At 38.4% G+C, this 115,343-nt stretch carries 113 protein-coding genes, 1 rRNA gene, 1 pseudogene and 1 other annotated feature (1 of these 116 running past the window's edge); of the genes and pseudogenes, 41 read left to right on the top strand and 74 right to left on the bottom strand.

What is annotated here, in order from left to right; genetic code table 11:
- The 7 genes from pflB to KP712_RS00545 form a co-directional block, all read left to right on the top strand.
- Window positions 1-1,900, top strand: partial view of a formate C-acetyltransferase gene (pflB, locus tag KP712_RS00575; RefSeq protein ID WP_215770438.1) — the 3' portion only. The gene continues 413 nt to the left of window position 1, outside the view; only the last 1,900 of its 2,313 coding nucleotides appear in the window; its start codon lies off the left edge, out of view; its stop codon occupies window positions 1,898-1,900.
- Between the two features lie 80 nt (window positions 1,901-1,980).
- Window positions 1,981-2,271: a putative quinol monooxygenase gene (locus KP712_RS00570; protein ID WP_005636456.1), complete on the top strand. Its 291-nt coding sequence runs from the start codon at window positions 1,981-1,983 to the stop codon at window positions 2,269-2,271.
- Window positions 2,272-2,507: 236 nt separating this feature from the next.
- Entirely contained in the window at window positions 2,508-3,629 is a 1,122-nt protein-coding gene (locus KP712_RS00565; protein ID WP_118813492.1) for a DNA cytosine methyltransferase, read from the top strand.
- Window positions 3,629-4,684 (top strand): restriction endonuclease PLD domain-containing protein, encoded by a 1,056-nt coding sequence (locus KP712_RS00560; RefSeq protein ID WP_140581341.1) that lies wholly within the window; start codon window positions 3,629-3,631, stop codon window positions 4,682-4,684. The genes KP712_RS00565 and KP712_RS00560 overlap by 1 nt, the downstream gene beginning before the upstream one ends.
- The gene (locus tag KP712_RS00555; protein ID WP_140581343.1) at window positions 4,685-6,571 is read left to right on the top strand and encodes a Z1 domain-containing protein; all 1,887 of its coding nucleotides are present in this window, start codon (window positions 4,685-4,687) and stop codon (window positions 6,569-6,571) included. It abuts the gene before it with no gap.
- 138 nt (window positions 6,572-6,709) lie between these two features.
- On the top strand, window positions 6,710-7,450 hold the full coding sequence (gene pflA / locus KP712_RS00550) for a pyruvate formate lyase 1-activating protein (protein ID WP_005647113.1): 741 nt from the start codon (window positions 6,710-6,712) through the stop codon (window positions 7,448-7,450).
- A gap of 31 nt (window positions 7,451-7,481) precedes the next feature.
- Window positions 7,482-7,976 carry a surface-adhesin E family protein gene (locus tag KP712_RS00545; protein WP_106013461.1) on the top strand — a complete coding sequence of 165 codons (495 nt, stop codon included), beginning with the start codon at window positions 7,482-7,484 and terminating at the stop codon, window positions 7,974-7,976.
- A gap of 47 nt (window positions 7,977-8,023) precedes the next feature.
- Here KP712_RS00545 and KP712_RS00540 read toward each other — a convergent pair whose 3' ends face one another.
- The 4 genes from KP712_RS00540 to thrA all read right to left on the bottom strand — a co-directional run bounded on the left by KP712_RS00540 (window position 8,024) and on the right by thrA (window position 13,550).
- Window positions 8,024-8,740: a DUF554 domain-containing protein gene (locus tag KP712_RS00540; RefSeq protein ID WP_215770437.1), complete on the bottom strand. Its 717-nt coding sequence runs from the start codon at window positions 8,738-8,740 to the stop codon at window positions 8,024-8,026.
- A gap of 87 nt (window positions 8,741-8,827) precedes the next feature.
- Window positions 8,828-10,102, bottom strand: a complete 1,275-nt coding sequence (thrC, locus tag KP712_RS00535; protein WP_215770436.1) for a threonine synthase — start codon at window positions 10,100-10,102, stop codon at window positions 8,828-8,830.
- Between the two features lie 43 nt (window positions 10,103-10,145).
- On the bottom strand, window positions 10,146-11,090 hold the full coding sequence (thrB, locus tag KP712_RS00530) for a homoserine kinase (RefSeq protein ID WP_215770435.1): 945 nt from the start codon (window positions 11,088-11,090) through the stop codon (window positions 10,146-10,148).
- A 12-nt stretch (window positions 11,091-11,102) separates the two neighbouring features.
- Window positions 11,103-13,550, bottom strand: a complete 2,448-nt coding sequence (thrA, locus tag KP712_RS00525; RefSeq protein ID WP_215770434.1) for a bifunctional aspartate kinase/homoserine dehydrogenase I — start codon at window positions 13,548-13,550, stop codon at window positions 11,103-11,105.
- A gap of 35 nt (window positions 13,551-13,585) precedes the next feature.
- Window positions 13,586-13,704, bottom strand: a sequence feature (Thr leader region).
- A gap of 170 nt (window positions 13,705-13,874) precedes the next feature.
- On the opposite strand from thrA, the gene KP712_RS00520 reads away from it, so the two are divergent.
- A complete protein-coding gene (locus tag KP712_RS00520) occupies window positions 13,875-14,579 on the top strand; it encodes a YggS family pyridoxal phosphate-dependent enzyme (protein ID WP_048954205.1) in 705 nt (234 codons plus the stop codon).
- 77 nt (window positions 14,580-14,656) lie between these two features.
- Here KP712_RS00520 and KP712_RS00515 read toward each other — a convergent pair whose 3' ends face one another.
- The 7 genes from KP712_RS00515 to epmB form a co-directional block, all read right to left on the bottom strand.
- A complete protein-coding gene (locus KP712_RS00515) occupies window positions 14,657-15,013 on the bottom strand; it encodes a diacylglycerol kinase (protein ID WP_048954206.1) in 357 nt (118 codons plus the stop codon).
- Window positions 15,014-15,027: 14 nt separating this feature from the next.
- Window positions 15,028-17,259, bottom strand: coding sequence for a GTP diphosphokinase (gene relA / locus KP712_RS00510; RefSeq protein WP_048954207.1), 2,232 nt, complete (start codon window positions 17,257-17,259; stop codon window positions 15,028-15,030).
- Between the two features lie 77 nt (window positions 17,260-17,336).
- A complete protein-coding gene (gene rlmD, locus KP712_RS00505; protein WP_111407144.1) occupies window positions 17,337-18,653 on the bottom strand; it encodes a 23S rRNA (uracil(1939)-C(5))-methyltransferase RlmD in 1,317 nt (438 codons plus the stop codon).
- The gene (gene recO / locus KP712_RS00500; protein WP_048954209.1) at window positions 18,653-19,363 is read right to left on the bottom strand and encodes a DNA repair protein RecO; all 711 of its coding nucleotides are present in this window, start codon (window positions 19,361-19,363) and stop codon (window positions 18,653-18,655) included. The genes rlmD and recO overlap by 1 nt, the downstream gene beginning before the upstream one ends.
- 2 nt (window positions 19,364-19,365) lie before the next feature.
- A complete protein-coding gene (locus tag KP712_RS00495) occupies window positions 19,366-19,770 on the bottom strand; it encodes an Opacity-associated protein OapB (protein WP_111407143.1) in 405 nt (134 codons plus the stop codon).
- A gap of 47 nt (window positions 19,771-19,817) precedes the next feature.
- The gene (oapA, locus tag KP712_RS00490) at window positions 19,818-21,185 is read right to left on the bottom strand and encodes an opacity-associated protein OapA (RefSeq protein ID WP_048954211.1); all 1,368 of its coding nucleotides are present in this window, start codon (window positions 21,183-21,185) and stop codon (window positions 19,818-19,820) included.
- Window positions 21,186-21,269: 84 nt separating this feature from the next.
- Window positions 21,270-22,286 (bottom strand): EF-P beta-lysylation protein EpmB, encoded by a 1,017-nt coding sequence (gene epmB, locus KP712_RS00485; RefSeq protein WP_048954212.1) that lies wholly within the window; start codon window positions 22,284-22,286, stop codon window positions 21,270-21,272.
- A 37-nt stretch (window positions 22,287-22,323) separates the two neighbouring features.
- Here epmB and efp point away from each other — a divergent pair, with 37 nt between their 5' ends.
- A complete protein-coding gene (efp, locus tag KP712_RS00480) occupies window positions 22,324-22,890 on the top strand; it encodes an elongation factor P (RefSeq protein WP_005635150.1) in 567 nt (188 codons plus the stop codon).
- A 119-nt stretch (window positions 22,891-23,009) separates the two neighbouring features.
- On the opposite strand, the gene secF is transcribed toward efp, so the two are convergent.
- From secF to queA, 7 genes are all read right to left on the bottom strand, one after another.
- Entirely contained in the window at window positions 23,010-23,984 is a 975-nt protein-coding gene (secF, locus tag KP712_RS00475) for a protein translocase subunit SecF (protein ID WP_111407142.1), read from the bottom strand.
- A gap of 10 nt (window positions 23,985-23,994) precedes the next feature.
- Window positions 23,995-25,845, bottom strand: a complete 1,851-nt coding sequence (gene secD / locus KP712_RS00470) for a protein translocase subunit SecD (RefSeq protein ID WP_111407141.1) — start codon at window positions 25,843-25,845, stop codon at window positions 23,995-23,997.
- 69 nt (window positions 25,846-25,914) lie between these two features.
- A complete protein-coding gene (yajC, locus tag KP712_RS00465; protein ID WP_005631054.1) occupies window positions 25,915-26,208 on the bottom strand; it encodes a preprotein translocase subunit YajC in 294 nt (97 codons plus the stop codon).
- Window positions 26,209-26,317: 109 nt separating this feature from the next.
- A complete protein-coding gene (locus KP712_RS00460) occupies window positions 26,318-26,539 on the bottom strand; it encodes a sulfurtransferase TusA family protein (protein ID WP_106013475.1) in 222 nt (73 codons plus the stop codon).
- Complete coding sequence (locus KP712_RS00455; protein ID WP_106013476.1) at window positions 26,536-27,054, bottom strand: hemerythrin domain-containing protein; 519 nt, start codon at window positions 27,052-27,054, stop codon at window positions 26,536-26,538. The genes KP712_RS00460 and KP712_RS00455 overlap by 4 nt, the downstream gene beginning before the upstream one ends.
- Window positions 27,055-27,117: 63 nt before the next feature.
- The gene (tgt, locus tag KP712_RS00450) at window positions 27,118-28,266 is read right to left on the bottom strand and encodes a tRNA guanosine(34) transglycosylase Tgt (protein ID WP_106013477.1); all 1,149 of its coding nucleotides are present in this window, start codon (window positions 28,264-28,266) and stop codon (window positions 27,118-27,120) included.
- Window positions 28,267-28,479: 213 nt separating this feature from the next.
- Window positions 28,480-29,571: a tRNA preQ1(34) S-adenosylmethionine ribosyltransferase-isomerase QueA gene (gene queA / locus KP712_RS00445; protein WP_111407140.1), complete on the bottom strand. Its 1,092-nt coding sequence runs from the start codon at window positions 29,569-29,571 to the stop codon at window positions 28,480-28,482.
- Between the two features lie 153 nt (window positions 29,572-29,724).
- On the opposite strand from queA, the pseudogene KP712_RS00440 reads away from it, so the two are divergent.
- Window positions 29,725-30,339: pseudogene (locus KP712_RS00440) on the top strand (IS1595 family transposase).
- Window positions 30,340-30,467: 128 nt separating this feature from the next.
- Here the strand turns inward: KP712_RS00440 and KP712_RS00435 are convergent.
- The 9 genes from KP712_RS00435 to KP712_RS00395 are packed head-to-tail and all read right to left on the bottom strand — an operon-like array spanning window position 30,468 to window position 38,519.
- The gene (locus tag KP712_RS00435; RefSeq protein ID WP_111407139.1) at window positions 30,468-31,115 is read right to left on the bottom strand and encodes a stress protein; all 648 of its coding nucleotides are present in this window, start codon (window positions 31,113-31,115) and stop codon (window positions 30,468-30,470) included.
- 12 nt (window positions 31,116-31,127) lie between these two features.
- Window positions 31,128-31,706, bottom strand: coding sequence for a TerD family protein (locus KP712_RS00430; RefSeq protein ID WP_111407138.1), 579 nt, complete (start codon window positions 31,704-31,706; stop codon window positions 31,128-31,130).
- A 36-nt stretch (window positions 31,707-31,742) separates the two neighbouring features.
- Window positions 31,743-33,242: a helix-hairpin-helix domain-containing protein gene (locus KP712_RS00425; protein WP_111407137.1), complete on the bottom strand. Its 1,500-nt coding sequence runs from the start codon at window positions 33,240-33,242 to the stop codon at window positions 31,743-31,745.
- Window positions 33,242-34,792, bottom strand: a complete 1,551-nt coding sequence (locus tag KP712_RS00420) for a PP2C family serine/threonine-protein phosphatase (RefSeq protein WP_111407136.1) — start codon at window positions 34,790-34,792, stop codon at window positions 33,242-33,244. Before KP712_RS00420 ends, KP712_RS00425 begins: the two co-directional genes overlap by 1 nt.
- Window positions 34,793-34,794: 2 nt before the next feature.
- Entirely contained in the window at window positions 34,795-35,832 is a 1,038-nt protein-coding gene (locus KP712_RS00415; RefSeq protein WP_111407135.1) for a TerY-C metal binding domain-containing protein, read from the bottom strand.
- Window positions 35,833-35,840: 8 nt separating this feature from the next.
- Window positions 35,841-36,476 carry a VWA domain-containing protein gene (locus KP712_RS00410; protein WP_111407134.1) on the bottom strand — a complete coding sequence of 212 codons (636 nt, stop codon included), beginning with the start codon at window positions 36,474-36,476 and terminating at the stop codon, window positions 35,841-35,843.
- A gap of 18 nt (window positions 36,477-36,494) precedes the next feature.
- Entirely contained in the window at window positions 36,495-37,133 is a 639-nt protein-coding gene (locus KP712_RS00405) for a VWA domain-containing protein (protein WP_005709530.1), read from the bottom strand.
- 11 nt (window positions 37,134-37,144) lie between these two features.
- Entirely contained in the window at window positions 37,145-37,513 is a 369-nt protein-coding gene (locus KP712_RS00400; protein WP_111407133.1) for a hypothetical protein, read from the bottom strand.
- Between the two features lie 4 nt (window positions 37,514-37,517).
- Window positions 37,518-38,519: a TerC/Alx family metal homeostasis membrane protein gene (locus KP712_RS00395; RefSeq protein ID WP_111407132.1), complete on the bottom strand. Its 1,002-nt coding sequence runs from the start codon at window positions 38,517-38,519 to the stop codon at window positions 37,518-37,520.
- Window positions 38,520-38,621: 102 nt separating this feature from the next.
- On the opposite strand from KP712_RS00395, the gene KP712_RS00390 reads away from it, so the two are divergent.
- Window positions 38,622-38,987 (top strand): transcriptional regulator, encoded by a 366-nt coding sequence (locus KP712_RS00390; protein WP_111407131.1) that lies wholly within the window; start codon window positions 38,622-38,624, stop codon window positions 38,985-38,987.
- A 582-nt stretch (window positions 38,988-39,569) separates the two neighbouring features.
- Complete coding sequence (smpB, locus tag KP712_RS00385) at window positions 39,570-40,052, top strand: SsrA-binding protein SmpB (protein ID WP_048954216.1); 483 nt, start codon at window positions 39,570-39,572, stop codon at window positions 40,050-40,052.
- 48 nt (window positions 40,053-40,100) lie between these two features.
- Here smpB and KP712_RS00380 read toward each other — a convergent pair whose 3' ends face one another.
- Window positions 40,101-40,886, bottom strand: a complete 786-nt coding sequence (locus tag KP712_RS00380) for an outer membrane protein assembly factor BamD (RefSeq protein ID WP_065264480.1) — start codon at window positions 40,884-40,886, stop codon at window positions 40,101-40,103.
- A 109-nt stretch (window positions 40,887-40,995) separates the two neighbouring features.
- Between KP712_RS00380 and rluD the strand changes: the two genes are divergently transcribed.
- The gene (rluD, locus tag KP712_RS00375; RefSeq protein ID WP_111407130.1) at window positions 40,996-41,970 is read left to right on the top strand and encodes a 23S rRNA pseudouridine(1911/1915/1917) synthase RluD; all 975 of its coding nucleotides are present in this window, start codon (window positions 40,996-40,998) and stop codon (window positions 41,968-41,970) included.
- A 3-nt stretch (window positions 41,971-41,973) separates the two neighbouring features.
- Window positions 41,974-42,708, top strand: coding sequence for a peptidoglycan editing factor PgeF (pgeF, locus tag KP712_RS00370; protein WP_111407129.1), 735 nt, complete (start codon window positions 41,974-41,976; stop codon window positions 42,706-42,708).
- A gap of 56 nt (window positions 42,709-42,764) precedes the next feature.
- On the opposite strand, the gene KP712_RS00365 is transcribed toward pgeF, so the two are convergent.
- The 3 genes from KP712_RS00365 to menA all read right to left on the bottom strand — a co-directional run bounded on the left by KP712_RS00365 (window position 42,765) and on the right by menA (window position 45,765).
- Window positions 42,765-44,150 carry a DASS family sodium-coupled anion symporter gene (locus tag KP712_RS00365; protein WP_111407128.1) on the bottom strand — a complete coding sequence of 462 codons (1,386 nt, stop codon included), beginning with the start codon at window positions 44,148-44,150 and terminating at the stop codon, window positions 42,765-42,767.
- Window positions 44,151-44,304: 154 nt separating this feature from the next.
- Window positions 44,305-44,802 (bottom strand): ribonuclease E activity regulator RraA, encoded by a 498-nt coding sequence (gene rraA / locus KP712_RS00360; protein ID WP_106013483.1) that lies wholly within the window; start codon window positions 44,800-44,802, stop codon window positions 44,305-44,307.
- A 51-nt stretch (window positions 44,803-44,853) separates the two neighbouring features.
- Window positions 44,854-45,765 (bottom strand): 1,4-dihydroxy-2-naphthoate octaprenyltransferase, encoded by a 912-nt coding sequence (gene menA / locus KP712_RS00355; RefSeq protein WP_111407127.1) that lies wholly within the window; start codon window positions 45,763-45,765, stop codon window positions 44,854-44,856.
- A gap of 61 nt (window positions 45,766-45,826) precedes the next feature.
- On the opposite strand from menA, the gene tsaA reads away from it, so the two are divergent.
- Window positions 45,827-46,546, top strand: coding sequence for a tRNA (N6-threonylcarbamoyladenosine(37)-N6)-methyltransferase TrmO (gene tsaA / locus KP712_RS00350; protein ID WP_215770433.1), 720 nt, complete (start codon window positions 45,827-45,829; stop codon window positions 46,544-46,546).
- Between the two features lie 235 nt (window positions 46,547-46,781).
- Here the strand turns inward: tsaA and fabG are convergent, their stop codons facing one another.
- The 7 genes from fabG to KP712_RS00315 all read right to left on the bottom strand — a co-directional run bounded on the left by fabG (window position 46,782) and on the right by KP712_RS00315 (window position 53,392).
- Window positions 46,782-47,510 carry a 3-oxoacyl-ACP reductase FabG gene (fabG, locus tag KP712_RS00345; protein ID WP_111407125.1) on the bottom strand — a complete coding sequence of 243 codons (729 nt, stop codon included), beginning with the start codon at window positions 47,508-47,510 and terminating at the stop codon, window positions 46,782-46,784.
- 12 nt (window positions 47,511-47,522) lie between these two features.
- Window positions 47,523-48,461 (bottom strand): ACP S-malonyltransferase, encoded by a 939-nt coding sequence (gene fabD / locus KP712_RS00340; RefSeq protein ID WP_048954225.1) that lies wholly within the window; start codon window positions 48,459-48,461, stop codon window positions 47,523-47,525.
- A gap of 626 nt (window positions 48,462-49,087) precedes the next feature.
- Window positions 49,088-50,038, bottom strand: a complete 951-nt coding sequence (locus KP712_RS00335) for a beta-ketoacyl-ACP synthase III (RefSeq protein ID WP_111407123.1) — start codon at window positions 50,036-50,038, stop codon at window positions 49,088-49,090.
- Between the two features lie 161 nt (window positions 50,039-50,199).
- A complete protein-coding gene (gene rpmF / locus KP712_RS00330; RefSeq protein WP_005544470.1) occupies window positions 50,200-50,370 on the bottom strand; it encodes a 50S ribosomal protein L32 in 171 nt (56 codons plus the stop codon).
- Window positions 50,371-50,392: 22 nt separating this feature from the next.
- Entirely contained in the window at window positions 50,393-50,917 is a 525-nt protein-coding gene (gene yceD, locus KP712_RS00325; RefSeq protein WP_111407122.1) for a 23S rRNA accumulation protein YceD, read from the bottom strand.
- Between the two features lie 89 nt (window positions 50,918-51,006).
- On the bottom strand, window positions 51,007-52,383 hold the full coding sequence (locus KP712_RS00320) for a rhodanese-like domain-containing protein (RefSeq protein ID WP_111407121.1): 1,377 nt from the start codon (window positions 52,381-52,383) through the stop codon (window positions 51,007-51,009).
- Between the two features lie 13 nt (window positions 52,384-52,396).
- Window positions 52,397-53,392, bottom strand: coding sequence for a YeeE/YedE family protein (locus KP712_RS00315; protein WP_111407120.1), 996 nt, complete (start codon window positions 53,390-53,392; stop codon window positions 52,397-52,399).
- Between the two features lie 142 nt (window positions 53,393-53,534).
- Between KP712_RS00315 and asd the strand changes: the two genes are divergently transcribed.
- From asd to yedF, 4 genes are all read left to right on the top strand, one after another.
- A complete protein-coding gene (gene asd, locus KP712_RS00310; protein ID WP_165818727.1) occupies window positions 53,535-54,404 on the top strand; it encodes an archaetidylserine decarboxylase in 870 nt (289 codons plus the stop codon).
- Window positions 54,405-54,428: 24 nt separating this feature from the next.
- Window positions 54,429-55,052 (top strand): FKBP-type peptidyl-prolyl cis-trans isomerase, encoded by a 624-nt coding sequence (locus KP712_RS00305; protein WP_111407118.1) that lies wholly within the window; start codon window positions 54,429-54,431, stop codon window positions 55,050-55,052.
- Between the two features lie 203 nt (window positions 55,053-55,255).
- Complete coding sequence (yedE, locus tag KP712_RS00300; RefSeq protein ID WP_111407117.1) at window positions 55,256-56,476, top strand: selenium metabolism membrane protein YedE/FdhT; 1,221 nt, start codon at window positions 55,256-55,258, stop codon at window positions 56,474-56,476.
- 17 nt (window positions 56,477-56,493) lie between these two features.
- Window positions 56,494-56,763, top strand: coding sequence for a sulfurtransferase-like selenium metabolism protein YedF (yedF, locus tag KP712_RS00295; protein ID WP_005627337.1), 270 nt, complete (start codon window positions 56,494-56,496; stop codon window positions 56,761-56,763).
- A 46-nt stretch (window positions 56,764-56,809) separates the two neighbouring features.
- Here yedF and KP712_RS00290 read toward each other — a convergent pair whose 3' ends face one another.
- From KP712_RS00290 to radC, 13 genes are all read right to left on the bottom strand, one after another.
- Window positions 56,810-57,901, bottom strand: a complete 1,092-nt coding sequence (locus tag KP712_RS00290; RefSeq protein ID WP_111407116.1) for a 5-methyltetrahydropteroyltriglutamate--homocysteine S-methyltransferase — start codon at window positions 57,899-57,901, stop codon at window positions 56,810-56,812.
- Window positions 57,902-57,960: 59 nt separating this feature from the next.
- Window positions 57,961-59,166, bottom strand: coding sequence for an NAD(P)/FAD-dependent oxidoreductase (locus KP712_RS00285; RefSeq protein ID WP_111407115.1), 1,206 nt, complete (start codon window positions 59,164-59,166; stop codon window positions 57,961-57,963).
- Window positions 59,163-60,308: a heme lyase NrfEFG subunit NrfF gene (nrfF, locus tag KP712_RS00280; RefSeq protein ID WP_111407114.1), complete on the bottom strand. Its 1,146-nt coding sequence runs from the start codon at window positions 60,306-60,308 to the stop codon at window positions 59,163-59,165. Before nrfF ends, KP712_RS00285 begins: the two co-directional genes overlap by 4 nt.
- Complete coding sequence (locus KP712_RS00275) at window positions 60,305-60,835, bottom strand: DsbE family thiol:disulfide interchange protein (RefSeq protein WP_111407113.1); 531 nt, start codon at window positions 60,833-60,835, stop codon at window positions 60,305-60,307. Before KP712_RS00275 ends, nrfF begins: the two co-directional genes overlap by 4 nt.
- Window positions 60,835-62,742 (bottom strand): heme lyase NrfEFG subunit NrfE, encoded by a 1,908-nt coding sequence (nrfE, locus tag KP712_RS00270; RefSeq protein WP_111407112.1) that lies wholly within the window; start codon window positions 62,740-62,742, stop codon window positions 60,835-60,837. The genes KP712_RS00275 and nrfE overlap by 1 nt, the downstream gene beginning before the upstream one ends.
- Window positions 62,743-62,839: 97 nt before the next feature.
- Window positions 62,840-63,805: a cytochrome c nitrite reductase subunit NrfD gene (nrfD, locus tag KP712_RS00265; protein ID WP_111407111.1), complete on the bottom strand. Its 966-nt coding sequence runs from the start codon at window positions 63,803-63,805 to the stop codon at window positions 62,840-62,842.
- On the bottom strand, window positions 63,802-64,479 hold the full coding sequence (gene nrfC / locus KP712_RS00260; RefSeq protein WP_046939769.1) for a cytochrome c nitrite reductase Fe-S protein: 678 nt from the start codon (window positions 64,477-64,479) through the stop codon (window positions 63,802-63,804). The genes nrfD and nrfC overlap by 4 nt, the downstream gene beginning before the upstream one ends.
- A complete protein-coding gene (gene nrfB, locus KP712_RS00255; protein WP_111407110.1) occupies window positions 64,476-65,126 on the bottom strand; it encodes a cytochrome c nitrite reductase pentaheme subunit in 651 nt (216 codons plus the stop codon). The genes nrfC and nrfB overlap by 4 nt, the downstream gene beginning before the upstream one ends.
- Before the next feature lie 76 nt (window positions 65,127-65,202).
- Window positions 65,203-66,729, bottom strand: a complete 1,527-nt coding sequence (gene nrfA / locus KP712_RS00250) for an ammonia-forming nitrite reductase cytochrome c552 subunit (protein WP_111407109.1) — start codon at window positions 66,727-66,729, stop codon at window positions 65,203-65,205.
- Between the two features lie 248 nt (window positions 66,730-66,977).
- The gene (mutM, locus tag KP712_RS00245; protein WP_111407108.1) at window positions 66,978-67,790 is read right to left on the bottom strand and encodes a DNA-formamidopyrimidine glycosylase; all 813 of its coding nucleotides are present in this window, start codon (window positions 67,788-67,790) and stop codon (window positions 66,978-66,980) included.
- A 71-nt stretch (window positions 67,791-67,861) separates the two neighbouring features.
- A complete protein-coding gene (rpmG, locus tag KP712_RS00240; RefSeq protein ID WP_005613503.1) occupies window positions 67,862-68,032 on the bottom strand; it encodes a 50S ribosomal protein L33 in 171 nt (56 codons plus the stop codon).
- Window positions 68,033-68,043: 11 nt separating this feature from the next.
- Window positions 68,044-68,280, bottom strand: coding sequence for a 50S ribosomal protein L28 (rpmB, locus tag KP712_RS00235; protein WP_005599762.1), 237 nt, complete (start codon window positions 68,278-68,280; stop codon window positions 68,044-68,046).
- A 213-nt stretch (window positions 68,281-68,493) separates the two neighbouring features.
- Entirely contained in the window at window positions 68,494-69,159 is a 666-nt protein-coding gene (gene radC / locus KP712_RS00230; protein ID WP_048954240.1) for a DNA repair protein RadC, read from the bottom strand.
- 163 nt (window positions 69,160-69,322) lie between these two features.
- Here radC and coaBC point away from each other — a divergent pair, with 163 nt between their 5' ends.
- Genes coaBC through crp form a run of 5 tightly spaced genes read left to right on the top strand, consistent with a single transcriptional unit; the run spans window position 69,323 to window position 72,623 of the window.
- Window positions 69,323-70,525, top strand: a complete 1,203-nt coding sequence (coaBC, locus tag KP712_RS00225; protein WP_140450186.1) for a bifunctional phosphopantothenoylcysteine decarboxylase/phosphopantothenate--cysteine ligase CoaBC — start codon at window positions 69,323-69,325, stop codon at window positions 70,523-70,525.
- Window positions 70,526-70,572: 47 nt separating this feature from the next.
- The gene (gene dut / locus KP712_RS00220) at window positions 70,573-71,028 is read left to right on the top strand and encodes a dUTP diphosphatase (protein ID WP_048954243.1); all 456 of its coding nucleotides are present in this window, start codon (window positions 70,573-70,575) and stop codon (window positions 71,026-71,028) included.
- Between the two features lie 3 nt (window positions 71,029-71,031).
- Entirely contained in the window at window positions 71,032-71,688 is a 657-nt protein-coding gene (gene slmA, locus KP712_RS00215; protein WP_009499832.1) for a nucleoid occlusion factor SlmA, read from the top strand.
- A 21-nt stretch (window positions 71,689-71,709) separates the two neighbouring features.
- Window positions 71,710-71,961, top strand: coding sequence for a YheU family protein (locus KP712_RS00210; RefSeq protein WP_005631427.1), 252 nt, complete (start codon window positions 71,710-71,712; stop codon window positions 71,959-71,961).
- Window positions 71,946-72,623: a cAMP-activated global transcriptional regulator CRP gene (crp, locus tag KP712_RS00205; RefSeq protein WP_048954245.1), complete on the top strand. Its 678-nt coding sequence runs from the start codon at window positions 71,946-71,948 to the stop codon at window positions 72,621-72,623. Before KP712_RS00210 ends, crp begins: the two co-directional genes overlap by 16 nt.
- 364 nt (window positions 72,624-72,987) lie before the next feature.
- Here the strand turns inward: crp and rlmC are convergent, their stop codons facing one another.
- The 11 genes from rlmC to rpmH form a co-directional block, all read right to left on the bottom strand.
- A complete protein-coding gene (rlmC, locus tag KP712_RS00200; protein ID WP_215770432.1) occupies window positions 72,988-74,166 on the bottom strand; it encodes a 23S rRNA (uracil(747)-C(5))-methyltransferase RlmC in 1,179 nt (392 codons plus the stop codon).
- Entirely contained in the window at window positions 74,163-75,215 is a 1,053-nt protein-coding gene (gene nagZ / locus KP712_RS00195; protein WP_140450184.1) for a beta-N-acetylhexosaminidase, read from the bottom strand. Before nagZ ends, rlmC begins: the two co-directional genes overlap by 4 nt.
- Before the next feature lie 3 nt (window positions 75,216-75,218).
- On the bottom strand, window positions 75,219-75,569 hold the full coding sequence (locus tag KP712_RS00190; protein ID WP_106013503.1) for a YcfL family protein: 351 nt from the start codon (window positions 75,567-75,569) through the stop codon (window positions 75,219-75,221).
- The gene (gene hinT / locus KP712_RS00185) at window positions 75,569-75,919 is read right to left on the bottom strand and encodes a purine nucleoside phosphoramidase (RefSeq protein WP_065246130.1); all 351 of its coding nucleotides are present in this window, start codon (window positions 75,917-75,919) and stop codon (window positions 75,569-75,571) included. The genes KP712_RS00190 and hinT overlap by 1 nt, the downstream gene beginning before the upstream one ends.
- Window positions 75,920-75,997: 78 nt before the next feature.
- Entirely contained in the window at window positions 75,998-77,866 is a 1,869-nt protein-coding gene (ppiD, locus tag KP712_RS00180) for a peptidylprolyl isomerase (protein ID WP_140450183.1), read from the bottom strand.
- A 66-nt stretch (window positions 77,867-77,932) separates the two neighbouring features.
- Window positions 77,933-78,499: a manganese efflux pump MntP family protein gene (locus KP712_RS00175; RefSeq protein ID WP_140450182.1), complete on the bottom strand. Its 567-nt coding sequence runs from the start codon at window positions 78,497-78,499 to the stop codon at window positions 77,933-77,935.
- Between the two features lie 10 nt (window positions 78,500-78,509).
- Window positions 78,510-79,868, bottom strand: coding sequence for a tRNA uridine-5-carboxymethylaminomethyl(34) synthesis GTPase MnmE (mnmE, locus tag KP712_RS00170; protein ID WP_140450181.1), 1,359 nt, complete (start codon window positions 79,866-79,868; stop codon window positions 78,510-78,512).
- Between the two features lie 178 nt (window positions 79,869-80,046).
- Window positions 80,047-81,675: a membrane protein insertase YidC gene (gene yidC, locus KP712_RS00165; protein WP_048954259.1), complete on the bottom strand. Its 1,629-nt coding sequence runs from the start codon at window positions 81,673-81,675 to the stop codon at window positions 80,047-80,049.
- On the bottom strand, window positions 81,675-81,935 hold the full coding sequence (yidD, locus tag KP712_RS00160) for a membrane protein insertion efficiency factor YidD (RefSeq protein WP_005631409.1): 261 nt from the start codon (window positions 81,933-81,935) through the stop codon (window positions 81,675-81,677). Before yidD ends, yidC begins: the two co-directional genes overlap by 1 nt.
- The gene (gene rnpA, locus KP712_RS00155) at window positions 81,899-82,258 is read right to left on the bottom strand and encodes a ribonuclease P protein component (protein ID WP_032803246.1); all 360 of its coding nucleotides are present in this window, start codon (window positions 82,256-82,258) and stop codon (window positions 81,899-81,901) included. Before rnpA ends, yidD begins: the two co-directional genes overlap by 37 nt.
- A 12-nt stretch (window positions 82,259-82,270) precedes the next feature.
- Window positions 82,271-82,405, bottom strand: a complete 135-nt coding sequence (rpmH, locus tag KP712_RS00150) for a 50S ribosomal protein L34 (protein ID WP_005539760.1) — start codon at window positions 82,403-82,405, stop codon at window positions 82,271-82,273.
- Window positions 82,406-82,659: 254 nt separating this feature from the next.
- On the opposite strand from rpmH, the gene dnaA reads away from it, so the two are divergent.
- Genes dnaA through recF form a run of 3 tightly spaced genes read left to right on the top strand, consistent with a single transcriptional unit; the run spans window position 82,660 to window position 86,218 of the window.
- The gene (gene dnaA, locus KP712_RS00145) at window positions 82,660-84,024 is read left to right on the top strand and encodes a chromosomal replication initiator protein DnaA (RefSeq protein ID WP_140450180.1); all 1,365 of its coding nucleotides are present in this window, start codon (window positions 82,660-82,662) and stop codon (window positions 84,022-84,024) included.
- A gap of 12 nt (window positions 84,025-84,036) precedes the next feature.
- Complete coding sequence (gene dnaN / locus KP712_RS00140) at window positions 84,037-85,137, top strand: DNA polymerase III subunit beta (RefSeq protein WP_140450179.1); 1,101 nt, start codon at window positions 84,037-84,039, stop codon at window positions 85,135-85,137.
- 1 nt (window position 85,138) lies between these two features.
- On the top strand, window positions 85,139-86,218 hold the full coding sequence (gene recF, locus KP712_RS00135) for a DNA replication/repair protein RecF (protein ID WP_140450178.1): 1,080 nt from the start codon (window positions 85,139-85,141) through the stop codon (window positions 86,216-86,218).
- Window positions 86,219-86,258: 40 nt separating this feature from the next.
- Here the strand turns inward: recF and leuD are convergent, their stop codons facing one another.
- The 4 genes from leuD to leuA all read right to left on the bottom strand — a co-directional run bounded on the left by leuD (window position 86,259) and on the right by leuA (window position 91,078).
- Window positions 86,259-86,861, bottom strand: coding sequence for a 3-isopropylmalate dehydratase small subunit (gene leuD / locus KP712_RS00130; protein ID WP_111407096.1), 603 nt, complete (start codon window positions 86,859-86,861; stop codon window positions 86,259-86,261).
- A 10-nt stretch (window positions 86,862-86,871) separates the two neighbouring features.
- A complete protein-coding gene (leuC, locus tag KP712_RS00125; protein WP_111407095.1) occupies window positions 86,872-88,281 on the bottom strand; it encodes a 3-isopropylmalate dehydratase large subunit in 1,410 nt (469 codons plus the stop codon).
- 88 nt (window positions 88,282-88,369) lie between these two features.
- The gene (gene leuB / locus KP712_RS00120; RefSeq protein WP_111407094.1) at window positions 88,370-89,446 is read right to left on the bottom strand and encodes a 3-isopropylmalate dehydrogenase; all 1,077 of its coding nucleotides are present in this window, start codon (window positions 89,444-89,446) and stop codon (window positions 88,370-88,372) included.
- A gap of 84 nt (window positions 89,447-89,530) precedes the next feature.
- On the bottom strand, window positions 89,531-91,078 hold the full coding sequence (leuA, locus tag KP712_RS00115; protein WP_111407093.1) for a 2-isopropylmalate synthase: 1,548 nt from the start codon (window positions 91,076-91,078) through the stop codon (window positions 89,531-89,533).
- Window positions 91,079-91,607: 529 nt separating this feature from the next.
- On the opposite strand from leuA, the gene dprA reads away from it, so the two are divergent.
- Complete coding sequence (gene dprA, locus KP712_RS00110; protein WP_111407450.1) at window positions 91,608-92,729, top strand: DNA-processing protein DprA; 1,122 nt, start codon at window positions 91,608-91,610, stop codon at window positions 92,727-92,729.
- 67 nt (window positions 92,730-92,796) lie between these two features.
- Here the strand turns inward: dprA and KP712_RS00105 are convergent, their stop codons facing one another.
- Window positions 92,797-93,093: a cell division protein ZapA gene (locus KP712_RS00105; protein ID WP_048954276.1), complete on the bottom strand. Its 297-nt coding sequence runs from the start codon at window positions 93,091-93,093 to the stop codon at window positions 92,797-92,799.
- Window positions 93,094-93,241: 148 nt separating this feature from the next.
- On the opposite strand from KP712_RS00105, the gene polA reads away from it, so the two are divergent.
- From polA to KP712_RS00080, 5 genes are all read left to right on the top strand, one after another.
- Window positions 93,242-96,049: a DNA polymerase I gene (polA, locus tag KP712_RS00100; protein ID WP_048954277.1), complete on the top strand. Its 2,808-nt coding sequence runs from the start codon at window positions 93,242-93,244 to the stop codon at window positions 96,047-96,049.
- A gap of 11 nt (window positions 96,050-96,060) precedes the next feature.
- The gene (locus KP712_RS00095; protein ID WP_048954279.1) at window positions 96,061-96,375 is read left to right on the top strand and encodes a cupin domain-containing protein; all 315 of its coding nucleotides are present in this window, start codon (window positions 96,061-96,063) and stop codon (window positions 96,373-96,375) included.
- Between the two features lie 10 nt (window positions 96,376-96,385).
- Window positions 96,386-97,690 carry a serine dehydratase subunit alpha family protein gene (locus KP712_RS00090; RefSeq protein WP_111407092.1) on the top strand — a complete coding sequence of 435 codons (1,305 nt, stop codon included), beginning with the start codon at window positions 96,386-96,388 and terminating at the stop codon, window positions 97,688-97,690.
- 165 nt (window positions 97,691-97,855) lie between these two features.
- Window positions 97,856-98,899, top strand: coding sequence for a YeeE/YedE family protein (locus KP712_RS00085; protein ID WP_111407091.1), 1,044 nt, complete (start codon window positions 97,856-97,858; stop codon window positions 98,897-98,899).
- Window positions 98,900-98,908: 9 nt separating this feature from the next.
- On the top strand, window positions 98,909-99,130 hold the full coding sequence (locus tag KP712_RS00080; RefSeq protein WP_005631077.1) for a sulfurtransferase TusA family protein: 222 nt from the start codon (window positions 98,909-98,911) through the stop codon (window positions 99,128-99,130).
- Between the two features lie 54 nt (window positions 99,131-99,184).
- Here the strand turns inward: KP712_RS00080 and nanQ are convergent, their stop codons facing one another.
- Window positions 99,185-99,652 carry an N-acetylneuraminate anomerase gene (gene nanQ, locus KP712_RS00075; protein ID WP_111407090.1) on the bottom strand — a complete coding sequence of 156 codons (468 nt, stop codon included), beginning with the start codon at window positions 99,650-99,652 and terminating at the stop codon, window positions 99,185-99,187.
- A gap of 243 nt (window positions 99,653-99,895) precedes the next feature.
- On the opposite strand from nanQ, the gene pnp reads away from it, so the two are divergent.
- The 5 genes from pnp to KP712_RS00050 all read left to right on the top strand — a co-directional run bounded on the left by pnp (window position 99,896) and on the right by KP712_RS00050 (window position 106,786).
- Window positions 99,896-102,025 carry a polyribonucleotide nucleotidyltransferase gene (pnp, locus tag KP712_RS00070; protein ID WP_215770431.1) on the top strand — a complete coding sequence of 710 codons (2,130 nt, stop codon included), beginning with the start codon at window positions 99,896-99,898 and terminating at the stop codon, window positions 102,023-102,025.
- Window positions 102,026-102,106: 81 nt separating this feature from the next.
- Window positions 102,107-103,051, top strand: a complete 945-nt coding sequence (gene nlpI, locus KP712_RS00065; protein WP_111407088.1) for a lipoprotein NlpI — start codon at window positions 102,107-102,109, stop codon at window positions 103,049-103,051.
- 120 nt (window positions 103,052-103,171) lie between these two features.
- Entirely contained in the window at window positions 103,172-105,010 is a 1,839-nt protein-coding gene (locus KP712_RS00060) for a DEAD/DEAH box helicase (RefSeq protein WP_111407087.1), read from the top strand.
- A gap of 170 nt (window positions 105,011-105,180) precedes the next feature.
- Complete coding sequence (mltF, locus tag KP712_RS00055; RefSeq protein WP_111407086.1) at window positions 105,181-106,632, top strand: membrane-bound lytic murein transglycosylase MltF; 1,452 nt, start codon at window positions 105,181-105,183, stop codon at window positions 106,630-106,632.
- 1 nt (window position 106,633) lies between these two features.
- On the top strand, window positions 106,634-106,786 hold the full coding sequence (locus KP712_RS00050; protein WP_165818712.1) for a hypothetical protein: 153 nt from the start codon (window positions 106,634-106,636) through the stop codon (window positions 106,784-106,786).
- A gap of 45 nt (window positions 106,787-106,831) precedes the next feature.
- On the opposite strand, the gene KP712_RS00045 is transcribed toward KP712_RS00050, so the two are convergent.
- From KP712_RS00045 to rho, 3 genes are all read right to left on the bottom strand, one after another.
- The gene (locus KP712_RS00045; protein WP_048954293.1) at window positions 106,832-108,199 is read right to left on the bottom strand and encodes an L-serine ammonia-lyase; all 1,368 of its coding nucleotides are present in this window, start codon (window positions 108,197-108,199) and stop codon (window positions 106,832-106,834) included.
- A 35-nt stretch (window positions 108,200-108,234) separates the two neighbouring features.
- Window positions 108,235-109,473: an HAAAP family serine/threonine permease gene (locus tag KP712_RS00040; RefSeq protein ID WP_048954294.1), complete on the bottom strand. Its 1,239-nt coding sequence runs from the start codon at window positions 109,471-109,473 to the stop codon at window positions 108,235-108,237.
- 232 nt (window positions 109,474-109,705) lie between these two features.
- Window positions 109,706-110,968: a transcription termination factor Rho gene (rho, locus tag KP712_RS00035; RefSeq protein ID WP_048954295.1), complete on the bottom strand. Its 1,263-nt coding sequence runs from the start codon at window positions 110,966-110,968 to the stop codon at window positions 109,706-109,708.
- Between the two features lie 247 nt (window positions 110,969-111,215).
- Between rho and metJ the strand changes: the two genes are divergently transcribed.
- Entirely contained in the window at window positions 111,216-111,533 is a 318-nt protein-coding gene (metJ, locus tag KP712_RS00030; RefSeq protein ID WP_005634287.1) for a met regulon transcriptional regulator MetJ, read from the top strand.
- A gap of 13 nt (window positions 111,534-111,546) precedes the next feature.
- Here the strand turns inward: metJ and cueR are convergent, their stop codons facing one another.
- On the bottom strand, window positions 111,547-111,933 hold the full coding sequence (cueR, locus tag KP712_RS00025) for a Cu(I)-responsive transcriptional regulator (RefSeq protein WP_005629546.1): 387 nt from the start codon (window positions 111,931-111,933) through the stop codon (window positions 111,547-111,549).
- A 76-nt stretch (window positions 111,934-112,009) separates the two neighbouring features.
- Here cueR and KP712_RS00020 point away from each other — a divergent pair, with 76 nt between their 5' ends.
- Together KP712_RS00020 and KP712_RS00015 are read left to right on the top strand one after the other, a co-directional pair.
- Complete coding sequence (locus KP712_RS00020) at window positions 112,010-112,216, top strand: heavy-metal-associated domain-containing protein (protein WP_048954296.1); 207 nt, start codon at window positions 112,010-112,012, stop codon at window positions 112,214-112,216.
- The gene (locus KP712_RS00015) at window positions 112,191-114,362 is read left to right on the top strand and encodes a cation-translocating P-type ATPase (protein WP_111407085.1); all 2,172 of its coding nucleotides are present in this window, start codon (window positions 112,191-112,193) and stop codon (window positions 114,360-114,362) included. The genes KP712_RS00020 and KP712_RS00015 overlap by 26 nt, the downstream gene beginning before the upstream one ends.
- A gap of 3 nt (window positions 114,363-114,365) precedes the next feature.
- On the opposite strand, the gene KP712_RS00010 is transcribed toward KP712_RS00015, so the two are convergent.
- Together KP712_RS00010 and rrf are read right to left on the bottom strand one after the other, a co-directional pair.
- Window positions 114,366-114,959, bottom strand: a complete 594-nt coding sequence (locus KP712_RS00010; protein WP_111407084.1) for a uracil-DNA glycosylase family protein — start codon at window positions 114,957-114,959, stop codon at window positions 114,366-114,368.
- 258 nt (window positions 114,960-115,217) lie between these two features.
- A 5S ribosomal RNA gene (rrf, locus tag KP712_RS00005) occupies window positions 115,218-115,333 on the bottom strand.
- Window positions 115,334-115,343: the final 10 nt, after the last annotated feature.

Here is a 115,343-nt window from a genome sequence, read left to right as displayed (position 1 = left end):
CACTGAATATCGTAAAACCCACAACCAAGGTGTATTCGATGTTTATACGCCAGACATTTTACGTTGCCGTAAATCAGGTGTATTAACCGGTCTTCCTGATGCTTATGGTCGTGGCCGTATCATCGGTGACTACCGTCGTGTAGCACTTTATGGTGTTGACTTCTTAATGAAAGATAAATACGCACAATTCACTTCTTTACAAAAAGACTTAGAAGAGGGCGTAAATCTAGAAGCAACTATCCGTTTACGTGAAGAAATCGCAGAACAACACCGTGCATTAGGCCAATTAAAACAAATGGCTGCAAGCTATGGTTATGATATTTCTAACCCAGCGACTAATGCTCAAGAAGCCATTCAATGGATGTACTTTGCTTATCTTGCTGCAATCAAATCACAAAATGGTGCGGCAATGTCATTCGGTCGCACTGCAACCTTTATCGATATCTATATCGAACGTGATTTACAAGCAGGTAAAATTACTGAAACTGAAGCGCAAGAATTAGTTGACCACTTAGTAATGAAACTCCGTATGGTTCGTTTCTTACGTACACCTGAATACGATCAATTATTCTCGGGTGACCCAATGTGGGCAACGGAAACTATCGCAGGTATGGGGTTAGACGGTCGTACATTAGTAACCAAAAATACATTCCGTATTTTACACACTCTTTACAACATGGGTACTTCTCCAGAACCAAACTTAACTATCCTTTGGTCTGAACAATTACCTGAAAACTTCAAACGTTTCTGTGCAAAAGTATCGATTGATACATCATCAGTTCAATATGAAAACGATGATTTAATGCGTCCAGACTTCAACAATGATGACTATGCAATCGCATGTTGTGTATCACCAATGGTTGTGGGTAAACAAATGCAATTCTTCGGTGCGCGTGCAAACTTAGCGAAAACATTGTTATACGCAATCAACGGCGGTATCGATGAAAAATTAGGTATGCAAGTAGGTCCGAAAACTGCACCAATTACTGATGAAGTATTAGATTTCGATACAGTAATGACTCGTATGGATAGCTTTATGGATTGGTTGGCAAAACAATATGTGACTGCCTTAAACGTAATCCACTATATGCACGATAAATATTCATACGAAGCAGCATTAATGGCATTACATGATCGTGATGTATATCGTACTATGGCTTGTGGTATTGCCGGTCTTTCTGTTGCGGCTGACTCACTTTCAGCAATCAAATATGCGAAAGTTAAACCAGTTCGTGGTGACATCAAAGATAAAGATGGCAATGTTGTTGCAAGTAACGTAGCAATCGACTTTGAAATCGAAGGTGAATATCCACAATATGGTAACAACGATAACCGTGTTGATGACATCGCTTGTGACTTAGTTGAACGTTTCATGAAGAAAATTCAAAAACTTAAAACTTACCGCAATGCAGTGCCTACACAATCTGTATTAACCATTACTTCTAACGTGGTTTATGGTAAGAAAACTGGTAACACCCCAGATGGTCGTCGTGCTGGTGCGCCATTCGGACCAGGTGCAAACCCAATGCACGGTCGTGACCAAAAAGGTGCGGTAGCATCATTAACTTCAGTAGCTAAACTTCCATTTGCTTACGCGAAAGATGGTATTTCTTATACCTTCTCAATCGTACCAAATGCGTTAGGTAAAGATGCCGAAGCACAACGCCGTAATCTTGCTGGCTTAATGGATGGTTACTTCCACCACGAAGCAACAGTTGAAGGTGGTCAACACTTAAATGTGAATGTGTTAAACCGTGAAATGTTGTTAGACGCAATGGAAAATCCGGATAAATATCCACAATTGACTATCCGTGTATCTGGTTACGCAGTACGTTTCAACTCTTTAACTAAAGAGCAACAACAAGACGTCGTAACTCGTACATTTACTGAGTCTTTCTAAGTAAATAAAATTATGTTTTAATATAAACCACTCACAGAATAGTTTTGTGAGTGGTTTATTTTTATATAGGAGAGCAAATTATGCTAACAGTTATTGCCCAATTTTCAGTAAAAGCGGACAAAATTAATGATTTTCTAACTCAATGCCAAGAATTAATTAAGCATACTCGTCAAGAAACAGGATGCGTATCTTATGAATTACAACAAAATAGCGAGCAGGCTAATCATTATGTTTTTATTGAGCAATGGAAAAGCAAAGCCGATTTAGAACAACATTTTGCAACGCCACACTTTACCTCAATTGTACCTGTATTGGTCGAGTATTGTGAACAAGCGCCAGTGGTGCAAACTTTTCAAAAAGTCAGCGAATAATGACCGCACTTTGATAAATATATTTTAATTATGAGCCTGATTTAAATCAGGCTCATTTTTTATTTTAGTATAAAATAAATATTAAGAAAGCTATAATCTAGCCAAATCTATATAGGAAATTTTAAATATGAACTTTACTTTCAGTCAGGAAAAAATTGTGTTACAAGCCGAGAGCTATTTTTCTTTAAAATCTATTCAAGGATTTTTATCAAATTTATGCATAGGAGTTAAATCCTATGCCATCTAAAAAAATCTCAAATTTTAATTTTTCTAACAATAATCCCAAAATTCTATCTCTATTTTCCGGCTGTGGTGGTTTGGATTTGGGTTTCCATCAAGCTGGTTATGAAACTGTTTGGGCGAACGATTTTTCCCATTGGGCTTGCGAAAGTTTCCGTAAAAATATTGGCGATGTCATCGTAGAAGGCGATATTGAACAAATTGATCCCAATGATCCTTCTATTCCTGACTGCGATATCATTTTAGGCGGTTTTCCTTGCCAAGACTTTTCCATGATTTGGAAACAGCCTGGCTTAGAAGGTGAACGTGGCAATCTTTATAAAAGCTTTTTACGTTTTGTAAATGCAAAAAAACCGAAAGTTTTTGTTGCTGAGAATGTGAAAGGTTTGTTGACTGCTAACAAGAAAAAAGCCATCCAACAAATTATTACCGATTTTGAGAATTGTGGTTATTACGTTCAGGCGAAGTTGTATAACTTTGCAGAATTTGGCGTGCCTCAATTTCGTGAACGTGTTCTGATTGTTGGAGTAAGGCTAGATACTGGGTTTGATTTTCACCATCCGAAACCAACGCACAATGAGACTGGTGAAAATGGTTTAAAACCATATGTAACTGCTGGTCAAGCGATATCTAATATTCCACAAAATGCCAGTAATAATGAATTGCTGAAAATCAGTAATAAAACACGAAGTATGTTGGAATTAATTCCTGAAGGCGGTAATTTTACCGATATTCCCAAAGATCATCCTTTGTATGTAAAAGGTATGATTAGTCATGTCTATCGTCGGATGCACCGGGATGAGCCGTCAAAAACAATTATTGCAGCAGGTGGTGGTGGCACTTGGGGTTACCATTTTCCTGAACCGCGTGCCTTTACTAACCGTGAACGAGCAAGGTTGCAAAGCTTTCCCGATGATTTTGAATTTGTCGGCTCAACAACCGAAGTACGCCGTCAAATTGGTAATGCTGTCCCACCTCAAGGAGTGGTTGAACTGGCAAAAACTATTTTGCCAATTTTTTCAGACAACTACGAAAAAATAGATTTACATGAGAAATTGGTCGCAGAAAAAGAAATTTTATTTCATGACCGACTAAGCAAAATTCGCGGAGGGAAATAATGAATACAGTTTTTTCTAATTTTCATCCTGCCCAAATAACACAGAAAAAACTCAATGATGTTTGGATGGATTTATTTTTAGGTGCTGATGAAGTTTTAATGGCGACAGGTTATGTATCCAATGATGCAGTTATTGAATTACAACGTATTTTGGAACAAAAGACGAGTATCAGAACAGTAGAATTATTGGTCGGAATGCACTATTTGGAGGGATTTTCTCAACCACAATACCGTAGTTTGTGCAGATTGAATGCTTTTTTACAAGCTGAGAAACGGGGGCAAGTATATGTTTCGCCATTTGTTAAATTTCACGGAAAAATGTACTCATTCAAGCATCAAGAACAAATTAATGGCCTGATTGGTTCTGCAAATTTAACGTGTTTTTGGGATAACACCGAACGCACTTACGAAACAATGGTGCATTTGGATGATTTTCAGATGGCATCTGATTTACATTTAGGTATCCGACAAACTATCAAGTTTTTAGGGAAACCTATTAATCAGGCAAGTGAACCGACTATTTTTGCACCGCACAATGTTTATTTGGAAAATTGTATTGGTGTGGAGAAAATTGATGCAAATAAAGTTTCTGAACTTTTCAGACAAACAGCGCAATATCATTTTTTAATCCCTGCAAAAACAGAGCCAAAAAGTAATTTAAATTGTTTTTTTGGCAAAGGAAAAAATCCTAAGAAACCATGGCAACTTCGTTCTTGGTATGAAGTTGAATTAATTGTCCCTATCCAAATCGTCCGTCAAAAGGGCTACCCAACAAATAGAACAGTAAAGATTATTACTGATGACGGTTGGTCTTTTTCTTGCTATTCCAGTTCGAAAAATAAAGGTAACCAATTATCTACGGAGAATCTACGTTCAGAAGACGATCTAAAAACGTTAGGTAAATGGATAAAAGGGCGTTTGGAAATTTCGGGTTGCCTAAAGCCAGGCGAACCTGTTACATCCGAAACCCTACACAAATATGGAAATGATCATCTTGAATTCCGCTCAACCGACGATCCCGATATTTGGTTACTTTCATTTAAGGGGAAAAACTAGATGCTGCAAACCTACTTGAACCAATTAAATCCACCTGAATTGGCGGTTTCTGTTAAAAATACTGTTGACGGTTTTATGGAAAAATTATCGCAAACCGAACCTAAAACCGCTCAAAATGTTTTATTGCTGGGCAATGTGCAAAGTGGCAAAACTGCCCAAGTGTTGGGCATATTGAGTGCCTTGGCGGATCGTGATTTCAAACTCTTTATTTATTTGACGACCGATAGCGTAGATTTGCAGCAGCAAACATTAAAACGTGCAGAAAAATCGTTGGATAAATTTATTATCTTATCAGAGAACGACGACAGTAGTTTTATGCAGGTAATGAAGGCAAATAATCCCATCTTGGTCGTGATTAAAAAGAATGCCCGTGTATTGAGACGTTGGCGCAATCTGTTTGCAAGTCAAAATAACCTGAAAGGCTATCCTTTGGTCATTGTGGATGATGAAGCAGACGCAGCTAGCTTAAATACCAATGCAGATAAGCACGATAAAGATGCTAGCACCATCAATAAACTATTAAATGACATCAAAAATTCCTGCTGTCAAAGCCTGTTTATCCAGTTGACTGCCACACCTCAATCGCTTTTGTTGCAACACGAAGCATCCGATTGGCAACCTGAATTTATCCACTTCTTTGAAGCAGGCGAAAAATACATCGGTGGCAACTTTGTCTTTTCTGATCCACCTAGCTATATCGTTCGTTTTATTGATAGTGAATTGGATGATATGAAAGACGAGAGTGGTGAAATTGCCGAAGGGGCAAAACAGGCATTGCTTAGTTTTCTAATAACCTGTGCAGAATTCGCGCTATGTGATAAAACTAACTGTAATTTTGCACTGCATCCAAGCTATAAAATTCAAGATCATCAAGCCTTTTCAAAAAAAATCCAAGCCTTTTTAAATGACTTAGTGCAAGCAGTCAATAATGGGGAAGATCTTGCAGGTGGCTTTAAAGAAAGTTATTTGGATTTGCAAAAGACTAAGCCTGATATTCATCACTTTGATGAAATATACGAAAAATTGACCGCACTTTTGGAGAATAAACAAATCTCTACTCTTGTCATTAATTCGCAGACAGAAGCAAATTTTGACTTGGAAAAAGGTTTCAACATCATTATTGGTGGTAATGTGATTGGTCGTGGTTTGACTATTCCAAAACTGCAAACAGTTTATTACAGTCGTACGGCTAAAAAACCGAATGCAGATACTTTCTGGCAGCATTCGCGCATTTTTGGATATGACCGAGATAAATCATTGTTACGGCTTTATATTCCGTCTGATGTCTATCATTTCTTTGTTCAACTCAATCAGGCAAACAATCTGATTATTGAGCAGGCAAAAAAATCAGATGGTAATATTCAGGTTATTTACCCGAAAAACATCAATCCGACCAGAAAGAATGTATTAAAGGCTGATAGTATCAATCAAATGGTTGGTGGTGTAAATTACTTTCCACTTTGTCCGAATGAGAATAACTTGTTGGCTATAAACGGTATTCTTTCATCTGTTTTGATAGATAAGGTGCAATCTGATTTTTATCAAATAAACATAGAAGATCTATTCTTGATTTTAGATAAGCTTGGTAATTATGTACCAGATGACTGGGATAAGGAAAAATTTATTGCCGGCATAGAAGCATTAAAAACGCAACGTCCAACTTTCAAAATCTATGTTTTGGTTAAAACAGGACGTAATCTTTCTCGAGCAACAGGCACAATGCTTTCTCCAGACGATCGAAAATTAGGAGAAAAATACCCCAATGATTTATTCCTTACACTTTATCAAGTTGTAGGAAATAAAGATAAAGGTTGGCTGGGTAAAGATTTTTGGTTACCTAATATTAAATTACCACATAAGGGATTGGTTTATTGGGGGGTAAAATAACAGCTCTAAACTCATCAACTAAAATAATCTAAGTAAGATGATTATTTTTAATTATTAGCCTGATTTAAATCAGGCTCATTTTTTATAAACTAAATATTTGGTAAAATTTAGCTATATATAATTTTAGGAAATTTATGTATGTCAGTTCTTGGACGAATTCACTCTTTTGAATCCTGTGGCACTGTAGATGGGCCAGGTATTCGTTTTATTTTATTTATGCAAGGCTGCTTGATGCGCTGCAAATATTGCCACAATCGTGATACTTGGGATCTTGAAGGTGGCAAAGAAATCAGTGTCGAAGATTTAATGAAAGAAGTGGTGACTTATCGCCATTTTATGAATGCCACTGGAGGTGGCGTCACCGCATCTGGCGGTGAGGCTGTGTTACAAGCAGAGTTTGTGCGTGATTGGTTCCGTGCTTGTAAAGCAGAAGGGATTAATACTTGCTTAGATACAAATGGTTTTGTACGTCATTATGATCATATTATCGATGAATTATTAGATGTAACAGATCTTGTTTTACTTGATTTAAAAGAGCTTAATGATCAAGTTCATCAAAATCTTATTGGGGTACCAAATAAACGTACCCTTGAATTTGCAAAATATTTGCAAAAACGTCATCAACGTACATGGATTCGTTATGTTGTGGTTCCTGGTTATACTGATAGCGATCACGATGTGCATTTATTAGGTCAGTTTATTGAAGGTATGACCAATATTGAAAAAGTTGAACTTCTTCCTTATCATCGATTAGGTGCGCATAAATGGAAAACCCTTGGGTTAGATTATGAGCTTGAAGATGTATTACCGCCAACCAAAGAATCGTTAGAGCATATTAAAACAATCCTAGAAGGTTATGGGCACACTGTAAAATTCTAGAGTTGATATCAGCTAACATAAGGAGTGAATAATGAAAAAACTGATTTTAATATTATCATTTGGGTTACTTAGTGCTTGTTCTATTCATCCTAAACAAAATCCAATACAACAAGATGTAAAACTCGCAACACCAACAGAAATTAGAAATGGCTATGTTCGTCTAGTGAAAGATATAAATTACTATATCGATACTAGTTCAATTTGGGTTGATAATGAAGAACCTCAAATTGTCCATTTTGATGCAGTGATTAACTTAGATAAAGGTTTATTTGTTTATCCAGAAACTAAACGTTATGCACGTTCCGTTCGACAATATAAAATATTAAATTGCCAAAACTATCACTTAACCCAAGTCCGTACTGACTTCTACGATGAATTTTGGGGCGAAGGCGTACGTGCAGCTCCTAAAAAGCAAAAAAAACATACTTTACGCCTAATGCCTGATACTACACTTTATAATGCCGCACAAATTATTTGTGTAAATTATGGTAGAGAAATATCTGAAATAAAATCAACTAAAAAATAGAAATAAAAAATAGCTATAAATAAATTTATAGCTATTTTTCTTTTCTATTAAAAAAAACTTTGCCAAAAATGAGAAATCGGCATTACTAAAAAAAGTGCCGGTAGCATATTTGCTACGTGGAACATTTGAATATTGCAAATTCGAAAACCTGTAGCAATCATCAACACTCCACCTACAGCGCCAAAATCAGCACGCATTTCAGGTGTGACAAAAGGGATAATAAATACTGCTGAATATGCCAAAATAGATTGTAATAAGGTTTGTGGGATAAAAATTGTTGTCACCGCATAACCTAATGTTGTTGCAAAAATCATTGCAGTAAAAAAGTCCAAGAAAGATTTTACGATTAAGATGCTTGGGTCCCCTGTCATGCCTTCATTCATTGCACCAAAGATTCCAGTTCCACTAAAAGAAGCAAGAATCACAAGAGCCACAAATTTTCCTAAAAATTCATCATGACTAATCCCTTTAGGGGCAGAAGGAAATACCCGTTCTACTAGACTTTTAGCATAGCTAGCCAATTTATTAATACCATTTTCAAGCAAGATGATTTCACCAATAATTGTTCCAATCAGTATAGATAAAACCATTGCTGGCATACTTTCTACTTTAGAAAGCATTACTATTCCCATACACATTGAACACAAACCAAAAATTAATGTTAAATTAATTCGTAATCGTTCTGGTAATTTTCCACCAATCATTGCACCGATTAATGCGCCAGTAATAATTGCTGCCGCATTAATATAAGGCCCCACTATCATTATACTTCCCCTATTTTTCAAAAATAAAATAGCGCTTAAATATCAAGCGCTATCTTTAATATCTCGATTAAAATTTACCGCACTTTATTACTTCAATAAGTAAGCTCGTAGTTGTGCAAAATCATTATCCATTTCATCAGAAAGCAATGGTAGCTGATTATGTTTATCCAGTGCTTCAGGTAATGAAAGCTGAATACCAAGAATACGTTCTACGGATTCTTTAAATTTCGCAGGATGCGCCGTACACAGGAAGATTCCTGTTTCACCCGCTTTAAGTTGATCTTTCAGCACCTGGTAAGCTATCGCACCATGAGGTTCACATAAATAACCTTTTGCCTGCATCGCTTTTAAGGTATCTTCTGTTTCGCTATCACTTAGCATACCTGAACCTAAATCAGTTAAATTCCAACCATTTCGTTTAAACAATTCTTCCACTCTCGGCCAATTATTTGGACGACTTACATCCATTGCATTAGAAAGGGTTGCAATTGTCGTTTTAGGATCCCAATTTCCCGATTTCAAATAACGTGGCACCGTATCATTTGCGTTTGTTGAGGCGACAAAGCGTTTTATTGGCAAGCCTAAGGTTTTTGCAATTAACCCCGCAGTTAAGTTACCAAAATTACCACTTGGCACAGAAACCACAACATTATCACGTTTTTCTTTTGGCAATTGTGCGACAGCCTCAAAGTAATAACAAACTTGAGCTAATAAGCGGCTAATATTAATAGAATTTGCAGAGTTAAGTCCGATAACTTGGCGCAATTCAACATCATCAAAGGCTTGCTTAACCAAAGCCTGACATGCATCGAAATCACCATTAATCGCAACAGTACGAATATTCCCACCTAAAGTACAGAATAGCTTTTCTTGTAATGGGCTGATTTTGCCTTTTGGATAAAGGATAACTACATTAATATTTTCTAATCCATAAAACGCATGTGCTACAGCAGCTCCAGTATCGCCAGACGTTGCCGTTAAAATAGTGATTTTTCCATCACCACGAACTGCTGCAAGTGCCTGTGCCATAAAACGCCCACCAAAGTCTTTAAATGCTAATGTGGGACCATGAAATAATTCAAGTGCATAAATATTGTCTTCCACTTTTTCTAACGGTGCAGGAAAAGTAAATGCATTTTTCACCATCGCATCTAACGTTGCTTTCGGTAATTCTTTACCAATTAATGCACCTAGAATTTTTTGGCTACGTTCAATAAGAGGTAATTCAAGTAATTCATCAATGTTATTAAGTTGAGGAATAACTTCAGGAAAGAATAAACCTTGATCCCGACCAAGTCCTTGACGAACAGCCTGAGAAAAAGTGACTTGTTCTTCGGGATGTTTGATATTGTATAAATTCATATTTAATCCGTTTTTAATTTAATTTTATCTATTTTAATTATACTTATTTAATTTCTCTTGCGCCTTCATTATCGACCTTACATACATGCACAAAACCTTCATTATTTTGTAAATAATGATTCTCTAAATAAGTTGAAAGTTTAATTGCAGTTTGTAAATCTGGTGCAATAGAGAAAATAGTTGGCCCTGAGCCTGAAATACCAGTGGCAAGTGCACCTAAGTCTCTCGTAGCTTGTTTTACTTCAGCGAAATTAGGTAGCAGAGATTCACGATAAGGCTCGGCAATGACATCTTTCATCATAATCGCAGCAAGGTTTTCCTGATGGGTATGGCAAGCATGTACAAAGCCCCCCAAATGACGACCATGGGTAATCACATCTTGTCGAGTATAGCTTTTTGGTAAAATTGCACGCGCTTCAGCAGTAGAAACTTCAATTCCTGGATACGCCAACACCCAATACCAATTATCAAAAAATGGAAGCTTTTGACAAATATTGCCGAGCGATTGCACCATAAATTGCACACCGCCAAGATAGCAAGGTGCAACATTATCATAATGGATTGAACCAGAAATACGACCTTCCAATTCTCCCATCATTTCAAGCAACTCCATTTTCGAAAAAGGGCCATCATGAAACTGATTTAATGCCACTAATGCAGCAACAATAGAACAAGCACTAGAGCCTAAACCAGAGCCAATAGGCATATTTTTTTCGAGCGTTAAACGCAAAGGCTTCAGATTTCCTCCGCGTAATTTTAATTGCTCGCTAAATAGCACATAAGCTTGGTAAACAATATTTTTTTGTGGTTCTTTCGGTAATTTACGAACAAAATAGCCCGCACTTTCTAACTCAAAACCACTTGAAATAGATTCTATTTGAACCACATCACCTAACAATGAACCATCAATAGGAGAAATCGCAGCACCTAAAGTATCGAAACCTACGCTAATATTCGCGCTAGATGCAGGGGCGTAAATTCTTAACATTGGGAATCCTTATTAATGTTGTAATGTTCTTAAAATATCTGCAAAGATACCTGCCGCAGTAACTGCATTGCCTGCGCCATAACCACGTAATAAAAGTGGGATAGGTTGGTAATAACGAGTATAAAATGCCAAAGCATTTTCACCATCTTTCACTTTATAAAGTGGATTATTTTGATCGACTGCAACAATGGATACTTTACATTTACCTTCACAAATTTTCCCAACATAGCGCAATACTTTACCTTCAGCTTTAGCGGTGGAAACACGAGCTTTAAACTCTTCATCAAGCTGTGGCAACATTGCCATAAATTCATCTGCAGATTTTCCTTCAGAGAAGCCTTTCGGCAATACGCCTTCAACTTCAACATCTGAAAGTTCAAGCTCAATTCCAGCTTCACGAGCAAGAATTAATAATTTGCGCGCGACATCTTGTCCAGAAAGGTCATCACGGGGATCTGGCTCAGTAAAGCCTTTTTCTCGGGCAAGTGCGGTGACTTCTGAAAGAGAAAGTCCTTCCTCCAATTTACCAAAAATAAAGGAAAGGGAGCCAGATAAAATGCCTTCAAAATATTCAAGTTCATCACCCGCAGCAAGTAAGTTTTGAAGATTTTCAATAACTGGTAAACCTGCTCCCACATTCGTTTCATATAAGAATTTATGTTGGCTTGCTTGAGCGTTTTGGCGTAACTCATTGTAATAAGCTAATTCTCGTGTATTCGCTTTTTTATTTGGCGTGACCACATGGAAACCTTCTTTTAATGCACGAGCATAAAGCCCCGCTACAGATTCGGCTGAGGTACAATCTACAAATACTGGATTCACCACATGATGTAATTTAATGAAAGAAAGCAATACATCAAAATCTGATGGCTGAGTCGCATTTTCTAAATCAGTTTTCCAATCGTCTAAACATAATCCATTTTCATCGAGCAACATGCGGTTGGAGTTCGCAATAGCACAAACTCGAATTTCAACATTCTTCTTTGCTAGATACTCCTTTTGACGCTTTACCTGCTCAATTAATTCTCCACCGACTCCTCCAACGCCCACTAAAAACATATCCACGACTTTTTTATTATTGAAAAGAGCCTGATGGGTAGCTTTCACCGCTTCAATCGCTTTATTTTGCGGCACAACCGCAGAAATTGAACGTTCACTAGAACCTTGAGCAATCGCCACAATGCTAATATTTGCCTGTGCTAACGCAGAGAAGAAACGAGCAGCAATGCCTTTCGCTTGCTTCATTCCATCGCCCACAACAGAAATAATGGATAAATCTTTAATCACTTCAATTGATTCTAATTGATGTTCATTTAATTCATTAGCAAACTCAGTTTCTAGTACGGTTTTCGCTACTTCTGCAGATTTCACAGGCACACAGAAACTAATACTATATTCAGACGAAGACTGAGTAATTAAAATGACTGAAATGCCTGCGCCTGACATGGCTGAAAAGACACGAGATGCCATGCCTACCATGCCTTGCATACCATGGCCTGACACATTAAACATCGCCAAATTATCTAAGTTAGTAATACCTTTGACTTGTAAACCTTCTGATTTCACATTGCCATCAATAATCGAACCTGGCGCAGAAGGATTTCCTGTATTTTTAATGACACAAGGAATATTTTGTGGCAACAATGGGCCAATCGTACGAGGATGAATCACTTTCGCACCAAAATAAGAAAGTTCCATTGCTTCACGATAAGAAAGAGTTGGTAATAAACGTGCATCAGGTACTAAACGCGGATCGCAAGTATAAACCCCATCCACATCAGTCCAAATTTCGCATACGCTTGCGCCTAAACAAGCTGCTAAACAGGCTGCAGAATAATCTGAGCCATTACGACCGAGCAGCACCAACTCACCTTTTTCATTACCCGCAGTAAAGCCCGCCATCAGCACCACTTTATCTTTTGCAATACTTGCTGCATCAACACGTTTTGTTGATTCTTCAATTTCAACAGAAGATTCGAGATAACCGCCTTTTGCCAATAATTGTTTGACTGGATCCACAATATGTACGCTATAGCCACGCGCTTCAAACCAAGCTTTCATCATTGCGATAGAAAGCTTTTCACCACGACAATCAATCGTCGCTTTAACTGCATCTTCTACTTTTCCTGCATTACGAATTTCTTCTAATAATCCTTTAATTTGAGCAAATTCAGCATCAATAAGCGCTTTGGTGCCATTTAAGTCGAATTGATTATTTTCGGCATGTAAGCCATTGATGATGTTATAGAAAATTTCGATTGCTTCGTTGAAATGCGTATCGGTTGGTTGATTTAATGCAGCTTTTTCAGAAAGGGCGACGAGATGATTAGTTATTTTGGCTGGTGCTGATAAAACACCTGCTGCCTGCTCTTCTAAATGAGCTTGCTCGATCAATTTCGCTGCTTGGGAAAAACGTTCCGGATTTGCAAGCGAAGTGCCGCCAAATTTAAGTACGCGCATGATTGGTTCTCCTAGAGATATTGTGTTTTTAAATTTATAAAAAAACCCGCTATTCAGTTGAATCGCGGGTTTTCTGTATCCTGTTTTTTGGTGCACTAACCCGCGCCATTAATCATAGTAATGGTCATCATAATAGTGGTAATCGTGCTAATGATTACGGATAAAGTGCGGTTATTTTTCATTGTGTTTTATCTTGAAAAATGAATACGTAAAGAAATACCGAAATTTCCCGAGCTTGTCAAACAGAAAGTAACAAATTTTTCAGAAATTTTCTCAGTAAATAAATTTCGTGTAAACTAACCGCACTTTTATAAAGGAGAACCTATGGATATCCAGCATAATCTCAACCTAATTCATCAAAAAATTAAAACAGCTTGCGAAGAAGCAAGACGCGATCAAAATACTGTTAAATTACTTGCCGTATCTAAGACCAAACCTATTTCCGCCATTATTTCGGCTTATCAAGCTGGACAAACGGCTTTTGGGGAAAATTATGTGCAAGAAGGTGTAGAAAAGATCCAATATTTTGAATCTCAAGGTATTAACCTTGAATGGCATTTTATCGGTCCATTACAATCGAATAAAACACGTCTCGTTGCAGAACATTTTGATTGGATGCAAACACTTGATAGAGCAAAAATTGCAGATCGTTTAAATGAACAACGACCGACGAATAAGGCACCGTTGAATGTCTTAATTCAGGTTAATATCAGCGATGAAGAAAGTAAATCTGGTATTCAACCAGAAGAAATGCTAACACTGGCAAAACACATCGAAAATTTACTGCACTTACGCTTACGTGGCTTAATGGCTATACCCGCGCCAACTGATAAAATCGCTGAACAAGAAGCCGTGTTCAGAAAAATGTCCGATCTATTTGAACAACTAAAACAGGCCTTACCCAATCAACAAATTGATACCCTTTCTATGGGAATGACCGATGATATGCCGAGCGCAATTAAACGTGGCTCAACAATGGTAAGAATTGGTACCGCTATTTTTGGCTCAAGAAATTATACCCAAAAGTAAAATGAATAATTAAAAACGGCTTATGTTTCCATAAGCCGTCCCCAAAATATACTGTACCTTAAAAAATATTCCGTATATTAGAAAAATAGGATTCCCCCCCAAACAACAGCAACAATACAAAGGGCAATAAATACCGATGCAGAACCTTGATCTTTCGCACGCCCTGAAAGCTCGTGGCGTTCTGTACCAATGCGATCGACAACAGCCTCCACCGAACTGTTTAAAAGTTCCAACGCCATCACAAGCAAAACAGAAGAGAGCATCAAGATAATTTCAATTTTTGTTTCGCCTAAAAAGAAAGCAAGAGGAATTAAAATGCAGGCTAAAAAACATTCGTGGCGAAAAGCCGTTTCATTTTTAAACGCACTTTTTAAGCCTTGTAATGAATATTTAGTGGAATTGATTAAATGGGCTAGCCCCGTCGTTTTATACATAAATTTTCCTATTTTTATAAACGTTTCGCTTCGATAACATCATCTAATTTTGCTAATCGAGCCAATATTTTACTCAAACTTTCAACATTATGGAGTTCAATTTCCATATCAATAGTTGCAAGTTGTTTTTTTGTATCAGCACGGCTTGACACCCCTAATACACTAATTTTTTCATTTGCTAGAACGGTCGTAATATCACGTAATAAGCCATTGCGATCGCCTGCCACAATACGGATATTAATATGGAACCCACTTGCGTAATTTTCACCCCAAATAGATTCTACTACTCGTTCTGGGTGAGCCGCTTGCAAATCTAAGAACTGTTCACAATCTGCTCGGTGAATAGAAATACCACGCCCCATAGTGATATAACCAACAATCGCATCGCCAGGAATAGGTTGGCAGCAACGTGCAATATGATGCATAAGATTGCCCACACCTTCCACAATCACATAACCATTGTTTTTCTCAGATTTCTGCTGAGAATTCACCGCACTTTTGTTAGCGACATGACGTAAAATTTCTTGATCAGCTTCTTCAGCGGTCACTTTAATCAATTTACTTTGCAAGAAATTGATTAAGTTATTTAAACGAATATCACCACTGCCAATGCCGGCATAAAGATCGTCCAAATTTTTCAAGTTATAGCGCGGTAATGCATAAGGTTCCACTTGCTTAATACTTAAATTTAAACGCGCTAATTCATTATCGAGTAATTCTTTACCCGCTGGAATATTTTTATCGCGATCTTGCTTTTTAAACCACGCTTGAATTTTGGCTCGAGATTTTGCAGTGTGAGTAAATCCTAAATTTGGGTTTAGCCAGTCACGGCTCGGGTTAGGATTTTTCTGGGTAATGATATCGATTTGATCACCCATTTGTAGCTGATAGGTAAATGGCACAATACGTCCCGCTACTTTTGCCCCGATGCAGCGATGACCAATTTCACTATGAATTGCATAAGCAAAATCTAATGGTGTAGATCCCGTTGGCAAATCCACTACTTCACCTTTCGGCGTAAACACATAGACGCGATCGTCAAATACTTGGCTACGCAACTCTGCCATCACTTCGCCTGAATCCGTAATATCATCTTGCCAAGCTAGCAATTTGCGCAACCATGCAATTTTTTCTTCGTAGGCAGACATGCTGCCCGTATTACCTTCCTTGTATTTCCAGTGAGCCGCCACCCCTAACTCTGCATCATCATGCATTTGTTGGGTTCGAATTTGCACTTCAATTGGCTTGCCGCCTTTACCTAAAACAACAGTATGAATGGATTGATAACCGTTTGGTTTCGGGTTCGCGACATAATCATCAAATTCTTTGGGTAAGTGTTTAAATTGAGTATGCACAATCCCAAGTGCGGTGTAACAATCTTGCAATTTTTGCACGATAATTCTGACCGCTCTTACATCATATAAACCGCTAAACTCAAGATGCTTTTTCTGCATTTTGCGCCAAATGCTATAAATATGTTTCGGACGACCATAGACTTCTACTTGCTCGATATTTTCGCGTAAATAACCGCTCAACTCACTGACGAAATCAGCAATGTAATGTTCACGATCAAGACGACGTTCCTGCAATAATTTAGCAATAGCGCGATATTGTTCAGGATGGAGATAACGGAAGCAGTAATCTTCTAACTCCCATTTCAACTGACCTATCCCAAGACGATTGGCAAGAGGGGCATAAATATTAGAACATTCTTTGGCAGCAAGGACTTTGTCTTCCTCTGCGCAACGATGCTCTGCATCACGCAAGAAAGTAATACGTTCGGCAAGTTTAATGATTACACAGCGGAAATCGTCCACCATCGCCAACAACATACGGCGAACATTATCTACTTGTAAGGCATTAGCTGAGTGACTAGCATTAAGTTGACGGATGTTATCCATCTCCAACACACCTTTAAGTAATTTAGTGATTTTCGCACCAAACTTTTCTTTTAGGCTTTCCCAATCGGTTAATTTATTTGCAACCACAGGAAACAACATTGCAGTAAGCAATGTTTCCGCATCCATATTAAGTTCGTGCAAAATTTCTACCATTTCCACACCAGACTGGAGCATCAAGGTAGCATTCTTCATTTCATCGGGATGGGTGCTCATTAAGTCACGTGCGTAATACCACGCATCGATCAAACTTTTTTCTGTTTGTTCTGCCAGTTTTAAGCCAGCGCACCATTGTTCAATCACAAAATCCTGCGGATTTAACAAATGAGAACCACGAACAGCAACCATAACACCCCCTTGTTGATGAAGAGCAAGCAACTTCCTGTCGCTTTTATTTTGGGTGGATATTGTACCGAATAACCGAGTTATTTTGTAGTGAATAACGTTATCGATTCCAAATGCCCCGTATGAGGGAACATATCTATCACCGCACTTTTTTCAATCTTGTAGCCAAAATCACGTAAAATTTCCGCATCACGCACTAATGTTGCGGGATTACAAGACACATATAAAATTTTCTCTGCTTTCAACTCGCACAAAGCATTTAACGCGAAAGCTGCGCCACTACGTGGAGGATCAAGCAAAATTTTATTGAACGACTGACGTGCCCAAGGTTGTTCAATAAAAGATTGGTCAAGATCGGCTTGGAAAAATTCAATATTCTTGATTTGGTTTCTTGCAGCATTTTGCTCCGCTTTTTGTACCATTTCAAAAACGCCTTCAATTCCTACCGCACTTTTCACGCGTTTGGCGAGAGGAAGCGTAAAATTTCCCATGCCGCAAAATAAATCTAACACACAATCTTGTTGGTTCAATTCAAGCCAATCCAAGGCTGTATTGACCATACGTTCATTTAATGCACGATTTACTTGGATAAAATCACGAATATCAAAATGTAATTTTATGCCATCAGAAAATTGATAATAAGGTGCATCGCCATAGCTTTGTTCAATGCCTTCATCGCTTTGTAAAAACAGCATTAGCTTTTCTTGTTCAGTAAATTTGAGCAATAAAGTGCGGTCAATTTCCGAAAGTTTTTTGGTGTAACGTAACAACATTGCGACACCATTATCGGCCACCACAAGTTCAATATGCCCAAGCTGTTTCGGTGCTGAAAATTTTTCTAAAAGTGCGGTTAATTTAGGCAGTAAATAATTAATTGCAGATTCTGCCACTTCGCAAGATTGAACAGTAATTAAATCGTTGGTATTTTTCTGACGAAAGCCCATCTCAATTTGTTTTGTGCTTGGATTAAACCATAAACTCAAACGCACACGACGACGATACGCCCAAGCATCGCCACAAATCATAGGTTGAAATGAAATCGGCTCTGACTGTAATTTACTTAATCGTTTAAACAATGCGGATTCTTTCGCTTTTCTCTGCATTTCAATAGGAATATGTTGCCCTTGGCAACCACCACAACGCATAAAATGAGCACATTTAGGTTCTAAACGTTCAGAACTTTTTACTCGCCATTTTTTTGCCGTAGCATGCCCATATTGGAGTTTATCCTCCAGAATACGACATTCCACTTTTTCGTGCGGAAGCGCATTTTCAATAAACCAAGTTTTACCATTAATTTTCGCGACGCCTAAACCTTGATAATCTAAATCAAGAATATCAGCCGTAATGGTTTGAACATTGTTTGTTTTTTGCTTTGGGGTATAAAGAAGAACCATTATTTTAAAAGTAAAATATTTTGAGTGAATAATTCCCGGCTTTTTAACGGTTTATCGCCAAGATAAGGTTTCAGTGCAATACGAGTAAAACGTTTTGCCGCTTGACGAACCGCCTCATCGGAAAAATCTAGGGCTTCAAAGGCTAACAAATCTCTGCCATAAAAGGTGAGATTATCTTTCACTAAGGAAGCAATAAAACCTTTTTCCTCACGATAACGATATGTCATTGTGCAATCCACAGGCTCGCCAGAGCCTGCACAATGCAGAAAATCCACGCCGTAACCGAGAATTTGTAAAAGTTGAAATTCAAAAAGACGCAACGTTGGTTCAACGTTGGTTTCAGTTGCCAAGCCCGTTAAGCATTTTAAATAATGTTGAAATAGCGAAGGATTCGGCGTTTCAGGCTCAATGACACGAGTCAATAACTCATTCACATAAAAACCGCTATAAAGTGCGGTTTGTTGTAAAGGCAGTGTAATTGCGGCAGGTTCAGCTTTAGTGAGGGTTTTCAATGAGCTTTTTCCCGACCAACGCAACAATAAAGGTGTGAAAGGTTGCAAGACCGACTTCCAAGATGAACGCTTTGCTCGTGCACCCTTGGCGATCACGGTTAGGCGACCACTTTCTTCAGTAAACAAATCGACTAAAAGACTCGTTTCACTATAAGGGCGACGATGAAGAATAAAGCCACGTTGGAGTTCGGTTTGCACAATTAATTACCGGATAAACGCTCTACGGGTTGTAATACACATTGTTCCGCTAAAACTTCACCTAAATTAGTTTTTAGCACACTAAAATCCTCGCGCTCTTGCCACGTCCAACGAATATTGCCGTAATTCTTACCGCGCTCAGAAATCATTAATGTCAATTTTTCTGACATAGAATTGAACGTCACCGTAATGTGATGCAATAATTTTTTACGTTTTTTTTGAGTGGAATGAACAACACGAATTTGCTTGTCATCTTTACACAAATAAACTTTCGCCTCACCTTTTTGCAAAGCTTTATCTACTTTTTCCACCTGCATCTTTTGCGGCTCTGGCTTCTTTGGTAAATCACTTTGAGCACAACCGACCAAGCAAAGTGCGGTTAAAATTAGAAACGTTTTTTTAAACATAACATCCTACTTAAAAAAGAAAAATGGGCGATTGCTCGCCCTAAAAATTATTTTTTATATTCATAAGAACCATCAGACTGACGAACAAATCGCGCACCGTTAGATAAACGCATTTCATTTACTCGCCCTTGACTGTTTACGGATACCGCAACTTTATCACCCGGTTTAAAGCTACTTAAAACATTGCCCGCACCCGCTGCTTTACTCATTGCATTAACATCCGAAATATTAAGTTGATTATCACGGAATACTTGCATAAGAGAAACGCCTTTAGGCACAGTTAATGTTTTCGCCGATACAGTTGGTGCAGCTGCTTTCGTTGCAGGTTTTGCATCAACAATTTGAACTTTAGCTTCTTTTTTAACTTGAACCGGTTTTGCCTCAACAATTGGTGCTTTTCCAGCTGTTTTAGCGACGGTTTGTTCAGTTGCTTTTGCTGGTACATGTGCTTTTTCCGCAACTTTCACTTCTTTTTTCGCGGTATCTTTATGTGCAACTTGTTGTTCTACTACTTTTTTCACCGGTTGAACTGGCGCTACAACAGTTGGTGCTTTTGGCTGTTCCACTTGAGTTTGTTGAGCTTGAGTTTGTGATTGCTCAGGTTGAGCTGCTTGCATAGGTTTAGCTGAAGCTGAATCCATTGTATTTGAGGTTTGAACTGGAGCTTGAGCCATATTTTGTGGCGCAGCCATGTTTTGTGGCGTAGCCATGTTTTCTGCAGGTTGATTTTGAGCGGTCAAACTATTAGCTGATTCATCTGCTTTTGGCGCATTTTCAGGTTGGTTAGCTTGCTCTGCTGCCATCTGATTTTGTGCAGGAGGATTATCTAAAATCGTGGTTTCAACTGGTTGATTTTGATCTAAAGATTGGAACTGCACTGGGATTTCATTGCTGTTAGATTGAGTGAAAGACTCAACGGTGTCAGAACTTGGTTTTAATGCAAAGAAAATAATTAATAAAATGACCAACGCCAAAATAGCCATAAATAAACGGCGATGTTTTGCTGGTAATACTTGCAACACTTTCCATTTTTCCGGTTGGCCTAAAGTACGTTTTTCTGCTTGCTCAACAGTTTCTGTGGCAATCGTTTCAGTCTTAATTTCTTCTTCAACAGCAGATATTGTCTCTTCTGCAGATACAGTCTGAATAACTGGCTCTTGTTCTGTTCTCAATGTTTCGCTAGAAATAAAAGGCGCGCTTTCTTGAGCAGGAGTATGCCCAAAAGTGGGCTCTTTACGCTCATGAAAATTTGTTTCTACATGATCTTTTTTCGCAAATAAACCCTTTGCTTTATCAAAAATTGACTCACTAGGTTGCACCACTTTCTTTGGTGTAATTGGTTCAACTTGATTAAGACCTAAATCTAATTCATCTTGAGATGATTGTTCATTTTGATTTTTATTCATAGAATCCACTGGATTACTCCTGATACTTGTTGTTATTCATGTTAATTAGCCACGGAAGTGCGGCAAAAAAATTACGTGATATTTTATCGGATCTTATGCCGCGTATAAAGTCTTATTTGGTTCGCCGGCAATTTCTCGTGCGAGTTTGGGAACAAGATAGCCAGATGTAAGAGATTGCAAGGTTTTATAAATTTGCATAGCTTCAATATCGCTAATCAAAAAATGGCTCGCCCCTTGCACTTTATCTAGCAAATGCAAGTAATAAGGCAAAATTCCTGTTTGAAAAAGTTTATCACTCAATATTTTTAGAATTTGCGCGTCATCATTCACGCCTTTTAGCAAAACGGATTGATTCAAAAGCGTGACATTCACGGCTTTTAATTTTTGCATCGCATGAGCAAAAATTTGATCAATTTCATTGGGGTGATTAATGTGTGTCACCATAACAGTTTGCAAGCGACTTTCTGCTAATAAGGTACAAAATTCATCAGTAATCCGTTGCGGAATCACAACAGGCAAACGGGTGTGAATACGCAAACGTTGTAAGTGCGGTATATTTTCTAAATGTTTTATTAACCACGCTAACTCATGATCTTTCGCCATTAAAGGATCGCCACCTGAAAAAATCACTTCTTCAATTTCAGGATGCCCCGCAATGTAATCTAATGCCAGTTGCCAGCTTTTTTTATTTCCTGGGTTTTCGTCGTAAGGAAAATGTCGGCGGAAGCAATAACGACAATTCACCGCACAACCGCCCTTCGCCATAAAGAGCAAGCGATTTTGATATTTATGAAGAATATTCGGCACCGCATTGGCATTTTTTTCTTCTAATGGATCCGTACTAAATCCTTCGGCTTGTACAAACTCTAGATCAGAACACATCACTTGCAAGAAAAGGGGATCTTGCGGATTACCTTTTTCTATTTTATCAATGAAAGGTTGTGGTACGCGGAGCGAAAAAAGTTTCCGCGCAGCAATGGATTGCTCAAAATCATCTTCTGGTAAATTTAAGGCTTTTAGCAATAATTTAGGATCTGAAATCGCATTTTTTAGAATTGTGAGCCAATTTTGTTCTTCTCTAATGACGGGTTCTTGGGTTAAAATACGCACTTTTCAAACCATCTCTAATTTTTAGGATATTAAAAATATGGCTACATATACTACCAGTGATTTCAAACCAGGTCTAAAATTTATGCAAGACGGTGAACCTTGCGTAATCGTTGAAAATGAATTCGTAAAACCAGGTAAAGGTCAAGCTTTCACCCGTACTCGTATTCGTAAATTAATTTCAGGCAAAGTATTAGACGTAAACTTCAAATCTGGTACTTCGGTTGAAGCTGCTGATGTTATGGATCTTAACTTAACTTATTCATACAAAGATGATGCATTCTGGTATTTCATGCACCCAGAAACATTTGAACAATACTCTGCTGATGCAAAAGCTGTAGGTGATGCAGAAAAATGGTTATTAGACCAAGCAGATTGTATCGTGACTTTATGGAATGGTGCACCAATTACTGTTACTCCACCAAACTTTGTTGAATTAGAAATCGTCGATACAGACCCAGGTCTTAAAGGCGATACCGCAGGTACTGGCGGTAAACCAGCAACATTAAGCACTGGCGCAGTAGTAAAAGTACCTCTTTTCGTTCAAATCGGTGAAGTAATCAAAGTAGATACTCGTTCTGGCGAATACGTATCTCGCGTAAAATAATATTTTACTGTTAAACGAAGGTAAGTTATTTTCGCTGCTATTCAAAGCAAAAAATCTAAATAAAAAATAGCCCCAGACAATTATAGTCTGGGGCTTACTTTTAGTTGATTATCAAGAAATCACGGTAATTCATCAATTTCCTTATCTACTTTAGGCGGGATCATATGTTCACGGCGTAATCCAACATCGTATGCAATTGCGATTGCAATAAAGATTGAAGAATATGTACCAAATCCAATCCCCACAAGTAACGCTAAAGAGAAGTTATGAATTGATGGACCACCAAAAAAGAACAATGCAATAACAACAATTAATGTTGTAGCAGAGGTCATGATGGTTCTTGATAAAGTTTGCGTTAAAGAAACATCAATAATATCAATCGTATCTAGACGTCTTATTTTTCTGAAGTTTTCACGCACACGGTCAAAGACCACGATACTATCGTTAATAGAATAACCCACAACAGATAAAATCGCTGCAACGAAGGTTAAATCAATTTCGATTTGTAACGCTGAAAACACACCAAGAGTAATAATTACGTCATGTGCAAGGGATGCGATACCGCCGAAACCTAAACGCCATTCAAAGCGAGAACCTACATAGACTAGCATCATCGCTAATGTTGCTAATGTCGCATACACCGCACCTTGAGCCAATTCTTCCCCTACGTTTGGTCCAACGAATTCAACACTACGAATCTTAATGCCAGAATCTACTTCTTGGAGCATTCCTTTTACGCGATCGCCAATACCAGAATCGTTATCCGTAGCTGGCAAACGAATCATAACATCTTGAACAGACCCCGTCGTCTGCACAATTGGGCTTTCAATACCATTTTCATGGAGCTTACCACGGATTTTTTCTAAATCTGCAGATTGTGAAAAATGGGTATCAAAAACAACCCCACCGGTAAAATCCAAGCCCCAGTTAAAGCCTTTTGATACGATAAAAAATAGCGAAATGGCCATTAAAAGTGCGGAAAAAACATAGCCCCATTTACGCATTTTCATAAATTCGGTCAATGGGAACGGGAGTTTAATCCCATTGATTTCACGGATAAAATGTCCGTCTTTATCTTTTGCAAAAATTTTCATCGTTCCCTACCTAAATTGATAATTTCTTAAGTTGTTTACCGCCATAAAGCGCATTAACTAATGCACGTGTTCCTGTAATTGCGGTAAACATTGAAATTGCCACACCAAGTGAAAGTGTAATCGCAAATCCTTGAATTGGGCCTGTCCCCACAGCATACAAGATAATAGCGGTTAAAATTGTCGTTAAGTTTGCATCAAAAATAGAAGTAAACGCCCCGTTGTAACCTTCATTGATTGCTTGTTGAATTGGGCGACCATTTCGAATTTCTTCTTTAATACGTTCAAAAATCAACACGTTTGCATCCACCGACATACCTAAGGTTAATACAATACCGGCAATCCCTGGCATGGAAAGTGTCGCTCCAGGTAAAATAGACATTAAACCCACTAACAACACAATATTAATGACCAAAGCAAAACTTGCGATAATACCAAACATTTTGTAGTAGAACAGCATAAACACAATCACAGCAATGAGTCCCCAGAAACTCGCATTAATCCCTTGCTCCACATTTTGTGCCCCCAAAGATGGGCCAATTGTCCGTTCTTCAACAATTTGAATTGGTGCAATTAATGCCCCAGATTTCAATAAGGTAGAAAGGTTATGCGCTTCTGCAATACTATCGACACCGGTAATTTGGAAGTTTGAGCTAAAGCGACCTTGGATCGTCGCCACATTAATCACTTCCTCATGTTTTTCTAAAATGGTTTTACCATTTTCGTCTTTTTTACCGTTATCTTTATATTCAACATAAAGTGTCGCCATTGGTTTCTTGTAATATTTTTTGGTGGTTTGAGACATAATCTCACCACCTTCACCATCCAAGGTTACACTCACTTGAGGGGTGCTTGAATGCTGATCTAAACCAGAACTTGAATTAATAATATGCTCACCACCTAATACCGCGCGTTTAAATAATGCGACAGGATGACCTTGTCGATCATATTTAACTTCCGAATCAGCTGGCAACATATTACGAGAAATTGCATCGGCCGTAACATTTTGATTTACGATACGAAACTCAAGCGTTGCAGTTGCCCCTAAAATTTCTTTTGCGCGAGCAGTATCTTGAACACCTGGTAATTCAATCACAATACGTTCAGCACCTTGACGTTGAATAACCGCCTCAGATACCCCTAATTCAGCAACACGTTTACGTAAAATCGTTAAGTTTTGCTCAATTGCTAAGTCGCGTGCTTCATTTAATGCTGAAGTAGAAAGACCTAAATTAATACTATCGTTATCCAACTCTGTTATATCTAAGGTTGGATGCAACTGATGAATAATACGTTCCGCTTTAGATCGTTGACTTGCATCGGCCAATGTGACAGAAGTACCAAAATGCTCAGTATTTTTAATTGCCGTATATTGAATTTTTTCTTTGCGAAGTTCGTTACGTAAACTGTCTTGTAATTGCTCTTGGCGTTTTACAAGTGCAGCATTCATATCAACTTCCATCAAAAAACGAACCCCACCGCGTAAGTCTAATCCCCATTTCATTGGGTTAGCACCAAACATGCTTAACCAAGCTGGAGTGGCTGGAGCAAGATTTAATGCAGTGGTGTAATTATTGCCAAGACGTTCAGCAATTTTATCTTTAGCGAGGAGTTGATCATCGGTATTAGTGAAACGAGCTAGAATTGAGCCGTTCTCAAGCACGACAGATTTAGTTGGAAGATTATTGGTTTTAAGCACATCTTGAACTTGTCCAAGCACGCTAGTATTCGCTTCTTGACCGCGCGTACCGGAAATTTGCACCGCAGGATCTTCACCATAAATATTTGGAAGAGAATATAAAATCCCGATGGCCACAATAAAAATAACCATCAAATTCTTCCATAATGGATAACGGTTTAACATAGTTTTCCTTTTCTTTTCTAACGCACAGAGCCACAATTCGTGGCTCTGGAAAATAATTTAACGTTACTCTTAAAGTGATTTTAATGAACCTTTAGGAAGAACGCTCACAATGTAATTACGATTAATCGTAATTTCTGTCGTGTCGTTTAACGCAATCACGATGCTATCGCTACCTTCAGTTACTTTAGTAATTTTGCCGATTAAACCACCAGCAGTTAAAACTTCAGTACCTTTTGCAAGCTCAGACATCAATTTTTTATGTTCTTTATTGCGTTTAGCTTGCGGGCGATAAATCATAAAGTAAAAAATTAAACCAAAAATCACGAAAATAAATAACGTGGACATCGGGTTTTGTGCTTCCATTGTATGTTTTCCTTGTTAATTTAAGTTAAAAATTGCGCTTAAAATACCATAAATTGGCTCATTGGGAAAGGTGAACCACACCCAATCTCCTACGTTATGGCGATTAATTTTATTTTTTCAAGATAACGATAAATTCTTTTTCAGAAACGTAATATTGCTCGACCAAAGCAACAGAATTTTCCTCTGCAAAAATAGAAAAATTTTCCACCGCACTTTCAAGGTTTAAGATCAACATTAGCTCATCATTTTTATCCAAATTTTTTAAGGCTTTTTTAGCACTTAAAAGAGGAATTGGACACCGAAGTGCGGTTAAATTGAGCTGATATTTCATTCTTTAACTTGACGACGAGCACTCATGCTCTTGCCCATTTCAGCCAAAATATCCGCACTTAAGCATTCACGCCCCATTTCAAATAACGGTTCTTCTAACGCAATATGACGCTCATAACCTTGAACAAAGCTTTCAATTAAATGTTCATCAATATTTTGACGTTGTTCAGAAATAAGCTCTTCTAACTGCGCAGATAGTGCATTCCAATTTTCATGCAAATATTCGTGCTGTTGTTCTAATTCATCAATGGAGCTTTGTGCTTGCGGAGCCACTTTGACTAATTGAGGGAAAAAATCTAATTCCTCATCCTCATGATGTAGGGGAGCGGCACGATTGAAATAAGTTAAAATTTGCTCAACATCATTTAATACAGCCTGAGTATATCCGTGTTTTTCTAGATAATCAGGTAAAATGCTTAACTGGCGACAAAAACGTTTTACCTTACTATGACAGGCATAAAGCATTTCAATAGGTTCATTCCATGTGGCGAATTGTTGAGGTTCAAGAATTTGCATAAGGTTTCCTTTGTTAAAAAGTGCGGTCAAAAAACATTTCATTTTTTACCGCACTTTTATCAATTATGATTTATCCGCTAATTGTAATGGGGGAACAGGTTTGCCCATGCGAGCATAGAATTCCACCACAAAATCATCAAAACGATCTTCTTCGATAGCTTGACGAATTTCCGCCATTAAACGTTGATAATAGCGTAAATTGTGAATGGTATTTAAGCGTGCACCTAAAATTTCACCGCACTTATCTAAATGATATAAATAGGCCTTGGTATAGTTTTTACAGGTGTAGCAATCACATTCAGGATCTAATGGGCTCGTATCATCGCGATATTTTGCATTACGAATTTTAACAATACCGTCAGTCACGAATAAATGACCATTACGTGCATTACGGGTTGGCATTACGCAGTCAAACATATCAATACCACGACGTACGCCTTCTACTAGGTCCTCCGGTTTACCTACGCCCATTAAATAACGAGGTTTGTCAGCCGGGATTTGTGGGCAGATATATTCTAAAATGCGGTGCATGTCTTCTTTTGGTTCGCCTACCGCTAAGCCGCCCACCGCATAACCGTCAAAGCCAATATTCACTAAGCCTTCTAATGATACTTTGCGTAATTCTTCAAACACGCCACCTTGGATAATACCGAATAGGGCATTTTTATTGCCTAATTCATCAAAGCGATCACGGCTACGTTTTGCCCAACGAAGAGACATTTCCATGGATTTTTTCGCATAATCGAAAGTCGCTGGATAAGGCGTACATTCATCGAAAATCATCACAATGTCAGAACCCAAATCATATTGAATTTCCATGGATTTTTCAGGCGAAAGGAAAATACGCTCACCATTAATTGGGTTTTGGAATTTCACGCCTTCTTCGGTGATTTTACGTAATTTACCTAAACTAAATACTTGGAAACCGCCACTGTCTGTCAAAATCGGGCGATGCCATTGCATAAAGTCGTGCAAATCACCGTGTTTACGCATGACTTCTTGTCCTGGTCGAAGCCATAAATGGAATGTGTTACCCAGTAAAATTTCTGCACCTGTCGCACGCACTTCTTCTGGCGTCATGCCTTTCACGGTGCCATAAGTACCCACTGGCATAAACGCAGGGGTTTCTACACTGAACGTGCCTTGTGGACGTTCAAATACCAAGCGACCACGACGAGCATTGCCGCTTGTTTTATCTAATTCATACTTCATTTTTGCTCCAACGAATAAACAGTTCGAAGATTTTTATAAATAAAAAAGCCTGTTATAACAGACAGGCAAAATTTGATAAAACTCATTAAACAGGCGCAGATTTAAAAATAATCTGCCTCAAAAGAGTTTAGATATTTCGTACTTAACACTACAAAACAATAAGTAAGTACGACCTTTTTATTGTAGGTTCTGTGTACTTACAAGTCAAACGACTCATTCTAATCCTAGAACATTAGGTTTTTTATTGATAAACATCGCATCGCCATAACTAAAGAAACGATATTTTTCTTGCACTGCATGCTTATACGCATTCATTGTATTTTTATAACCAGCAAAAGCTGAAACTAACATTATCAATGTACTTTCAGGTAAGTGGAAATTAGTAATTAAACAATCCACCACTCGAAATTTTTTTCCTGGATAAATAAAAATAGAGGTATCAGAAAAATAAGGCTCAATTAAATCTGGATTGCCAAATTCTTCCGCAGAAAGCGCCGCACTTTCAATAGAACGAACAGAAGTGGTTCCTACTGCAATAACACGTTTACCCGCTTTTTTTGTTGCAATAATAGCATTACAAACTTCTTGAGAAACTTCTACGTATTCTGCATGCATCACATGATCTTCAATATTTTCGACACGAACAGGCTGGAATGTTCCTGCGCCCACATGCAATGTGACAAATTCAAAATTCACGCCTTTCTCTTTAAGTTTTTCAAGCAAGGGATCATCAAAATGTAAGCCTGCTGTTGGTGCTGCCACAGCCCCCGGTACTTTACTATAAACGGTTTGATAACATTCTTGATCAGCTTCTTCATCTGGACGGTCGATATAAGGCGGCAATGGCATGTGTCCAATGGCTTGCAACACATCTAAAAGAGCGGTTGATTTATCACTTAATTCCACTTCAAACAATGTGCCATGACGCGCTGTCATTACCGCTTTAATTCCATTATCTTCGCCTAATTTATCTTCACCTAAAAATAATTCAGTTCCTTCTTTTGGTGATTTTGATGAACGAATATGCGCTAAGAAACGATGCTCATCTAACATGCGTTCAACTAAAACTTCAATTTTTCCACCGCTGGCTTTACGCCCAAACATTCTTGCAGGAATGACGCGAGTATTATTGAAAATCAATAAATCGCCTTCATCAATTAAATCCAATACATCTGAAAAAGTGCGGTCAATTACCGCGCCATTTTCCCCATTCAAATGTAATAAACGGCAAGATGCTCTGTCCTCTTTTGGATAACGAGCAATAAGTTCATCAGGTAAATCGAAATTAAAATCTGAAACACGCATAATCAATATGGATAAAATAAAATAATGGTTAAGTCTAGTTTGAATTCAATATGAACTCAAGAAAAATCAAATTAATGCTTAAGATAGATTTTTAAAGAAATTCAAGTTAATTTCTGGGCTGACGTAGATTAGCAAGTGTACTAGTCATATAAAATAAAGATAACCCATTGTAAATTAGATAAATCTATAAAAATAAGCTCCTTGAATTTTTTGCATTAGAAGTTATAGCCCGAGCAGCAGCTAATTTACTCGATATCCAAGCCAATTCAGCGATTTTGTTTTACCAAAAAATTAGTGAAGTCATTAGCTATCATTTAGCCCTTGAAGACGATGAGATTTTTGATAGTCAAATTGAGCTTGATGAAGCCATTTGGGAGGTCATCGTAAAGAAAAACGAGGTCAAACGTAGCAGGAAAAATTGCCATATTCGGTTTGTTAAAGCGACAAGGATAAAATATTTAAGGTGGTGGTAGAAAATACCAAACCAGAGACATTAATGCCTATTATTGAAAGAGCAATCAAGCCTGACCAGCTGGTTTTATACCGATACCGAGCTATGATGCCCTTGATGTGAGCACATTTCATTACGAACGAATCAATCATTCTAAACTATTCACGGTGAAACAAAACCACATAAATGGAATAGAAAATTTCTAGCGTGAGGCGAAGAGAATACTCCGAAAATATAATGGAATCGACCGAAAAAACTTTTCTTTATTCTGGAAGGAATGTAAATTTCGGTTTAACGTTGGCTCACCAAAAGAATAACTTAAAACATTGCGAAAATAGTGTGGTATTTAGGGCTAATCTACGATAGCCCCTAAATTAATATAGCCGCAAAAAATGGAAAGGTTCGAAAAAAACTTTTTGCTCACAATTATTATTGAATATAGCTATTATTTAGAACCAGCCGAAAAATTAAATCCCCAGCCATAGTATTTGCTACAATCTGCATGTCCATTAAAGAAGTTAATGTCTTTACGAACTGACATCTGAGAATCATCAAAGTCAATGCTTGCAATCGCACAGAATGTGCGAGGATCAGTTTGTTTCCCCATTTCAACAACAATTTCAGGCTGGTTAGGCACTTTAACGGTTACCACTGCATCAGACTCAGCCCATTTAGCAGCCCCCTCATAAATGAAACAATAGATAACCAAACGACGTAGATCTCTAATACCTTTTGGGTTGACTAAAATATTTTCACCTTCGGCTGAGCTGCCATTCCGATCATCTCCACAATGCCATACCCAAGGCGCTTGGCTATAACATCCTTGGCGTGTTAGACGTTCTCTTGACCCGCCACGACCTTGGGAAAATTGCAAACCGTCAATAAGTGAAGCTGTTCCGTCTTGTAACTCCCAGTAACACCCAAGATCTAAGTCAATCTCTTTATTTGAACCAAATAAGCTACTGAAGAAACCAGTGGTTTTTTGTTGAGTCCAATTTAAGTTAATAGTAATTTGCTGATCAGTTGATTTCGATAAATCAATTTTATGAGAATCACCTTTTTTTTCTAAAGTAATTTTATTTAATGAAACCATTTTTCACTCCAATTAACCTACATTTACACCATATTGTTGGCAAAGTGAATATAATCCCCCTGTATATCCTTGACCAATTGCACGAAATTTCCATTCACCGTTATGACGATAAATTTCACCAAACACCATTGCTGTTTCAGTGCTGTAATCTTCAGAAAGATCAAAACGAACAATTTCATCACTAGTATCATTATTAACAATACGTACGAATGCATTGCTGACTTGACCAAAATTTTGACGACGAGCTTCTGCATCGTGAATAGTTACAGTAATAAAAAGTGATTTGATATTACTTTCTACTTTGTCTAAGCGAACTATAACGCTTTCATCATCACCATCTCCATCACCGGTTAGGTTATCGCCAGTATGCTCTACACCACCACAAGGTGAAACTAATTGATTATAGAAAATAAAATGTCTATCAGAAGGCACTTTACCATTTTCTGTTGCCATAAATACACTTGCGTCTAAGTCAAAGTCTTGCCCATCAGTTGAACGAGCATCCCACCCTAAACCAACCAATATATTTTTTAAGCTCGAATCGGTTTTACTTAATGAAATGTTTTGACCTTTGATTAATGAAATTGCCATATTATAATTCTCCAGTTGTTATTAGGTTAATAAATCTTATGCACCAGTCATTTGAACAACGATAAGCCGTCCGCCTTCGCCTTTTTTCAAAAGAATTTTGGCGCCTTCCTCGAGTTTCACTTTTCCGCCAATAGGAATAGATTGTTTAGTATTGACATCTACCATATCAGTCAGATTTTCGTTCACAAGCCACCAATTTCCTTGATATAACACGAAATATCCAATGCGTTTTGCATCTTCCACTTTTAATTTCTCATTCGGGAAAATACGATTATCTGAATGCCATTTGAAAAGTGATTGCCCGCTGTAGACCATAATTCTGTGATTATCAGGACGATAACTACCATTTGGTGCAGCAGAATATAAATTTAACACGGGCAATTTACCTTGATGTGCTGTGCCACAAAACGGACATTTAGGCGATTTAGAATTATCAAAAGCATACCATTTCTGTTCACAATTAGCGTTTTGACAAGGCTGAAGCAAATCTACTGTTTTTACTAATGCCTGTTCCCATTCATCTGCTGTCGGGCGAGCAATAGGATTATGCAAGCCGTCAATAAAGGCGCGTTTAAATAATTCGCTTAAATAAGGGCCAGTAACGATATAAGGCATTTTTTGTGTGTCTTTCCAAGGCTGTTCGCTAGGTTTAACATTCCCTATTTTTATACGATTAGAATGATCGGTTGGGTGTTCAATGAATAACGCCTTTTCTCCCATTCCTAATTCTTCATCACGCTGGCTATCATTCATATCAAAAACCTTATCGCCTCGAAGTGGATGGCGATAAAGTAAATACATATAAATTAACACTGCTAACGCGTGTAAATCCGTAGTTCGGCTAGGTAACTTACGCTTAGGATCATTTTTATCTAAATGTTGTGTTGCCACTACTTCAGGTGCAATAAAATCAGGTGTTCCCACAACAGTTGGCGGATGTTTCCCTGGCACCACTAAACCGTCAATATCAATCAAGCTCGCTTGACCAGTTGTTGGGTCGATTAAACAGTTTTTGTAACCTAAATCACTATGACTTAATCCAGCCATATGCATACGGCGAACGGCACGAGCCAACATCAAGCAGACTTTCAAATGCAACATCCAATCGCCTAACTCTCGAGAGTCAAGAAACTTATTGCGATTAGAAGCACTGGCGAACCATTTACCGTCTTTATCTTTGCCTTTAATGCCTAACATATCGTTATTACGGCTACCATATTGGAAGAAAAAGCAATCACGATAAAAAGGGCTAACCACACCGAGCTTGCCTTGATATTCCACTACAGCGGTAGGCCAACAGAATAATTTTTTAAGATATTCTCCACCTTCTTGATTAAAGATCTTTTCGCGGTAAGTTCCTGTTATCATTTCTAACCGCTCTTTCGTGGCAAGATCAGCAGGTTCACGGAAGAATGCAACAACATAATCTTTATTAGGTGAGAACATCACATCTTTCATTCCGCCTTGGGCTTTGATTTCATCAACAAATTGAATAGTTTCACCATTTGTTGCAGTGAGCGTGATAACTTTACCCATTATTCAGTTCCTTTTTGAAGTGGTATGTCACTTGCTTTCTGGAGCGTGATTGTTTTTGTTTCATTGTTCTGAGTAATGTTGAGAGTTCTGACTTTTTCATTAGCAAATTCTTGATTATTTTCAGCCGTTTGTAGAACTATCTCATTCACTATTGTTGATTCTTCCTTCAAGATTTCATTGGTCATTGATGTATAAGTCATTCCCTGCCATTCTGACTGCGGAATAAATATCGCTAAAGTGCGATCATCGTGCTCTCCTTTTGAGAAGAAATCTAGCCATTCCTCTAAGGCTTTTTCTGGTTGCTCTTTTTGTAATGGTTCACGTAATTCTTGCCAAAAGATTTGCCAAGCCTCAAAGGTGTTAAGCTGTACATCACTATGAAATTTAGGATCGGAAACGCCATCTGTCATTAATATCAGGATTGGAGGATAATCACGAATATCTGTATAAATACGTGCGGTGATTTTTTCCGCATTGGCTTCAGCTAAGGTTAAAAATTGGGTTTCACCTGAATATTGTCCTGAGTCAACTTCACCCAATAATTTGATTTTTTGTATAGCGGGATCAAAGATTGCAGCTGCACCATCTCCCACCCAATAACAAGCAGTGAACCATTTTCCATCGATTAAAGGTAATGTAAACGCAAGCAGTAATGTGCAAGAAAGTGATTTCTGTTCAATAACATAATCTTTTGCCGCTGTTTCTTGGGCAAGATAAGCGGCTTGAACCGCTTCTTTAAACATCACTTTGGTAATATAAGCGAGTTCTTGTTCGTTTTTTTGGGAAAGTTTTTGGTAGTCTTTACCTTCAATATTCAGTAACTCAAAAAATTTATCTTTTGCGGCCTCTACAGCTAGTTTTGAGCCTTGACGAGAAAATTCTGCACTTCCAGCACCGTCGGCAACAGCAATGAAATGAAATTTTGATTTCTCGTGATAGCCGATAGTAAAATCATCATCACAGCACGTTCCTTTCATTGCGTGAGTACGTCCGCGCATACGTGCTGCGATTAATTGTCCTAAGTCTGTGGAAATCTGGCTACTTGCACTATCTGGTTTCCAAAAACGGCTATTTTTATCGGAAGGAATGTTCTTCCATAAATATTTCGGATTAGGATTGATAAAAAGGGTTGAGTGTGCTGTATTACCGTCAATAAGTTGAAAAGTCAGTAAAAATTCACCGCTCTTTATCGGTATACCATCTAATGCTTGTGCTTCTACATTCCAAGCTAATCCAAGGTCCTCTTCGACTTTTAGAGATTGAATTGTAGGGAAATCATTGGTTTTTTGGTAAAAATAAGGTTCATCTTGTTTTGCATTTGGCAATGTAATGATGAGATCTTTTTTATATACTGGAGTTGTTTCTGTTGGTTGAATGGTCAACATATTATTTTCCAATGATGTTATGTTTTTAGCTTCCTGAAAACGTTGCCATATTTCATAAATATGGGATATTAATGTCTGATTTTGACTGGCAAAGGCATCAAGATATTTTTCATCAGCCTGATTTAACCAAGATTTTATTTTTTCTAATTGTTCGGTTGCATTCATCCCTAGCCCCTTGCACGCGTAATATCAAAATCAGCACCGTCGGCTTCATCATTAAAATACAAGGTTTCATTACAACCAGGGCAGACGACTTCTTTTTCGCCATTAGCACAGAAAATTTGCCCACAGTTACACATACATAAACCAAAAGCAGCTCCACAATGGGGACAACCGCCACCACCCCATAATTGTGAAGTAGAAATTTGGCTGTGATTTGGCCGATGATCAGACCAATCTGCGTAATCTTTTTCAGCAGGATAAACACCAACATATTGAAAAATCGCATTATCAAGCGGACTGTTTTCAAGCCGTTCATATTTCATTAAATAAGGTAATTTCACCTTGCTACATTTACCCACGATGATTGCATAATTTTCATCTAAAGCGACCGCTTGCTCTTTTTCTTTAATCAAAGAAATACCACCGCTTTCTAAAATTTCTTTATTCAGTGACATAGGCAATTCCACACCCAGCGAGCGACTTTGACTTAGAATGGAATCGGCAACAGATTCACATAAAGCACGGTAAACTTTTTCTATATCTTCATCATCTAGTCGATAGGTTAAATCACTAATTTCACTTAATGTATCAAGGTTGGCAAATTTACCAATGCCAATATTGATTATCTTCACTTTATTTTGAAAATGGTGTTTCCAGCGAGAAATAGCTTGTGCAGGATCATCTGTTGGAGAACCGTCTGACATAATGTAAATCAATGGTTTCCAATCGCCTTTTTTCTCTGGCGTACTACGTACAATATCTTTTTCTAAAGAATCCATTAAATGATTTAGTGCTGCACCAATAGATGTTCCAGAACCAATAGGCAAACGAGGTGGGTAAAAACTCATTAATTCCGTTAATGGTGCAAGCGTACCAGCTGCCCCAGCAAATGCGATCACAGAAAGATAAACAGATTCTAACGCGTAAGGATCACGGCGAAGTTGATTAACCAAGCGGCTAATGCCTTCTTGCATTTGACGAAGATTTTCGCCAGCCATACTTTCGGAGATATCAACAACAAGATAAACAGGTAAACGACGCATAATTTCCCCTAAAATACAACGGTGATTTCATCTGGTGGAGGAGGGAGATCATTGCTTGGTGAGCCCACACTGACGCTGGTTTGAGCAACCGAAGCAGAAACCCATTGGAAGAACTGTGCAAAGCTATTTGCATCCATTGTATCGAGTGATACCACAGTATCCGTTAATTTTTTTAAGATGTTTGGATCCGCTTTTGGACCTGCGGCACAAGCGACAATGTTGCCAAAATTTAAGGCTTTAATTTGTGGAATGGCGAGTTCATAAGCTAATGTATCGGAAGGTTTTCCGTCTGTGAGTAAAATTAAAATCGGTCGCCAATCGCCTTTTTGTTCAGATGTAGCAAGAATACGATCTTTTTTAACCGCTTGTGAGATTTCTTCTAACATTTTGCCAAGAAAGGTTGCCCCACTATCAGGGCAACTAATAGTCGGCAATACCACATCTTCAAGTGCGGTTAATGGCAGCACATTTTTTATTTGCGTATCAAATGTTGAAATGGAGAGATACACACTTTCTAACGCATAAGGATTTTGTCGTAAGGCGGAAAGCAGTGATTGCAAACCAACATTCACTGCTTCAATTGGCTCTCCTTTCATCGAGCCTGATGTATCAATACAAATATAAGTGAGTAGTCTTCTAGACATATCTACTAACCACCTAAATTATAAAACAATATTTAATTCTGCTGGTGGTGGAGGAAGTTCACCTAATCCGCCTACATCTTTTTTGTTGAGATCTACTTTTTGACTTGATACAGAAATAGAGGCAGATACCCATTTAAAGAAGGCTTTAATAGAGTTGGCATCTGCGGTATCTAATGACACTACACTTTCTGTAATTTGTTTTAATACATTGGTATCAGCTCCAGCACCTGCCGCACAAGCCACAAAGGTGCCAGTTTTCACGGTTCTCAATGCATTAATTCCCTTTTGTAGATCGTCTGTTGGCACACCATCAGAAAGTAAAAATACAACTGGTTTCCAGTCTCCTTTTACTTCGGCTGAGCCTTTTTGTACTTCACGGTTAATACAATCTGTTAATAGTGAGAGTGCTTCGCCCATTGATGTTAAACCAGATGCTTCGATGGTTGGAAGTTGGAAGCTCATTAGCTCAGTGAGTGGCGTAACTTGTTTGGCTTTGCTATCAAAAGTAATCACAGATAGATAAGCCGTTTCTAATGCGTAAGGATCTTGACGCAAGGCAGAAACTAGCATTTGTAAACCGTTACGCACAGATTCAATAGCCTCGCCCATCATTGAGCCAGAAGTATCAACTAATAAATAAACAGGTAAACGACGCATAATTTTTCTCCCTAATAACAATTTTGAGTTGGAATACCATTTTTACGGTTTAATTCCATTGCTGCTTCACACGCTGAACGTGATTGCTTGCCTGCACAATTTTGATTAAACCAATTTATCATTTGTGAATGTTGAGCTACTTTTTGATTGTATAAATCTACCGAATCATTGGAATATTGATTAACGCGAGTATTTCTAAGTGAATCACCTAACCATTTTGCTTGGTTGTAGATTTCAACACATTGTTCCATTTGAGCATCACTGATTACTGGAACATATCCACGTATCGATGATGTTGGTGGAGCAACATACTGCTGGTTTGCTAAAACATTTGTAGTAACAAGACAAGTGGTCAGAAAGATTAATTTTTTTGTATTCATATAATTAACCTTCTTCTTTTTCAGGAAAAATAAATGAAGCAATCACACCAATAAATAAAACGCCTAATACAATATAAAGACTGACATTGGCTGAAATATAAATTCCTGTATCAAATACCGAGTGGTTCCAAGATTGAATACCCATTTTGATACCAATAAAGAACAATAAGGCAATGACTGCCTTTTCTAGATGAACTAGGTATTCTGTGAGTACTGCAAGAATAAAATAGAGACTACGCAAGCCAAGAATGGCGAAAATCATTGCTGCATAAACTAATAAAGGTTCTTGAGTTACGGCAATCACGGCAGGTACTGAGTCAAAAGCGAAGGCAACGTCTGAAGTTTCAATCGCCATTAAACACAAGAATGCAGGTGTGGTATAACGTAAACCTTGACGCGTAACAGATATAATTTGCTCTGCATTTAATTCGTTATGTTTTACAAAGAATTTTTCTTGCACTAGTTTTGGGAAAACAGGCATCATTTTCCCTACTAAACGAACACTCCAGTGATGAGTATAGTCTTCGATTTCTTCTTCACTATCATCTCCGCCTCGTAACATTTTCCAACCACTCCAAAGTACAAAAGCCGCAAAGATAAATCCAACCCAAGGACTTGCGACAAATAATCCTGTTCCAATCACAACGAAAATAGCTCGGAAAATTAATGCGCCTAAGATTCCCCAATAAAGAATACGGTGTTGAAGGTGATCTTTGATGCCAAAAGATGCAAAGATCGCAACAAATACCATTAAGTTATCAATGGATAAACTCTTTTCAAGTACATAACCAGCAAGATAGAGATCTGCCCATTCTGGCTCAAAACGGAAATAAAGATAAGCGTAAAACGCCAATGCCAATGAAATCCAAAAGATTGACCAAAGTGCGGCATTTTTTACCGTAATTTCTTTACTGTGACGGTGAGAGATTAAATCCACATAAACAGAAAATAAGATGGCTGAAAAGAAGACAATAAGAACTTCTAAAGGAAAACCAAAATGATGCATAGATTAGACCTAAAATAAAAATAATAAAAAACCAATTTAGTTTACATAAAAACCATAATGGTTTACAAGTTTTTTAGGGATTTAGTCATAATTATTTTCATTATGAAAATATTAACTGAAAAAGAAAAATTTAGTGCACGTTTAAAACTAGCTCTTTCAGCAATGGCTATGCAGAATTTGAAGACAAGTGAAATAGCAACTAAATTTAATTTGCAACACCCAAATGAGTCTGTTACTCAACAAGCCGTACATAAATGGCTTAATGGTTTGGCTATTCCATCAATGGATAAAATTGAAACATTATCTAAGTGGTTATCAGTTAAACCAGAATGGTTACGTTATGGTGTGGATGATAATGAAAAAATGACAATGTTAGATGAAGTTTTGTTGAAGATGATTATTGGACTATCGGAACAGCAAAAATCAGCGTTAATTGCTTTTATTAGTTCTTTTCAGAATAAATCCTAAGCAAAGCTATATGTAAATGATAGAAAATTCACACTATTACGTATCAAATAAATAATACAAAATGGAAGTTCTCATTTGATAGAAAACGGGATTGAAGCTATCAAAATAGCAAACATAAAAATAAGATGTCTACTAAATAGTAGAACCGTTTTTTATTTGTAAAAAACTATCTTTTGTTAGATCATATTTTTTCAAAAATAGATATTTACAAAATTTGTAACCTAAATTATAGCAGGTGGAGTATCTTAGATTATCTACATTCCTAAAAATTCCTGTAATCTTGATTTATCCCCATCTTAAAATCTATTAAATTATCTCTCTTTCAAGCCAAGAAATGAATCATAAGCAGCATATTGATAGCAATACGCATTTGTGTTAATTAAGAGAATTTAATCCCCCTCATTGTATAGCTGTTAATTTAAGATTTGTTTCTTTAGAGAGAGAATAGCTAAATATCTTATAATAGCCTTACATTAGCCATCAATGAGCATTCAAAATGTTAATAAACTATACCGACACGATCTTTTTGCTATCAAAAAAGATATCCTATAGAATGCCGAAATCAAGATAAGGTGAAAGACAATGACAAAGAAAAAAATAAAACCCGGATCAAATAATATTGCACTGAATAAACGAGCACGACACGATTATTTTATTGAAGATGAGATTGAAGCAGGTCTTGAACTACAAGGCTGGGAAGTAAAATCAATGCGTGCAGGCAAGGCAAATATTAGTGATAGCTATGTAATTTTCAAAAATGGAGAAGCTTTTTTATTTGGTGCCAGCATCCAGCCTCTAAATGTTGCCTCAACTCACATTGTTTGCGATCCTACACGAACACGTAAATTATTACTCAATAAGCGAGAACTTGCCTCACTATTTGGTAAAGCTAATCGTGACGGATTCACTATTGTGGCGCTATCTCTTTATTGGAAAAGTGCTTGGGCAAAAGTTAAAATTGGCTTAGCAAAAGGGAAAAAACAACACGACAAACGCGATGACATTAAAGAGCGTGAATGGAAAGTTACAAAAGATCGCATTATGAAAAATGCACATCGTGGATGATATGAAAAAAGTATAAAGCCCGAAATGATTCGGGCTTTATTGCATTGTTTATTTTACTTTAGGCAAGGTTAATTCAGGTTCTTTCGGTTTTTCTACCGCTTCAAAAGATTTACCTTTATTCGCATCAATAATTTGTTGAGTTTGATTTTCTAATGTAGTTAGTCCCATCTTATTGTAGGCTTCTTTCATTAAGAATAAACCTTCATAGGTTGCTTGCGCATCAGGATATTGTTTTAACATACCAACAACACGATTTGACACAGCTACCCAAGCATCTCGTTTAGCATAAAACTTTGCAATATCTAGCTCATGGCGAGCAAGGGCCGCTTTAATATAAGCCATACGAGCAAGCGCATCTTGTGTATAAGGACTATTTGGGAAATGCGTAACTAAACCTTGGAAATAATTAAATGCATTACGCATAGAAACCGTTTCACGTGTTGCGCGATCGATTCCAAAAAAATCTTGAATAAAATTATCGCTCATAGCCGAATATGCAAGACCAGTCATATAAATCACGTAAGGTTGGTTTTGGCTTTGAGGGAACATACGAATAAAATCATTTCCCAACGTCTCAATATCCGTATAGTTTTGTGACTTATAATTTGCGTAAATCAAATCAATCATTGCTTGTTCTTGATAGATGCTGCCGGGGAAGCGCTCATTTGCAGCTTTTAAGTAGCGAATAGCTTCTGAATATCCACCTTCTTGCAACGCATTTGAACCTTTCGTATAAAGTTCACTCACCGATGCTTGTTCAACATCTTTTGAGCCTGAACACCCAACTACCAATGCTGCCATTGCCAATAAAGCTAAAGATTTCATTTTACGCATTGTTTTTTCCTTAATTTTTACGAAAACCGATAAATAAGATACAATTACTAGCTATTGTATAGAACATTAATCAATAAGCCAACTTTTAAAAAAACTTTGAGAGCCTTTTATGCCATTAATAACCCTTTCAGCTGAAATACAGTCAGAACAAATAGGACAACGCTTAGACCAAACGCTTGCAGAATTGTTCCCTGAGTACTCTCGATCCAGATTAAAAACTTGGATTGAAGCAGATCTCGTTAAACTTAACAATCAAATTGTCAATATTCCTCGAGAAAAAGTGCTGGGGGGAGAACACGTAGCAATTACCGTTGATATAGAAGATGAAACACGTTTTGAACCTGAAAATATCCCCTTGAATATTGTTTATGAAGATGATGATATTATAGTTATAAATAAACCCAAAGATCTTGTTGTTCATCCAGGCGCGGGGAATCCGAATGGAACTGTGCTCAATGCGCTACTCTATCATTATCCACCAATCGCAGAAGTGCCTCGTGCAGGGATTGTCCACCGCCTAGATAAAGACACAACAGGATTAATGGTCGTAGCTAAAACGCTCCCCGCACAAACCAAACTTGTACGAGATCTACAAAAACGAAAAATCACACGCGAATATGAGGCGGTCGCATCAGGCATAATGACTAAAGGCGGTACTGTAGATCAACCAATGGCTCGCCATGCAACCAAACGTACATTAATGGCTGTTCACCCAATGGGAAAACCTGCCGTTACCCATTATCGTATTATGGAAAATTTCCGTAATTACACTCGCTTACGCTTGCGGCTAGAAACAGGTCGAACCCACCAAATTCGTGTACATATGGCACATATAGCCCACCCATTATTAGGTGATCAAACTTATGGTGGACGCCCTCGCCCACCTAAAAATTCTAGTGAAGCATTTATGTCTGTTTTACGTGATTTCAAACGTCAGGCTCTACATGCCGTCATGTTACGCCTCACACATCCAATTACAGGGGAAATGATGGAATGGTATGCGCCTTTACCAGATGATTTTGTGAAACTGCTCAACGCACTAAAAACAGATTATCTAGAACACCAAAATGAATTGGACTATTAATTAATGCGGATCATACAACCTAACTGGCCTGTTGCCGATACTATTCACGCCTTTACTACGACACGTGAAGGCGGTGTTAGTACTGCACCTTTTAATGATTTTAACCTTGGTGATCATGTCGGCGATGATAAAAGTGCGGTCAAAACTAACCGCGCTTTACTCGTAGAAAAATTTAGCTTACCTCAAGAGCCTTTATTTCTCACTCAAACTCACAGTACACGCGTTATTCAACTCCCTTATTTGGACGATAATTTAGAAGCTGATGCCGTTTATACCAATGAACCCAATCAAGTCTGCACTATCATGACAGCAGATTGCTTGCCCGTATTATTTACAACAAAATCCGGAAATGAAGTAGCTGCAACTCATGCAGGATGGCGAGGCTTATGCGATGGCATATTAGAAGAAACAATAAAATATTTTCAAGCCAAACCTGAAGAGATCATGGCATGGTTTGGACCGGCTATCGGTCCAACAGCATTCCAAGTAGGAAACGATGTTGTAGAGCAATTTATCGCCATAGATCAAAAAGCGAAACTGGCATTTCAACCAGATAGGAGAGAAAAAGAAAAATTCCTTGGTAATCTTTACCAAATCGCTACACAACGATTAAACAACCTAGGTATTACTCAAATTTACGGTGGAGAACATTGTACCTTTAACGAAAAAGAATATTTCTTTTCTTATCGCCGAGATCATCAAACAGGACGAATGGCAAGTGTTATTTGGTTTGAATAAAAAAAAGAAAAGCATCTATTCATGCTTTTCTTTTTTTAAAATTCTAAGCTTAGCTATTAATTCAACCAGAATAAATATCCCATTGTTGAAATTACAAGAATACATACTAGATTTAGAACAAAGCCAGCTTTTACCATTTCACTTTGTTTCACTTGACCAGAACCAAATACAATAGCATTTGGTGGCGTTGCAACTGGTAGCATGAAGGCACAAGATGCACCAAGACCAATAATTAATGCTAAACCAATTTCTGGCATACCCAATGATTGGGCGATAGAAATAAAGATTGGGACGAGCAGTGCCGCACTTGCTGTGTTAGAGGTAAATTCAGTTAAGAAAATAATGAATGTAGCAACTAACAAGCCAATAAGATAGAAATGTTGTCCTTCAATCATAAAGACGATGCTATCTGCTAAAATTTTACTTGCTCCTGAATCCTTCAATACCGCACTTAATGTTAATCCACCACCGAAAAGCATTAATACGCCCCAATCAGTACTTTCTTGAATTTGTTTCCAGCTTGCAATGCCCGTAGAACAAATCACAATTGCCGCTAATAAAGCGACAACACTATCGAAACTCGCAATATTTTTCTGCAAACCAAGTAAGCCTGAAATCAACGGATTAATTTGCCCACTAAATACCCAAGTTAAAGCAATCACAACAAAGATAACTAATGTTAATACACGCACCGAATTCATTTCAATGCTTTCAAAAGATTGCTCAAAATTAATATGAAGTTTTGGCTTAAAAATAATGTAAAGCGTACCAATCATCAGTGGTAACAAAATAATCATTATCGGTAAACCGTACCATAACCAATCTGCAAAGGTTAAATGCAAGTTACTTGCTACAATCGCATTCGGTGGACTACCCACAAGGGTTCCCATGCCACCGATTGATGCACTATAAGCTATCCCTAACAACACAAAAACATAAGTATTATGTTCTTTTTCACGATCAAGTTGGCTTAAAATCCCCATTGCGAGTGGTAACATCATAGCTGCAGTTGCCGTGTTACTCATCCACATAGAAAGGAAAGCTGTAATCAAAAAGAGATAAATAATGGCAATAAATAAATTACCGCGCGCTAACGCCATAATCTTATTAGCAATCATTTTATCGAGTTTTTGAATGTGCAAGGCTGTAGCTAAAGAAAAGCCACCAAAGAATAAAAAGATTGTAGGATCAGCAAAAGCCACTAAAGCTTGTTTAGTGCTCACTAAATCTAGTGCAATCGCCAATAATGGCACCAACAATGCGGTAACCGTAACATGTAATGCCTCAGTTAACCAAAGCACTGCGACAAAAGCCAATAAAGCTAAACCAGCACTAGCCTTTGGCTCATAAGGTAGCACTTTTAATAACACAAAAAACAGCACTATATCTAAAATAAAAATAATGCCATTTTTATGATTTTTGAAAGATTTCATCTCAATCATAAAGTTCCTCCGTTAGTGTTCTAACTCGAACGGACTACAATGTTAAATGAATGTTAATAAGTTGCAATGCTCAATTTTCAGAAATGTGATCTAGTGCAATAAATTTCGATAAAAAAAGTGCGGTTATTTTTTACCGCACTTTTGCTCTTTCGTATTATTCGTCCGAATCATCTAAATCTAAGGGCTCTTGCGAAAGTATAATTCCTGTCAGATCTGCGTAAATATAATCTTCTGGGAAAAAGGTGACGCCACCAAAATTCACAGGGATATCGCTCTCACCGGCACTGCTTTCATCTGCACTGACTGGAATTGGCGCAAGGGCATGAATACCAATATCAAGGTTTTCTAATTGCTGAATTTGGCGTACTGCACCATATACAATAATGCCTTCCCAACCATTATCAACAGCAAGTTGAGCCAATTCCGCATCAATCAAACCACGACGTACCGCACCACCGCCATCAATGACAAGCACTCGGCCTTCGCCGTTTTCTTCTAATACTTCAGCAATTAATCCATTACTTTCAAAGCATTTTACCGTAGTGACTTTACCGTAAAAATTACTTACTCCACCAAAGCTTGAAAAAATTGGCTCCACTACATCCACTTGTTCTGCATAAAGATCGCAAAGTTCTGAAGTATCAATAAACATAACTTTCCCCTATCGATTGTTGAAATTTTGTTTGCTTTAGTATATGCCGATTTAGCCGATAAGCAAGCCTAAACTAAACAAGATATTGATTAATAACGAAATCATAGACATTTGAGCCAACATTGGACGCAATTCACTTGGCTGCTGACTGCGATAAACAAAGATCGCATGTTTAGCTAACAACGGCATCGCCAATATAAATAAATAATTTGTCCAAGAAATGGCCGTTGCCACCGCAAATGCTAAATAACATAAGGCCGCCACACTTAGTAAAATACAGTGGTAAACTCGCCCTTTATATGCACCTAAACGAACGGCTAGGGTATTTTTGCCAGCTTTCGAATCCTGTTCAATATCGCGTAAATTATTGATATTTAATACCGCACTTGCCAATAAGCCAGAACCAATAGCAGGTAAAATAATGTGGCTATCAATACTGTGAGTTTGCAAATAATAAGTGCCGCCAATGCCAAGCAAACCAAAAAATACTAATACAGAAATATCGCCCAATCCCATATAGCCATAAGGTTTTGCCCCAACAGTGTAAGTAATGGCCGCAACAATAGCTAAAATCCCAAGCCCAGCGAAAGCTAATAAATCCGAGAGGTTTTCATAAGCGATTCCAATCAAAAAACTTCCTGAAAGAAAACTTGCCACCACCATTAGAATTAATCCCCATTTCAGTTCTTTTGCTGAAATTGCGCCTTTTTGAATGCCACGTAATGGTCCAATACGTTCTTCAGTATCTGAACCTTTTTGATGATCCCCATAATCATTGGCAAAATTAGAAAGCACCTGTAATAAAATTGTCGTGAGTAAACAAAGCGCCATTACAAGCCCATTAAAACCTTGTGGATTCGCCCAATAACCTAATGCCGAACCTGTAAAAATCGATGCCAACGCTAAGGGCAAAGTTTTTGGTCGAGCCGTTTCCCACCACATTTTCAATTTTTCATTTGTCATTTTTTTTGACCGCACTTTTGATTACAATAGGCCGCGTATTCTACACTAAGACACCCAATTTATGAATGATTTAACCTTATCGCCTGTCGCCATTATCCACACGCCTTATAAAGAAAAATTCTCCGTACCACGCCAACCTAATTTAGTTGAAGACGGAGTAGGCATTGTAGAACTCTTACCGCCGTATAATTCGCCTGAAGCTGTGAGAGGATTGCAACAATTCAGTCACCTTTGGTTAATTTTTCAGTTCGACCAAATCCAACAAGGAAAATGGCAACCCACCGTACGCCCTCCGCGCTTAGGCGGTAATCAACGAGTTGGCGTGTTTGCTTCACGCGCAACGCACCGCCCGAATCCTCTCGGTTTATCCAAAGTCGAATTACGTCAAGTAGAATGTATCAACGGTAACGTTTTTCTCCATTTAGGTGCGGTGGATTTAGTGGATGGCACGCCGATTTTCGATATCAAACCCTATATTGCCTATGCAGATAGTGAACCAAATGCGCAATCGAGCTTTGCCCAAGAAAAACCACCAGCAAAACTGACAGTTGAATTTACCGAGCAAGCCAAAAGTGTGGTAAAAAAACGAGAAGAAAAACGACCGCACTTAAGTCGTTTCATTCGCCAAGTGCTAGAGCAAGATCCGCGCCCAGCCTATCAACAAGGTAAACCGAGTGATCGTATTTATGGAATGAGTTTGTACGAATTTAATATCAAATGGAAACTCAAAGCTGGAACAATAGATTGCGTAGAAGTGATTAACATTGAATTTTGTGGATAGATTTCAATCATCAAATATGATGATATTTTATCCATATTCTCTTAAAAAATAGATACACTGACTTCATTGTAAGCTATTTGTTATGTGAACTAGTCATATTGCTCAAGTAAAAAACACCGCCAAGTGCGGTGTTTTTATCATGAGCTTTAGTTATTTCATAAAAGGGGGTACGCTATATGACCCTACTTACATACTATGATGTCTAAATTAGCATACTTACTGTTCTGTTAATAAATTAACTAAGATACAATCCGCCATTTACATGCAACGTTGTGCCTGTAATGTAAGCCGCATCATCAGAAGCTAAGAAAGCAACGGCTTTAGCGATATCTTTGGCTTCACCTAAACGACCAGCAGGAATATTAGATAAAATACCCGCTTTTTGTTCATCAGTAAGCACTTCTGTCATATCCGTTGCAATAAAACCTGGTGCAACCACATTTACCGTAATACCTCGTGAAGCGACTTCTTTCGCTAAAGATTTAGAAAAACCAATCACACCCGCTTTTGCTGCACAATAGTTGGCTTGTCCTGGATTACCCATTGAACCCACCACAGAACCAATATTGATAATACGACCAAAACGTTTTTTCATCATTGAACGTAACATGGCTTTAGAAAGATGATACACCGAAGTTAAGTTAGTTTGCATAATATCAAACCACTCATCATCTTTCATACGCATCAATAAATTATCGCGAGTAATACCTGCGTTATTCACGAGAATATCAATATCGCCAAAATCATTTTTAATTTGCTCAAGTAAAGTTTCGATAGATTCTTTATCCATTACGTTTAAAACTAAACCTTTACCTTTATCTCCTAAATATGCAGAAATTGCTTCTGCACCTTTTTCAGATGTTGCAGTACCAATTACAAACGCACCTTTTGAACTAAGTTCTTCTGCAATCGCACGACCGATACCACGAGTAGCCCCTGTCACTAAAGCAATTTTACCTTGCATTTTTTCTTCCTTTTACGCTAAAAATTCTTCTACAGCATTGAATGATGCAACATCATTTACAGATATTGCTTGTAAATCACCCACAATGCGTTTGGTTAAACCATTTAATACTTTACCTGGTCCCACTTCAACAAGTGCTTGAACGCCATCTTGCGCCATTTTTTCAACTGTTTCAGTCCAACGAACTGGGCTATATAACTGACGAACAAGTGCGGTACGAATTTCTGCACCTTCAGTTTCAGCTTTCACATCAACGTTATTTAATACCGATGTTGTTGGTGTATTAATTTGAATATTCTCAAGTGTAACCGCTAATTGCTCTGCAGCTGGTTTCATCAAGGCACAGTGAGAAGGCACACTCACAGCTAACGGCAATGCACGTTTCGCCCCCGCTTCTTTACATAATGCAGCCGCACGCTCAACTGCAGCTTTCGCACCTGCGATAACGACTTGGCCTGGTGAGTTAAAGTTTACCGCAGATACGACTTCGCCTTTCTCTGCTTGTTTACAAGCTTTAATAATCGCTTCATTATCCAAACCAATGATTGCATACATCGCGCCAGTACCTTCAGGAACAGCTTGTTGCATTAATTTTCCGCGCAATTCCACTAATTTGATCGCATCTTGGAAATCCAACACTCCAGCACAAACCAAGGCTGAATACTCACCTAAGCTATGCCCTGCCATCACTTCTGGTTTTAATTGAGGAAATTTTTCTTGCCATACGCGATAGATAGATACGGATGCAGCCAAAAGTGCGGGCTGAGTTTGCCATGTTTTATTAAGTTCTTCAGCTGGGCCTTGTTGAACAAGATGCCATAAATCATAACCAAGCGCATCAGATGCTTGTTTAAATGTTTCAGTAACGATTGGATATTCAGTTGCAAGATCAGCAAGCATACCGACAATTTGGGAGCCTTGACCTGGGAAGACCATTGCGAATTTTTTCATTATGTTTTGTCCTATTGTTTTTTAATTAAGAATTCTTCTTCGGTAATTAAAATCGGGTTTCGCCGATGGCGACTTACTTTTTCTTTGCTCGCCAAAGAAAAAGTAAGCAAAAAGAAAAGCGCCCCTGCTTTTCCTTATTTCCTTTGTTCCATTGAATTTGCTTAACGGAAATTTTCTGAACTCGCTACGCTCAAACAGACGAAAATTTCCTACAAATTCAATTCCACAAAGGTAGAAAAGAAGGGAACCCAATTTGTTCTTTCTCCTATTTAAAGTGCGATCAAAACTCAAAATATTTTTTGTTCTTAAAATGAATTCAAAATTAACCGCACTTTTTAAATAATGCTCCGATAAATTCGGGGCCCCATATAAATCGCCTTTGCGACTTTCAATTTTTAGGCAATTTGCATCTGTTTGAGCGTAGCGAGTTCAGCAAATTGCCGTTTAGAAAATTGAAACAAAGCAAAGAACAGCGATTTAACTGGGGCGTGTTTTCTTTGCCTACTTTCTTTTACACGTGTAAAAGAAAGTAGGTCGCCATCAGGCGAAACCTGACAACAAAATACTAAAAGTGCGGTCAAAATTAACCGCACTTTTTAAATTACTTACCTATTCTAACAAATTAATTAGAAGCGTACTAATGCTGAACCCCAAGTCCAACCACCGCCAAAGGCTTCTAATAATAATAACTGCCCACGTTGAATACGGCCATCTCGAACAGCCTCATCTAAAGCGACAGGCACAGTAGCTGCACTGTTGTTAGCGTATTTATCTAACGTTACCACCACTTGCGACATATCCATTTCTAATTTTTTAGCTGTCGCTGTAATAATACGTAAATTTGCTTGGTGTGGCACAAGCCAGTCTAAATCTTTTTTATCTAAATTATTTGCTAAAAGTGTTTCTTCCACCACATTTGAAAGTTCACGAACGGCCAATTTGAACGTTTCGTTACCTTGCATCTCGATATATCCAGATTTTTCTATACCACGTTCTGGCTGAGCTAAAACAAGAGCATTACTTTTATCTGCTGAAGCATGTAAGTGAGTAGAAATAATCCCTTTTTGTTCACTCGCTTCAAGAATGACCGCTCCCGCACCATCACCAAATAGCACAACAGTGCTGCGATCTGTTTCATCTAATTTACGAGAATTGAGATCTGAACCAATCACCAAGGCTTTTTTCACTTTGCCTGCACGAATAAATTGATCGGCTACGCTCAAGGCATAGACAAAGCCTGTACAAGCTGCGGCTAAATCAAAAGAAATCGCATCATCAATATTTAATAAACCTTGTACTTGGCACGCTGCACTTGGATAAGCGTGTGAGTGACTTGTAGTGGCAACAATAATCAGTTCAATATCTTGAGGATTAATTTGAGCAGCTTCGATCGCATTTTTTGCCGCTTCAAATCCCATTGTGGCAACAGTTTCATCTGCCGCTGCGATACGACGTTCACGAATACCGGAACGAGTGACAATCCATTCATCTGATGTATCAACCATTTTTTCCAATTCCGCATTTGTGCGGATGTAGCTTGGTAAATAACTACCAGTAGATAAAATTCTGCTATTCATACTCAATAAGATAAGCGATTAAAAAAAGGAAAAAATCGAGACACCGGATTATTTTCCGATGTTAAAAGAAATGTAGAGATAGTAATACGGGGACCAATGTCCCCGCCCATCACATCTAACGCCAAGGTTAGACGAGTCAAGTGAATACCTATAAGTAAAAATTACTTATTGATCACTTTACGACCACGGTAGTAACCGTCTGCAGTTACGTGGTGGCGTAAGTGAGTTTCACCGCTTGCTTTATCCACTGATACTGCAGCAGTAGTTAACGCATCGTGTGAACGACGCATATCACGACGTGAACGAGATTTTTTATTTTGTTGAACAGCCATTGGCCATACTCCTAAATTTAATTTACTTTTGCTTTAAATTAGCTAATACAGCGAACGGGTTCGGTTTTTTTGCCAATTCGTCAGGCAATTCGCCAAAAACCTGTTCCTGCGCGGACACTTCACAGTGTTCAGATGAATGCATTGGTACAAGCGGCAAAGCTAAAATTAGCTCATCTTCCACCGTGCCAATTAAATCTATTTCGCCAAACTCATTGAACTCGATTGGCTCATAAATTTCCGGCAATACATCAGCTTGATCCCAATTAGCCACTGGGCTATAAGTAAACTCACATTCCAATGTTTGTTTGTAAGGTTCGTTACAACGCTGACATTCTAATTCAACATCAACTTGCACTTTACCTTTCATCACCACTAATTTTTGTGGATCAATATAAAACGATAATGTTACCTGTGCATCGCTGAGCACGTTTACCACTGATTCCGCCAAACGCTCAAGCTGATTAGGAGCATAATAGCCAACATAATCAAGCCGTCTTTGAGCATCTTTTACCGGATCAACGGTTAGGGGTAGTTTTACCTTTTGCATAGGGCGTGAATATTACCCGTTGTTGCGAAGATAGTCAAAGGGAAATCACGTTTTTTATGTAATAAAACTCGTAATTTTCCCCCACTCAATTAACTTTTACAGGAATTTCCTTTTTTCATCACTTTGCCAAAATCATTTTTCGAATCCGGTTTTGTCATATTATTTGGCGCACCTTTTTGTACAGGATAAACAGAATCCATTTGCCATTGATTCCAGCCACCATCATAAATCAAAGTATCTTTCCAGCCAGCTAGTTGAGTCATAAACCAAGGTACGCCGGCTCGCCAGCCTGTGCCACAATAAAAGGCTAATTTATTGCCTTTTTCGATACCTTGAGTTTTCCACAAAGCAAAAATTTCATTTGGGTTACGCAATGTGCCATCCGGATCATAAAAATCAGCCATATTGGAAGAATCAGTACCGGCAAAACCCCAAATTGCTCCTCGCGGTTCACCTTTGCCTGGAATGTAATCATATCCACTCACTTTGCCAGTATATTCATCCCAAGCGCGGTTACTAATGAGTTTCAAGCCATTTTCTTGTGCCAACATAATTTCTTTCGGCGTTTCAATATCAATCGCAGGATTTGCCGGAATTGTTACACCAAAATGAGTTTCAGGTATTGGTGTATTCACTGTGGTTTCTGTTGGTAAATTGGCATCCATCCAAGTAGAAAGATTGCCATTTAATACACGCACATCTTTCACGCCAGCCCATTTTAAAGCCCAAAATACGCGATAGGCTGCCAACTGATTATCTGAATACAAAATAATAGTTTTGTCCGCCGTAATACCATTTTTCAACAAGTTTTGCTCAATCACTTCCGGCGATGATAAATTCCAAATCGGGCCATTTTCGATCCAATCTGTATCAAAATGATAAGCGCCAACAATATGTTGTACATAGCCTTGGGATTTTTCTAACGGTCCCCAAGACACTTCAAAAATCGCAAATTTATCATTGTCGTAAGTTTCTGTTTTTTCGCCTTTCAGCACAGAATTAATCCATTCTGGAGAAACGCTATATTGGAAATTTTGAAAACGTTCTAATGGATAATCTGCATTAGCGTAACTGATAAAATCATTAAATACGCGAGTTTTATAGCCTTTTGCGGCGAAATCAGCACTAATGCAAGCTAAATTATCTAGATTAGAATCATAAAATACCAAGGTTTTATCCTTAGTAATCCCCTTGCCAGCTGCAAAAGATTCAAATTTATCTGGTGCAATGGAATCTAACCATGAGCAAGAAAACTGCACAGCGTTAGGAATATGTCCACCACGCGTCGTATTTTTATCTTTGAAACCGTTGTAAAGACTATCTTGGCGAGAATCAATAATCACATAATTCGGATTATTCAAATTATCCAAAAGTTCTTTTGTTTCAATAGTTTTTACTTGATTGTCATCACAAGCTGCAAGTGCAAATACAATGCCAATACCTAATAAAGAGCGGTTAAATTTCATTGAGTTTCTCCTTTTATCTTTTCACGAATAATCTGTTACCAATCCAACACCCTAATAAAATAAAGCCTGTGGCAAGCCAGCCTTGCCAAGAAAAATAGGCGGTTGCCACTAAGGAATTTGTCACTGTGCAGCCACCAGCTAATGCTGCGCCTAAGCCCATTAAAACACCTCCTAAAATACGTCGTAAGGCTTCTTTTGGCTGAGGCATTCTGAGATTAAAATCGCCACTAAGTTTTGCCATTAAAAATGACCCCAATGGAATCCCGAGCACAAATAAACTCCCCCAGTTTAAATAACGTTGCTGACCGATGACTAAATATTGCACCACATTAGCCGAAGGCACAGAAATACCATAGCCAAAATTGCGTCCGGCCTTAGCACTAGAATACCAAGCGACAACACCCAACAAACCGATTAATAACGCCCCCAAATAAGGATTCCAACTACGCTTAAAAGTGCGGTCAAAAAATGAAAGATTTGAAAGATTTTCTTGGGAAGCAATTTTTTCACGGCGAGAAAACAGAATCAGCGTGGCGATAATTAAAATCGTAACCAACCACCAAGGAGAAATGGAGAATGTTAAATAAATATTATTCCATTGTGTGGTTTGTTGGGTTAATCCGCCAATGAATTGACGAAGGCTGCCAGTTTGTGTTGAAGCCATTGTGAGCGCAAAAGCAAACAGAGCAAGTAAACTGCCTAACGCCCCTTCAGCACTGCGAAACCAAGCTCCGCTCCCACAACAATTACTTAACACCATACCAATGCCAAATAATAATCCACCTAAAATACTGGCAAGCACAGGCAACTGAGATGTAGGAATTTTGATGAGTTCAAATTCAGCCAGCGTAAAAAGCCCGATAGATTGCACACTGACAGCAATTAAAAGTGCGGTAAAAAAACGGAAATTTTTTTCAAATAAAAAACGACGAAAACCAGAAACAAAACAGAATTGTGTACGTTGAAGTAGAATGCCGAAAGCTATTCCAATAAATAAGCCGCTAAACATAGATTAAACCTTAATACTGATGGCGGAAATGAATTACTGATATTAAAACATAATTGTTCTGTAGCTGTCATTATTTAAATAGTTGGAAGAATAAAAAAAATTGCTATAATCACGCCTCTTTTTTTAACAAGGAAAGATAATGATGACTTCAAATTCTTATTGGCAACGCTTAAAAGTGGCATTTCAATATGTCATGCCGCAAATTTATTTAACTCAAATTGCAGGCTGGTTTGCTAAACAAAAATGGGGTGTGCTAACCCATGTTGTAATTAAAGCTTTTGCGAAAAAATACAACATTGATATGAGTATTGCGCAAAAAGAACAATTTTCTGATTACGCAAGTTTTAATGAGTTTTTTATTCGTCCGTTAAAAGAAAACGCGCGTCCAATTAATCAAAATCCTACCGCACTTTGTTTACCAGCAGACGGTCGCATTAGCGAGTGCGGTCATATTGACGATAATCTTTTATTGCAAGCTAAAGGGCATTTTTTCAGCCTAGAAGACTTACTGGCAGAAGATAAGGAATTAGTGGAAACCTTTAAAAATGGTGAATTTGCCACTACTTATCTTTCTCCTCGTGATTATCACCGAGTACATATGCCGTGCGATGGTACACTACGCAAAATGATTTATGTACCAGGCGATTTATTCTCTGTGAACCCATTTTTAGCCCAACATGTACCAAATTTATTTGCGCGTAATGAACGTGTGATTTGTGTATTTGATACTGAATTTGGCACAATGGTACAAATTTTAGTCGGTGCAACTATCACTGCAAGCATTGGGACCACTTGGGCGGGCGTAATTAATCCACCGCGCCACAACGAAGTGAAAACTTGGACTTATGAAGGCGAAAGTGCGGTCAAATTATTGAAAGGTCAAGAAATGGGTTGGTTCCAACTTGGTTCGACAGTGATTAATTTATTCCAAGCCAATCAGGTGCGTTTGGCTGAGCATTTAAGCATCAACGAACCTGTTCGCATGGGCGAAATCTTGGCATATAAAAAATAATTTTTAACGAAAGGAAAACATCAAATGAATTTTGAACAAGTAAAATTAGAAAGCATTTCTGAAAAAGGTAGCTACGGTATTGGTTTGCAAATTGGCCAACAATTAGCCGATAGCCAAATGGAGATCACCGTTGAAGCTGTAGCGAAAGGGATTTTTGATGCATTAAATCATAACCAGCCAGCATTAGACATCAATGACTTAATGCATTCGGTTCAAGCACTTCAACAACAAGCAGCTGAAGCACAACAAGCGCAATTTAAAGCAATCGAAGAAGAAGGCAAAAAATTCTTAGAAGAAAATGCGAAAAAAGCGGGCGTAAACGTAACCGACAGCGGTTTACAATACGAAATCATAACTGAAGGCAATGGCTCAAAACCAGCTGCAACAGATAAAGTGCGAGTACACTACACTGGTACATTACCAGATGGCACTGTATTCGACAGCTCTGTTGCTCGTGGCACACCAGCTGAATTCCCTGTAAATGGTGTAATCCATGGTTGGGTTGAAGCATTACAAATGATGCCTGTTGGTTCTAAATGGAAACTCACTATTCCACACGAACTTGCTTATGGTGAACGTGGCGCTGGCGCATCAATTCCGCCATTCTCCACACTTGTATTTGAAGTAGAATTATTAGATATTCTTTAATCGAAAAATACGATACCTATAAAGGCAAAGTCATAAAGATTTTGCCTTTATTGTTAAAATAATGTTATTATTTTGCCTGACAAATTTCATTTGTCTTATATCGCAAGTTTTGTGTATAGGAAAATGGGCACTTCTTTTTTCACTGCATTCATTATTTATACCTTTCTTGCAAATCTTTCTTTTCAATAAATTTAGGTTATCTTATGAAAGAGATTTGGCTACAATTTAAACAAAATTACTTAATTAAATACTGGAATCCGATTGTCGCAGTGACTGCAGCAGGTTTGCTTTCCGCTTATTACTTTGGAGTAACAGGCACTTATTGGGCTGTGACCGGGGAATTTACTCGATGGGGAGGACATGCATTACAAGCATTAGGCGTTGATGTATCTGAATGGAGTTACTACAAAATCATAGGAATGCAAGGTAACATCTTCTCACGTGTTGATGGCATCATGATCTTAGGCATGTTTGCAGGTTGTATTTCTGCAGCACTTTGGGCAAATAATGTAAAATGGCGCAACCAACCACATAAACGTCGGATTGTTCAAGCTTTAATTGGCGGTGCATTAGCAGGATTTGGCGCACGTTTAGCAATGGGATGTAATTTAGCTTCACTTTTTACAGGCATTCCACAATTTTCGGTACACGCTTGGTTCTTCACTATCGCAACTGCAATAGGTACTTATGCAGGTGTAAAAGTCACATTACTACCAATATTTCGCGTTAAATTAGAACTGAAAAAAGGCGCAGCGAAAATAAAAGAAACAGATCCTAAACAAGCACAACGCCGTTTCTGGATTGGTATGGTTGTATTTTTTGCTTATCTTATTGCTTCACTTTATGTAATGGCTCAATCTATTAAGCTTGGTTTTGCTATGGTTTGTGGTTTGGCTTTCGGGTTATTAATTGAGCGTGCTCAAATTTGTTTTACCTCAGCTTTCCGTGACTTATGGGTAACTGGGCGTGCTTATATGGCAAAAGCGATTATTTTTGGAATATTAGTGGGCACCATTGGTGTATTTAGCTACATTCAACTTGGCGTCTCGCCTAAGATTATGTGGGCTGGTCCCAATGCGATTATTGGCGGTTTATTATTCGGCTTTGGTATTGTACTCGCTGGTGGTTGTGAAACAGGTTGGATGTATCGGTCAATGGAAGGTCAAGTACACTTTATGTGGGTTGGCTTAGGTAACGTAGTCGGTTCAACTTATCTTGCCTATGTTTGGGATGATATTGCCCCAGTTTTAGCACTTGATTACGAAAAACTTAATTTACTAAAATCTTTCGGTCCCGTAGGTGGCTTACTTGTGAATTATGGTTTATTAATTTTATGTTTAATTGCCGTTGTCTGGTGGGAACGTCGTTTCTTAGCCAAAGCAAAATCCCAAATAACCACACAAACTGGCTGTGGATGTAATTAACCCAAAGGAGCATAATCATGGCATTTACTATTGTTCAAAAATTAGATAAAGATCCAAAAGACATTTCACCCGATTATACATTAGATACGTTAGGCGAACCCTGCCCTTACCCCGCTATTGTAATGTTAGAAACCATGCCACAATTACAGAAAGGTGAAATTTTAGAATTATTAAGCGATTGCGCACAATCTATCAACAACATTCCTATTGATACTAAAAATCATGGCTATACACTGCTAAGTGTGGAGCAAGATGGAACAAAATTGCGTTACTTAATTCAGCGTTAAAAAATGGCTCCATAAGGAGCCATTTATTATCTACCATAAAATCAAATTAATCTTCGCCCCAAACCTCTTTAGCGATTTCTTCAACGTGACGCACTTTCGCCCATTGTTGGGATTCACTCATAATATTGCCTTCCTCTGTAGAGGCAAAACCACATTGAGGGCTTAAACAAAGCTGTTCGAGAGGCACATATTTTGCAGCTTCCGCAATGCGTGATTTAATCACATCTTTATCTTCTAAATCAGGAAATTTAGAACTCACCAAACCAAGCACAACACGACCTTTATGTGGATTTTCTGCAAAATATTTTAATGGTTCAAAACCACCTGAACGATCATCATCGTATTCCAAGAAATATCCATCATAATTAGTCTTAGCAAATAATGCATCTGCTACTGGATCATAAGCACCACTTAATAAATATGTTGAACGGAAATTACCACGGCAAACATGCGTTGTAATCACCATGTCAGCAGGCTTATCTGCCAATACCACTTGAATATTCTCAAGTGCTTGAGCTTTATCTGCCTCAAATTCAGGTTTTAAGTGGTTATTACAGAGTGAACCCCAGTAAACATCATCAAATTGTAAATAACGACAGCCAGCATGATAAAAAGCTTTAATCGCTTCTTTATAAGCCTGTTGAACATCTTTAGCAAATTCTTCGCGTGTAGCATAAATACCCGTATCCCACTGGATAGGATACATTAATTGATTGGGACTAGGGATGGTATATTTAACTATACCGCGACCACCAACAATAGCATTCAATTTCTTAAAATGCTCAATAAATGGATGATTTGGATTCCAAGAAACCTTTCCACAACAACGTGTATTATAAGGTTTCGTTTCAACACCATTAAATTTATAGCCATGTTCAGGGTGATAACCTTCAATACCATTTAATTCTTCTAGAAAATCAATGTGCCAAAATGCACGACGATACTCACCGTCAGTGATAATTTGAATACCCGCATCTAACTGAGCTTGGACTAACTTTGTAATTTCTTGATCTTCAATCTCAGTTAATTGTTCACGAGAAATTTCACCTGATGCAAATTTTAAACGAGCCTCTTTTAATACTTGTGAACGTAAATAAGAGCCGACTGTGTCTGCATGTAATGGGAGGATTTTTGACATTTTACTTCCTTATTTTATGATTTAATGAAAAGAATTCTAACGTATTTTCAACATCCCTTCTACTTTTCACTAATTCCTTGTGAACAAGCATAAGCCGAGCTCCACGCCCATTGGAAATTATAGCCACCTAGCCAGCCCGTTACATCCAATACTTCACCAATAAAATATAAACCACTTACTTGGTTGCTTTCCATTGTTTTAGAAGAAATTACTTTAGTATCTACCCCCCCCATTGTGACTTCTGCCGTACGATAGCCTTCCGTGCCATTAGGGGTGAATTGCCAGTGATGAATAAAATCCACCAGATTTTTTACCCGCACTTTACTGATGTTAGCGATAACTTCATCTTGCATAATACCTTGTTCAATCCAAAGCTCGACCAATTTTTTCGGAAGTAATCGAACCAAAATGGTTTTCAACATTTGTTTTGGTGAATGTTGTTTTGCTTGATTAATTTCCTCTTCCAAATTGTGGTTCGGTAATAAATCAATTTCCACTGACTCAGTGGGCTGCCAATAATTGGAAATTTGCAACACAGCAGGGCCTGAAATACCACGATGAGTAAACAAAAGCTGGTTGTGAAACGATTTTCCGCACAGGGCTGTGATCGTGACTGGCAAGCTAATGCCTGAAAGTGCGGTTAAAAATTTATCTGTTTCTCGATACGTAAAAGGTACCAAACTTGCACGCGGAGGAATAACAGGAATACCAAATTGTTCTGCTATTTGATAACCAAATGGTGTAGCACCAAGCCCTGGCATAGAAAGCCCACCTGTGGCAACAATCAAATTTTTACATTGCCATTGGGTTGAATTTACCTGTAAAACAAACCGCACTTTTTCATCATTTTGAATCCGTTCAACTTGAGAAACTTCACTACGCAATAAAATCTTAGCACCATATTTATCGCATTCAGATTTCAGCATTTCAACAATTTGTTCTGCGCCATCATCGCAAAATAATTGCCCCAATTCCTTTTCGTGATAAGCAATCCCCTGCTCCGCCACTAAGGAAATAAAATCCCAATTGGTATAACGAGCAAGGGCAGATTTGACGAAATGAGGATTTTGTGAAAGGTAATGAGCAGGCGTAACCTCTAAATTGGTGAAATTACAAAACCCGCCGCCCGACATCAAAATCTTACGTCCGATTTTTTTGCCGTTGTCGAAAACTGTCACCGACTTGCCTAGCTTAGCCAACTGTGCAGCACAAAATAATCCTGCCGCCCCTGCACCAATAATAATATTTTCAGAATATTGGCTCACGGATTCAGCCCTTTTTCACCACGTTGTAAAAAACCCAACATCTTCATTCGTTGAATAACTGAACGACGATCCACTGCCGCATTACCTGAATCTAATAATTTCTGTAAATACTCACTAGCTTGTTGATATTGACGATTTTCTAAGGCAATCGTCGCCAACAAAGAAAGGCTAGATACTTCATTTTTATCTTTTGTCAACGCTTCATTCAAAAGTTGTTCTACTTTTGGAGTCACTTGCTGACCTGCTTGATAATAAAGTGCGGTGGCAGCCAAGCCTAAAATATTAGGTTTACTTCCTGATATTTTTTCTGCATTAGAATAAGCCACAAGCGCACTATCAAATTCATTATTCTGCACATAGGCTTCCCCAAGTTGAAGCCAAGTTTCCGCATTATTCGGATCAGTTCTCAGTTTATTTTGGATCTTCTCAATCACATTTTCATTTTTATGTTCATCATTCATTTCAACATTTTGATTATGCTGCTCAATCATCGATTGCTCGCCTTGTTGAACACGACTAAAACGATCAAGAGAAAAATAATAAGCGGTTGGAATAGCAATTAATAAAAAGAAAACCACAAAAGAAAGTTTGCGATTACTTTTCTCAAAGGAATCTGTCTTTTGTTCCTTTTGCTTAGAATCCGAATGAGACTCAGCATTAACAGAAAAATGGCTCTTATCTTTTTCCAATACATTTCCCGGCTCGAATGAAGATAGGGAGGATTTTTTTCTATTTGAGAAATAAAGCAATGCGGCCGCTAAAATGAAAAGAGCGACTGGCAACAGCCACAATAACGCCGTATTCCATTTGAATGGCGGTTTGTAATTCACAAAATCGCCAAATCTAGCCGTCATTTGATCGATAATTTGCTGATTGGTTTTGCCCTCATCTACCATTTTGTACACTTCAAGACGCAAGTCATAAGCAATAGGCGAATTAGATTCCACCAAATTTTGGTTCTGACATTGTGGACAGCGTAAAGATTTTGCCAACTCTACCGCGCGAGTACGATCATCTTGATTTTGGAATTGATAGGTATCCACCATTTCCGCTTGAGTAAACAAGGAAAATGCGAATAAAAGTGCGGTTGCAAAAACAAATGTTTTTTGAACTCGAGTAAAAATATCTAATAGGCTTTTCATTTATTCTTCAATGCTTCAATTTTTGGCAAAAATACCGTTTGCCAAGTTTCTTTATCCAATAAACCAGAATGGCGATAACGAATCACACCATTTTCATCCACAAGATAAGTTTCCGGTGCGCCATCCACGCCCAATTTTAATCCCAATTCACCATGACTATCATCAATAGTTAAGACGAACGGATTGCCCATTCTCTTAAGCATTTCAATGCCATTTTGAGGATTGTCGCGATAATCCACGCCCACAATAGGCAAGTTTTTTGCAATCTCAATTAACAACGGATGTTCTTCCTTGCAATAACCACACCAACTACCCCACACATTTAATAAAAATGGCTGTTTAGGAAAATCTTTCGGGCTTACGATTTGTGATGACTCATGTAAATTAGCCTGATAAAACTCTGGAACAGGTTTATCAATTAAAGCCGACGCAATTTTTTTCGGATCTTGATTTAACCCTGCAATTAATAATACACACACACCTAAAAGCACAAAGAGCGGTGCAAAAAAGATAAATTTTTTGTTCATTATTTTTCCTGTTTTCTGCGTAATCCGAAGACGCTACAAAGTGCGCCAAAGGCCATTAAAATACCGCCAGCCCAAAGCCAACGAATCAGTGGTTTATAGTGTAAGCGGAAAGTAAATTCTCCTTTGCCTAGAGAATCACCCATCACAATATATAAATCGCCCCAAAAACTGCCATCAAGCCCCACTTCACTCATTGTCATTGTACGCACATCGTAATAACGGCGTTCGGGGATAATTTCTGCATAAGGCTTGCCATTTTCGGTTACATCAAAAAAGGCGACTTCTGCCGTAAAGTTCGGACCGATTTCATTAGAAAATTGACGATAGTGAAATTCATATTGCCCCAGCGTTTGACTTTGTTGCGGTGCTAAACGCACACCAATTTCACTGCCAAAATAACCACTCATCACCGCACCAATGGTCACAATCGCCACGCCACAATGCGCTAAAATCATGCCAAATTGAGACAAACGAATTTGTCGCCAATTTTGCCATAAAGTGACAAATAAAAGCCAAATCGCAAGAGTTAATAACACAAAAGCGAAAGCGTGAAAATTCAACGCAGAATTATTGCGTAGCTGTTGCCAAATCATCAAGCCAGCAAGAATTAAAGACGGAATCAACAACCATACACAACGTATCAATAATGTGCGCTCAAATTGCACCCAACGTATGGTGAGTGAAATCACCATCAAGATTAAAACTACCGTAATAATTGGGAAGAAAATACTATTAAAATAAGGACTTCCCACCGAAATTGAGCCCCAATTCATCGCTTGGAATAACATGGGGTAAAAGGTGCCTAAAAAGGTGGAAACCGTCGCAATGGTCAGCAAAATATTCAGCAATAAAATGCCACCCGATTTAGAAACGAACTGAAATTTCACCGCACTTTCTGATGAACTGCCCGCTCGTAAGGCGAATAATCCAAAGGCTAACACTGTCAAAACAAAGAAAATTAATAACAACACATAACCGCGTGTGTTATCCAATGCAAAAGCGTGCACAGAAGTGAGTGCGCCAGAACGAACAATAAACGTGCCTAATACGCTAAAGGCAAAAGCAAGCAAAGAAAAAAGCGTAGTCCAATAACTAAATACACCTTGTTTTTCCGTCGCCATTAAACTGTGTAATAACGCCAAACCAAGCAACCAAGGCATTAAAGAGGCATTTTCTACGGGATCCCAGAACCACCAACCGCCCCAGCCGAGTTCGTAATATGCCCACCACGCACCGAGCACAATGCCAATGGTTAAAAATAACCAAGAAAACAACACCCAGCCACGCATTGAGCGTGCAATTTGTCGTGCTGATTGGTTATAAATCAACGCACTCAAACTCATCGCAAAATTTACCGCAAAGCCCACATAGCCAACATATAACAACGGTGGATGGAAAATTAATCCCACATCTTGCAACATTGGATTGAGATCGCGCCCTTCTGCGGGTGCTGGGAAAATACGTCCAAATGGATTGGAATAAAATAAAATAAATACCGCAAAGCCAAAGCAAATCAATCCCAATAAAGATAAAGATTGAGCGGAAAAAGTGCGGTCATTTTTTCGATTAAAAAAAGCAAAAGCAGCAAGCCATAAACTCAATGAAAATAACCAAAACAACATTGAACCTTCATGCCCGCCCCAAGTGGCAGCCACTTTAAAAAATGTAGGCAATTGGGAATTAGAATGTGCCGCTACATATTCAAGGGTAAAGTCATCTACCGCAAAAGAATATGATAATAAACCGATGGAAAGTGTCGTGCTTATAGTAAAAATATATGATAGTGGCCACGCAGAATTAATAAGAGTTGTATTCTTTTTTAACAAACCAAGTTGTGGAACAATAACGAGCAAAAGCGCAGCCGTCGTTGCGAGGAGTAATAAGTAAAATCCAAGTTCTGGGAGCATAAAATATTATTCTTTGTTAATTAACGTCAGGATATCTTCTGACAAATAAAAAGAAAGGCGCATATTATTACGCCTTTCCTCTAAATACAATTTTAATTTACGCGACTGTTAATTGCCCTGCATACAATATAAAGAATCGTAAACAAAATACCCCAATTAAGTCAAAAATTGATACTAAGATAATAAAGTTACGATTATATTTTAAGCGGTCATTCACAAACATATTGGCAATTAATGGGATCAAGATACCAATAAAGAATACCCCAATCCAGAACACGGCCCCCCAAAAACCAGATAATGCATTATGTAATGCAACTGTTTTTTGTCCACCACCAAAATGTAATCCAACGAAGAAACACACAAGTAAACCAAGCTCTGTCACCATAATTGGTACTTCAAATTTATGGATGAAGTGCGATTCATGAGAATCTCCTTTTAATTTTCCCGCAATTAAGATAATTAAGAAGGTTGCAGCAATACCAGATGATGTACCAGAAGCTAAGAATAATGCTGGTAATACTGGGTTATTCAGCATTGGATAGCTGATCAATGCAGAAAGTAAGAACCCTGTGTATGCACCAAGCACTGCAGCCAATATGAAAAGAATAACTTCGACTGGACTGACAATACGTTCTACAATACCGATAAGTTTTATCATAAATTGTAGTTTTGGTATAAAGCGATTAATTAATACTTCGATTTCTTTTTTGAAAATCACCACCCCCCAAATTACTAAAAACAACATATAAATTTGGAATAGCATGACCCCCATCGACATTACGGAGTTAAATTGATAGTTAAACATCAATTTCCAGAATGTCCAAGGTCTTGCTAAGTGGAAAACTAATAGCGTTAAACCAATTAATGTTGGTACAGATCCCAAAATCACACCAGATCGAATAATCCAATTTTGACTTGGGTTCATTAATTTATTACTACGTTTATAAGCAATTGCCAACTGCACCGCACCAGATGAGATCCCCAATAAAAACAAGTAGATCGCAATGGTAGAATCCCACACTAGATTAGGCGTATGAAATGGAACTGGATAATCTAATGTCATCTTCTAGGCTCCCCATGTTGGAATGGAATGTGGTATAAGTTTGGTTGTGTACCTAACTCCACTTTAGTGCGATAAACCGGTTTTTCTTTCACTTTACGTGAAACTGCACTCATCGGGTCATTCATATCCCCAAAAGTTAATGCTTTGGTTGGACAAGCTTCCACACAAGCCGGTTGTTTACCATTAGCTAAATTTGTATCACGGCAGAAGTTACATTTATCTGCGGTACGATGTACTGGATGAATAAAACGTACACGATATGGGCAAACTGCTATACAGTATTGGCAGCCTACGCATAAATCTTTATGTACATCTACAATACCAGTCTCTTTATCAATAAAAGATGCGCCAGTTGGACAAACTGCTACGCAAGGTGCGTTTGTACAATGTTGGCAAGATTGACGGAAGAACTCATATTCCTGATTTGGAAATTCACCGTAAGGTTCACTGCGTAGAATCTCTAAGCGAGAAACGCCTTCTGGCACTTGGTTTACATCACGGCATGCATCCATACAGGCTGTACAGCCGATACACGAATTTTCATCGTGTACCATTGCGTAACGTTTAGGTTTATCCGCCTTGTCTTCTTTCGCAAAAGAAGGTAAAGATGTTCCCGTCATAAGGATCACTGCCCCCATGCCGGAAACAAAGTTTCGGCGTGAGCAGGCTGTCATTGTTTATCCTTTTGTTCGGTTAGTTTATCTTGTTCTGCTTTACGTTTTTGTTGTTCGCCATGGCAATCTACGCAAAGTTTAACGCGTTGTTTTGGTTTAATACCTTTCATTGCGTCTTCTTTAGGGTGAAGCGTATGACAACTTGCACAAGGTAATTTCATTGCGTGTACATCATGCGCCCATAGTTTTTCACGAAGTTTGTCAGGTTGGTGACAAGCAAAACAAACTTGGTTTTGTTCTTGAACTGAATACATCGGTTTTTTATTACCGAAAATATCCCCTTCAAAACGCATAACATCTTTAGCACCACGACGGTGGTTTTCAGAAACGTTACCGTGACAGCTTACACAAGTAATTGCTTTACCGTTATTTGGATTTTTCTTATCTAAGTGTGCACCATGGAATTTACCAAAGTGGAGTTCGCCACCAGACTGATCTACAGTTTGGTTTTTATCTACTTTGTCGAATTTATGGCATTTAGCGCAATATTGATTTGGATCGCGTTGGTTATCTAATTGCGGCTCATAAGTAAAGTGATCCGCAGGTTTTTGTGCATCATCAGCATGAGCCAAAAATGGCGTTGCTACAAATGCCGCACTTAACGCTAACGCTTTTGCAGATTTGTTGATTAAAGAAGTTAAATTCATTTGGGTTACCTCAAATTTGACCTTGAAAATCACCGCACTTTCTAGTTTGCACTTAAAAGTGCGGTGGATTTTTCATTTATTTTTGTGCTGGTGGATCAACTAATAAGCCTTTTTCTTTAGCTTGTTGTTCCCATTGTGGTACCACAGTTTTTAAGAATTCTTCTTTAGCTTTGCGTTCTTTTTCAATATCAATACCCATTACTTTCCACGCTTTATCAGCTGTTGAAATATCTGGGATTTGAACTGGAGTTTTCACACCGTGTTTAGTTAAGATTGCTGCAAGTTTAGTACGAGCATCCGCTGCTTTATCTAAGCCAGAACCTAATACACGAAGCACTACTTCAGGTGCGTGCATATGACCACCGTGGCTTGCTGCAGCATAATCCCAACGCCATTGAGCATGACGAATATCCATTAATGCCGCTTCCATTTCTTCTTTAGTTGCACCTGCATCCCAAGCCGCTTTCGCTTCAAAGTGAGCTTTAACAACTTGCTCTTCTAAACGACCCATTACATCTTTCACTTCTTTTTTACGTGAAGTGACGATATCGCGTAATTTTTCTCTGCTTTGATCGTGACAGTTTGCACAAGTGCGGTCAAATGCATCGAATGGATTTTGGATTTGGTGATCAGTATAAACTTTACCGTCTTTACCTTGTACTTTTGGCATGTGACAGTCTACACAAGTTACCCCGTTTTTACCGTGCATACCTAAAGACCAAATTTCAAAGTCAGGGTGTTGAGCTTTTAACATTGGTGCTTTAGAAAGGCTATGAGTCCAGTCACTGAAACCAATTTCATCATAATATTTTTCAATATCATCAACAGTTTGACCTTTATTCCAAGGGAAGGTTACTTGTTTGATATCGCCTGCGAAGTAGTATTCAACGTGGCAGTTTGCACAGATTTCAGCGCGCTTTTCAGTACGAGCTGCAGTGTTGAAACTTAAATTATTGTGTGGGCGACCTTCCGCTTTATCTTTTTCAGCAGTTGCTTTTTCTAAAGCGTCAAGGGCGCGTAATACGTGTGGACGTGCAATACGTAATGCTGGTTTGCCTTCAGCAAAATCTTTAGAGGTCGTATCGTGACAGTCAGCACAACCGATTGAGTTCACGATTTCTGGACCACCTTTTGCCCATTTCGCGTTGAAATAATCTTTTTCGCCCCATTCCGCGATTAAACGTGGAACATCAGGGCCTTTACATGTCCAACATGCCATTGGTTGTGGACCATCATTTGCTGTTTTTGGTGCACCAGTACGTAGAATGCTACGAACATCAGTGACCGCATAAAAGTGACCACGCGGTGCATTGTATTCTTTTGCAAATGAATAACCGCCCCAAAGAACAATTAAGCGTGGATTTTCTTCATCGGCATAAATAATTTTTTCGCCGTTGCCATTTGCAGTTGAACGCCAGCTGTTATATTGATTTGGATATTTTTCTGCAAACTTTTCATTTACAGATTCAATTTTCAAATCTGGTTTTACTGGTTCAACAGGTTGTTCTACTGGCTTATAAACCATATCAGCTACCGCTGAGTTAAATAAGCTTAAACTCGCGAAAGACGCTGCCACAATGAGGCTTTTTTTGAATGCGTTCACGATAATCACTCCATTTGTTGTAATAAAAAAGTTAGGTTAAATAGAAAGTTGAGAATTATTCTTAATACCACATAAAACATGTGGATATAGATTCATTCGAGCGTAAAATAACAAAATAAAAAAGTTTTTCTACTGTCTCTGTAGAAAAACTTGAGATCGATCAAACTTATTTTTCAAAATACCAAGATATAGGTATAAACCCAATAAGAGTTAACTCTTTTTTGTTAAATTTTGAGAGGTTATACCTATTATTTTTTCTGACATCTAGAACAAAAAAAGCTATTTCTTTGTCCAATTACCAAACTCTCAATGTTTGTACCGCACTTCGGACAAGGTTTATCTTTATTGCCATATACCAATAATTCTTGTGCAAAATAACCTGGGCGCCCATCTGGCTGTAAGAAATCTTTAAGTGTAGTTCCACCTTGAATAATAGCTTTTCTCAAAACATCTTTAATCGTATTTACTAGGGAAATACATTGATTGCGGGTCAGATTTTTAGCGAGTTTAAGTGGATGAATACCACAAATAAACAAACTTTCATTCGCATAAATATTTCCAACGCCCACCACCACAGCGTTATCCATCAAGAAGCTTTTAAGTGCGGTCGATTTTTGACGAGATTTTTTGAATAAATATTCTGCATTAAATTCATCAGAAAGCGGTTCAGGCCCTAGCTTTAAGAAAAGATGAAAGTCATCTAAATTCTCCGTCCACAACCATGCACCGAAACGACGAGGATCGTTATAACGTAATAATTTGCCATTGTTCATTACAATATCAATATGATCATGTTTATCTATTGCGCTATCCTGTGGCACAATTCGCACCGAACCTGACATGCCCAAATGCCCGACGATATAGCCTTTTTCCGTGTGAATAATCAAATATTTTGCTCGACGAGTGAGATCTACAATTTTTACATGTTTAAGGGTTATCAATTCCTCTGATACGGCCCAGCGCAATTTAGGCTGGCGCACGACAACTTTCTCAATCGTAAAATTCTTAAGATAAGGGCGAATACCGCGTAGTGCAGTTTCGACTTCGGGAAGTTCCGGCATGATTTGTTCCTTAATAAATTTGTGATACAAAAAAACCCGAACAATGTCGGGCTTTTTCTAAATAAGCAAAATTATTTGATTTTTGCTTCTTTATAGATAACGTGTTTACGCACTACTGGATCAAATTTTTTGATTTCCATTTTTTCAGGCATATTACGTTTGTTTTTATCAGTTGTGTAGAAGTGACCGGTCTCTGCAGTAGAAACTAAACGGATTTTCTCACGAGCGCCTTTAGCTGCCATTTTTTAGCTCCTTAGATTTTTTCGCCACGAGCACGGATTTCAGCTAATACTGCATCAATGCCTTTTTTATCAATAATACGCATACCTTTCGCAGTTAAACGTAAGGTTACGAAACGGTTTTCACTTTCAACCCAGAAACGGTGAGTGTGAAGGTTTGGAAGAAAACGACGACGTGTCGCATTCAACGCGTGTGAGCGGTTATTACCCACAGCTGGACGCTTGCCTGTTACTTGACAAACTCTAGACATAATAATCTCCAATAATTAAATATAAGCTCGAGCTTACGGTTCGGATTGTTTAAAGCCAGTTAAAACCAGCTTGCTACCTCGTCAGGTCGCGCTAATCCGACCCGCTTACTATATTAAAGGTCGCAAATTATACTGGCTTTGTTTTCATTTCTCAAGTGTAAATGCGATTTTCCTAGATGTAATCGGTAAAAAAATGGTCAACATTATAAAAATTTATAATAAAAAGTTCTCTGCAAAAGAATAGCAATCTGTTTTTCCGACAATTAAGTGATCAAGCACTCTGATTTCCATTAGTTCTGCAGACTCCTGAATTTTTTTAGTAATAAGCTGATCCGAATAACTCGGTTCCGTTATACCCGAAGGATGATTATGCGCCAAAATTAAAGCAGCCGCATTACAATAAAGTGCCTCTTTAATTATTTCCCGAGGATAAACCGCTGATACATTAATTGTACCTAAAAATAACCGCTCTTTTTTAATCAAACGATGTTGATTATCCAAAAATAAAACCATGAACACTTCTCTTTCCTCATGTTGCAATTCAGTGAGTAAAAAAAGTTTTACCGTTTCAGGATCATTAATAATCGGTGTACTTAACATCTCTTGCTTTAAATAACGCTTGGTCATTTCCGTAATCGCTTGCAGCTGAATAAATTGCGTAATGCCTAAGCCTTTCACTGAGCAGAAGGCTTTTTCATCTGCAGAAAGTAACGTATGCAAGGAACCAAAATGTGATAAGACATTTTTAGAAAGCTGAATGACTGGGCAGCCTTTTATGCCAGTTCGTAAAAAGATCGCCAGCAATTCATAATCAGCGAGCGTTTCTACACCAAATTTAAGCAATTTTTCCCGTGGCATTAAATCATCATTGTTTTCCATAAAATATTAAACGCAAAATAGAAAAAATTTTGACCGCTCTTTTCTTGTTTTACGAGTAACTTATGTAAAGTCTGCGATATGTATCGCAAAAATAGCATTGGGCATTCAATAAAATTAAAGTAAAATAACGGAATTGTGGCTAAGTACTAACAAAGGTTGAAACATGAAATTAAACGGAAAACATATTGTAGTTGGCATTACTGGCGGAATTGCTGCCTATAAAACAATAGAGTTGATTCGTTTATTACGCAAAGCAGAAGCTGAAGTACGTGTAGTATTAACCCCAGCTGCGGCAGAATTTGTTACGCCTTTAACGCTTCAAGCCATTTCTGGCAATGCTGTCTCACAATCTTTACTTGATCCACAAGCAGAACTGGCAATGGGTCATATTGAGCTTGCCAAATGGGCTGATGCCATTATTATTGCGCCAACTAGTGCAGACTTTATTGCCCGTCTTACTGTAGGCATGGCGAATGATTTACTTTCAACAATTTGTCTTGCGACTGATGCGCCAATTTTTCTTGCCCCAGCAATGAATCAGCAGATGTATCGCCAATCCATTACTCAACAAAATTTAACGGCTCTTCAAACGCGTGGAATTGAGCTTATTGGCCCGAATAGTGGTTTTCAGGCTTGCGGCGATATGGGGAAAGGGCGCATGTCAGAACCTGAGGAAATTTTTACTGCACTTTCTGACTTTTTCTCTCAAAAACAAGATCTACAAGGATTAAATATCGCCATTACAGCAGGCCCAACGCGTGAGGCAATCGATCCTGTTCGTTATATTTCTAACCATAGTTCAGGGAAAATGGGATTTGCGATTGCTGAAGCATTTGCCGAACGTGGGGCGAACGTCACGCTAATTTCAGGGCCAGTGAATTTAACAACACCAAAAAATGTAAATCGAATTAGTGTCACCTCAGCACAAGAAATGTGGCAAGCCTCTCTTGAAAGTGCGATGAAAAATCAAATTTTTATTGGTTGTGCGGCTGTTGCTGATTACAGAGTAGTTGAAGTTGCTGACCAAAAAATCAAAAAATCTGGGGATGAAATATCTATCAAGTTAATTAAAAATCCCGATATTATCTCAGATGTAGGGCATTTAAAAACACATCGTCCTTTTACTGTTGGATTTGCGGCCGAAACCCAAAATGTTGATGATTATGCAAAAGATAAACTTGAACGCAAAAATCTTGATATGATTTGTGCCAACGATGTATCTGGCGGACAAGTTTTTAACGCAGATGAAAATGCCTTGCAGCTTTTCTGGAAAAATGGTCATAAAAAATTATCGCTAAAATCAAAAGTGGAACTTGCAGCTGATTTAGTCAATGAAATTATTGAACGCTATCAAAAAACCTTATAATTCCAACCGCACTTTTACCTAAAAATGAATTTCAAACGGAGTATGACATGAAAAAAATTGACGTAAAAATTTTAGATTCTCGCATTGGAAATGAATTTCCTCTGCCAACTTATGCAACTGAAGGTTCGGCAGGTCTTGATTTACGTGCTTTGATCGATGAAAGCTTTGAAATTCAACCAGGTGAAACCAAATTAATTCCGACGGGCCTTTCAATTTATATTGCAGATCCAAATTTAGCGGCGGTGATTTTGCCTCGCTCGGGTCTTGGCCATAAACATGGCATTGTGCTAGGAAACCTTGTGGGGTTAATTGACTCCGATTATCAAGGAGCATTAATGGTATCAATGTGGAACCGTGGAAATGAGCCATTCAAAATTGAAGTCGGCGATCGCATTGCTCAACTTGTTTTCGTGCCAGTAGTACAAGCCGAATTTAATATTGTAGAAGATTTTCAACAAACCGAACGTGGTGAAGGCGGTTTCGGTCATTCAGGTAAACAATAATTTATGGTAGAAGAACAATTATCTTTATCCGGCGTGGAAGAAATTACGCCTAAAATTGAAACCCCAAAAATTGAAAAAAGAACGGTAAAAGAACGTCGTCAACAAGTGCTGACTGTGTTGATACATATGCTTCATTCCGAACGTGGCATGGAGCGTATGACAACGGCTCGTCTAGCAAAAGAAGTTGGGGTATCTGAAGCTGCGTTATATCGTTACTTTCCAAGCAAAACAAAAATGTTTGAAGCCTTGATCGAGCACATTGAAAATACCTTATTAAGCCGTATTACCGCTTCTATGCGTAACGAAACCCAAACAATGAATCGCATTCATGATATTTTACAAACGATCTTAGATTTTGCCCGTAAAAATCCTGGGTTAACTCGAATTCTAACGGGTCATGCATTAATGTTTGAAGATGCGCAATTGCAAGTTCGAGTCGCACAATTTTTTAATCGTCTTGAAATGCAGTTTGTCAATATTTTACAAATGCGAAAATTGCGTGAAGGACGTGGCTTTAATGTGGATGAACGCGTAATTGCTTCACATTTAGTAACACTATGTGAAGGACAATTTATGCGCTATGTTCGTACTAATTTCCGTCTGAATGCAAGCCAGTCTTTCGAACAACAATGGCGTTTTATCGAGCCACTTTTTGCCTAATTGACTTTACCGAGTAAATATATGATTATTCCTTGGCAAGAACTGGAAGCAGAAACATTAGATAATATCGTAGAAAGCGTAATTTTACGCGAAGGAACCGATTACGGTATAGAAGAACTTTCACTCAACCAAAAAAAACAACTTTTACTGACTCAAATTCGCAATGGAATTGCGGTGATTGTATGGTCTGAATTGCATGAATCCATTGACATCAAAAATAAAACGGAATTTTTGAAACAGGAATGTAAGGAGCACGAATGTCAAATGAATTAACCGAAATTGATGAAGCATCAGTTCCACCACAGGAAGAAGAATCAACGACTCGAGATCCTATTTTAGACTGGTTTCTTACGCATTGCCACTTACACAAATATCCAGCAAAATCTACGCTAATTCATGCGGGAGAGGATGCAACTACACTTTATTATGTGATTAAAGGTACTGTAATGGTCTCTGCAAAAGATGATGAAGGAAAAGAAATGATCCTAACTTATCTAGGAGCTGGACAATTCTTTGGAGAAGCAGGGCTATTTGATGAAGGCTCAAAACGTTCAGCATGGGTTAAAACAAAAACAACATGTGAAATTGCTGAAATTTCCTATAAAAAATATCGTCAATTAATTCAAGCCAACCCTGAAATCTTAATGTTTTTAACCGCACAATTGGCAAGACGTTTACAAAATACTTCACGCCAAGTCAGTAATTTAGCATTCTTAGATGTAGCAGGCCGTATTGCTCAAACGCTAATGAACTTAGCTAAGCAGCCTGAAGCAATGACACATCCTGATGGGATGCAAATCAAAATTACACGTCAAGAAATAGGGCAAATGGTTGGTTGTTCACGAGAAACTGTAGGACGTATTATTAAGATGTTAGAGGATCAGAACCTTATCCATGCTCATGGAAAAACCATCGTGGTATATGGCGCGAGATAATTTTTCATCATAAATCATTCAAAATAAAACCATTCAAAACCAATTTGGATGGTTTTTGTTTAATTAGAAATAATATTCAAAACATTAATTGACAATTAATATAAAGGATTCTATCGTTATCCAACTTCTTACAAATATAGTGGGAAGACAGGATTGGTCTCCTGATATAGTGGCTTTTAAAGGTTTATAACCTTATTGCATAGTTTTATGCCGCAAAAGCTAGAACACCAAGATGCATTTTCTAATCTATGGTGGGCTAGGTAGAAATCCCGCAGGGATGCGTGCAGTAAGCCACTTGCTGTTAAGACCAATTCTGCTTAGTTCCACCACCCTTATTTCAAATTCCCAACCTTTTTATATTTCTTTAAGTATTCTTTTTTCTTTGTAGTAGAACTAATACTTCATAATGAGATGTTTGTGGAAACATATCAAAAAGTTGAATTTTCAACGGTTTATAAAAAGTGAGATGCTGTAAATCTTTGCCCATTGTTACAGAATTACAACTAGAATATAAAATAAAGTCCGATTGCATTTCGTTAAGAAATTCACTTAATTCCTTTCCAATTCCACGACGTGGTGGATTTACAATCACAAGATCTGGCTTATTCTCATTCTGATTTTTCATCACACTTGCCGCGTCTAATGATTGGAAATTTACATGTTCTAAACCTAATATTTTAGCGGAATGACTCGCCGCAAAAATAGCTGATGAGGAAATTTCAATTCCAGTCAACTCAATACTTTTTCCCCATTTTTCCTTTAAAGCTTTAGCGCAATGTAAGCCAAATCCACCCACACCACAAAATAAATCCCAGACTTTATAGATTGGTAATTCACTCACCCATTGCTGAGCTGTAGCATATAATCCCGCCGCCACTTTAGGATTGGTTTGAAAGAAACCTTGTGGGCGAATAAAGAGCGGAATACTATTGAAAATCTCAGGCAAAAATTGTTGTTCTGTCAGAAAAATTTCTTGTTCACCTTCTAAGATGGCCGCATGCTGTGGCTGTAAATTAATGCTAACCACTTCTAAGTGCGGTAATTTTTCCAATAATTTTGGTAATTCTCGACGAATTAATGGTAATTTATTTTCTGTGCGTAATACAAAACGCAACATTAATTTTCCCGTCGCGATACTTTCTGTCAGCAGAATATATTTAAGCTCGCCTTTTTGTTTAGCAATGTTATAAGGTACTAAACCAGCACGTCCAATAAAATCCTTCAAAACCGGAAAAATCAATGAAAAATGAGTTGGATAAAGGGGGCAATCACACAAATCAATCGCACTTTGTGGATCATTAGGATTTTTTAAAATGCCAAGTATCGGGCGTTCAACACTACCACTAACAACCATTTTAGCTTTATTACGAAAGCCTTGTTCATCATATTCAAAAGGAGCCAACCATTGAGCTCCATTGCAATTAATAGAAATCAGTTGCTGCTTTAAATGATGTTGTTTTTCAGTTAGCTGCTGACTATAAGGTATTTCAAGCCATTGACAAGAACGACATTCATTTTGTTTATAGTATCGACAATCAATCATTTTCTTGCGGCCTGAATATCTAGCCAACGGCTTTGAATGTCTGCGAGATTTCGGTGATTCAGTTTCCAACGTTGATCTAAAACCAAGTCATTCCACTTGAACACTCTACGTTTAAATAAATTTTTTAAGCGAGCTTGACGAGTCATAAAGTACGGTTCATTTTCAGTAAGTTCTAGATTATCTAATACTTGAATGACACCTTCACGTTCATTGCACAGTAATAAAAGATCACAACCTGCATTGAGTGCTTTTTTACTACGCTCTACAAAATCGCCCATTACACCAGCGCCTTTCATACCGAGATCATCGGAAAAAATTGCACCTTGGAAATTTAGTTGTTTTCGTAAGATTTCTTTTAACCAATATTCTGAACCACTTGCTGGTTGACTATCACATTGTCTATAAATGACATGCGCAGGCATAATGGCATCGAGTTTATTTTGTGAAATCAACTGTTGGAAAGGTTGGAGATCGCAACTAAAAATTTCATCTTTTGTACGATCATCATAAGGTGTCTCTAAATGAGAATCAGCTAATACATGACCATGACCAGGGAAGTGTTTACCTGTAGAAGCCATACCTGCTTGATGCATACCATCAATAAAAGCGGTTGCTAAATTTACCGCACTTTTTACATCAGATGAAAAACTGCGATCACCAATCGCTCGACATTCGTGTCCCAAATCCAACACTGGCGCAAAACTCAAGTCAATATCTAAGGCAATCATTTCTGCCGCCATTTGCCAACCTGCTTCGTTAGCAAAACTCACTTGTTCAGTTGCTGACAATGTTTCTTGAAAAGCCTGCATTGAAGGTAACATTGTGAATCCATCGCGGAAACGTTGAACTCGTCCGCCTTCTTGATCCACCGTAATCAATAAAGGCTTTTTCACTCGTTGACGAACAGAACGAATCAATTCTTGAATTTGTTCTCTATCTTCAAAATTTCGAGTAAATAAAATCAATCCCGCAACAAGAGGGTGAGAAAGTAACTCAACTTCCTCTTGTTCCAACTCTTTTCCTTTTAAATCAATTAACAACGTGCTCATAAATTATTTTAAATAAAGGCGGTAATTTTTACTTTCTACAGTAGGTTTAATTAAATCGATCGATTTCTCTTCTTGTGGTTTTAGCAAAAATTGAGCGGAATAGCTTTCTTGCTGATTTTCCCAAGTTTGGGTTACCCCTAAATGATCGTACCAATACAAGTAGTAACTTATATTCAAAAGTTGCTGACTTTTATTTTTTATAACCGCTGATTTTTGACTCGTTTCAACTTGAATTAAAGGTGAAAGATTAGATGTGATATTCAAAATCGGCTTCGTTGAATAAGTTAAGTTTTCTACTGAACTTGAACAAGCAGCGAGCACAAGGCTCGCCAAAATTAGAAAATATTTTTTCATTATTTCGCTAACATTCTACCTAAAGGTTCACCACCGACTAAATGCATATGTAAATGGAATACTTCTTGTCCACCATGTTTATTACAATTCACAATTAGGCGGTAACCGTCTTCCGCAATACCTTCTTCTTTAGCGAGTTTAGCCGCTACACTAAATAATCGACCTAGCGTTAGTTCATCTTGCTCCGTCACATCATTCACTGTTGGGATTACTTTATTTGGAATGATCAAAATATGTGTTTTAGCTTGCGGTGAAATATCACGAAACGCAGTGACTAATTCATCTTGATAGACGATATTTGCAGGAATTTCTTTACGGATAATTTTGCTGAAAATTGTTTCCTCTGCCATTGTTTGCTCCCTATAAAAAAGTGCGGTGAATTTACCGCACTTTTTATCAAAATTTATCTGAGATTGCAATTTAATCAATTATTGCTGTGCTTCATCATCTTGATTAATGAAAGAGTCATTGACTTCAATTTTTGCTCTCTCACGCAATCCTTGCATTAATTGCGCTTGAACTTCAGCCTGACTTGTACGTAATAATTGGGCACTAAATTGGCTTAATTCTTTATCGTTAAGCACGCCGTCTTCTACTTTATTTAAAGCAATAATAACTACATCGCCTTTCTCATTATGAGCAACTTGGTAAACCGTTTTACCTGATGTTGGTTTAGCAATTGAAAATACATCATTTGTTAAAATTGGATCTTTATTTTCACTTAAAGTAAAACTCTGCTCACTTGAGAAATTAATTCCATCCACTTTCGATTCAGCATTTTCGCTTAATGCTTTCACCACTTGTTGTGCTTTTTCGTTAAGAACATTTTCAGCCTTCTGGCGTTTTAAGAACATTTCAATATCTGCTTTCGCATCTTCCAATGTTCTCACACCTTCAGGTTTGTGCTCTAACACACGCACTACAATAGCGTGATAATCGCCAACATTCAAAGGCTCTGAATTAGCGCCTCCATTGGCAATATCAGATTCAAAAACCGCAGAAACTACATTAGGGAAATTTAATTCTGCAGGTACATTTTGACGAGAAAAATAACCGCTTTCTTGAACTTTAACACCTGCAACTTGTGCCGCACTATTCAACGATTTACTATCCTCAAAAGCCTTATCACGCACTTGCTTTTCAATTGCGTAATAACGATTTTCTAACAAGGATTTACGAACTAAATCTGCAACCTGTGCTTTCACTTCATCTAAAGTTTGAGCTTTACGCTCTTGCACTAAAACAATATGGTAATTGCCATCCACATTGATTGGTTGGCTATATTGACCTACCTGCAATGCAGCTGCAGCAGCTTCAAAGGCTTTTGGTAATTCATTCGCATTTACCCAACCTAAATCACCACCATTCTCACCAGAAACTTTATCTAAAGATTTAGCTTTAGCTACATCAGCGAAATTTGCACCTTTTTGTAATTCATCGTAAGCCACCTTAGCATCTTGCTCATTTGCAAATTGAATATGTGCTAAACGCTGAGTCATAAATTGAGCTTTATTATCTTGATAATATTGCGCAATTTCTACATCTTTAACTTCGATACCTTTTTCGATTTGGCTACCAGAGAGATCAATATATTGAACCTTCACTTGTTCTGGCTGAACAAAAGATTTTTGATTAGCCTCGTAATAAGCTTTAATTTCATCATCAGATACCGCTTGCTTTGCCATTTCATCAGCAAGAGATAATGTTGCTAAACGAACTGAACGCTTTTGAAAGAAAACTTCTGCGGTATTTTTTGCTTGAGCAGGCACGATAAACTCACTGTTAGCAACACCACTTTGCATTTGTTCAAGGGTTAATGCGCCACGCAAAATAGCTGCATAACCATCTGACGTTAAACGATTTTGTTGTAATACTTGTTGATAAACACCGTTATCAAATTTTCCATTAACTTGAAAATTAGGATCCGTCACGATTGCTCGTTTAATCATTTCATCACTGACGCCTAATTTTAATTCTTTCGCATATTGACGGAGCAATTCTTGATCAATCATTCGATTAATGGTGCTTTGACGAAGTGCGGTAACAAATTCAGGAGAATCTGACTGAGCCATAAATGCTTCGCCTTCGCGTTGTGCACGAGCCTCAAATTCTTGGTTATAGCGATTTAAAAAATCTTGTTGCGAAATCACTTCACCATTAACTTTTGCAGCGTAAGTATCATTTGAACTAAAAAGATAGCCAGACATACCGCCGACTAAAAACGATAATGTGATCAAACCCAGAATAAACTTAGCGGCCTTTGAATTTGATAAATTGTGCATTTTTTCAATTAACATTCTATAACCCTTGTTATAAATATAAAATTTTCCCCGATTATAATCTAAACGTAGAAAATTAGCATCTTAAAAAGTGAAAACACCGTGCTCATAAAGCAAGCTAATGCCAATTCCAATCAGCACTATGCCACCAAAAATCTCCGCTTTTGATCTAAATTTTTGCCCAAGAAAATGACCGCTCTTTACGCCGAATAATGAAACGATAAAAGTAGTCAGTGCAATAATTACCATAGCCGAAAAAATATCGACAGAAAGAAAAGCAAAAGATATGCCAATTGCTAAGGCATCCACACTCGTAGCTAAACCCAAAGTCAATAAACGTTTCAAATTTATAGATGGCTCTACACTTGCTTCAGAGTCTGAATTTAATCCCTCACGCACCATATTAATGCCAATTAATGCAAGTAAAACAAAACCAATCCAATGATCCCAATTTTGAATCATTGAACTGAATTGTAAGCCTACAAAAAAACCTATTGCAGGCATGATACCTTGGAAAAACCCAAAACAGAGAGAAATATAAAGAGCTTGTTTCCAACGAAAAGATCTTAATACAATACCTTTAGAAATGGATACAGCAAAGGCATCCATTGATAAGCCCAGTGCAATAATACAAAGTGTATAAAAGCTCATAATTTAGAAATTATTTTCCAATACAGAAAGAGCTAAAAATATTACCTAGCAAGTCATCTGATGTGAATTCGCCTGTAATTTCACTCAAGTAAGTTTGAACTAAACGTAATTCCTCCGCTAAAAGTTCTCCTGCGTGAAATTCTGTAAGTTGAACCAAACCAATTTGTAAATGTTCTGCGGCTTTCTCAAGGGCATCTAAATGACGACGACGAGCTAAAAAGCCGCCTTCCATGCCTGTTTGGAAACCCATTGCTTGTTTCAAATGATCACGTAAAAGTTGTACACCATCATGTGTTTGAGCGGAAAGACTAATTATTTGATACCCGTCTTCTTCGCTTTCATTTGCTTGTTCGCCATTTAAATCAATTTTGTTTCGAACAATAGTGACAGGCAACGTTGTGGGTAATTTTGCTAAAAATTCTGACCGAACTTTACTTAAATCTGCACTTTCAGGATCGCTACTATCTAACATCAAAATAATACGATCGGCTTGTTCAATCTCCGTCCATGCGCGAGAAATGCCAATGCGCTCGACTTCATCGGTTGCATCTCGAAGACCCGCGGTATCAATAATATGCAATGGCATGCCGTCAATATGAATATGCTCACGCAATACATCGCGCGTTGTACCCGCAATATCCGTGACGATAGCCGCTTCGCGACCAGCAAGCGCATTAAGCAAGCTCGATTTGCCTGCATTCGGACGACCGGCAATCACCACTTTCATGCCTTCACGTAAAATAGAACCTTGTTTGGCTTCAGAGCGAACATCTTCTAACTGATTAATAATACCGCGTAAGTTTGCTTCAATTTTTCCATCCGCCAAGAAATCAATTTCTTCATCAGGAAAATCAATGCTCGCTTCCACATAGGTACGTAAGTAAATAACCGATTCAACTAATTCATTTACTTTCTTTGAAAATTCACCTTGCAAAGATTTTAATGCTGAGCGCGCTGCTTGTTCTGATGTCGCATCAATTAAATCTGCAATGGCTTCCGCTTGAGCAAGATCCAATTTATCATTCAAAAAAGCTTGTTCAGAAAACTCACCCGGTCTCGCCAAACGGATTCCATCAATTTGTAAAATACGTTTGAGTAATAAATCTAATACAACCTGCCCACCGTGACCTTGCAATTCTAATACATCCTCACCAGTAAATGAATTTGGTGATTTGAAGTAAAGGGCAATCCCTTGATCTAAAATAGTGCCATCAGCATCTTTAAAAGGGAGATAATCAGCCATTCTTGGCTTAGGACATTTCCCTAACACCGCTTGTGCAACTTCTGTTGCTAAAGGCCCAGAGACTCTTAAAATCCCAATGCCACCACGACCTGGCGCAGTAGCTTGAGCAACGATTGTTTCTTTCATAAAAAACCTATTATCACGTAGAGTAAGCATACTCTAGACTAATCGTAATATTACCCTATTGAGAAAATGTATATATTTACCAACAGCGCTATTACTATCATTAACCGTAGCAATATTTACCACGACTGATAAAACAAAGAAAGGCACTTTTGGTGCCTTTCTTTCCATTCATTTAAGATTATTTCTTACGAGAATGTAATCCCTTTTTCTCTAATCCACGGTAAATCAATTGCTGTTGTGCAATTGTAATTAAGTTAGAAACTAACCAATACAACACTAAACCAGCAGGGAACCATAAGAAGAAGAACATAAACACTAATGGCATAAAGTTCATCACTTTTTGCTGCATTGGATCAGCCACTGGTGTTGGCGACATTTTTTGCAACAAGAACATTGAGATACCCATTAAAATAGGGAAAATATAATAAGGATCTTGTGCTGATAAATCTTGAATCCAACCAAAGAACGGAGCATGGCGTAGTTCAACAGCTTCCATAAATGTCCAATACAATGCAATGAAGATTGGCATTTGAAGAAGAATTGGCAAACAACCACCAAGTGGATTTACTTTTTCTTCTTTATAAAGTTTCATCATTTCTTGGCTCATACGTTGGCGATCATCACCAAAACGCTCACGCATTTCTTGCATTTTAGGTTGCAACATACGCATTTTAGCCATTGAAGTATATTGTGCTTTCGTAAGTGGATACAAAATTGCTTTCACCACGATTGTTACACAGATAATCGCTAAGCCCCAGTTAGATACAATCCCTTGAATAAAGGTTAATAACCAGAATAACGGTTTAGCAATAAACCAAGCCCAACCGTAATCAACTGTTAAATCTAAATGGTTTGCTACGGTAGCCATTTGATTTTGAAGTTTAGGCCCAGTCCATAATGAACTTGTAATCGTCTCTTGACCACCAGCAGGAATTGTCACAACTGGACCACGATAACCGATTGAAGCGACATTATTTTTAGTATCTGTAATTGTGTAAAGTTGATTATTTACATCTTGATTAGGAATCCAGGCAGATACGAAATAATGCTGTAATACTGCAACCCAACCAGCTTTAGTATCAATAGAAAGATTATTATCTTTCATATCGCCAAAACTATATTTTTTATAGTTTGTTTCTGAAGAAGAATATGCGCCACCAGTATAAGTTGGCATTGCGACATTACCAGAGCTTTCAACAATAGAATGTTTTAATTGACCATAAGGCTCCACTTCAATAGCTTGACCACTTTGGTTATCAATCTTGTAATCTACGCCTAAATCATAGCTACCACGTTTTAATACGAAGATTTTTTGATAAGTTACACCATCTTTTTCAAAAAGAAGAGGCACAGAAAGAGATTCTTGACCATCTGCTAATTTAAAATTATCACCTTCAATTTGATATTGCGCACGACCGGAACGAGTATCGATACCGTTTTTACCAATTAAACCACTTTGTGCAATATACACATGTTCTTTGGTGTCTTTTAATAACTCAAACGGTGTTTTTGAATCCAATTCTGCATCATATTTTAATAATTCAGAACTAATTACATCACCGCCTAAAGTATCAACTTTCAAACGAAGTACATCGTTTTCAAGAGTAATAATACGGCCATGAGTTTGAGAATCTGCTACGACTTGTGAATTAGAAGAAGGAGAACTTGCCGGAACATCAGAATTGGCTGTCATTGAAGTTGTTTGCTCAGTTGGCACTTGTGGATTTTTATCCAACTGCCATTGCTGATAAACAAGGAAAGAAATAAAAATTAGCGCTAACACTAATAGGCTACGTCTTGAGTCCATTATTTTTTCTCATCGTTATTATTGATTTTAGGTGGAACAGGATCGAATCCACCAGCGTTCAAGGGGTGACATTTTAATACACGTTTTAGAGTAAGCCAACTACCTTTTAACAATCCATGTGTTTTTAACGCTTCAATGCCATAGCAAGAACAAGTGGGCACAAACCGACAACGAGGCCCGATAAGAGGACTAATAACAAGTTGATAGAAACGAATAAATCCAATTAAGATTTTTGCACCAAACGAATGTGTCGTTGCCATAATTTTTCTAAGATTTGCACAAAAGAGCTATTATCAAGCTTACCAATACCACCTTTTGCAACAAAAACAAAATCACATGCTGGTAAACGATGTTGCGATAAACGAAAACTTTCTCGTACTAAGCGTTTAATACGATTACGATCATGGGCTCGTTTTAAGTGTTTTTTAGCCACAGTCAAACCTAAGCGAGGATGCTCAAGATTATTTTTTCTGGCAAGGATGGTTATTTCTGGAGTGCTAGCTCTGAACGGTTGTTCGAAGACATTTTTGAATTGAACGGGAGTTAACAAACGTAACTCCCTTGAAAAGTTCAGCTTAACCACTAAGAACGGTGATTATGCAGATAAACTTTTACGACCTTTAGCACGACGACGCGCTAAAACTTGACGGCCATTTTTAGTTGCCATACGAGCACGGAAACCGTGAGTACGACTACGTTTTAATACAGAAGGTTGAAATGTACGTTTCATTGTAATCTACCTAAATCCAGATTATAAGTTAATAAAAATAGAGCGCAATTTTAATCATAAAATACGCGTTCGTCAAATAAGAAACGGAAATTTTTCGGGAAAAACTCTCGAACTTCCAAAATCGGGGGGATTATACGGATTTTTGTATAAATCTCAAGCCGATTTTTTAGAAGATCTTTCCACGCATTTATTGTAAAATCTCCGCCAATTTTTACCGCACTTTTCTCTATTACAAAAACAACAAGGATCCTTTTGTGAATCTCTCAAATCTTTGGCAAAGTTGCCTGTTACAACTTCAAGATCAAGTTTCGGCCAGCGATCTTAGCACTTGGCTTCGTCCTTTACAGGCTGATGTGGTGGCGGATAACCACATTGTTCTATATGCTTCTAATATGTTTGTGAAAGGTTGGGTAGAAACTCATTATCTCGCACAAATCCAGCAAATTTGTCAAACACTTGCACAAAATCCTGAACTTCGAATTTCTTTAAAAGAAGGGGTCAAACCTGCACCTAAAGTAGTAGAAAGTGCACCAAGTGGCAATCCTAAAACAGAAAGTGCGGTAGATTTTCAAGCTGAATCTAGTGCTTCAGTAAAATTTGAATCCCATCTAAATACTAAACACTTATTTGATAACTTTGTTGAAGGTAAATCGAACCAACTCGCACGTGCAGTTGGTCAAAAACTTGCTCAAGCGCCAGGTGAACCTTCAGCCAATCCATTCTTCTTATATGGTGGTACAGGTTTAGGGAAAACCCACTTATTACACGCGATTGGCAACGGTATTTTAGCCAATAAACCGAATGCGCGTGTGCTTTATATTCACGCAAATAACTTTATGCAACATATGGTAAAAGCAGTGCGTGATAATAAAATGGATCAATTCAAAAAATTCTATCGTTCTCTCGATGCGCTTTTAGTGGACGATATTCAATTCTTCGCTGAAAAAGAAAAAACTCAAGAAGAATTCTTCCATATATTCAATAACTTATTTGAAACTGGTCGCCAAATTATCTTAACATCGGATCGTTATCCTAAAGAAATTGAAAGAATTGAAGAACGTTTAAAATCACGTTTTGGCTGGGGCTTAACAACAGCCATTGAGCCACCCGATCTTGAAACGCGTGTAGCGATTTTATTGAAAAAGGCAGAAGAACATAATATGAACTTGCCAGAAGAAGTCGCTTTCTTCATTGCTCAACGCTTACGTACCAATGTTCGTGAACTTGAAGGAGCGTTAAATCGCGTGAAAGCAATGCAAGACTTCAAAGGCGGTGACATTGATATTGATTTCGTGCGTGACACTTTAAAAGATATTTTGGCTCTGCAAGAACGCTTGGTTACCATTGAAAATATTCAAAAAGTGGTGGCTGAATATTATCGAATTAAGGTTTCAGATTTAAAATCAAAAAGTCGTGCACGCTCGGTGACTCGTCCTCGTCAAATTGCCATGGCATTAGCAAAAGAATTAACAAACCGCAGTTTGCCTGAAATCGGTCGCGCATTTGACCGTGATCACACGACCGTATTAAACGCTTGTCGCGAAGTCCCAAAATTCCGCGAACAAGACAATAGTATTCAAGAAGATTGGGCGAATTTAATCCGCACTTTGTCCGCATAAAAGGAGAACGCAATGCAATTTAGTATTTCAAGAGAAAATTTATTAAAACCGTTGCAACAAGTATGTGGCGTATTGAGTAGTCGTCCAAACATTCCTGTATTAAACAATGTGTTGTTGCAAATTGAAGACAATCGATTGACTATCACAGGCACAGATTTGGAAGTCGAATTATCGAGTCAAACTCAGATTTCATCGTCTTCTGAAAATGGCACCTTTACGATTCCAGCAAAAAAATTCTTAGATATTTGCCGCACTTTATCTGATGATTCAGAAATCACGGTTACGTTTGAAGAAGACCGTGCATTAGTGCAGTCTGGGCGCAGCCGTTTTACACTAACAACTCAACCTGCAGAAGAATATCCTAACCTCACTGATTGGCAGTCTGAAGTAGATTTTGAACTACCGCAAAATACCTTGCGCCGTTTAATTGAAACCACTCAATTTTCCATGGCAAACCAAGATGCCCGCTATTTCTTAAATGGTATGAAGTTTGAAACAGAAGGCAATTTATTGCGTACTGTGGCAACAGATGGCCATAGACTTGCGGTGTGTACTATCTCACTTGAACAAGAATTACAAAATCATTCGGTGATTTTACCGCGTAAAGGCGTGTTAGAACTTGTTCGTTTATTAGAAACAAGCGATGAACCCGCGCGTTTACAAATCGGTACCAACAATTTACGTATTCATCTAAAAAACATTGTATTTACATCAAAATTAATTGATGGTCGTTTCCCTGACTATCGCCGAGTGTTGCCTCGTAATGCAACGAAAATTGTCGAAGGCAGCTGGGAAATTCTTAAACAAGCCTTTGTTCGCGCATCAATCTTATCGAATGAGCGCGTGCGTAGCGTGCGTTTAAACTTAAGCGAAAACCAACTAAAAATTACAGCCTCCAACACCGAACATGAAGAAGCGGAAGAAATTGTAGATGTCAATTACAATGGAGAAGAATTAGAGGTCGGCTTTAATGTCACCTATATTCTTGATGTGCTAAATGCGCTTAAGTGCAATCAAGTTCGCATGCGCCTAACTGATGCATCTTCTAGTTGCTTAATCGAAAACTGTGAAGACAGCAGTAGCGAATATGTAATTATGCCAATGCGTTTATAATATGGCGATTTCGCGCTTACTGGTCGAAAAATTTCGTAACTTAACAGCCGTGGATCTTGATTTTGATCCCGGCTTTAACTTTTTGGTCGGCAACAATGGCAGCGGGAAAACAAGCCTATTAGAAGCGATTTTTTATCTCGGTCACGGACGCTCATTCAAAAGTGCGGTAACAAATCGCATCATTTCTTACGACGAACCTCACTTTACCTTATTTGGACAAATACAAGAAAGCCAACATCAATGGTCAGTGGGATTACAAAAACTTCGTCAAGGCAACACGTTAGTAAAAATTAACGGTGAAGATGGCAATAAAATTTCCGATCTTGCTCATCTTTTACCAATGCAATTAATCACCCCAGAAGGCTTAACCTTATTGAATGGTGGGCCAAGTTATCGTCGAGCATTTTTGGATTGGGGACTTTTTCATCATCAAACAAGTTTTTATGCAGCTTGGAGCAATCTCAATCGATTACTCAAACAGCGAAATGCCGCCCTTGCACAAAATCAGCCCTACTCCGCTATTAAAGTTTGGGATGTCGAGCTTGCCAAACTTGCTCATCAAGTGAGTCAATGGCGTGCCGAATATGCAGAAGCACTACGCCCTGAAATCGAACAAACTTGCCAACTTTTCCTCCCTGAATTAGAAATTAATGTCAGCTTTCATCAAGGATGGGAAAAAAATACAGATTACGCAGAGGTTCTTGAGCAAAATTTTGAACGAGATCGTGCCTTAAATTACACATTTTCTGGACCTCAAAAAGCTGATTTTCGTTTCAAAGGACAAGGATTGCCAGTGGAAGATGTACTTTCTCGTGGACAACTTAAACTTTTAATGTGCGCATTGAGACTGGCTCAAGGCGAGCATTTAATGAAAGAAAAGCAACGCCATTGTATTTTTTTAATCGATGATTTTGCATCAGAATTGGATCAATATAAGCGAGCATTGTTGGCAGAACGATTACAACAAAGCGGTTCACAAGTATTTGTTACCGCCATTACTCAAGAACAATTAAAAGAGATGCAAGTCAAAAACAGAAAAATGTTTTCAGTCGATAATGGAATCATTAAAACGTTAGATTAGATCAAAAAGTACGGTGAAAAATCACCGCACTTTTATCTTTTTAGCGCAAGAACGCTGGGATGTTTTTCTCGTATTCTGAGATTTTGTCTTCGTGTTGAAGGGTTAAACCAATATTATCCAATCCGTTTAACAAACAATGACGGCGGAATTCATCCAGTTCAAAGTGATATACTTTATCCCCTACAGTAACCGTCATCGCTTCTAAATCCACATGGATTTGTTTGCCTTCATTTGCCCACACCCACTGGAAGATTTCTTCCACTTCCTCTTCGCTTAAACGAATTGGTAACATGTGGTTGTTTAAACTATTGTTATAGAAAATATCCGCAAAACTTGGTGCGATCATCACTTTGAAACCATAATCGGCTAATGCCCAAGGTGCATGTTCACGCGAAGAACCACAGCCAAGGTTTTTACGCGCTAATAAAATGGTCGCGCCTTGATATTGTGGATAATTCAATACAAAATCTGGGTTTGGCTTGGTGCCTTCTACATCCAAATAACGCCATTCATGGAATAAGTGTTTACCGAAACCTACACGGGTAATAGCTTGTAAAAATTGTTTTGGAATAATCGCATCCGTATCCACGTTTGCCACATCCAATGGCACTACTAAGCCTGAAAGTTGTTTAAATCCTGCCATTTTCTGCTCCTTAGTTTAATGTTACGTCACGAATATCAACAAATTTACCGAACATTCCCGCTGCTGCTGCCATCGCAGGACTCACTAAGTGGGTGCGGCCATTACGCCCTTGGCGACCTTCAAAGTTACGGTTTGACGTGGAAGCACAACGTTCCCATTCGCCTAAACGGTCATCGTTCATCCCTAAACACATTGAGCAGCCAGGGTTACGCCATTCAGCGCCTGCCTCAATAAAGATTTTATCCAAGCCTTCTTTTTCCGCTTGTTCTTTCACTAAACCGGAACCTGGTACCACTAAAATCCGTTTTACATTGTCGGCTTTTTTACGACCTTTCATCACTGCCGCTGCTGCGCGTAAATCTTCAATGCGCGAGTTGGTGCAAGATCCGATAAATACTTGATCAACTTTAACTTCTTTTAAATTAGTGCCAGCTTCTAAGCCAATATAATGTAAGGCTTTTTCTGCCGAAGCACGCTGTACAGGATCTGCCATTTCTTGCGGATTTGGTACGGTTTCATTCACAGAGATCACCTGCCCCGGGTTGGTACCCCAAGTTACTTGTGGTGCGATATTTTTTGCTTCTAATGTTACCACCGTATCAAATTTTGCATCGTCATCAGATTTTAAGGTTTTCCAATAATCAACAGCATCATACCAATCTTTACCTTTTGGTGCATGTGGACGACCTTTTAAGTATTCGAAAGTCGTTTCATCCGGTGCGATTAAACCTGCTTTCGCGCCCATTTCAATTGCCATATTACATACGGTCATACGGCCTTCCATAGAAAGATCACGAATCGCTTCACCACAGAATTCCACCACATGGCCTGTGCCACCTGCCATGGTGGTTTTACCGATAATGGCAAGAATAATGTCTTTGGCAGTAATGCCCGGTGCCACTTTGCCGCGAACTTCAATTTTCATGCTTTTGGCACGTGCTTGTTTTAGTGTTTGAGTGGCTAATACGTGTTCCACTTCAGAAGTGCCAATACCAAATGCTAAAGCACCGAAAGCACCGTGAGTAGCTGTATGGGAGTCACCGCAGACTATAGTCATACCTGGCAAAGTTAAGCCTTGCTCAGGCCCCATCACATGTACGATTCCCTGCTCTTTCGTTGTCATATCAAATAATTTGATACCCGTCGCTTTGGTATTTTTATCAAGTTCTAACACTTGAATTTTAGCTTGACCTTCAAGTTTGTTCACATCGCGTACTTGAGTAGAAATGCTGTGATCCATGGTACCGAAAGTTTTATTCACTTGGCGCACTTGGCGCCCCGCAACACGTAGCCCATCAAAGGCTTGCGGACTAGTCACTTCATGGATTAAATGACGGTTGATATACAAAATCGGCGTTTCGCCCTCTGCTTCATACACAATGTGCGAATCAAATAATTTTTCGTAAAGTGTTTTTGCCATAATATTTCTCAATTCGTTAGAGGCTTTTGTTAGGGTAAGTGCGGTTAAAATCCGAGGTATTTTTGAACCGCACTTTCATTGTTTTTTATTAGATTGCGTCAGCAATCAATGTGCCCATTTCCGCAGTTGAAACAGGTGTAGAGTCATCGGCTAAATCACCCGTACGGTAACCTTTTGCTAAGACTTTTTGTACCGCATTTTCAATGGCATCTGCGGCTTCGTTTAAGTTGAAGCTGTAACGCAACATCATCGCGGCAGAAAGAATTTGTGCGATTGGGTTGGCAATGCCTTTACCTGCAATATCAGGGGCTGAACCGCCTGCAGGTTCATATAAACCGAAACCGTCTTCATTTAAACTGGCGGATGGCAACATCCCCATAGAACCCGTGATCATCGCCGCTTCATCAGAAATAATATCGCCGAAAATGTTAGAGCAGAGGAGCACATCGAAAGACTCAGGTGCTTTGATTATTTGCATGGTCGCATTGTCGATATAAATATGCTCTAAGGTGACTTCTGGATATTCTTTTGCAATTTCTGTCACGGTTTCACGCCATAAAATAGAAGACTGTAATACGTTCGCTTTATCCACAGAAGTGACTTTTTTATTGCGCTTCATTGCTGCCTCAAAAGCGGCTCTAGCAATACGCTCGATTTCATATTTGTAATACACTTCCGTATCAAATGCTTTGGTTTGTGCGCCTTCGCCCTCACGGCCTTTAGGCTGACCGAAATAAATTCCGCCTGTTAATTCACGAACCACCACCATATCAAAACCTTTCGCAGCAATATCAGCACGTAATGGACAGAATTTTTCGAGTCCTTTATAAAGGGTAGCAGGGCGGAGATTGCAGAATAATTTGAAATGTTTACGCAATGGTAATAATGCACCGCGTTCTGGTTGTTGATCAGGTGGTAAATTTGTCCATTTAGGGCCACCAACAGAACCAAACAAAATCGCGTCAGCTTCATCACAGCCTTTTAAAGTTTCTGTTGGTAATGGGCAACCACAATGATCAATGGCTGCACCACCTACATAAAACTCGTTGAAGTTAAGTTTAAAACCAAATTTTTCTTGAACTTTGTTTAATACCTTAATCGCTTCCGCCATTACTTCAGGGCCAATACCATCGCCTGGTAATACAGCTACATTGTATGATTGCATATTATTTTTCCTATTTCTTTCACACTAAAGTGCGGTTAATTTTCTTCATATTTTCTCCTCTCTTTTGTAAAGAGGGGAATTTGGTTAATGATGTTTATGGCTTTTAATATCGGCGACTTTATGCGCTCGATAAATCGCATTGATCGCGTGGACTAAAGCAAGTGCGGAAGATTCAACAATGTCTGTCGCTAAACCAACACCATGGAATTTACGGCCTTCGTGTTCAACTACTATATCCACTTGCCCTAATGCTTCTGCGCCCTCGCCTTTAGCGGTTAAGTTATAGTGAGACATTTTGATTTCTAAGCCAGTCAAATTTAAGATTGCGTTATAAACCGCATCCACAGGACCATTACCGCCAATTGAAGACGTACTTAATTTCTCGCCATCCAACTTCAATTGAACAAAGGCTGTTGCTGGATATTCTTTCGTTGAATGAGCAGAAAGTTTATCTAATACTAAACGATCTTCATCACCTTGTTGCATATCAATAAACGCCAATGCTTCCAAATCATAATCAAACACTTGACCTTTTTTATCGGCTAATTTTAAGAAGGCATCGTACAATTTATCCAAATCGTAATCTTGTTCGTTATAGCCCATATCTGTCATATGACCTTTCACAGCCGCGCGACCAGAACGTGCAGTTAAATTCAATTTTTCTTTTTTCAAACCGATCGTTTCTGGAGACATGATTTCGTAGGTATTTTTGTTTTTCAACATACCATCTTGATGGATGCCAGAAGAGTGCGCAAAAGCATTTGAACCCACAATGGCTTTATTCGGCTGAATCGGCATATTGCAAAGCTGGCTAACCATTTGACTCACACGATGAATTTCTTGAGTATTGATACGAGTATCTACACCCATAAATTCTTGGCGAACTTTCATTGCCATCACCACTTCTTCCAAGGCGGTATTGCCTGCGCGCTCGCCGATACCGTTGATAGTACATTCAATTTGACGCGCACCATTTTGTACTGCAGTTAAAGAATTAGCGGTTGCCATACCTAAGTCATTATGGCAATGCACAGAAATCACAGCTTTATCGATATTTGGCACGCGATTGCGCACTTGAGCAATAATGTTGCCGTATTCATTTGGTAAACAAAAACCTACTGTATCGGGAATATTTACTGTAGTTGCACCTGCATTGATTGCGGCTTCTACAATTCGGCAGATATTATCAATACCTGTACGGCCGGCATCTTCGCAAGAAAACTCAACATCATCCGTATAATTACGTGCGCGTTTCACTGCTGCAACTGCCATTCCTACCACATCATCAAAAGAACGTTTTAATTTCGCTTCAACGTGCAATGCGGAACTTGCAATAAAAGTATGAATACGGAATGCCTCAGCAACTTTCAATGCCTCGTATGCGGCATCAATGTCTTTATCTACAGCTCGAGATAATGCGGCAACACGAGAGTTTTTGATATGACGCGCAATGGTTTGAACAGACTCAAAATCTCCTTGAGAAGAAACGGGGAACCCCACTTCCATTACATCCACGCCTAAACGTTCAAGTGCTAAAGCGATCTGTAATTTCTCTTTTACCGTCAAACTTGCTTTTAATGCCTGTTCCCCATCACGCAATGTGGTATCAAAAATAATAACGCGATCTGTCATAATTTATATCCTTCTTAAATCACTCCGAAAGTGCGGCGCATTTTCCTGTATTTTTTAGACAAAAAACCCGCAGCTTATAAAGTGCGGGTTTAAAATTGGGTATTTACATCTGACGTTTTTCATCCACAACTTAGCCGCACACAAAATGTGAGAGCAGCAGGTTGAGAGATAAAGAAACAATACGAGACATAAATAAAAATCCTTCTGTGTAAAACGCTTTTCATATTACGAATAAAAAACTGGCTGTCAAACTATTTTTTAGCGTTTTATATCAAAAACAATCATTCAAACACAAAATAAAATATACATTTAACTAATAAATTTAAAATAAAAAGAATATTCAACCAAGTTGATTACATTTAGCAAATTTTTATTATTGAATTTTTTACATTTTCAAAATAAGAAAATTTTGCAATTTTTTACTCATCGAAAAGAATTTTTGCGATCTGCATCGCAAAATGCTTTCGAGTTAATCGTTTCTTTCACTCGTTTTTTCCATACTAAATTTTCAAATCAAAAAGGAAAAAGCATGCACGATATTACTTATACGCTACTCCGCCTAATGCAAGTCCCTAAACTTGGCGGAGTGGGCATTGATAAAATTTTATCCAATATTACGCTAGATGAGTTGCTCAATTATGATGATGTTGCTTTTCGACAAATGGGATGGGGAGCCATTCAAATTCGTCGTTGGTTCAAGCCTGAAGCAAAATTTATTGAGCCAGCGCTAGAGTGGTCACAAAAAGATGGAAATCATTTGGTGAATTATTTTTCCCCTTTTTACCCCTTTCTATTGAAACAGATAGCGAGCTTTCCTCCTCTGCTATTTGTAAAAGGAAATTTAACCGCACTTTCACAACGTCAAATTGCTATGGTGGGAAGTCGCTACTGCACAGCTTATGGTGAATATTGGGCTAAATATTTTGCTACGGAACTTTCATTGGCTGGCTTTACGATTACCAGTGGACTTGCGTTGGGAATAGATGGGCATTGCCATCAAGCAGTTGTTGATATTCAAGGACAAACCATTGCAGTTTTAGGAAGCGGATTAGAACAAATTTATCCCGTAAAGCACCGAAAACTTTCAGAACTCATTTTGCAAAACAACGGTACATTAGTTTCTGAGTTTTTACCAAACCAAGCACCAATTGCGATAAACTTCCCTCGTCGTAATAGGATTATTAGCGGGGTTTCGGTTGGGACATTAGTGGTTGAAGCCACGGAAAAAAGCGGCTCTCTGATTACCGCTCGGTATGCATTGGAACAAAACCGAGAGGTTTTTGCTGTGCCAGGCAATATTCAAAGTGAATTTAGCCAAGGTTGTAATCGTCTCATTAAACAAGGCGCAATGTTGGTGGAAAATGCAAAAGATATTTTAGAAACTCTCTACCAACATTCTATTCATAGCCAAACTGAAATTGATTTTAACCAGATCGCAGTGCCTAATTACACGCCACCACCCGATCCTCGCCGATTAGTGGAAGCACCAAGTCACCCGAAACTTTACTCGCGTATCGGTTACACTCCTGTGAGCATTGATGATTTAGCTGAAGAATTTGGACTCAGCGTGGATGTTTTACTCGTACAATTACTAGATCTTGAATTACAAGATTTAATTTTGAATGAAAATGGACTATACAAGCGTGTCTAACGCTATAAAAAACGGCTGAAAATCATTAAATTTTCAGCCACACTTAAATCACAATTAATCACTGATTTTATTCTTTTAATACTCGAACACTTCCTAAAGAATGATCCAATTGCTGGATTTTCGTTCTCAACACATCTTCTATTTGTAGTGTTTTATTCTTTTCTTGTGTTAATTCAAAACTCAAATTGAGCGCCACAATCGAAAGCACACGATCAAGCTGAATAAGGCCTGTCTTTTCCTTCATTTCGGAAACCAATATATCTAAATTACGCGCAGCTTGGCGCAATAATTCTTCTTGTTCAACGGGCACGTTTAAACGCAAGACCTGACCCAAAACTAAAATTTCGACCAATTTTAACGACATTTGATTTCCTTAAATTAAATATTTGAGTGACTGATATTATGCCATAGCAAAAAACGTTCGTCACAAATTTTACATTGAATCCCCCGTTCGCTCATCATCATAAATTACGCTATAATGCCAGCATTTTTCAGTTTAAAACGAGATTTTTATGGCCCAAATTGCAACAAATCCGCTTGTGCTAGTGGATGGTTCTTCTTATTTATATCGTGCATTTCATGCCTTTCCTCCTTTAACTAATGCCGCAGGTGAGCCAACAGGTGCAATGTACGGCGTGTTAAATATGTTAAAAAGCCTCATCTCACAAGTTCAACCTACTCATATAGCCGTTGTTTTTGATGCAAAAGGGAAAACATTTCGTGATGAAATGTTTGAACAGTATAAATCTCACCGCCCACCAATGCCTGATGATTTGCGCAAACAAATTCAGCCTTTGCACGATATGATTCGTGCACTGGGGATTCCGCTTTTAGTGGTGGAAGGGGTTGAAGCTGATGATGTGATCGGCACTCTCGCACTACAAGCATCGCGTTTGGGTAAAAAAGTGCTCATTAGTACTGGCGATAAAGATATGGCACAGTTAGTTGATGACAATATTATGCTCATCAACACCATGAATAATAGCTTATTGGATCGCGAGGGCGTGATTGAAAAATACGGTATTCCACCTGAACTCATTATTGATTATCTAGCACTCATGGGCGATAGTGCAGATAATATTCCGGGCGTTGCTGGCGTTGGCGAAAAAACCGCTCTTGGTTTACTGCAAGGTATCGGAAGTATGGCTGAAATTTATGCCAATCTTGAGAAAGTAGCAGAATTGCCAATTCGTGGGGCGAAAAAACTAGGTGAAAAATTATTGGCAGAAAAAACTAATGCCGATCTTTCTTATACATTAGCAACCATCAAAACAGATGTTGAACTTAACGTGACAACAGATGAATTGTTGCTTGGAGAAAGCAAAAATGATCAACTTATTGAATATTTTGCTCGCTACGAATTTAAACGCTGGCTTAATGAAGTGATAAATGGCGCAGACTCCATAACCCAAACCGGTGAACAACCAGTGAAAATGAACCAGTATCAGGCGACATCACCAGCTCAAAATTCGGTGGGAAATAGTGCGGTGGAGAACGCGCCTAAAATTCAAATCGATCGTACAAAATATGAAACCTTGCTCACTCAAACAGATTTAACGCGCTGGATTGAAAAACTCAATGCAGCAAAACTCATTGCAGTCGATACTGAAACAGACAGTCTTGATTATATGTCTGCAAATTTAGTAGGTATCTCTTTTGGTCTTGAAAATGGCGAAGCAGCTTATTTACCATTGCAATTAGATTATTTGGATGCACCAAAAACACTCGAAAAATCGACCGCACTTGCGGCTATCAAACCAATTTTAGAAAATCCTGACATTCACAAAATTGGACAAAATATTAAATTTGATGAAAGTATTTTTGCCCGTCATGGCATTGAATTACAAGGTGTTGAATTTGATACGATGTTGCTTTCTTATACGCTAAATAGTACGGGTCGTCATAATATGGACGATTTAGCTAAACGTTATTTAGGGCATGAGACTATCGCATTTGAAAGCATTGCAGGAAAAGGGAAAGGTCAGCTTACGTTTAATCAAATTCCATTAGAACAAGCCACAGAATACGCGGCAGAAGATGCTGATGTGACAATGAAATTACAGCAAGCGCTGTGGTTGAAACTGCAAGAAGAACCAACACTTGTTGAATTATATAAAACAATGGAATTACCATTACTTCATGTGCTTTCTCGTATGGAACGCTCAGGCGTTTTGATTGATAGTGATGCCCTCTTTATACAATCTAACGAAATTGCTGCAAGATTAACCGCACTTGAGGAACAAGCTTACGCATTAGCAGGTCAGCCATTTAATTTGGCCTCCACCAAACAATTACAAGAAATTTTGTTCGATAAACTTGGACTACCTGTTTTACAAAAAACGCCAAAAGGTGCGCCATCAACGAATGAAGAAGTATTGGAAGAATTAGCCTATAGCCACGAATTACCAAAAATTTTGGTCGAACATCGTGGGTTGAGCAAACTCAAATCCACTTACACGGATAAACTGCCTCAAATGGTCAATTCACAAACAGGCCGAGTACATACTTCTTACCATCAAGCAGTCACGGCAACAGGGCGTTTATCATCAAGTGATCCAAACCTACAAAATATTCCAATTCGGAATGAAGAAGGTCGTCGTATTCGACAAGCATTTATCGCACGTGAAGGTTATTCTATTGTCGCCGCTGACTATTCTCAAATCGAGTTACGTATTATGGCGCATCTTTCGGGCGATCAAGGTTTAATTAACGCCTTCTCTCAGGGCAAGGATATTCACCGATCCACGGCTGCTGAAATTTTCGGTGTATCATTAGATGAAGTCTCCAGTGAGCAACGTCGCAATGCTAAAGCGATTAATTTCGGCTTAATTTATGGAATGTCTGCCTTTGGACTTTCACGTCAACTGGGAATTTCCCGTCCAGATGCACAAAAATACATGGATTTATATTTCCAACGCTACCCTGGCGTACAGCAATTTATGACCGATATCCGTGAAAAAGCGAAAGCACAAGGCTATGTGGAAACGCTATTTGGTCGCCGTTTATATTTACCTGATATTAATTCTAGCAACGCAATGCGTCGTAAAGGGGCTGAACGTGTAGCAATTAATGCACCGATGCAAGGCACGGCTGCAGATATTATTAAACGAGCGATGATTAAAATTGATGAAGTAATCCGTCACGATCCAGATATTGAAATGATTATGCAAGTACATGATGAATTAGTGTTTGAAGTGCGGTCAGAAAAAGTAGAATTTTTCCGTGAGCAAATTAAACAACACATGGAAGCCGCTGCTGAATTAGTCGTTCCATTGATTGTGGAAGTGGGTGTTGGACAAAATTGGGATAAAGCGCACTAAGGAATTTAATCATGAATAAAGTTATTAAAAGTCGCCACTTTACGGCAGAACGTGCTTGGGGAGCCCTCGATATTACCAATATGAATGGTATTTCCGTGCGTCTTCACTGGACAGATAAACCTTACAAATGGCATATCAATGACGGTGAAGAAGTCTTTGCAGTGATGGATGGTACGGTCGAAATGCGCTACAAAGAAAATGGCCAAGAGAAAGCCGTATTGCTCCATACGGGTGATATTTTTTATGCGAGTATCGGTACCGAACATGTAGCTCATCCACAAGGCGAAGCGCGTATATTAGTCATAGAGAAAGAAGACAGTATTTAAAAAGAATTTTATGAATCAAGAAAGACTCAACGAAATCGAAAAACCATTAATTCAAATTGTAGAACGCGATGTGGTTCCCGCACTTGGCTGTACTGAGCCTATTTCTCTGGCACTTGCAGCAGCAACAGCGGCTAAATATTTAGGAAAAATACCTGAACGCATTGAAGCCAAAGTGTCTCCTAACTTAATGAAAAATGGGTTAGGCGTTGCAGTACCAGGAACCGGCATGGTGGGCTTACCAATTGCCGCAGCGATTGGTGCTTTGGGCGGTGACCCTGAAGGTAAGTTAGAAGTGTTAAAGCACATCACGCCAGAGCAAGTTATTGCCGCCAAGACTATGCTTGAACAAAAATTAGTGAGTGTAGATATTCATCAAACCGAACATATTTTATATTCAGAATCAACATTGTTTGCCGATAATGATTACGTGAAAGTCGCAATTCAAGATCAACACACTAACATCATTTTGATTGAAAAAAATGGCGAGGTCATTTTTGAGAAAGAACACGATGAATGTAATGATTGCGATCCTTATGATATTTTCAAACAGGTGAGTGCACGTGAAATCTTTGAATTTTCTTGTGAAGTTGAGCTCGATAAAATCCGCTTTATCGGACAAGCTGCTGCGCTCAATCGTGCACTATCTAACGAAGGATTACGGGAAAATTACGGCCTACACATTGGTAGAACGTTACGTAAACAAGTTGGTAGCGGTTTAATGTCAGATGATTTACTCAGCAAAATCATGATTGAAACTACCGCAGCCTCCGATGCCCGTATGGGTGGAGCCACATTGCCAGCAATGAGCAATTCTGGTTCAGGTAACCAAGGGATTGCCGCTACTATGCCAGTAGTTGTAGTCGCCGATTATTTAAACGTGAGTGAAGAAAAATGCCTTCGAGCGCTCTTCTTATCACATTTAATGGCCATCTATATCCACAGTAAATTACCCAAACTGTCTGCCCTTTGCGCAGTAACAACTGCATCAATGGGAAGCTGTGCGGGTATCGCCTATTTGCTTACAGGTAAATTTGAAACGGTAAGTATGGGCATTTGTAGCATGATTGGTGACATCAGCGGAATCATCTGCGATGGTGCATCCAATAGCTGTGCAATGAAAGTCTCCACCAGCGTGGCTTCAGGCTATAAATCAGTACTTATGGCAATGGACGAAACCCATGTTACGGGCAATGAAGGTATCGTTGAGCATGATCTCGATCGCACTATCGATAATCTATGCTCAATTGCTTCTAAGAGTATGCACCACATCGATCGCCAAGTAATTGAAATTATGGTGAGTAAACCCTGCCCTTAACACTAAGATAACTTACGACAAAGTGCGGTCAGAAAACACTAAATTTTTTGACCGAACTTTTTTTATATCAAAAAAACATATTTTCTAGCTAAAAGTTATTGGCGCGACCTTCTTATTTTTTTAGAAAATACCGACCTACTTAGTTCTAAAAGAGAGGGAATATTTATGCTTTTAACCGGATTACTTTGTGGAATTTTACTCGGATTTGTGATGCAGCGTGGGCGCTTTTGTATTACTGGCGCATTTCGCGATATGTATGTCACCAAAAATAACAAAATGTTTGTAGCCCTTTTATTGGCGATTACCGTGCAATCTATAGGTTTCTTTCTCTTAAAAGAAATCGGTATATTAAATGTCGATCCAGCTGAAAATTTTGCCTTTTTAGCGGTGATTATCGGTGCCTTTGTGTTTGGTATCGGCATTGTTCTCGCTGGCGGTTGTGCAACAGGCACATGGTACCGAGCAGCAGAAGGCTTAGTCGGCAGTTGGGTTGCTTTATTCACTTATATGTTATTAAGTGCCATCATGCGTACTGGCCCATTAGGGGAATTCAATAAAACTTTACGTAGTATCAATATTGAACAACGAAATATTTACGATACATTCGGCATTTCACCTTGGTGGTTAGTCGCTCTATTAACTTTAGTGACAGCCTTTTATGTATATAAACATCTCAGCAAACCAAGCGTAAAAGTCGCGACATTAAAACCGAAGAAAACGGGACTTTCTCACTTATTATTTGAAAAACGCTGGCATCCATTTTTCTCTGCCGTATTAATCGGATTAATCGCGCTTGTCGCTTGGCCACTCAGTGTCGCTACAGGTCGTGAGTTTGGACTTGGGATCACGGGGCCATCCGCTAATATTATGCAATTCCTTGTTACTGGCGACGGTAAATTTATTAACTGGGGCGTATTCTTAGTCTTAGGAATTTTTATCGGCTCATTCATCGGAGCGAAAGCAAGCAATGAATTCCGTGTTCGCGTACCAGATGCCACCACGATTCTACGCAGCGGACTCGGCGGTATTCTCATGGGCATTGGTGCAACCCTTGCAGGTGGCTGCTCTATCGGCAATGGCTTAGTCGAAACCGCCTTTTTCTCTTGGCAAGGTTGGGTATCATTGCCATTGATGATTCTCGGCACTTGGGTGGCCGCCTACTTCACCATTATCCGTCCACAACGTTTAAAATTAACAAAAGCATCATAAGGAGTTTATATGATCGTTAAATTACCAACACTTGGCCTTGTTTGCCCATTTCCTCTCGTTGAAGCTAAAGAAGCCATGGCTAAGTTAAATAAAGGCGATGGCCTAGAAATTGAATTCGACTGCACACAAGCCACCGAGGCCATTCCTGCTTGGGCTGCAGAAGAAGGTTATGAAGTAACAAACTTCGAACAAATTGATGATGCAAAATGGTCAATTACGGTGATTAAATAATAAAAAAGGGCGGTTAAAAATAAAAACATTTTTAACCGCCCTTTTTTTAGAAAGTTAAATTAATTTAACAGGTACTTTTACGACTAATTTTTTGATTTTTTCTGTTTTTCCATTTACTACACAGCAAGGCTTATGCGGTTCGTAAGGATAAAATACAGCGAACATTTTTGGCTTCATTGTGATGGTGAATTTATCATCAATATCTGCACAAAGTTGATAATCATCCACTTCATTGTAAGATTCATACTTAGACAAATCAGGATAATTAGCGCCAACTTCTATATTTTCCGTGCCGCGGATTAACACCTGAACATCTAAGTATTCATGATGTAATTCTGCTTTTTTGCTGCTTGATTCTGCAGTTTCTGGTTCCATTACGTTCATATAAATTTGATCGTTAATATCATGGCGACCATTTTCTAACGCATTCAAATCTAACGTATTCAAATAATCACATACTTCAGCAATCACTTTTGGTAAACCAACTTTAAAATTTGGGCTGGTTAAGCTGCTAATAATCATAGAATTTTCCTTATAGTGGATAAAAGTTATCCTATGATACCAAGTCGGTTAAATGAAATAAAGTTACCAATCACACAAAAACCTCTGTATAATGCTTAGGCTTTATTTTCTACATTAGCGTGCGGCTATCAAAAGCAATTTTAAGCGCTCGAAAGTGCGGTTATATTTACAAAAGATTTCTTTTGCTAGTCGCAATCTGGAAAATAAGGCATTGTTTTTAATATAAATTTTAAGGGAAACATTGTGAATCCAATTGTTAAACAATTTAAATACGGTCAACATACCGTTACTCTAGAAACCGGCGCGATTGCACGTCAAGCAACGGCTGCGGTTATGGCAAGCATGGACGATACCACGGTATTCGTGACTGTCGTAGCTAAAAAAGATGTGAAAGAAGGTCAAGACTTCTTCCCATTAACTGTAAACTACCAAGAGCGTACTTATGCGGCGGGTAAAATCCCTGGCGGTTTCTTCAAACGTGAAGGTCGTCCATCTGAAGGCGAAACTTTGATTGCACGTTTAATCGACCGACCAATTCGTCCATTATTCCCAGAAGGTTTCTTCAACGAAATCCAAGTTGTGGCAACTGTAGTTTCTGTAAATCCACAAATCAGCCCAGACTTAGTGGCAATGATCGGTGCTTCTGCAGCATTAACCTTATCTGGTGTGCCTTTCAATGGCCCTATCGGTGCGGCTCGTGTTGGTTTTATCGATAACCAATTCGTATTGAACCCAACTATGGCTGAACAAAAACAAAGCCGTTTAGACTTAGTGGTTGCAGGTACTGACAAAGCCGTATTAATGGTTGAATCTGAAGCTGATATCTTAACTGAAGAACAAATGTTAGCAGCGGTCGTATTCGGTCATCAACAACAACAAGTTGTAATCGAAGCGATCAAAGAATTTGCAAAAGAAGCGGGTAAACCTCGTTGGGATTGGGTTGCGCCACAACCAAATACAGATTTAATCAACAAAGTAAAAGCGATTGCTGAAGCACGTTTAGGTGATGCATACCGCATTACTGAAAAACAAGCACGTTACGAACAAATCGATGCAATTAAAGCGGATGTAATTGCACAAATCACAGCTGAAGACGAAGAAATCAGCGAAGGTAAAATCGTAGATATTTTCACCGCACTTGAAAGCCAAATCGTTCGTGGCCGTATCATTGCAGGTGAACCGCGTATTGACGGTCGTACCGTTGATACCGTTCGTGCATTAGATATTTGTACTGGTGTATTACCACGTACTCACGGTTCTGCAATTTTCACCCGTGGTGAAACACAAGCATTAGCCGTTGCAACGTTAGGTACTGAACGTGATGCACAAATCATTGATGAATTAACAGGTGAACGTCAAGATCACTTCTTATTCCACTACAACTTCCCTCCGTACTCTGTAGGTGAAACCGGTATGATCGGCTCACCAAAACGTCGTGAAATCGGTCACGGTCGTTTAGCAAAACGTGGTGTAGCGGTGGTTATGCCGAGCCTTGCTGAATTCCCGTATGTAGTGCGTGTTGTATCTGAAATCACCGAATCTAACGGTTCTTCTTCTATGGCGTCTGTATGTGGTGCGTCTTTAGCATTAATGGATGCAGGTGTACCAATCAAAGCAGCAGTTGCGGGTATCGCAATGGGCTTAGTAAAAGAAGAAGAGAAATTCGTGGTTCTTTCAGATATCTTAGGTGATGAAGACCACTTAGGTGATATGGACTTTAAAGTAGCGGGTACACGCGAAGGTGTGACCGCACTTCAAATGGACATCAAAATTGAAGGTATCACCCCTGAAATTATGCAAATTGCATTAAACCAAGCGAAAAGTGCGCGTATGCACATTCTTGGCGTAATGGAACAAGCAATCCCTGCTCCACGCGCGGATATTTCTGACTACGCACCGCGCATCTACACAATGAAAATTGATCCTAAGAAAATCAAAGACGTCATTGGTAAAGGTGGTGCAACAATTCGTTCACTAACTGAAGAAACTGGCACTTCTATCGATATCGATGATGATGGTACAGTGAAAATTGCCGCAGTAGACAGCAATGCAGCGAAAAACGTAATGGGACGTATTGAAGAAATCGTTGCAGAAGTTGAAGCTGGCGCAATTTACAAAGGTAAAGTGACTCGCCTTGCTGATTTTGGTGCATTCGTAGCAATCGTTGGAAATAAAGAAGGTTTAGTTCATATTTCTCAAATTGCTGAAGAGCGCGTAGAAAAAGTTAGCGATTACCTCCAAGTGGGCCAAGAAGTAAATGTAAAAGTTGTTGAAATCGATCGTCAAGGTCGTATTCGTTTAACAATGAAAGACTTGGCTCCAAAACAAGAAACTGAAATTAACCAAGAAGATTCTGTAGAAGAACAGGAATAATCTTGGAATATCGAATCAAAACTTGGTAGCAACTGCTGCCAAGTTTTGTTGTTTTCCAACTTTTAGGCATAAAGAAAGCAAATGCGGTGTTTTCGCTTATCTCGCAATTTTATAGTCTATTTATTTAGCTTATGTGCGATCTTACTCCTTGCAGGCTGTGTTCAGTCTAGGAGTGGTTTTGTGTCTAAAAATCATGTCGTGTTGGCTGAACAAAACCCGAATACTCACTTTGAACAAGAAGTGATGATCGTGCGATTAAGCCAAGTACTACTCGTTGGAAAAATGAGTAATGAAGAACGTGCATCACTACATTTTGAACGTGGCGTACTCTATGATTCCCTTGGATTATGGGGACTTGCTCGTTACGATTTTACTCAAGCCCTTGCATTACAGCCTAAAATGGCATCTGTGTACAATTACTTAGGGCTTTATTTATTGCTTGAAGAAGATTACGACGGCGCATTGGAAGCTTTCAATACTGTGTTTGAATTAGACTCAAGTTATGACTATACCCACCTTAATCGTGGTTTAAATTTTTATTATGTAGGGCGCTACCATCTTGCTCAGCAAGATTTCTTACAGTTCTACCAAGCCGATACAAAAGATCCCTATCGTGTCTTATGGCTATATTTGAACGAACAAAAATTAAAACCACAAGAAGCCCAAAAAAACCTTGTTGAACGAGCAAAAGGGCTATCAGAGGACTTCTGGGGTACACACATCGTTCAATATTACTTAGGACGCATCTCTGTAGAAGAATTACAACAACGTGCAAGTGAATTTGCTGAAAATTCACAACAATATGCTGAAATTCTCACAGAAACCTATTTTTATCTAGCAAAACAAAAACTCAATGTAGGGCTAGTAGATGAAGCAGCAGCTTTATTTAAACTAGCTATGGCAAATCAGGTTTATAACTTTGTTGAGTATCGTTTTGCCGCGTTTGAACTCATGAAATTAAAACCGGTTCAAACAGAAGACGAAAAAGAAGAGAATAGTGCGGTAACAAAAGCGATTGTTTTCTAAAAATCAATCCAAAACTCACCGCTCTTTGCAGTAGAACGAATAGAAAAATTCATTCGCTCTGCTCAACTTAATAAACCGAAGGCCTCTTTGAGCTTTCCTTATTTATATTCGAGTATTTTAATGACTGACAAAATTACTTTTAATGACTTAGGCTTACCTGGGTTCATCTTAAAAGCTGTTTCTGACTTAGGTTTTGAAACCCCTTCTCCAATTCAACAAGCTTGTATTCCGCATTTGCTCAGTGGCAATGATGTGCTAGGTATGGCACAAACAGGTAGTGGTAAAACCGCCGCTTTTGCTCTGCCTTTATTAGCGCAAATCAATCCAAGTGAAAAACATCCACAAATGTTAGTGATGGCGCCTACTCGCGAACTTGCTATTCAAGTTGCCGATGCGTGCGAACAATTTGTTAAATATGCTCATGGCTCCCGCATTGTTACTTTATATGGTGGCCAACGTTATGACATCCAACTTCGTGCATTAAAACAAGGCGCACAAGTGGTTGTGGGTACACCAGGTCGTATTCTTGACCATATTCGTCGCGGCACATTAAATCTTTCTGAACTTCGTTTTATCGTATTAGATGAAGCTGATGAAATGCTACGTATGGGTTTCATTGATGATGTAGAAACTGTCATGGCAGAATTACCAGAAAATCACCAAACAGCGTTATTCTCTGCAACAATGCCTGAACCGATCCGTCGTATTACGAAACGTTTTATGAATGATCCGAAAGAAGTGAAGATCAAAGTTAATAACGAAAATGCTCCAGATATTGAGCAAAGTTGTTGGTATGTGCACGGCGTGCGTAAAAACGAAGCCCTTCTTCGTTTCTTAGAAGTGGAAAATTTTGATGCAGCGATTATCTTTGCTCGCACTAAAACCGGTACGTTAGACATTACAGAACTACTTGAAAAAAATGGTTTCCGTTCTGCCGCACTTAATGGTGATATGACACAACAACTCCGCGAACAAACCCTCGATCGCTTACGTAACGGCAGTTTAGATATTGTTGTGGCAACCGATGTGGCCGCACGCGGTATTGATATTGAACGCATCAGCCTTGTGGTGAACTACGACATTCCACTTGATGCAGAATCTTATGTGCACCGAATTGGCCGTACTGGTCGTGCAGGTCGTTCTGGTCGTGCTTTATTGTTTGTTGAACCTCGCGAGCGTCGTTTACTGCGTAATATTGAACACCTAATGAAAAAAGGTATCAATGAAGTAGAATTGCCAAATCATCTTGTGTTACAAGAATGCCGCCGCAAAAAATTCGTCGCAAAAATTACGAAACAACTCGAGCATCACGATTTAGAGCAATATCGTAGTTTATTAGAAGACTTATTTACAGCCGATCAGGATCAAGAAGATATTGCTGCAGCAATGTTGATGCTGCTTCAAGGTAAACAAAAATTAATTCTTCCTCCAGATCCGCCAATGGAAAAACGTCGTCGTGAACGTAATGAACGAGGTGATCGCCGTGAAAATCCACGTTCAGCTGAACGTCGTGGCGAACGTAAAGGCTACGGAAATCCACAACCAATGGATTTATATCGTATTGAAGTGGGTCGTGCTGATGGCGTAGAAGTTCGCCATATCGTGGGTGCGATTGCTAACGAAGGTGATATCAATAGCCGCTATATTGGTCATATCAAACTTTATGATGACTACACGACCGTTGAATTGCCACAAGGTATGCCGAAAGAATTACTTCAACAATTCGGTAAAACACGCGTATTGAATAAACAAATGCAAATGTCTTTCTTAGGTGCTGTGAAGTCTGATAGTTCTCGTGGTGGTGATGATTTTAATGGTAAACGTAAAGGCCGTGGTGGCGATTTCCGTGGAGAACGCGGACGTAATGAACGCAGTAATGACAATCGTGGAAATCGTAAATTTAATGAAAAAAGTAACCGCTCTTTTAGCGATAAACCACGCCGTGATCGTCGAGGATAGTATCCTTGCGATATAAAGAATAGTGCTATTTCCTAATGTTTTTTGCATCATTTAAAATTTAGCACTATTCGGTAAACAAAACTTAGCCCCTTGAACCTCAAGGGGCTTTTTATTGTCTATTGCTTAAATTCTAGCTACAATCCCGCAAGCTTTTTATATAGGAAAAATCATTGAAAGGTCTCTTTTTACGTATTATTACTGCCTTGGCTTTATTGCTTTGGGCTATAGATATGGTATTCCCATGGCAATTTTTACGCCATGCTGAAGAAAACCACTATACAGCAATTCAAGAACGAGGCTCACTCATTGTGGGCACAATGAACAATCCTATTTCTTATTTTATAAATAAAGACAGAGAACGAGGCTTTGAATATGAATTGGCTAAAGCATTTGCTGATTCACTAGGTGTAGAACTCGAAATTAAAACTTTCGATAATCAAGAACAATTATTTAATGAGCTAGATAAACATAATATTGATTTAGCTGCGGCTCACCTTTTATATCATCCTAATCATGCAGAACGTTTCCAAATTGGCCCAGCATATCATTCCGCTTCATGGCAATTAGCTTATCGAAAAAATGAACAACGCCCTAAAAATCTAGGCGATATCAAGAAAGAAATTTATATCGCTAACAATTCATCATTAGAAGAAAAACTAAAAGAATTACAAAAACAATATCCACAATTAACTTGGAAAAGAAATCAATCGTTTACTCAAGAAGAACTATTGCTACAGCTGTCTGAAGGAAAAATTCCTTACGTTATTGCAAATTCGATTGATATTGCGGCGATCCAACAAATCAAACCAGAATTAGCCATTGCCTTTGATATTACTGATGAAGCAAACATTCACTGGTATTTACCAAATAATGCCTACAATGATCTGCAAGCTGCCTTACTCAATTTTATGAATAATGCACAAGAAACAGGGCTAGTGGATAATTTAAAAGAAAAATATTTAGGGCATATTTCACAATTTGATTACGTGGATACGCGCTCTTATATGAACGCAATTGAAAATACACTGCCACAATTCTCACCGCTCTTTGAAAAATATAAAGGCGAATTAGATTGGCGATTACTCGCGGCCATCGCTTATCAAGAGTCTCATTGGAATCCTGATGCAACATCGCCTACGGGTGTGCGTGGCATAATGATGTTAACTAAAGATACCGCGCAACATATGAAAATCAGCGATAGAACAGATCCTGAACAAAGCATTAAAGCGGGATCAGAATATTTACACTGGCTGATTAGTCAAATTCCAGAAACCATTGAAAAAGAAGAAAGAATTTGGTTTGCCTTAGCCGCCTATAACATGGGGCTTGGCCACTTAATTGATGCGCGTCGTTTAACCAAAAATCTTGGCGGAAATCCAGATAATTGGCTCGATGTGAAAAAAAACCTGCCTTTATTAGCAGAAAAACGTTATTATTCCCAACTCAAATACGGCTATGCTCGAGGCTATGAAGCGCATCAATATGTAGAAAATATTCGCCGCTATATGAATAGCATTGTGAATTATCATCGAGTCCAAGAAAATCAAACAATGAATGATAATGCCAACAACGAAAGTGCGATTGAAAATGCAGAAGAAATAAAAGGAAAAAAGGATAAATAAAATGTTAAAACGCAAAACTTTTCTTAAAAAGAAAACCAATTTACAACAAACCTCTTTATCTCGAAATTCACGTTTAAGACGTTTAAAACATCGAAAAAAGCAACAATTTACGCGCCATTCACTTCAATTTGTGGTACAAGATATTTGTTGTTAACAAAATGAAAAGGATTGAGCATTGCTCAATCCTTTTTTACCTATACTAAGAACACACAATCTTAACTGCTAGTCCGCCCTGAGATGTTTCGCGATATTTGGCGTTCATGTCTTTGCCTGTTTCGTACATTGTTTCAATCACTTTATCCAAGGTTACTCTTGGATTAGTGGTACGGCGTAAAGCCATTCGTGATGCATTGATTGCTTTTACTGAAGCAATTGCATTACGTTCGATACAAGGTACTTGAACTTGGCCTCCCACCGGATCGCAAGTTAATCCTAAGTTATGCTCCATTGCAATTTCAGCTGCGATGCATACTTGCAGTGGATTACCACCCAAAATTTCAGCCAGTCCCGCAGCAGCCATTGAACATGCTACACCCACTTCACCTTGGCAACCCACTTCTGCGCCAGAAATCGAAGCATTCATTTTATAAAGTGAACCAATCATTCCTGCTGCTAATAAATAGCGTTCAATAATCTCAGGCGTTAATGGTGAGATGAACTTCTCATAGTAAGCTAATACTGCTGGAATAATCCCGCATGCACCGTTGGTTGGCGCTGTGACTACGCGTCCACCCGCTGCATTTTCTTCATTGACAGCAAGCGCAAACATATTAACCCAGTCGATCACACGCATTGGATCGTTGGACAAATTAGTATTTGCTTGCAACATACGATAAAGGGATGCTGCACGACGTGGCACTCGTAATGGCCCAGGTAAAATCCCTTCAGTATGAATACCATGTTCGATACAAGCTTGCATCGTCTTCCAGACATTCTCTAAATGAGCACTGACAGCTTCTTTGCCATGCAAGGCGACTTCATTTTCCAACATCACAGTGGAAAGCATTAAGCCGTTATCACTGCAATGTTTCAAAATATCTTCTGCATTTTTGTAAGGATAAGGCACTTGGACTGTGTTTTTTTCTTCTTGACCAAAATGGGCTTCATCGACAATAAAACCACCACCGATCGAATAATAGGTTTGGCGATAAAGCTCTGTGCGATTTTCATCAAGAGCGGTAATTGTCATGCCATTTTCATGCAATTTTAAAAAAGTGCGGTGGAAAATGAGATTATTTTCAAAATCAAATTTTACCGTTTTTTGACCAACATTAATTGGTAAAAGCGCAGTTTGTTTCACTTTCTCGATGAAACCTGAAATCATATCGATATCCACATTATGTGGTAAATAACCCGCTAACCCCATGATGATGGCGATATCCGTACTATGGCCTCTCCCTGTCATTGAAAGAGAACCATAAACATCCACATGAATTTCAGCGGTTTGTTCAAACTGATTTCGTTCAATTAAGTCGTCTATAAATTGTTTGCCGGCTTTCATCGGACCGACAGTGTGGGAACTGGATGGCCCAATTCCCACTTTAAACATATCAAATACGCTAATCATAAATTTCTCAAAATTCGCTAAACTTTAAAGGGCGTTTATAATAATCCATAAACAACCGCAGAGATAGCGATTAATCCCATAATCGTTACAAAAACATTGCTGAAACGTCCGCTGTAGCGTTTCATCGCTGGGATTTTGCGAATCGCGTACATTGGCATGATAAACAAAATCATCGCAATGATTGGACCACCAAGAGATTCGATTAAGCCTAAGATACTTGGATTAATAATCGCAACGCCCCATAAAGTTAATAAGAAGAAAAGTGCGGTCGCATAATTGAGTTTTTTACGATTTACAGATTCGCCTTTCATTTTCAAATATAAGCCTTCTAAGCCTTCACGTGCGCCCATATAGTGACCGAAGAATGAGCTCGTAATCGCTAAGAATGCAACAAGCGGGCCAAAATAAGAGATATATGGATTATCAAATTTATTCGCTAAGAAAGACAAAATACTGATATTTTGTGCTTTTGCTGCCACTAATTCTTCAGGTGTTAATGTCAATACGCAGCTAAATACGAAGAACATTACAAAGAATAACAAAATCGTTGAGGTGCCTTTTTCTGTATGGCCGATATGGCGTTCTGCACCATCGAAAGTTTTGTATTCACGGAATTGTGAGCAAGTGAAAGATGAAATTGCTGGTGAATGGTTAAATGAGAATACCAATACAGGAATAGTAAGCCATAATGTTGTGACGAAACCGCCTGCTGTTGGGAATTCATGTAACATCGCACCATTCCATTCTGGAATTAAGTAAATAGAAAGTGCGAATAAAATTAATACTAACGGGTAAACAAGCCATTCTGTGATTTTTAACATCACTTTTTCATTAAATAGCATAACAGAAATCAATATTGCAATTAATACAAAAGAGAGAATCGCTCGGTTTGGTGACGCCATGCCAAGTTGATTCACAATGAAAGAATCGACCGTGTTAGTAATACCGTTACCGTAAATTAAAAGAATAGGGAAAATAGCAAAGAAATAAAGTAGGGTGATAAGTTTACCCGCTGTTTTACCAAAGTGTTCTTCAACTACTTCAGTAATATCGCTGCCAGGATTTTTTGATGAAAGTACAAAATAGGCTAAACCACGGTGAGCAAAATAGGTCATTGGTCCGACGATAATTGCCATTAAAACTAATGGCCAAAATCCCCCCATCCCTGCGTTAATCGGTAGGAATAAGACGCCAGCGCCAACCGCCGTACCGAAAAGGTTTAACATCCATGTTGCATCAAATTTGTTCCATTTGAGTTTTTCTGTTGGTTTCATAGTTTGCTCCAAAGCATAAATTATTTAAATTTGTCAATTTGCAGAGCAAAATATGCCCTAACAAAATTTGAGTATTATGTTATGCCGATAAATAGAGAATCTCAAAGAGCAAATTCTAAAATTGTGATCAAGTTAAAATTTTTTTATAAAAAGTGCGGTAAATTCGAACAATAAAAAATCGGTACTCCTATAAGAGTACCGACTATATAAAAGAGTTTTAGAATATTTCTTTCTATGAACGTTTCATTACTTCAAAAAACTCTTCATTGGTTTTTGCAACCATAAGTTTATCAATAAGGAATTCCATTGCTTCTACCTCTCCCATAGGATTAAGAATTTTACGTAGAATCCACATTTTTTGAAGCTCTTCAGGTGAAGTAAGTAAATCTTCCTTACGAGTACCTGAACGATTGAAATCAATTGCAGGGAATACACGTTTTTCTGCAATTTTACGAGAAAGGTGTAATTCCATATTACCTGTACCTTTAAATTCTTCGAAAATAACTTCATCCATTTTCGAACCGGTATCAACTAGCGCAGTCGCAATAATAGTTAAGCTGCCGCCTTCTTCCACGTTACGTGCAGCACCAAAGAAACGTTTTGGACGATGCAACGCATTAGCATCCACACCACCAGACAAAATTTTACCTGAAGCAGGGGTTACCGTATTGTAAGCGCGCGCTAAACGTGTAATAGAATCAAGCAGAATCACTACATCTTTTTTATGCTCTACTGAACGTTTCGCTTTTTCGATTACCATTTCTGCCACTTGAACATGACGAGTTGCAGGCTCATCAAAAGTAGACGCAATGACTTCGCCTTTTACTGAACGTTGCATTTCTGTCACTTCTTCTGGGCGTTCATCAATCAATAATACGATAAGCTCTACATCAGGATAATTATGCGTGATACTTTGCGCAATATTTTGCAGCAACATGGTTTTACCTGCTTTTGGCGGAGCAACAATCAAACCACGTTGACCTTTACCAATTGGTGATGCTAAATCCAAAATACGTGCAGTTAAATCTTCTGTTGAGCCATTGCCTCGCTCCATTCTTAAACGAGAGTTAGCATGTAATGGAGTTAAGTTTTCAAATAAGATTTTGCTACGAGAAACTTCAGGTTTGTCATCATTAACTTGATCAACTTTTAAAAGTGCAAAATAGCGTTCACCCTCTTTGGGTGGACGAATTTTACCTTCGATTTTATCACCAGTTTGAAGATTAAAACGACGAATTTGACTTGGGGAAACATAGATATCATCAGGGCCTGCAAGGTAGGAACTGTCGGCAGAACGAAGGAAACCGAAACCATCCGGTAAAATTTCTAACACGCCACCGCCGAAAATATCTTCACCGCTTTTGGCGTGCTGTTTTAAAATTGCAAAGACAATATCTTGTTTACGCAAACGAGCTAAATTCTCTAAGCCCATTTGTTCTTCGCCAAGTTTCACAAGATCAGAAACAGGGGTATTTTTAAGTTCAGTTAAATGCATAATGAATAAATATTGGAATTAATAAGAATTGATGATTCGAATGGTGGGCATATGCCCTTTGAATGAAGCGTAAATTATCACTAAAACCCTGTACTGTCTAGCGTTTATTTATATTTAATCTAAAAAACTACCGCACTTTTCTTTCTCTTTTTAACATAGAAGTTTAGCCGTCTAGATTGTTATTTATTTGATTTTTCATTAGAATACGGACAATTTGTAAGGTTATCAATAAGCACTAAGGTAAATTATGGCAGATTGGGACGGAAAATATATCAGCCCTTATGCAGAACATGGCAAAAAAAGCGAGCAAGTAAAAAAAATCACTGTGTCTATTCCAATCAAAGTATTGGAAATTTTGACGAATGAACGCACTCGCCGCCAATTAAAAAGTTTACGTCATGCAACCAACAGTGAATTACTTTGCGAAGCATTTTTGCATGCATTCACCGGTCAACCTTTGCCCACCGATGCAGATTTAATGAAAGAGCGTAATGATGAAATTCCCGAAGATGCCAAAGTGCTTATGCGTGAATTAGGTGTTGATCCAGAAAGCTGGGAATATTAACCGCACTTTTCATTTATCCTTTTAATCCATTCAAAATTGAACATTCAGGGCAGTCATTGCCCTGACAATTATCATGCCAACGCTGCAATTCTTGTACCATTTTTTGTAACTGTTCTATTTGTTGATTTAATGTCGCAATATGTTGAGCTGTTAGCGCTTTCACTTCGCGGCTGCTACGCTTAGGATTATCTTGTAGTTCTAATAATTGTGCGATTTGATGTAGCGAAAATCCCACATCGCGTGAGTGGCGAATAAAATGCAATCTTTCTAAATCACTTTCTCCATAATTTCGATAGCCTGACAAACTGCGAACAGCGGGTTTAATTAAACCCATTTTTTCATAATCACGGATTTGTTTCGTAGATAAACCTACTAATTTGGCAGCTTCACTAATATTCATAAAAAATTTCTTGACCTTAACCTAACGTAAAGGTTTATAGTGTAGCCATCAATAAAACGACTAACAAGGAGTAAAAATGAAAACAATCACATTAAACATAGAAGGCATGCATTGCGGCGGTTGCGTAAAAAGCGTTACTCGAGTTTTAACTGAATTAGATGGCGTACAGTCTGCTGTTGTGCAATTAGAAGGTAAAGCAAATATTACTTTTGATGAAAATCGAGTCAATGTTGCACAGTTGATTGAGGTAATTGAAGATGCCGGATTTGATGCCACAGAGTAAAAAAATTTCGATTCAGATTGGTGGGATGACCTGCCAATCTTGTGCCAATCGTATTGAAAAAGTTTTAAATAAAAAACCATTTGTGCAACAAGCTGGAGTGAATTTTGCCGCCGAAGAAGCACAAGTTGTATTTGACTCTACGCAAGCAAGCGAAACTCAAATTATAGAGATTATTCATAAAACAGGTTTTTCTGCTCATATCAAACAAGCCAATGAATTACCAATAGAAGAAAAAAATACATCAATTCCTTGGCGATTAATCATACTTTGGATAATCAATATTCCATTTCTGATTGGTATGCTTGGCATGATGAGTGGCTCACATAATTTGATGTTGCCCCCGATTTGGCAATTTGCGTTAGCGAGCATTGTGCAACTTTGGTTAGCCATTCCATTTTATCGCGGAGCCATCGGTAGTATTCGTGGTGGACTTGCCAATATGGATGTACTGGTCAGTACAGGAACGCTCACCATTTATATTTATTCTGCTTTCATGTTGCTTTACCACGCCAATCATGCAATGAGACATGTGTACTTTGAAGCTTCTGTTATGGTAATTGGTTTTGTCAGTCTTGGAAAATTTCTTGAAGAGCGCACTAAAAAGCACAGCTTAAATAGTTTAAGCATGCTCTTGCAACTGACACCAAAAAAAGTCACCGCTCTACGTAATGACAAATGGACTGAAATTGCACTTGACCAAGTCAATATCGGCGAAATCATTCGTGCGAATCAAGGCGAGCGTATTGCGGCAGACGGCATAATTGAAAGTGGAAATGGGTGGTGTGATGAAAGCCATTTAACAGGCGAATCTCGTCCAGAAGAAAAACAGAAAGGTGGAAAAGTATTAGCGGGGGCGATGGTAACAGAAGGTTCTATTATCTACCGAGCGAATCAACTTGGTAGCCAAACCTTACTTGGCGATATGATGAATGCATTATCTGATGCGCAAGGCTCAAAAGCGCCAATTGCACGATTTGCTGACAAAGTTGCGTCGGTGTTTGTACCTGCTGTATTACTGATTTCACTTGTTACTTTCACTCTCACTTACATTCTGACGAATGATAGTGTATCTTCACTTATTCACGCGGTATCCGTGCTTGTGATTGCTTGCCCTTGTGCCTTGGGATTAGCCACACCAGCAGCCATAATGGTTGGTTTAGGTAAAGCGGTCAATGCTGGCGTATGGTTTAAAGATGCGGCAGCAATGGAGGAAACTGCCCACGTGGATACCGTTGTGCTTGATAAAACTGGCACACTAACAAAAGGCGAGCTTGAAATTTCAGCACTATGGCAACCACAAAGTGCGGTGCATTCTGAAGACGATTTGTATCGTTTTGCCGCAGCCGTTGAGCAACAAGCTAACCACCCAATTGCAAAAGCTATTGTGCACGCAGCAGAACAAAAAATGTTAGAAATTCCTACCGCACTTTTCGCAAAGATGGAGGTTGGTCAAGGAATTCAAGCCAAATTAGAACAAGTGGGAACAATAAAAGTCGGTAAACCAGATTATTGCGGTTTAATCTTGCCTAAAAATTTAGAGGATATCTGGCAAATTGCGAGCATTGTCGCGGTGTCTATAAATGATGAACCCATTGGCGCATTTGCGCTGATGGATACCTTAAAAAACGATAGCTTGCACGCCATTCAACGCTTACAACAACAAAATATTGATGTAGTCATTATGAGTGGCGATCAACAATCTGTCGTGGATTACATAGCAAAACAGCTCGGCATTAAGAAAGCCTTTGGTGGACTCAGCCCTAGAGATAAGGCGGAACAAATTCAAAAGTTAAAAGCTCAAGGTCATGTTGTAGCAATGGTAGGTGATGGAATAAATGATGCGCCTGCTTTAGCCGCTGCAAATGTCAGTTTTGCGATGAAATCAGGTTCAGATATTGCAGAACAAACGGCCTCATCAACGCTTATGCAACATTCGGTGAATCAACTTGTGGATGCGCTTTTTATTGCAAGGACGACCTTGAAAAATATCAAACAAAATCTATTTTTTGCTTTGATTTACAATATTCTCGGCATCCCCCTTGCTGCTTTCGGTTTTCTAAATCCAGTGATTGCAGGCGCCGCGATGGCGATGAGTTCAATTTCTGTATTGATAAATGCCTTAAGATTGAAAAAAGTAAAAATATGACAACTACCCTTTTGATTCATTGATGATACGCTTCACTAATTTTTGCAAATCGGGAATGACCTTTTCGCCAAACCAAGGATTTCTTTCTATCCAAAATTGATTTCTAGGTGAAGGATGAACTAAAGGAATAAAGTGCGGTAAAAATTTTTGATAATTTTTAACTGTTTCAGTTACGTTATTTTTATTATCCGAAAGGTAAAATTTCTGTGCATATTGACCAATCAAAAGGGTTAACTGAATATTCGGTAAATTTTCTAGAATCTGGGGATGCCATTTTTCTGCAAACCCAGACCTTGGAGGTAAGTCTCCAGATTTTCCTTTTCCAGGATAATAGAAATCCATAGGAAGAACCGCAAATATCCCTGAATTATAAAAATAATCGTAATCCACACCTAGCCAATCACGCAGACGATCACCGCTTTTATCATTCCAATATAAACGAGTTTGCTCAGCCTTTAATCCAGGTGCTTGACCAACAATATTAATCCTAGCTGTTTTAGGGGCCGAAAATAAAGGAAAAATTCCACGTTGTGTAAAATCTTTATTTTGAGGATCAGAGATAATACTTGAAGTTATTTCGTTTAAATTTTTAAGCATAATGGATGAGATTAGAAATGAATATATAAAGTCTATTTGAAAAATATGAAAAATCAAAACTCTAAATGATATAAATAGGTATATTTATTAAAACTACATTGTAGGCAATACAAAAATAAAAACTCGTTGTTGAAATAAGATTTCTATTTTCTACTTTAATTCTTTTCTTTAAATAATGAGTAAATTCCAAAAAACAAAAACCCCAGTAGCTCAACTGGGGTTCTTCTTTTCTTATTTTATTTAGCTTTGTATTTAGTAACCTGGCGGTGCCCTACTCTCACATGGGGAAGCCCCACACTACCATCGGCATTACAGCGTTTCACTTCTGAGTTCGGTATGGTGTCAGGTGGTTCCACCGCACTATCGCCGCCAGGATAATTCTTT

The organism is Haemophilus sp. SZY H68 (assembly GCF_018829685.1).
Classification (GTDB): domain Bacteria; phylum Pseudomonadota; class Gammaproteobacteria; order Enterobacterales; family Pasteurellaceae; genus Haemophilus; species Haemophilus haemolyticus_K.
The sequence above is the reverse complement of the archived record's forward strand: the minus strand, read 5'-3'. Positions and strand labels throughout refer to the sequence as shown.

Excerpts from the sequence above, each read along its gene's own strand:
- pgeF (WP_111407129.1), top strand. The coding sequence starts at position 41,974 with ATGCGGATCATACAACCTAACTGGCCTGTTGCCGATACTATTCACGCC.
- metJ (WP_005634287.1), top strand. The coding sequence starts at position 111,216 with ATGGCAGATTGGGACGGAAAATATATCAGCCCTTATGCAGAACATGGC.
- KP712_RS00335 (WP_111407123.1), bottom strand. The coding sequence starts at position 50,038 with ATGAATAGCAGAATTTTATCTACTGGTAGTTATTTACCAAGCTACATC.
- KP712_RS00010 (WP_111407084.1), bottom strand. The coding sequence starts at position 114,959 with ATGCTTAAAAATTTAAACGAAATAACTTCAAGTATTATCTCTGATCCT.
- thrA (WP_215770434.1), bottom strand. The coding sequence starts at position 13,550 with ATGCGCGTACTTAAATTTGGCGGCACTTCGCTTGCAAATCCGGAACGT.
- KP712_RS00045 (WP_048954293.1), bottom strand. The coding sequence starts at position 108,199 with ATGATTAGCGTATTTGATATGTTTAAAGTGGGAATTGGGCCATCCAGT.
- thrC (WP_215770436.1), bottom strand. The coding sequence starts at position 10,102 with ATGAATTTATACAATATCAAACATCCCGAAGAACAAGTCACTTTTTCT.
- nlpI (WP_111407088.1), top strand. The coding sequence starts at position 102,107 with ATGCGGTGTTTTCGCTTATCTCGCAATTTTATAGTCTATTTATTTAGC.
- KP712_RS00565 (WP_118813492.1), top strand. The coding sequence starts at position 2,508 with ATGCCATCTAAAAAAATCTCAAATTTTAATTTTTCTAACAATAATCCC.
- slmA (WP_009499832.1), top strand. The coding sequence starts at position 71,032 with ATGGTAGAAGAACAATTATCTTTATCCGGCGTGGAAGAAATTACGCCT.
- nrfE (WP_111407112.1), bottom strand. The coding sequence starts at position 62,742 with ATGCTCCCAGAACTTGGATTTTACTTATTACTCCTCGCAACGACGGCT.
- rluD (WP_111407130.1), top strand. The coding sequence starts at position 40,996 with ATGCCATTAATAACCCTTTCAGCTGAAATACAGTCAGAACAAATAGGA.
- rpmH (WP_005539760.1), bottom strand. The coding sequence starts at position 82,405 with ATGAAACGTACATTTCAACCTTCTGTATTAAAACGTAGTCGTACTCAC.
- KP712_RS00210 (WP_005631427.1), top strand. The coding sequence starts at position 71,710 with ATGATTATTCCTTGGCAAGAACTGGAAGCAGAAACATTAGATAATATC.
- KP712_RS00095 (WP_048954279.1), top strand. The coding sequence starts at position 96,061 with ATGAATAAAGTTATTAAAAGTCGCCACTTTACGGCAGAACGTGCTTGG.
- KP712_RS00105 (WP_048954276.1), bottom strand. The coding sequence starts at position 93,093 with ATGTCGTTAAAATTGGTCGAAATTTTAGTTTTGGGTCAGGTCTTGCGT.
- nrfD (WP_111407111.1), bottom strand. The coding sequence starts at position 63,805 with ATGACATTAGATTATCCAGTTCCATTTCATACGCCTAATCTAGTGTGG.
- leuA (WP_111407093.1), bottom strand. The coding sequence starts at position 91,078 with ATGACAGATCGCGTTATTATTTTTGATACCACATTGCGTGATGGGGAA.
- KP712_RS00365 (WP_111407128.1), bottom strand. The coding sequence starts at position 44,150 with ATGATTGAGATGAAATCTTTCAAAAATCATAAAAATGGCATTATTTTT.
- coaBC (WP_140450186.1), top strand. The coding sequence starts at position 69,323 with ATGAAATTAAACGGAAAACATATTGTAGTTGGCATTACTGGCGGAATT.
- asd (WP_165818727.1), top strand. The coding sequence starts at position 53,535 with ATGACTTCAAATTCTTATTGGCAACGCTTAAAAGTGGCATTTCAATAT.
- secD (WP_111407141.1), bottom strand. The coding sequence starts at position 25,845 with ATGTTAAACCGTTATCCATTATGGAAGAATTTGATGGTTATTTTTATT.
- yidC (WP_048954259.1), bottom strand. The coding sequence starts at position 81,675 with ATGGACTCAAGACGTAGCCTATTAGTGTTAGCGCTAATTTTTATTTCT.
- rraA (WP_106013483.1), bottom strand. The coding sequence starts at position 44,802 with ATGTTTATTGATACTTCAGAACTTTGCGATCTTTATGCAGAACAAGTG.
- rpmG (WP_005613503.1), bottom strand. The coding sequence starts at position 68,032 with ATGGCAGCTAAAGGCGCTCGTGAGAAAATCCGTTTAGTTTCTACTGCA.
- KP712_RS00060 (WP_111407087.1), top strand. The coding sequence starts at position 103,172 with ATGACTGACAAAATTACTTTTAATGACTTAGGCTTACCTGGGTTCATC.
- menA (WP_111407127.1), bottom strand. The coding sequence starts at position 45,765 with ATGACAAATGAAAAATTGAAAATGTGGTGGGAAACGGCTCGACCAAAA.
- dprA (WP_111407450.1), top strand. The coding sequence starts at position 91,608 with ATGCACGATATTACTTATACGCTACTCCGCCTAATGCAAGTCCCTAAA.
- rho (WP_048954295.1), bottom strand. The coding sequence starts at position 110,968 with ATGCATTTAACTGAACTTAAAAATACCCCTGTTTCTGATCTTGTGAAA.
- crp (WP_048954245.1), top strand. The coding sequence starts at position 71,946 with ATGTCAAATGAATTAACCGAAATTGATGAAGCATCAGTTCCACCACAG.
- relA (WP_048954207.1), bottom strand. The coding sequence starts at position 17,259 with ATGGTTGCTGTTCGTGGTTCTCATTTGTTAAATCCGCAGGATTTTGTG.
- leuC (WP_111407095.1), bottom strand. The coding sequence starts at position 88,281 with ATGGCAAAAACACTTTACGAAAAATTATTTGATTCGCACATTGTGTAT.
- tgt (WP_106013477.1), bottom strand. The coding sequence starts at position 28,266 with ATGAAGTATGAATTAGATAAAACAAGCGGCAATGCTCGTCGTGGTCGC.
- KP712_RS00015 (WP_111407085.1), top strand. The coding sequence starts at position 112,191 with ATGCCGGATTTGATGCCACAGAGTAAAAAAATTTCGATTCAGATTGGT.
- radC (WP_048954240.1), bottom strand. The coding sequence starts at position 69,159 with ATGGAAAACAATGATGATTTAATGCCACGGGAAAAATTGCTTAAATTT.
- KP712_RS00040 (WP_048954294.1), bottom strand. The coding sequence starts at position 109,473 with ATGAAACCAACAGAAAAACTCAAATGGAACAAATTTGATGCAACATGG.
- KP712_RS00425 (WP_111407137.1), bottom strand. The coding sequence starts at position 33,242 with ATGGGTAAAGTTATCACGCTCACTGCAACAAATGGTGAAACTATTCAA.
- hinT (WP_065246130.1), bottom strand. The coding sequence starts at position 75,919 with ATGGCAGAGGAAACAATTTTCAGCAAAATTATCCGTAAAGAAATTCCT.
- KP712_RS00290 (WP_111407116.1), bottom strand. The coding sequence starts at position 57,901 with ATGTCAAAAATCCTCCCATTACATGCAGACACAGTCGGCTCTTATTTA.
- yidD (WP_005631409.1), bottom strand. The coding sequence starts at position 81,935 with ATGGCAACGACACATTCGTTTGGTGCAAAAATCTTAATTGGATTTATT.
- fabG (WP_111407125.1), bottom strand. The coding sequence starts at position 47,510 with ATGCAAGGTAAAATTGCTTTAGTGACAGGGGCTACTCGTGGTATCGGT.
- KP712_RS00420 (WP_111407136.1), bottom strand. The coding sequence starts at position 34,792 with ATGAATGCAACCGAACAATTAGAAAAAATAAAATCTTGGTTAAATCAG.
- recF (WP_140450178.1), top strand. The coding sequence starts at position 85,139 with ATGGCGATTTCGCGCTTACTGGTCGAAAAATTTCGTAACTTAACAGCC.
- rlmC (WP_215770432.1), bottom strand. The coding sequence starts at position 74,166 with ATGATTGATTGTCGATACTATAAACAAAATGAATGTCGTTCTTGTCAA.
- KP712_RS00320 (WP_111407121.1), bottom strand. The coding sequence starts at position 52,383 with ATGAAATTTAACCGCTCTTTATTAGGTATTGGCATTGTATTTGCACTT.
- KP712_RS00555 (WP_140581343.1), top strand. The coding sequence starts at position 4,685 with ATGCTGCAAACCTACTTGAACCAATTAAATCCACCTGAATTGGCGGTT.
- nagZ (WP_140450184.1), bottom strand. The coding sequence starts at position 75,215 with ATGAGCACGTTGTTAATTGATTTAAAAGGAAAAGAGTTGGAACAAGAG.
- smpB (WP_048954216.1), top strand. The coding sequence starts at position 39,570 with ATGACAAAGAAAAAAATAAAACCCGGATCAAATAATATTGCACTGAAT.
- nrfC (WP_046939769.1), bottom strand. The coding sequence starts at position 64,479 with ATGACAGCCTGCTCACGCCGAAACTTTGTTTCCGGCATGGGGGCAGTG.
- nanQ (WP_111407090.1), bottom strand. The coding sequence starts at position 99,652 with ATGATTATTAGCAGCTTAACCAGCCCAAATTTTAAAGTTGGTTTACCA.
- dut (WP_048954243.1), top strand. The coding sequence starts at position 70,573 with ATGAAAAAAATTGACGTAAAAATTTTAGATTCTCGCATTGGAAATGAA.
- KP712_RS00090 (WP_111407092.1), top strand. The coding sequence starts at position 96,386 with ATGAATCAAGAAAGACTCAACGAAATCGAAAAACCATTAATTCAAATT.
- KP712_RS00405 (WP_005709530.1), bottom strand. The coding sequence starts at position 37,133 with ATGCGTCGTTTACCTGTTTATTTATTAGTTGATACTTCTGGCTCAATG.
- polA (WP_048954277.1), top strand. The coding sequence starts at position 93,242 with ATGGCCCAAATTGCAACAAATCCGCTTGTGCTAGTGGATGGTTCTTCT.
- yedE (WP_111407117.1), top strand. The coding sequence starts at position 55,256 with ATGAAAGAGATTTGGCTACAATTTAAACAAAATTACTTAATTAAATAC.
- KP712_RS00305 (WP_111407118.1), top strand. The coding sequence starts at position 54,429 with ATGAATTTTGAACAAGTAAAATTAGAAAGCATTTCTGAAAAAGGTAGC.
- leuD (WP_111407096.1), bottom strand. The coding sequence starts at position 86,861 with ATGGCAGGATTTAAACAACTTTCAGGCTTAGTAGTGCCATTGGATGTG.
- KP712_RS00570 (WP_005636456.1), top strand. The coding sequence starts at position 1,981 with ATGCTAACAGTTATTGCCCAATTTTCAGTAAAAGCGGACAAAATTAAT.
- secF (WP_111407142.1), bottom strand. The coding sequence starts at position 23,984 with ATGAAAATTTTTGCAAAAGATAAAGACGGACATTTTATCCGTGAAATC.
- dnaN (WP_140450179.1), top strand. The coding sequence starts at position 84,037 with ATGCAATTTAGTATTTCAAGAGAAAATTTATTAAAACCGTTGCAACAA.
- rlmD (WP_111407144.1), bottom strand. The coding sequence starts at position 18,653 with ATGGTTCTTCTTTATACCCCAAAGCAAAAAACAAACAATGTTCAAACC.
- KP712_RS00315 (WP_111407120.1), bottom strand. The coding sequence starts at position 53,392 with ATGTTTAGCGGCTTATTTATTGGAATAGCTTTCGGCATTCTACTTCAA.
- KP712_RS00020 (WP_048954296.1), top strand. The coding sequence starts at position 112,010 with ATGAAAACAATCACATTAAACATAGAAGGCATGCATTGCGGCGGTTGC.
- queA (WP_111407140.1), bottom strand. The coding sequence starts at position 29,571 with ATGCGTGTTTCAGATTTTAATTTCGATTTACCTGATGAACTTATTGCT.
- thrB (WP_215770435.1), bottom strand. The coding sequence starts at position 11,090 with ATGTTAAGAATTTACGCCCCTGCATCTAGCGCGAATATTAGCGTAGGT.
- KP712_RS00435 (WP_111407139.1), bottom strand. The coding sequence starts at position 31,115 with ATGGTTTCATTAAATAAAATTACTTTAGAAAAAAAAGGTGATTCTCAT.
- KP712_RS00415 (WP_111407135.1), bottom strand. The coding sequence starts at position 35,832 with ATGCGTCGTTTACCTGTTTATCTTGTTGTTGATATCTCCGAAAGTATG.
- KP712_RS00410 (WP_111407134.1), bottom strand. The coding sequence starts at position 36,476 with ATGTCTAGAAGACTACTCACTTATATTTGTATTGATACATCAGGCTCG.
- KP712_RS00080 (WP_005631077.1), top strand. The coding sequence starts at position 98,909 with ATGATCGTTAAATTACCAACACTTGGCCTTGTTTGCCCATTTCCTCTC.
- KP712_RS00050 (WP_165818712.1), top strand. The coding sequence starts at position 106,634 with ATGTTAAAACGCAAAACTTTTCTTAAAAAGAAAACCAATTTACAACAA.
- KP712_RS00400 (WP_111407133.1), bottom strand. The coding sequence starts at position 37,513 with ATGAATACAAAAAAATTAATCTTTCTGACCACTTGTCTTGTTACTACA.
- pflA (WP_005647113.1), top strand. The coding sequence starts at position 6,710 with ATGTCAGTTCTTGGACGAATTCACTCTTTTGAATCCTGTGGCACTGTA.
- yajC (WP_005631054.1), bottom strand. The coding sequence starts at position 26,208 with ATGGAAGCACAAAACCCGATGTCCACGTTATTTATTTTCGTGATTTTT.
- KP712_RS00520 (WP_048954205.1), top strand. The coding sequence starts at position 13,875 with ATGGATATCCAGCATAATCTCAACCTAATTCATCAAAAAATTAAAACA.
- nrfF (WP_111407114.1), bottom strand. The coding sequence starts at position 60,308 with ATGAAAAGCCTATTAGATATTTTTACTCGAGTTCAAAAAACATTTGTT.
- KP712_RS00560 (WP_140581341.1), top strand. The coding sequence starts at position 3,629 with ATGAATACAGTTTTTTCTAATTTTCATCCTGCCCAAATAACACAGAAA.
- KP712_RS00455 (WP_106013476.1), bottom strand. The coding sequence starts at position 27,054 with ATGCAAATTCTTGAACCTCAACAATTCGCCACATGGAATGAACCTATT.
- KP712_RS00085 (WP_111407091.1), top strand. The coding sequence starts at position 97,856 with ATGCTTTTAACCGGATTACTTTGTGGAATTTTACTCGGATTTGTGATG.
- nrfB (WP_111407110.1), bottom strand. The coding sequence starts at position 65,126 with ATGAATTTAACTTCTTTAATCAACAAATCTGCAAAAGCGTTAGCGTTA.
- yceD (WP_111407122.1), bottom strand. The coding sequence starts at position 50,917 with ATGCAAAAGGTAAAACTACCCCTAACCGTTGATCCGGTAAAAGATGCT.
- tsaA (WP_215770433.1), top strand. The coding sequence starts at position 45,827 with ATGAATGATTTAACCTTATCGCCTGTCGCCATTATCCACACGCCTTAT.
- KP712_RS00380 (WP_065264480.1), bottom strand. The coding sequence starts at position 40,886 with ATGCGTAAAATGAAATCTTTAGCTTTATTGGCAATGGCAGCATTGGTA.
- ppiD (WP_140450183.1), bottom strand. The coding sequence starts at position 77,866 with ATGTTAATTGAAAAAATGCACAATTTATCAAATTCAAAGGCCGCTAAG.
- rpmB (WP_005599762.1), bottom strand. The coding sequence starts at position 68,280 with ATGTCTAGAGTTTGTCAAGTAACAGGCAAGCGTCCAGCTGTGGGTAAT.
- efp (WP_005635150.1), top strand. The coding sequence starts at position 22,324 with ATGGCTACATATACTACCAGTGATTTCAAACCAGGTCTAAAATTTATG.
- KP712_RS00540 (WP_215770437.1), bottom strand. The coding sequence starts at position 8,740 with ATGATAGTGGGGCCTTATATTAATGCGGCAGCAATTATTACTGGCGCA.
- KP712_RS00395 (WP_111407132.1), bottom strand. The coding sequence starts at position 38,519 with ATGCATCATTTTGGTTTTCCTTTAGAAGTTCTTATTGTCTTCTTTTCA.
- KP712_RS00515 (WP_048954206.1), bottom strand. The coding sequence starts at position 15,013 with ATGTATAAAACGACGGGGCTAGCCCATTTAATCAATTCCACTAAATAT.
- KP712_RS00390 (WP_111407131.1), top strand. The coding sequence starts at position 38,622 with ATGAAAATATTAACTGAAAAAGAAAAATTTAGTGCACGTTTAAAACTA.
- cueR (WP_005629546.1), bottom strand. The coding sequence starts at position 111,933 with ATGAATATTAGTGAAGCTGCCAAATTAGTAGGTTTATCTACGAAACAA.
- leuB (WP_111407094.1), bottom strand. The coding sequence starts at position 89,446 with ATGCAATCATACAATGTAGCTGTATTACCAGGCGATGGTATTGGCCCT.
- mutM (WP_111407108.1), bottom strand. The coding sequence starts at position 67,790 with ATGCCGGAACTTCCCGAAGTCGAAACTGCACTACGCGGTATTCGCCCT.
- KP712_RS00495 (WP_111407143.1), bottom strand. The coding sequence starts at position 19,770 with ATGTTTAAAAAAACGTTTCTAATTTTAACCGCACTTTGCTTGGTCGGT.
- KP712_RS00190 (WP_106013503.1), bottom strand. The coding sequence starts at position 75,569 with ATGAAAAAATATTTTCTAATTTTGGCGAGCCTTGTGCTCGCTGCTTGT.
- KP712_RS00430 (WP_111407138.1), bottom strand. The coding sequence starts at position 31,706 with ATGGCAATTTCATTAATCAAAGGTCAAAACATTTCATTAAGTAAAACC.
- KP712_RS00460 (WP_106013475.1), bottom strand. The coding sequence starts at position 26,539 with ATGAAATATCAGCTCAATTTAACCGCACTTCGGTGTCCAATTCCTCTT.
- KP712_RS00545 (WP_106013461.1), top strand. The coding sequence starts at position 7,482 with ATGAAAAAACTGATTTTAATATTATCATTTGGGTTACTTAGTGCTTGT.
- rpmF (WP_005544470.1), bottom strand. The coding sequence starts at position 50,370 with ATGGCTGTTCAACAAAATAAAAAATCTCGTTCACGTCGTGATATGCGT.
- KP712_RS00175 (WP_140450182.1), bottom strand. The coding sequence starts at position 78,499 with ATGAGCTTTTATACACTTTGTATTATTGCACTGGGCTTATCAATGGAT.
- fabD (WP_048954225.1), bottom strand. The coding sequence starts at position 48,461 with ATGAAAAAATTCGCAATGGTCTTCCCAGGTCAAGGCTCCCAAATTGTC.
- yedF (WP_005627337.1), top strand. The coding sequence starts at position 56,494 with ATGGCATTTACTATTGTTCAAAAATTAGATAAAGATCCAAAAGACATT.
- KP712_RS00275 (WP_111407113.1), bottom strand. The coding sequence starts at position 60,835 with ATGAACAAAAAATTTATCTTTTTTGCACCGCTCTTTGTGCTTTTAGGT.
- mnmE (WP_140450181.1), bottom strand. The coding sequence starts at position 79,868 with ATGAAAGAAACAATCGTTGCTCAAGCTACTGCGCCAGGTCGTGGTGGC.